Annotated in this window: 99 protein-coding genes and 1 tRNA gene (2 of these 100 cut by a window edge); 62 read left to right on the plus strand and 38 right to left on the minus strand. The window is 72.0% G+C overall.

Features of this window, described 5'->3' with window-relative positions; all coding sequences use genetic code 11:
* A protein-coding gene (locus ACZ5GP_RS05160) for an endo-alpha-N-acetylgalactosaminidase family protein (RefSeq protein ID WP_468749460.1) crosses the window boundary here: on the plus strand, positions 1-2,882 show its 3' portion. 223 nt of this gene lie to the left of the window's left edge; 2,882 of the gene's 3,105 nt are visible here — the last part of the coding sequence; the start codon falls outside the window, past its left edge; the stop codon is at positions 2,880-2,882.
* A gap of 25 nt (positions 2,883-2,907) precedes the next feature.
* On the opposite strand, the gene ACZ5GP_RS05165 is transcribed toward ACZ5GP_RS05160, so the two are convergent.
* Entirely contained in the window at positions 2,908-4,662 is a 1,755-nt protein-coding gene (locus ACZ5GP_RS05165; protein WP_468749461.1) for a glycoside hydrolase family 35 protein, read from the minus strand.
* Positions 4,663-4,811: 149 nt separating this feature from the next.
* Here ACZ5GP_RS05165 and ACZ5GP_RS05170 point away from each other — a divergent pair, with 149 nt between their 5' ends.
* From ACZ5GP_RS05170 to ACZ5GP_RS05195, 6 genes are all read left to right on the plus strand, one after another.
* The gene (locus ACZ5GP_RS05170) at positions 4,812-5,720 is read left to right on the plus strand and encodes a helix-turn-helix domain-containing protein (protein ID WP_468749462.1); all 909 of its coding nucleotides are present in this window, start codon (positions 4,812-4,814) and stop codon (positions 5,718-5,720) included.
* An 11-nt stretch (positions 5,721-5,731) separates the two neighbouring features.
* Positions 5,732-6,118, plus strand: a complete 387-nt coding sequence (locus tag ACZ5GP_RS05175) for a chorismate mutase (RefSeq protein ID WP_468749463.1) — start codon at positions 5,732-5,734, stop codon at positions 6,116-6,118.
* A 70-nt stretch (positions 6,119-6,188) separates the two neighbouring features.
* Positions 6,189-8,726: an aminopeptidase N gene (pepN, locus tag ACZ5GP_RS05180; protein WP_468749464.1), complete on the plus strand. Its 2,538-nt coding sequence runs from the start codon at positions 6,189-6,191 to the stop codon at positions 8,724-8,726.
* A gap of 329 nt (positions 8,727-9,055) precedes the next feature.
* Positions 9,056-10,471: a pyridoxal phosphate-dependent decarboxylase family protein gene (locus ACZ5GP_RS05185; protein WP_468749465.1), complete on the plus strand. Its 1,416-nt coding sequence runs from the start codon at positions 9,056-9,058 to the stop codon at positions 10,469-10,471.
* On the plus strand, positions 10,468-11,904 hold the full coding sequence (locus ACZ5GP_RS05190; RefSeq protein WP_468749466.1) for a lysine N(6)-hydroxylase/L-ornithine N(5)-oxygenase family protein: 1,437 nt from the start codon (positions 10,468-10,470) through the stop codon (positions 11,902-11,904). Before ACZ5GP_RS05185 ends, ACZ5GP_RS05190 begins: the two co-directional genes overlap by 4 nt.
* A gap of 76 nt (positions 11,905-11,980) precedes the next feature.
* On the plus strand, positions 11,981-13,162 hold the full coding sequence (locus ACZ5GP_RS05195; protein ID WP_468749467.1) for a GDSL-type esterase/lipase family protein: 1,182 nt from the start codon (positions 11,981-11,983) through the stop codon (positions 13,160-13,162).
* Here the strand turns inward: ACZ5GP_RS05195 and ACZ5GP_RS05200 are convergent.
* Complete coding sequence (locus tag ACZ5GP_RS05200; RefSeq protein WP_468749468.1) at positions 13,159-14,961, minus strand: bifunctional metallophosphatase/5'-nucleotidase; 1,803 nt, start codon at positions 14,959-14,961, stop codon at positions 13,159-13,161. The two genes, ACZ5GP_RS05195 and ACZ5GP_RS05200, sit on opposite strands and share 4 nt — an antisense overlap.
* 128 nt (positions 14,962-15,089) lie before the next feature.
* Between ACZ5GP_RS05200 and ACZ5GP_RS05205 the strand changes: the two genes are divergently transcribed.
* Together ACZ5GP_RS05205 and pyk are read left to right on the plus strand one after the other, a co-directional pair.
* Entirely contained in the window at positions 15,090-15,809 is a 720-nt protein-coding gene (locus ACZ5GP_RS05205) for an SIMPL domain-containing protein (protein ID WP_468749469.1), read from the plus strand.
* A gap of 141 nt (positions 15,810-15,950) precedes the next feature.
* The gene (gene pyk / locus ACZ5GP_RS05210; RefSeq protein ID WP_468749470.1) at positions 15,951-17,387 is read left to right on the plus strand and encodes a pyruvate kinase; all 1,437 of its coding nucleotides are present in this window, start codon (positions 15,951-15,953) and stop codon (positions 17,385-17,387) included.
* Positions 17,388-17,430: 43 nt separating this feature from the next.
* Here the strand turns inward: pyk and ACZ5GP_RS05215 are convergent.
* Positions 17,431-17,513: transfer RNA gene (locus ACZ5GP_RS05215), tRNA-Leu, on the minus strand.
* A gap of 92 nt (positions 17,514-17,605) precedes the next feature.
* On the opposite strand from ACZ5GP_RS05215, the gene ACZ5GP_RS05220 reads away from it, so the two are divergent.
* Positions 17,606-18,265, plus strand: coding sequence for an ANTAR domain-containing response regulator (locus ACZ5GP_RS05220; RefSeq protein WP_468749471.1), 660 nt, complete (start codon positions 17,606-17,608; stop codon positions 18,263-18,265).
* A gap of 125 nt (positions 18,266-18,390) precedes the next feature.
* Here the strand turns inward: ACZ5GP_RS05220 and ACZ5GP_RS05225 are convergent, their stop codons facing one another.
* From ACZ5GP_RS05225 to ACZ5GP_RS05265, 9 genes are all read right to left on the minus strand, one after another.
* Positions 18,391-19,107 carry an ABC transporter ATP-binding protein gene (locus ACZ5GP_RS05225; RefSeq protein ID WP_468749472.1) on the minus strand — a complete coding sequence of 239 codons (717 nt, stop codon included), beginning with the start codon at positions 19,105-19,107 and terminating at the stop codon, positions 18,391-18,393.
* Positions 19,107-19,928 (minus strand): ABC transporter ATP-binding protein, encoded by an 822-nt coding sequence (locus tag ACZ5GP_RS05230; protein WP_468749473.1) that lies wholly within the window; start codon positions 19,926-19,928, stop codon positions 19,107-19,109. The genes ACZ5GP_RS05225 and ACZ5GP_RS05230 overlap by 1 nt, the downstream gene beginning before the upstream one ends.
* Positions 19,929-19,931: 3 nt before the next feature.
* Complete coding sequence (locus ACZ5GP_RS05235) at positions 19,932-21,776, minus strand: branched-chain amino acid ABC transporter permease (RefSeq protein WP_468749474.1); 1,845 nt, start codon at positions 21,774-21,776, stop codon at positions 19,932-19,934.
* 5 nt (positions 21,777-21,781) lie between these two features.
* Complete coding sequence (locus ACZ5GP_RS05240) at positions 21,782-22,711, minus strand: branched-chain amino acid ABC transporter permease (protein ID WP_468749475.1); 930 nt, start codon at positions 22,709-22,711, stop codon at positions 21,782-21,784.
* Positions 22,712-22,847: 136 nt separating this feature from the next.
* Positions 22,848-24,095 carry a branched-chain amino acid ABC transporter substrate-binding protein gene (locus ACZ5GP_RS05245; RefSeq protein WP_468749476.1) on the minus strand — a complete coding sequence of 416 codons (1,248 nt, stop codon included), beginning with the start codon at positions 24,093-24,095 and terminating at the stop codon, positions 22,848-22,850.
* A gap of 291 nt (positions 24,096-24,386) precedes the next feature.
* Positions 24,387-24,980 carry a Tat pathway signal sequence domain protein gene (locus ACZ5GP_RS05250; RefSeq protein WP_468749686.1) on the minus strand — a complete coding sequence of 198 codons (594 nt, stop codon included), beginning with the start codon at positions 24,978-24,980 and terminating at the stop codon, positions 24,387-24,389.
* The gene (locus tag ACZ5GP_RS05255; protein WP_468749477.1) at positions 24,977-25,417 is read right to left on the minus strand and encodes a hypothetical protein; all 441 of its coding nucleotides are present in this window, start codon (positions 25,415-25,417) and stop codon (positions 24,977-24,979) included. The genes ACZ5GP_RS05250 and ACZ5GP_RS05255 overlap by 4 nt, the downstream gene beginning before the upstream one ends.
* Before the next feature lie 97 nt (positions 25,418-25,514).
* Positions 25,515-26,006 (minus strand): PaaI family thioesterase, encoded by a 492-nt coding sequence (locus ACZ5GP_RS05260; RefSeq protein WP_358584765.1) that lies wholly within the window; start codon positions 26,004-26,006, stop codon positions 25,515-25,517.
* 76 nt (positions 26,007-26,082) lie between these two features.
* The gene (locus ACZ5GP_RS05265; protein ID WP_468749478.1) at positions 26,083-28,362 is read right to left on the minus strand and encodes an FdhF/YdeP family oxidoreductase; all 2,280 of its coding nucleotides are present in this window, start codon (positions 28,360-28,362) and stop codon (positions 26,083-26,085) included.
* Positions 28,363-28,486: 124 nt separating this feature from the next.
* Here ACZ5GP_RS05265 and polA point away from each other — a divergent pair, with 124 nt between their 5' ends.
* The 4 genes from polA to pgfA all read left to right on the plus strand — a co-directional run bounded on the left by polA (position 28,487) and on the right by pgfA (position 34,916).
* A complete protein-coding gene (gene polA, locus ACZ5GP_RS05270; RefSeq protein ID WP_468749479.1) occupies positions 28,487-31,240 on the plus strand; it encodes a DNA polymerase I in 2,754 nt (917 codons plus the stop codon).
* A 541-nt stretch (positions 31,241-31,781) separates the two neighbouring features.
* Entirely contained in the window at positions 31,782-33,554 is a 1,773-nt protein-coding gene (locus ACZ5GP_RS05275) for a lytic transglycosylase domain-containing protein (protein ID WP_468749480.1), read from the plus strand.
* Positions 33,555-33,763: 209 nt separating this feature from the next.
* The gene (locus ACZ5GP_RS05280; RefSeq protein ID WP_468749481.1) at positions 33,764-33,898 is read left to right on the plus strand and encodes an SPW_0924 family protein; all 135 of its coding nucleotides are present in this window, start codon (positions 33,764-33,766) and stop codon (positions 33,896-33,898) included.
* Positions 33,899-33,917: 19 nt separating this feature from the next.
* Entirely contained in the window at positions 33,918-34,916 is a 999-nt protein-coding gene (gene pgfA / locus ACZ5GP_RS05285; protein WP_468749482.1) for a cell envelope lipid trafficking protein PgfA, read from the plus strand.
* A gap of 27 nt (positions 34,917-34,943) precedes the next feature.
* Here pgfA and hrpB read toward each other — a convergent pair whose 3' ends face one another.
* A complete protein-coding gene (hrpB, locus tag ACZ5GP_RS05290; protein WP_468749483.1) occupies positions 34,944-37,514 on the minus strand; it encodes an ATP-dependent helicase HrpB in 2,571 nt (856 codons plus the stop codon).
* Between the two features lie 4 nt (positions 37,515-37,518).
* Positions 37,519-38,340, minus strand: coding sequence for a class I SAM-dependent methyltransferase (locus ACZ5GP_RS05295; RefSeq protein WP_468749484.1), 822 nt, complete (start codon positions 38,338-38,340; stop codon positions 37,519-37,521).
* 354 nt (positions 38,341-38,694) lie between these two features.
* Here ACZ5GP_RS05295 and rpsA point away from each other — a divergent pair, with 354 nt between their 5' ends.
* The 4 genes from rpsA to ACZ5GP_RS05315 all read left to right on the plus strand — a co-directional run bounded on the left by rpsA (position 38,695) and on the right by ACZ5GP_RS05315 (position 42,458).
* A complete protein-coding gene (gene rpsA / locus ACZ5GP_RS05300; RefSeq protein WP_365356675.1) occupies positions 38,695-40,206 on the plus strand; it encodes a 30S ribosomal protein S1 in 1,512 nt (503 codons plus the stop codon).
* A gap of 188 nt (positions 40,207-40,394) precedes the next feature.
* Positions 40,395-41,333: a PAC2 family protein gene (locus ACZ5GP_RS05305; protein WP_468749485.1), complete on the plus strand. Its 939-nt coding sequence runs from the start codon at positions 40,395-40,397 to the stop codon at positions 41,331-41,333.
* A gap of 23 nt (positions 41,334-41,356) precedes the next feature.
* Positions 41,357-41,956 (plus strand): dephospho-CoA kinase, encoded by a 600-nt coding sequence (gene coaE / locus ACZ5GP_RS05310; RefSeq protein ID WP_468749486.1) that lies wholly within the window; start codon positions 41,357-41,359, stop codon positions 41,954-41,956.
* 133 nt (positions 41,957-42,089) lie between these two features.
* The gene (locus ACZ5GP_RS05315; protein ID WP_358588024.1) at positions 42,090-42,458 is read left to right on the plus strand and encodes a tetratricopeptide repeat protein; all 369 of its coding nucleotides are present in this window, start codon (positions 42,090-42,092) and stop codon (positions 42,456-42,458) included.
* A 64-nt stretch (positions 42,459-42,522) separates the two neighbouring features.
* Here ACZ5GP_RS05315 and ACZ5GP_RS05320 read toward each other — a convergent pair whose 3' ends face one another.
* Positions 42,523-42,795 carry a DUF6343 family protein gene (locus ACZ5GP_RS05320; protein WP_468749487.1) on the minus strand — a complete coding sequence of 91 codons (273 nt, stop codon included), beginning with the start codon at positions 42,793-42,795 and terminating at the stop codon, positions 42,523-42,525.
* 208 nt (positions 42,796-43,003) lie between these two features.
* Here ACZ5GP_RS05320 and ACZ5GP_RS05325 point away from each other — a divergent pair, with 208 nt between their 5' ends.
* Entirely contained in the window at positions 43,004-43,429 is a 426-nt protein-coding gene (locus ACZ5GP_RS05325; protein ID WP_468749488.1) for a DoxX family protein, read from the plus strand.
* A 48-nt stretch (positions 43,430-43,477) separates the two neighbouring features.
* Here the strand turns inward: ACZ5GP_RS05325 and ACZ5GP_RS05330 are convergent, their stop codons facing one another.
* Positions 43,478-43,975, minus strand: coding sequence for an RNA-binding S4 domain-containing protein (locus ACZ5GP_RS05330; RefSeq protein ID WP_468749489.1), 498 nt, complete (start codon positions 43,973-43,975; stop codon positions 43,478-43,480).
* Positions 43,976-44,118: 143 nt separating this feature from the next.
* On the opposite strand from ACZ5GP_RS05330, the gene ACZ5GP_RS05335 reads away from it, so the two are divergent.
* From ACZ5GP_RS05335 to ACZ5GP_RS05355, 5 genes are all read left to right on the plus strand, one after another.
* On the plus strand, positions 44,119-45,684 hold the full coding sequence (locus ACZ5GP_RS05335; RefSeq protein ID WP_468749490.1) for a YfcC family protein: 1,566 nt from the start codon (positions 44,119-44,121) through the stop codon (positions 45,682-45,684).
* Between the two features lie 68 nt (positions 45,685-45,752).
* Positions 45,753-46,475, plus strand: coding sequence for a uracil-DNA glycosylase (locus ACZ5GP_RS05340; RefSeq protein ID WP_358588002.1), 723 nt, complete (start codon positions 45,753-45,755; stop codon positions 46,473-46,475).
* A 33-nt stretch (positions 46,476-46,508) separates the two neighbouring features.
* A complete protein-coding gene (locus tag ACZ5GP_RS05345) occupies positions 46,509-47,699 on the plus strand; it encodes an MFS transporter (protein WP_468749491.1) in 1,191 nt (396 codons plus the stop codon).
* Positions 47,700-47,724: 25 nt separating this feature from the next.
* Complete coding sequence (gene pip, locus ACZ5GP_RS05350) at positions 47,725-48,678, plus strand: prolyl aminopeptidase (protein ID WP_468749492.1); 954 nt, start codon at positions 47,725-47,727, stop codon at positions 48,676-48,678.
* Between the two features lie 225 nt (positions 48,679-48,903).
* On the plus strand, positions 48,904-49,902 hold the full coding sequence (locus ACZ5GP_RS05355; protein ID WP_468749493.1) for a glycoside hydrolase family 6 protein: 999 nt from the start codon (positions 48,904-48,906) through the stop codon (positions 49,900-49,902).
* Here ACZ5GP_RS05355 and ACZ5GP_RS05360 read toward each other — a convergent pair.
* From ACZ5GP_RS05360 to ACZ5GP_RS05375, 4 genes are all read right to left on the minus strand, one after another.
* Positions 49,899-50,351, minus strand: a complete 453-nt coding sequence (locus ACZ5GP_RS05360; protein ID WP_468749494.1) for a GNAT family N-acetyltransferase — start codon at positions 50,349-50,351, stop codon at positions 49,899-49,901. The two genes, ACZ5GP_RS05355 and ACZ5GP_RS05360, sit on opposite strands and share 4 nt — an antisense overlap.
* Positions 50,352-50,458: 107 nt before the next feature.
* Positions 50,459-51,478, minus strand: a complete 1,020-nt coding sequence (locus ACZ5GP_RS05365) for a TolB-like translocation protein (RefSeq protein WP_468749495.1) — start codon at positions 51,476-51,478, stop codon at positions 50,459-50,461.
* Positions 51,475-52,743 (minus strand): MFS transporter, encoded by a 1,269-nt coding sequence (locus tag ACZ5GP_RS05370; RefSeq protein WP_468749496.1) that lies wholly within the window; start codon positions 52,741-52,743, stop codon positions 51,475-51,477. Before ACZ5GP_RS05370 ends, ACZ5GP_RS05365 begins: the two co-directional genes overlap by 4 nt.
* A gap of 10 nt (positions 52,744-52,753) precedes the next feature.
* Complete coding sequence (locus ACZ5GP_RS05375; RefSeq protein WP_468749497.1) at positions 52,754-53,740, minus strand: metallophosphoesterase family protein; 987 nt, start codon at positions 53,738-53,740, stop codon at positions 52,754-52,756.
* Between the two features lie 300 nt (positions 53,741-54,040).
* Between ACZ5GP_RS05375 and ACZ5GP_RS05380 the strand changes: the two genes are divergently transcribed.
* Together ACZ5GP_RS05380 and ACZ5GP_RS05385 are read left to right on the plus strand one after the other, a co-directional pair.
* Positions 54,041-57,205, plus strand: a complete 3,165-nt coding sequence (locus ACZ5GP_RS05380) for a DEAD/DEAH box helicase (protein ID WP_468749687.1) — start codon at positions 54,041-54,043, stop codon at positions 57,203-57,205.
* Positions 57,206-57,249: 44 nt separating this feature from the next.
* A complete protein-coding gene (locus ACZ5GP_RS05385; protein WP_468749688.1) occupies positions 57,250-58,770 on the plus strand; it encodes an SWIM zinc finger family protein in 1,521 nt (506 codons plus the stop codon).
* A 7-nt stretch (positions 58,771-58,777) separates the two neighbouring features.
* Here ACZ5GP_RS05385 and ACZ5GP_RS05390 read toward each other — a convergent pair whose 3' ends face one another.
* Complete coding sequence (locus tag ACZ5GP_RS05390; RefSeq protein WP_468749498.1) at positions 58,778-59,362, minus strand: DUF4291 domain-containing protein; 585 nt, start codon at positions 59,360-59,362, stop codon at positions 58,778-58,780.
* 150 nt (positions 59,363-59,512) lie between these two features.
* Positions 59,513-60,007: a DUF3574 domain-containing protein gene (locus ACZ5GP_RS05395; protein WP_468749499.1), complete on the minus strand. Its 495-nt coding sequence runs from the start codon at positions 60,005-60,007 to the stop codon at positions 59,513-59,515.
* A 292-nt stretch (positions 60,008-60,299) separates the two neighbouring features.
* Between ACZ5GP_RS05395 and ACZ5GP_RS05400 the strand changes: the two genes are divergently transcribed.
* From ACZ5GP_RS05400 to ACZ5GP_RS05410, 3 genes are all read left to right on the plus strand, one after another.
* Positions 60,300-61,385 carry a phosphatidylinositol-specific phospholipase C domain-containing protein gene (locus ACZ5GP_RS05400; RefSeq protein ID WP_468749500.1) on the plus strand — a complete coding sequence of 362 codons (1,086 nt, stop codon included), beginning with the start codon at positions 60,300-60,302 and terminating at the stop codon, positions 61,383-61,385.
* Positions 61,386-61,546: 161 nt separating this feature from the next.
* Positions 61,547-62,230, plus strand: coding sequence for a DUF899 domain-containing protein (locus tag ACZ5GP_RS05405; protein ID WP_468749501.1), 684 nt, complete (start codon positions 61,547-61,549; stop codon positions 62,228-62,230).
* 192 nt (positions 62,231-62,422) lie between these two features.
* A complete protein-coding gene (locus ACZ5GP_RS05410) occupies positions 62,423-62,611 on the plus strand; it encodes a hypothetical protein (RefSeq protein WP_468749689.1) in 189 nt (62 codons plus the stop codon).
* Positions 62,612-62,646: 35 nt separating this feature from the next.
* On the opposite strand, the gene ACZ5GP_RS05415 is transcribed toward ACZ5GP_RS05410, so the two are convergent.
* Complete coding sequence (locus ACZ5GP_RS05415) at positions 62,647-63,078, minus strand: hypothetical protein (RefSeq protein WP_468749502.1); 432 nt, start codon at positions 63,076-63,078, stop codon at positions 62,647-62,649.
* A gap of 308 nt (positions 63,079-63,386) precedes the next feature.
* Positions 63,387-63,815, minus strand: coding sequence for an ATP-binding protein (locus ACZ5GP_RS05420; protein ID WP_358586360.1), 429 nt, complete (start codon positions 63,813-63,815; stop codon positions 63,387-63,389).
* 227 nt (positions 63,816-64,042) lie between these two features.
* On the opposite strand from ACZ5GP_RS05420, the gene ACZ5GP_RS05425 reads away from it, so the two are divergent.
* The 3 genes from ACZ5GP_RS05425 to ACZ5GP_RS05435 are packed head-to-tail and all read left to right on the plus strand — an operon-like array spanning position 64,043 to position 66,072.
* The gene (locus ACZ5GP_RS05425) at positions 64,043-64,903 is read left to right on the plus strand and encodes a helix-turn-helix domain-containing protein (protein ID WP_468749503.1); all 861 of its coding nucleotides are present in this window, start codon (positions 64,043-64,045) and stop codon (positions 64,901-64,903) included.
* A gap of 1 nt (position 64,904) precedes the next feature.
* Positions 64,905-65,225 (plus strand): DUF397 domain-containing protein, encoded by a 321-nt coding sequence (locus ACZ5GP_RS05430; RefSeq protein ID WP_358586364.1) that lies wholly within the window; start codon positions 64,905-64,907, stop codon positions 65,223-65,225.
* Between the two features lie 49 nt (positions 65,226-65,274).
* Positions 65,275-66,072: an SAM-dependent methyltransferase gene (locus tag ACZ5GP_RS05435; protein WP_468749504.1), complete on the plus strand. Its 798-nt coding sequence runs from the start codon at positions 65,275-65,277 to the stop codon at positions 66,070-66,072.
* A 47-nt stretch (positions 66,073-66,119) separates the two neighbouring features.
* On the opposite strand, the gene ACZ5GP_RS05440 is transcribed toward ACZ5GP_RS05435, so the two are convergent.
* Entirely contained in the window at positions 66,120-66,599 is a 480-nt protein-coding gene (locus tag ACZ5GP_RS05440; RefSeq protein WP_468749505.1) for an anthrone oxygenase family protein, read from the minus strand.
* Between the two features lie 248 nt (positions 66,600-66,847).
* Between ACZ5GP_RS05440 and ACZ5GP_RS05445 the strand changes: the two genes are divergently transcribed.
* The 3 genes from ACZ5GP_RS05445 (at position 66,848) to ACZ5GP_RS05455 (ending at position 68,504) form a co-directional block, all read left to right on the plus strand.
* On the plus strand, positions 66,848-67,480 hold the full coding sequence (locus ACZ5GP_RS05445) for a nucleoside/nucleotide kinase family protein (protein ID WP_468749506.1): 633 nt from the start codon (positions 66,848-66,850) through the stop codon (positions 67,478-67,480).
* A gap of 60 nt (positions 67,481-67,540) precedes the next feature.
* Positions 67,541-67,969: a PPOX class F420-dependent oxidoreductase gene (locus ACZ5GP_RS05450; RefSeq protein ID WP_468749507.1), complete on the plus strand. Its 429-nt coding sequence runs from the start codon at positions 67,541-67,543 to the stop codon at positions 67,967-67,969.
* Between the two features lie 115 nt (positions 67,970-68,084).
* Positions 68,085-68,504, plus strand: a complete 420-nt coding sequence (locus tag ACZ5GP_RS05455; protein ID WP_468749508.1) for a CBS domain-containing protein — start codon at positions 68,085-68,087, stop codon at positions 68,502-68,504.
* A 58-nt stretch (positions 68,505-68,562) separates the two neighbouring features.
* Here ACZ5GP_RS05455 and ACZ5GP_RS05460 read toward each other — a convergent pair whose 3' ends face one another.
* Entirely contained in the window at positions 68,563-69,708 is a 1,146-nt protein-coding gene (locus ACZ5GP_RS05460; RefSeq protein WP_468749509.1) for a magnesium and cobalt transport protein CorA, read from the minus strand.
* Between the two features lie 147 nt (positions 69,709-69,855).
* Between ACZ5GP_RS05460 and ACZ5GP_RS05465 the strand changes: the two genes are divergently transcribed.
* Positions 69,856-70,686, plus strand: a complete 831-nt coding sequence (locus ACZ5GP_RS05465; protein ID WP_468749510.1) for a methyltransferase domain-containing protein — start codon at positions 69,856-69,858, stop codon at positions 70,684-70,686.
* Positions 70,687-71,110: 424 nt separating this feature from the next.
* On the opposite strand, the gene ACZ5GP_RS05470 is transcribed toward ACZ5GP_RS05465, so the two are convergent.
* Complete coding sequence (locus tag ACZ5GP_RS05470) at positions 71,111-72,016, minus strand: carbohydrate kinase family protein (protein WP_468749511.1); 906 nt, start codon at positions 72,014-72,016, stop codon at positions 71,111-71,113.
* 7 nt (positions 72,017-72,023) lie between these two features.
* On the minus strand, positions 72,024-72,935 hold the full coding sequence (locus tag ACZ5GP_RS05475; protein ID WP_468749512.1) for a pseudouridine-5'-phosphate glycosidase: 912 nt from the start codon (positions 72,933-72,935) through the stop codon (positions 72,024-72,026).
* Between the two features lie 95 nt (positions 72,936-73,030).
* On the opposite strand from ACZ5GP_RS05475, the gene ACZ5GP_RS05480 reads away from it, so the two are divergent.
* Both ACZ5GP_RS05480 and ACZ5GP_RS05485 read left to right on the plus strand, forming a co-directional pair.
* Entirely contained in the window at positions 73,031-73,465 is a 435-nt protein-coding gene (locus tag ACZ5GP_RS05480) for a VOC family protein (protein WP_468749513.1), read from the plus strand.
* 66 nt (positions 73,466-73,531) lie between these two features.
* Positions 73,532-73,897 carry a cupin domain-containing protein gene (locus ACZ5GP_RS05485; RefSeq protein WP_468749514.1) on the plus strand — a complete coding sequence of 122 codons (366 nt, stop codon included), beginning with the start codon at positions 73,532-73,534 and terminating at the stop codon, positions 73,895-73,897.
* 45 nt (positions 73,898-73,942) lie between these two features.
* On the opposite strand, the gene ACZ5GP_RS05490 is transcribed toward ACZ5GP_RS05485, so the two are convergent.
* The 3 genes from ACZ5GP_RS05490 to ACZ5GP_RS05500 form a co-directional block, all read right to left on the minus strand.
* On the minus strand, positions 73,943-75,211 hold the full coding sequence (locus ACZ5GP_RS05490) for an MFS transporter (protein ID WP_468749515.1): 1,269 nt from the start codon (positions 75,209-75,211) through the stop codon (positions 73,943-73,945).
* A 114-nt stretch (positions 75,212-75,325) separates the two neighbouring features.
* Positions 75,326-75,871 carry a methylated-DNA--[protein]-cysteine S-methyltransferase gene (locus ACZ5GP_RS05495; RefSeq protein ID WP_468749516.1) on the minus strand — a complete coding sequence of 182 codons (546 nt, stop codon included), beginning with the start codon at positions 75,869-75,871 and terminating at the stop codon, positions 75,326-75,328.
* Positions 75,872-75,921: 50 nt separating this feature from the next.
* Positions 75,922-76,824 carry a glycerophosphodiester phosphodiesterase gene (locus tag ACZ5GP_RS05500; RefSeq protein WP_468749517.1) on the minus strand — a complete coding sequence of 301 codons (903 nt, stop codon included), beginning with the start codon at positions 76,822-76,824 and terminating at the stop codon, positions 75,922-75,924.
* Between the two features lie 274 nt (positions 76,825-77,098).
* Here ACZ5GP_RS05500 and ACZ5GP_RS05505 point away from each other — a divergent pair, with 274 nt between their 5' ends.
* The 6 genes from ACZ5GP_RS05505 to ACZ5GP_RS05530 all read left to right on the plus strand — a co-directional run bounded on the left by ACZ5GP_RS05505 (position 77,099) and on the right by ACZ5GP_RS05530 (position 85,651).
* Positions 77,099-78,004: an MHYT domain-containing protein gene (locus ACZ5GP_RS05505; RefSeq protein ID WP_468749518.1), complete on the plus strand. Its 906-nt coding sequence runs from the start codon at positions 77,099-77,101 to the stop codon at positions 78,002-78,004.
* Positions 78,005-78,066: 62 nt separating this feature from the next.
* Entirely contained in the window at positions 78,067-80,220 is a 2,154-nt protein-coding gene (gene uvrB / locus ACZ5GP_RS05510; RefSeq protein WP_468749519.1) for an excinuclease ABC subunit UvrB, read from the plus strand.
* A gap of 165 nt (positions 80,221-80,385) precedes the next feature.
* Positions 80,386-80,964, plus strand: coding sequence for a TerD family protein (locus ACZ5GP_RS05515; protein WP_358586492.1), 579 nt, complete (start codon positions 80,386-80,388; stop codon positions 80,962-80,964).
* A gap of 82 nt (positions 80,965-81,046) precedes the next feature.
* Positions 81,047-83,179 carry a TerD family protein gene (locus ACZ5GP_RS05520; protein ID WP_468749520.1) on the plus strand — a complete coding sequence of 711 codons (2,133 nt, stop codon included), beginning with the start codon at positions 81,047-81,049 and terminating at the stop codon, positions 83,177-83,179.
* A 289-nt stretch (positions 83,180-83,468) separates the two neighbouring features.
* Positions 83,469-84,473 (plus strand): TerC family protein, encoded by a 1,005-nt coding sequence (locus ACZ5GP_RS05525; RefSeq protein WP_468749521.1) that lies wholly within the window; start codon positions 83,469-83,471, stop codon positions 84,471-84,473.
* 77 nt (positions 84,474-84,550) lie between these two features.
* Positions 84,551-85,651 carry a calcium:cation antiporter gene (locus ACZ5GP_RS05530; RefSeq protein WP_468749522.1) on the plus strand — a complete coding sequence of 367 codons (1,101 nt, stop codon included), beginning with the start codon at positions 84,551-84,553 and terminating at the stop codon, positions 85,649-85,651.
* A 53-nt stretch (positions 85,652-85,704) separates the two neighbouring features.
* On the opposite strand, the gene ACZ5GP_RS05535 is transcribed toward ACZ5GP_RS05530, so the two are convergent.
* On the minus strand, positions 85,705-86,754 hold the full coding sequence (locus ACZ5GP_RS05535) for a S66 family peptidase (RefSeq protein ID WP_468749523.1): 1,050 nt from the start codon (positions 86,752-86,754) through the stop codon (positions 85,705-85,707).
* Between the two features lie 76 nt (positions 86,755-86,830).
* Between ACZ5GP_RS05535 and aroQ the strand changes: the two genes are divergently transcribed.
* A complete protein-coding gene (gene aroQ / locus ACZ5GP_RS05540; protein WP_468749524.1) occupies positions 86,831-87,304 on the plus strand; it encodes a type II 3-dehydroquinate dehydratase in 474 nt (157 codons plus the stop codon).
* 37 nt (positions 87,305-87,341) lie between these two features.
* Here the strand turns inward: aroQ and ACZ5GP_RS05545 are convergent, their stop codons facing one another.
* Together ACZ5GP_RS05545 and ACZ5GP_RS05550 are read right to left on the minus strand one after the other, a co-directional pair.
* A complete protein-coding gene (locus tag ACZ5GP_RS05545; RefSeq protein ID WP_468749525.1) occupies positions 87,342-87,998 on the minus strand; it encodes an MBL fold metallo-hydrolase in 657 nt (218 codons plus the stop codon).
* Between the two features lie 10 nt (positions 87,999-88,008).
* Positions 88,009-88,701, minus strand: coding sequence for a maleylpyruvate isomerase family mycothiol-dependent enzyme (locus ACZ5GP_RS05550; protein WP_468749526.1), 693 nt, complete (start codon positions 88,699-88,701; stop codon positions 88,009-88,011).
* 227 nt (positions 88,702-88,928) lie between these two features.
* On the opposite strand from ACZ5GP_RS05550, the gene uvrA reads away from it, so the two are divergent.
* Both uvrA and ACZ5GP_RS05560 read left to right on the plus strand, forming a co-directional pair.
* Entirely contained in the window at positions 88,929-92,078 is a 3,150-nt protein-coding gene (gene uvrA / locus ACZ5GP_RS05555; protein WP_468749527.1) for an excinuclease ABC subunit UvrA, read from the plus strand.
* A gap of 147 nt (positions 92,079-92,225) precedes the next feature.
* The gene (locus tag ACZ5GP_RS05560; protein ID WP_468749528.1) at positions 92,226-92,990 is read left to right on the plus strand and encodes a crotonase/enoyl-CoA hydratase family protein; all 765 of its coding nucleotides are present in this window, start codon (positions 92,226-92,228) and stop codon (positions 92,988-92,990) included.
* A gap of 103 nt (positions 92,991-93,093) precedes the next feature.
* Here ACZ5GP_RS05560 and ACZ5GP_RS05565 read toward each other — a convergent pair whose 3' ends face one another.
* Complete coding sequence (locus tag ACZ5GP_RS05565; protein WP_468749529.1) at positions 93,094-94,008, minus strand: carbohydrate kinase family protein; 915 nt, start codon at positions 94,006-94,008, stop codon at positions 93,094-93,096.
* A 252-nt stretch (positions 94,009-94,260) separates the two neighbouring features.
* Between ACZ5GP_RS05565 and ACZ5GP_RS05570 the strand changes: the two genes are divergently transcribed.
* On the plus strand, positions 94,261-94,689 hold the full coding sequence (locus tag ACZ5GP_RS05570; RefSeq protein WP_468749530.1) for a Rieske (2Fe-2S) protein: 429 nt from the start codon (positions 94,261-94,263) through the stop codon (positions 94,687-94,689).
* A gap of 53 nt (positions 94,690-94,742) precedes the next feature.
* On the opposite strand, the gene ACZ5GP_RS05575 is transcribed toward ACZ5GP_RS05570, so the two are convergent.
* The gene (locus ACZ5GP_RS05575) at positions 94,743-95,819 is read right to left on the minus strand and encodes a hypothetical protein (RefSeq protein ID WP_468749531.1); all 1,077 of its coding nucleotides are present in this window, start codon (positions 95,817-95,819) and stop codon (positions 94,743-94,745) included.
* Between the two features lie 172 nt (positions 95,820-95,991).
* On the opposite strand from ACZ5GP_RS05575, the gene ACZ5GP_RS05580 reads away from it, so the two are divergent.
* The 14 genes from ACZ5GP_RS05580 to ACZ5GP_RS05645 all read left to right on the plus strand — a co-directional run bounded on the left by ACZ5GP_RS05580 (position 95,992) and on the right by ACZ5GP_RS05645 (position 112,318).
* The gene (locus ACZ5GP_RS05580) at positions 95,992-96,666 is read left to right on the plus strand and encodes a papain-like cysteine protease family protein (RefSeq protein ID WP_468749532.1); all 675 of its coding nucleotides are present in this window, start codon (positions 95,992-95,994) and stop codon (positions 96,664-96,666) included.
* A gap of 5 nt (positions 96,667-96,671) precedes the next feature.
* Positions 96,672-97,511 carry a hypothetical protein gene (locus ACZ5GP_RS05585; protein WP_468749690.1) on the plus strand — a complete coding sequence of 280 codons (840 nt, stop codon included), beginning with the start codon at positions 96,672-96,674 and terminating at the stop codon, positions 97,509-97,511.
* Between the two features lie 105 nt (positions 97,512-97,616).
* Positions 97,617-99,680 (plus strand): excinuclease ABC subunit UvrC, encoded by a 2,064-nt coding sequence (gene uvrC / locus ACZ5GP_RS05590; RefSeq protein WP_468749533.1) that lies wholly within the window; start codon positions 97,617-97,619, stop codon positions 99,678-99,680.
* On the plus strand, positions 99,677-100,612 hold the full coding sequence (rapZ, locus tag ACZ5GP_RS05595) for an RNase adapter RapZ (protein ID WP_468749534.1): 936 nt from the start codon (positions 99,677-99,679) through the stop codon (positions 100,610-100,612). Before uvrC ends, rapZ begins: the two co-directional genes overlap by 4 nt.
* Complete coding sequence (locus ACZ5GP_RS05600; protein WP_468749535.1) at positions 100,609-101,631, plus strand: gluconeogenesis factor YvcK family protein; 1,023 nt, start codon at positions 100,609-100,611, stop codon at positions 101,629-101,631. The genes rapZ and ACZ5GP_RS05600 overlap by 4 nt, the downstream gene beginning before the upstream one ends.
* Entirely contained in the window at positions 101,622-102,611 is a 990-nt protein-coding gene (gene whiA, locus ACZ5GP_RS05605) for a DNA-binding protein WhiA (RefSeq protein WP_358583815.1), read from the plus strand. Before ACZ5GP_RS05600 ends, whiA begins: the two co-directional genes overlap by 10 nt.
* A gap of 165 nt (positions 102,612-102,776) precedes the next feature.
* On the plus strand, positions 102,777-105,737 hold the full coding sequence (locus tag ACZ5GP_RS05610) for a M14 family metallopeptidase (protein WP_468749536.1): 2,961 nt from the start codon (positions 102,777-102,779) through the stop codon (positions 105,735-105,737).
* 188 nt (positions 105,738-105,925) lie between these two features.
* Positions 105,926-106,936 (plus strand): type I glyceraldehyde-3-phosphate dehydrogenase, encoded by a 1,011-nt coding sequence (gap, locus tag ACZ5GP_RS05615; protein ID WP_358583811.1) that lies wholly within the window; start codon positions 105,926-105,928, stop codon positions 106,934-106,936.
* A gap of 102 nt (positions 106,937-107,038) precedes the next feature.
* Entirely contained in the window at positions 107,039-108,250 is a 1,212-nt protein-coding gene (locus ACZ5GP_RS05620; RefSeq protein WP_468749537.1) for a phosphoglycerate kinase, read from the plus strand.
* A gap of 6 nt (positions 108,251-108,256) precedes the next feature.
* Positions 108,257-109,033 (plus strand): triose-phosphate isomerase, encoded by a 777-nt coding sequence (gene tpiA, locus ACZ5GP_RS05625; protein WP_468749538.1) that lies wholly within the window; start codon positions 108,257-108,259, stop codon positions 109,031-109,033.
* Between the two features lie 124 nt (positions 109,034-109,157).
* On the plus strand, positions 109,158-109,388 hold the full coding sequence (gene secG, locus ACZ5GP_RS05630; protein WP_358583805.1) for a preprotein translocase subunit SecG: 231 nt from the start codon (positions 109,158-109,160) through the stop codon (positions 109,386-109,388).
* Between the two features lie 158 nt (positions 109,389-109,546).
* Positions 109,547-109,882, plus strand: coding sequence for an RNA polymerase-binding protein RbpA (locus ACZ5GP_RS05635; RefSeq protein WP_003957010.1), 336 nt, complete (start codon positions 109,547-109,549; stop codon positions 109,880-109,882).
* A 207-nt stretch (positions 109,883-110,089) separates the two neighbouring features.
* The gene (gene pgi / locus ACZ5GP_RS05640; protein ID WP_468749539.1) at positions 110,090-111,742 is read left to right on the plus strand and encodes a glucose-6-phosphate isomerase; all 1,653 of its coding nucleotides are present in this window, start codon (positions 110,090-110,092) and stop codon (positions 111,740-111,742) included.
* Positions 111,743-112,054: 312 nt separating this feature from the next.
* A complete protein-coding gene (locus tag ACZ5GP_RS05645; protein WP_468749691.1) occupies positions 112,055-112,318 on the plus strand; it encodes a DUF2087 domain-containing protein in 264 nt (87 codons plus the stop codon).
* A gap of 44 nt (positions 112,319-112,362) precedes the next feature.
* Here ACZ5GP_RS05645 and pgl read toward each other — a convergent pair whose 3' ends face one another.
* The gene (pgl, locus tag ACZ5GP_RS05650; RefSeq protein ID WP_468749540.1) at positions 112,363-113,142 is read right to left on the minus strand and encodes a 6-phosphogluconolactonase; all 780 of its coding nucleotides are present in this window, start codon (positions 113,140-113,142) and stop codon (positions 112,363-112,365) included.
* On the minus strand, positions 113,139-113,336 hold the 3' portion of the coding sequence (opcA, locus tag ACZ5GP_RS05655; RefSeq protein WP_468749541.1) for a glucose-6-phosphate dehydrogenase assembly protein OpcA. The gene runs 936 nt beyond the window's last position; the window shows 198 of its 1,134 coding nt (coding positions 937-1,134); its start codon lies beyond the right edge, outside the window — the gene reads right to left on this strand; its stop codon occupies positions 113,139-113,141. The genes pgl and opcA overlap by 4 nt, the downstream gene beginning before the upstream one ends.

Genomic DNA, 113,336 nt, shown 5'->3' on the forward strand with positions numbered 1-113,336 from the left:
GCCGCGCCGACGCCGTCACCGCCGTCCTCATCGACGAGAGCGAGCACACCCCGCGGGTCACCGCGTCGGTGGGCCGATCCCGCGTCTCCTACACGCTCGCCTTCGCCGGCGGCACCCGGATCGACGTGGAGATCGCCGTCGAGGGACACCGGGTCCACTGGCGCGTCACGCGGATCGCGGACACCGACGCCCTGCGGGTGGGCACCTTGCGGATCCCCGGCCTCGCCCTGCTGTCCGTACGCGACGACCAGCCCGGCGCCGCCCTCCTCGCCGCCCAGGTGCGGCTCGACCGGGCCGGGAGCGGCGACACCCTGGTCCGGCCGGCCCGGGACACGCCCGCCCGAGCGCCCAGTGGATGCGCGTACGCCGTCGTCGCGCACGACCGGCTCGGCGGGGCCGTCGAGACCAACACCTGCTACGACAGGCCGACCTCGGCGGCGGGCACCACCTGGGAGAACGGCCGCCTGTGGCACGAGACGGCACACGTCGACGGCCGCGTGGAGGCCCGGCTGACGCCGGGGCAGTGGACCCACCGCGCCGCCACCGCGCCGCTGGACGCCACCGAACCCCTGCCGTACGCCACCGTCGTGATCACCGGTGACCGCAACGGCGACGGGGTGGTCGACTGGCAGGACGCCGCGATCGCCTTCCGCGACATCATGGTGACGCCGCTCGGCGCCGACGAGCAGCACCTGCGGGTCGTCCCGCACATCCCGTTCAACTTCGCCTCCCAGGCCACCAACCCGTTCCTGGCCACCCTCGACGACGTCAAGCGGATCCACCTCGCCACCGACGGGCTGCGCCAGTACACGCTCCTCAAGGGCTACCAGTCCGAGGGCCACGACTCCGCCCACCCCGACTACGCCGGCCACTACAACACCCGCGCCGGCGGCCTGGACGACCTCAACACCCTGGTCCGCGAGGGCAGGAAGTGGAACAGCGACTTCGGTGTGCACGTCAACGCCACCGAGTCCTACCCCGTGGCCCACGCCTTCTCCGAGAAGCTGGTCGACAAGAACGACGAGCAGTGGGACTGGCTCGACCAGAGCTACCGCATCGACCAGCGCCGCGACCTGGTCTCCGGGGACATCATCAAGCGCTTCGCCGACCTGCGCGCCCAGACCCATGAGGGCCTGAACACCCTGTACATCGACGTGTTCCGCGAGTCCGGCTGGACCTCCGACCGCCTCCAGCGGGCGCTGCGCGCACAGGGCTGGACGCTCACCACCGAGTGGGGCCACGGCCTCGAACGCTCCGCCGTCTGGTCGCACTGGGCCACCGAGACCGACTACGGCGGCGACACCTCACGCGGCATCAACTCCCGCCTCATCCGCTTCGTGCGCAACCACCAGAAGGACGTCTTCGCCGACAAGTGGCCCACCCTCCTCGGCATCGCCCGCATGGGCAACTTCGAGGGCTGGGTCGGCAAGACCGACTGGCACGCCTTCCACGACCTGATCTGGACCCACTCGCTGCCCGCCAAGTACCTCCAGGCGTACCCCATCAAGACCTGGGACGACCACGAGATCACCTTCTTCGGCCCCACGCGGACGACCGTCTCCGACGCCGACGAGGGCAGACGCCGCATCACCACCGACGGGCACCTCGTCTACGACGACGGCCGCTACCTGCTGCCCTGGGAGCCCCGCGAGGCCACGGACCCCGCCAAGCTGTACCACTACAACCCGGACGGCGGGACCGGCACATGGCACCTCCCGCGCGCGTGGGCGAGCCGCTCCCGCGTCGCCCTGTACCGGCTCACCGACCAGGGCCGCGTCTTCGAGTCGTACGTCCCCGTGACGGACGGAGAAGTCACCCTCCGGGCCGAGCCGAAGCAGCCCTACGTCCTCTACCCCGAACGGGCGGCGGCCCCGCCGGACCCGAAGTGGGGCCAGGGCACCCCCCTGCACGACCCGGGCTTCCACTCCGGCTCCCTCACGGGCCGGCGGGTCACCGGGCCCGCCACCGTGCGGCGCAGCGCCCTCGGCGACCACGAACTGGTCATCGGCGCGGGCGCCGAGGCCCGTGTCACCCAGCGCCTGGCCCGGCTGCGGGCCGGGACCTACGCGGCCTCCGTGCAGGTCGAGGTCGGTGAACGACCGGGGGAGCGGCGCAAGGCCTCCCTGGAGGTCCGCACCGCCGACGGCGTCGTCGCCGCCAACTTCACCGAGACCTCCACCGCGGGCAACTTCGTCGCCGCCGACCGCAAGCACGGCACCCGCTTCCAGCGCATGTCCACCTTCTTCACCGTCCCCGAGGGCGGCGGCACCGCCGAGCTGACCCTGCGGGCCGAGGCGGGCCGGGCCCGGGTGCGCTTCGACAACGTACGCGTCGTCGAGGCCCGCCGCCCCGCCGAGCGGCCCCGCGCCACCCTCGTGCACGAGGACTTCGAACACGTCCCGCAGGGCTGGGGGCCGTTCGTGAAGGGCGACGCGGGCGGCGTCACCGACCCGCGCACCCACATCGCCCAGCGCCACGCCCCCTACACGCAGCGCGGCTGGAACGGCAAGGCGATCGACGACGTCATCGACGGCGCCGAATCCCTGAAGTCGCGCGGCGAGAACACCGGCCTCGTCTACCGCACCGTGCCCCACACCGTCCGCTTCGCCCCCGGCAGGCGCTACCGCGTCACCTTCCGCTACGAGAATGAGAAGGCGGGCCAGTACGCCTGGATCACCGCGGTCGACGCACCGGCACCCCGCGAGACCGACCGCGAGGACCTCCCCGTCGCCACCGCGCCCACCACCCTCACCTACGAGTTCACCGCCCCCGCCGAGGGCGAGGCCTGGGTCGGCCTGCGCAAGACCGGCGACGACGGCACGGCGGAGTTCGTCCTGGACGCCTTCGAGGTGACCGAGGTCGGAGCGGGGGCGGGGGCGTAGGTCTGAGGGGGTAGGGGCGGCCGGCTCAGGACAAGGTGATCTCCGCCCCGCCCGCCCCCTCCAGCTCCAGCACCCACACCTCGTTGGCGCCCTCGCGCAGCACGGGGCCCGGCACGTACAGCGACCGCTGCGGGCCGATCGACCAGTAGCGGCCCAGGTTGAAGCCGTTGATCCACGCGAACCCCCGCGTCCAGCCCGGGAGTTCCAGGGACGCGTCGCCGGGGGCGGTGACGGCGACCGTGCCCCGGTACAGGCCGGGGCGGCCCTCCCCGGCGCCCGACGCGGGAACCGCCCCTACCGCCGACACCACGTCGAACGCGTCGAGCCGCAGGCCCCGCGCCCGCACCCCGTGCAGATACTGCCGCTCGTGCAGGATGCCGCCCGTGATCCCCTTGCTCTCGCCCAGGCGCGGCCCGTAGTTGACCCGGCCGAGCGACTCCACCCACAGCTCCACGCGCGCGTGCCCGGCCACGGGGCGGGCGAGGACGGGCTCCTCCTCGCTCAGCACACCGGCGCGCTCCCCGTCCACGTACACCACCGCGAGATCGCGCAGACCCCGCACGCCCAGCGGATACGGCTCGCGCGGCCCCGGCACCGTCACGGCGTAGCGCACCAGGCCCCGGTCCACGTCCAGCTCTTCGAAGGTGGGCGGTACGGCATGGTCCGTCTCCGGGGTGCCGAGGTGGTCCAGGACCGTGTCCAGCGACGACCAGTCCGTCAGCGTCGCGGCGGCGGGGGAGCCGAGGACCGGCGGGGGCGGCGGCGGCTCGGGCGGGGGCTCGACCGCGTAGCGCGCGAGGACCTCCCGGAACCGCCGGAACTTCTCCGTGGGCCGGCCCCGCTCGTCGATCGGCGCGTCATAGTCGTACGACGTGACGTCCGGCTCCAGCGGCCCGTCGTGCAGCGCGCCGCCACCCCGGTTGGCCCCCGCCCAGCCCGCGAAACTCGTGCCCCCGTGCGCCATGTACAGGTTCACCGACGCCCCGCACTCCAGGATCTCCCGCAGCGCCGCCACGGCGTCGTCCACCTCCCGTACGACAGGGTCCGCGCCCCAGTGGTCGAACCAGCCGCACCAGAACTCCATGCACATCAGCGGGCCCGTCGGGCGGTGCGCGCGCAGCCTCGCGAAGCCGGAGCGCCCCCGGGAGCCGAAGTTCACCGTCGCCTGCACCCCGGGGAGCGAGCCGCCGGTCAGCATGTGGTCCTCGGGACCGTCCGAGGTGAACAGCGGGACCGTGACGCCCGCCGAGCGCAGCACAGCGGCGAGGCGGCGCAGATACACCTGGTCGGAGCCGTAGCTGCCGTACTCGTTCTCGACCTGCACCATGATCACCGGGCCGCCGCCGGGACCCCCGTACTGGCGCGGCACGACCTGCGCGAGAAGCCGGTGGAACCACCGCTCCACCGGCCCCAGGTACGCCTCGTCCCGGGTCCGCACGCGGGCCCCGAGCGGACCCGTCAGCCAGTGCGGCAGACCGCCGTTCTCCCACTCCGCGCAGATGTACGGGCCCGGCCGCACGATCGCCCACAGGCCCGCCTCCCGCACCGCGTCCAGGAAGCGGCCGACCGCCTCGACGTCGCGGAACGCGCCGGGACGCGGCTCGTGCAGATTCCACGGGACGTACGTCTCCACGCAGTTGAGCCCCATCGCCCGCAGCATCGCGAGGCGGTGCCCCCACTGCTCCTCGTGCACCCGGAAGTAGTGCAGCGCGCCCGACAGCAGCCGCACCGGCCGCCCGTCCACCTCGAAACAGTCCTCGCCGACCCCGAACCCGTCCACCGTGTCCTCCGCCTCCCCCTCGCCCGACGCCCGACCACGATCACCTCTGGCGGGCGGCGGGGTCCATGGACAAAGATCGGGTCCGGTTGGACGCAGCGAGACACCCCGGCCGGGCCCCTCACCCGGCCCGCACCGGAAGGGGCACGCGGATGTACCACACGTGGATGCGGTATTTCACTCCCAGCCCGGCCCACCACAGACTCGGCCTCGTCTGCCTCGGCGTCGGCCTCCAGCACGGCCTCCTGCCCACCGTCGGCCCCCGCACCCTCGACCACCACGTGGCCGTCGTCATCAGCGCGGGCGGCGGCTGGTTCCGCGGCCCCGACGGCAGCCGCACGACGGTCACCGCGCCCGCCCTGATCTGGCTCACCCCCGGCGTACGCCACCACTACGGGCCCGACGCCGGAACCGGCTGGGACGAGTGCTTCGTCGACTTCACCGGCCCCGCCACCACCACGTACACCGAACTGGGCTACATCGAGCCCGGCCGCCCCGTCGTCCCGCTCTCCGACGCCGCGGGCGCCCGCGCCGCCGTCGGCCGCATCGCCCGCGCCGCCCGCCGCGGCAACCCCCTCCTCGAAGTCGAGACGGGCGCCGCCGTCCACGAACTCCTCGTCGCCCTGCGCCGCGCCCGCGCCGACATCGCTCCCGACGGCGACCCCGTCCTGCAGGCGCTCGCCCGCGACGCCTTCCGGCCCCTGTCGGTCGCCGAACACGCCGCACGCCACGGCATGACCCCCGCCGAACTGCGCACCGCCGTGCGCCGCGGCGCCGGCTGCAGCCCCAAGGACTACCTCCTCGGCATCCGCCTCGGCCGCGCCAAGGAACTCCTCGCCGCCACCGAACTGCCCGTCGCCGCCGTCGCCCGCCGCGTCGGCTACGACGACCCCGCCTACTTCTCCCGCCTCTTCACCCGCCGCGTCGGCACCGCCCCCGTCCGCTTCCGCCGACAGCAGGGCCGCACCGTCCCCGGCGGCTGGTCCCAGCAGATCCCGGACCCCGACCACCCGCCGATGCTGCGCTCCTCTCCGGCCGAGGGCACCGGAGAGGCAACGTAGGCTCGTGGCCCATGAACACCAGTCACACCAGCGACGCGAACGACCCGAGCGGACAGCCGGGCGCGCAGACGGGCGCGCAGACGCACGCGGGCGCGAACGCCGGCGCGGACGAGGCCGTGCGCGCCGAACTGTCCCGGCTGCGCGACAGCATCGACAACATCGACGCCGCCGTCGTCCACATGCTCGCCGAGCGCTTCAAGTGCACCCAGCAGGTCGGCCACCTCAAGGCCAACCACCACCTGCCGCCCGCCGACCCGGCCCGCGAGGCCCGCCAGATCGCCCGCCTGCGCCAGCTCGCCGAGAACGCCAAACTCGACCCCGCCTTCGCCGAGAAGCTGCTCAACTTCATCATCGCCGAGGTGATCCGCCACCACGAGACGATCGCCAAGTCCTCCTGAGACCCCCGCCGGCACGGCGCACACGGCCCTGACCTTCACCGATGCCGCCGCCATCGGGCAGCATGGGCCCATGCCCGCACTGACGCGCGACGAAGCGCAGACCCGAGCCCAGCTCATCGACGTCCACCGGTACACCGTCGAGCTCGACCTGAGCCGGGCGGCCGACGCCACCGGCGACACCTTCGACTCGCGTACCGTCATCCGGTTCAGCGCCCGCGCCGACGGTGCCACCTTCGTCGAGCTCAAGCCCGCCGAGCTGCGCTCCGCCACCCTCGACGGGCGGCCCCTCGACCCGGCGGCCCTGACCGAGGGCCGCCTCCCGCTCGACGATCTCACCGCCGGCGAGCACGAGCTGCGCGTGGACGCCGCGATGCGCTACTCCCGCACCGGCGAGGGCATGCACCGCTTCACCGACCCCAGCGACGGCCTGACGTACACCTACAGCCAGCTGTTCATGGAGGACGTGCAGCGCGTCTTCGCCGCCTTCGACCAGCCCGACCTGAAGGCCGTCTTCGAGGTGAGCGTCACCGCCCCCGAAGAGTGGACCGTCCTCGCCAACGGCATCACCGAACACCTCGGCGGCGGCACCTGGCGCGCGGCCGCCACCCCCCGCATCCCCACCTACCTCGTCGCCGTCGCCGCGGGCCCCTACCACTCCGTGCGCACCGAACACCGCGGGCTGCCCTTCGGCATCCACTGCCGCCGCTCCCTCGCCCCCTTCCTGGAGGCCGACGCCGAGGAGATCCTCGACATCACCCGGGCCTGCTTCGACCGCTACCACGAGAAGTTCGAGGAGCCCTACCCCTTCGACTCCTACGACCAGGCGTTCGTCCCCGAGTTCAACACGGGCGCGATGGAGAACCCCGGCCTCGTCACCTTCCGCGACGAGTTCGTCTTCCGCTCCGCCGTCACCGACACCGAGCGGCAGACCCGCGCCATGGTCATCGCCCACGAGATGGCCCACATGTGGTTCGGCGACCTCGTCACCCTCGCCTGGTGGGACGACATCTGGCTCAACGAGTCCTTCGCCGAGTACATGGGCTTCCAGACCACCGCCGAGGCCACCCGCTTCAAGGACCCGTGGACCGACTTCGCCGTCGCCCGCAAATCCTGGGGGTACGACGCCGACCAGCGCCCCTCCACCCACCCCGTCGCCCCCGCCCCCGACGCCGTGCCGGACACCGCCTCGGCGATGCTCAACTTCGACGGCATCTCCTACGCCAAGGGGGCGAGCGCCCTGCGCCAGCTCGTCGCCTGGCTCGGCGAGAAGGACTTCCTCGCCGGCATCAACACCCACTTCGCGCGCCACAAGTTCGCCAACGCCACCCTCGCCGACTTCATCGACTCCCTCGCCCACGCCACCGACCGCGACGTCCACGCCTGGGCCGAGGTCTGGCTGCGCACCACCGGCGTCGACACCCTCACCTCCAAGGTCGTCCACGCCGGACGCGAATGGACCCTCACCCTCGACCGCGACGCGGGCCCCGGCGCCCACGGCGAAGGCCGCCCCCACCGCGTCGTCGTCGGCGTCTACGACCGCGACCTCTCCGGCGGCCCCGGCCTCGTCCTGCGCGAGCGGTACGAGACCGACGTGCCCTCCGCCGAACCCGCCGCACCCCGTGACGGCGGCCGCCCCGCCCTGATCGTCCCCAACGACCAGGACCTCACCTACGCCAAGATCCGCCTCGACGACGCCTCCCGGGACACCGCCCTGCGCGACCTGTCCGGCGTTCCCGACGCGATTACCCGCGCCGTCCTGTGGAACACCCTGCGCGACCTGGTCCGCGACGGCGAACTCGACGGCGGCGCCTACCTGGCGGCGGCCCGCGCCCACCTCCCCGAGGAGAGCGACCTCGCCGTCGTGCAGGGCGTCCTCGCCTTCGCCACCGCCCATGTCCTCGCCCGCTACACCGGTCCCCAGGAGCGGCCCGCCGCCCTCACCACCCTCGGCGAACTCTGCCGCGACCTGATCCGGCGCACCGAGGACGGCTCCAACCCGGGGCTGCGCCTGACCGCCGTCCGCACCGCCGTCGACGTCACCACCCAGCCGGGCCCCCTCCAGGCCTGGCTGGACGAGGGCACCGTGCCCGGCGGCCCCGAACTCGACCCGGAGCTGCGCTGGCGCGTCCTCGCCCGGCTCGCCGCCCTTGACGCGACCGACGAGGCGGCCATCGCCGCCGAGCTGGCGCGGGACCCGAGCGCCACCGGCCAGGAGGGCGCCGCCCGCTGCCGGGCCGCGCTGCCGGACGCTGCCGCCAAGCACGCCGCCTGGGAGGCCATGTTCTGCTCCGACGAGCTGTCCAACCACCTCCTCAGGGCCACCGCCCAGGGTTTCTGGCAGCCCGAACAGGCCGACCTCGTACGGGAGTACGTCCCGCGCTACTACGAGGACGCCGTCACCGTCGCCGCCCGGCGCGGCCCCGCCGTCGCCGAGGTGGTGGGCCAGTGGGCCTTCCCCGCCCTGTTCGTCGAGGCCGAGACCCTGCGCCTGGGCGAGCGCTGCCTGCGCGACGCGGACCCCGTCCCCGCCCTGCGCCGCAAGCTCACCGACCAGCTGGACGACCTCGCGCGGGCGCTGCGTGTCCGCCAGGGCCCGGCCCAGGCCTGACGCGGTCCAGGGCGCGGACCTGACGCGGGCCCAAGGCCTGACGCGGGCCCACGGGCGTGGTTCTGGCGCGGGCCTACAGGCGTAGGCCTGAGGCCCCTACCTCCTGGTCCGAAACCGACGATCCGGCCGCCGGCGGCACCCGCCTGGGCTCGAAACGAGCCTGGGCGGGGCCTGCCATCGCACACGCCCTAGCACCCCACCCCGCACCACCACGTTCTCTCCGCACGGCAGTACCACTTTCGGGTTCGGTTCGCCGAAGTATTCGCTCGCGCCGCCCAAGTGGCGTACAGGCTGGTGTTCCCGTACGCGCACACCCGAAGGACACCGCCATGAGCAGCCCGCCTCCCCTCGCCGGGGGCGCCCGAGGCCCCGACGCCCTGCGGCCGTTGCTCGCGGCCACGCTCGACGCCCTGCGCGACGGCGCGGCCGCCCGCAACGGCCCGCTGCCCGCCGGCGGCCCCGCAGCCGTCACCGACCGCCTGCGCGCCGCCGCCGAACCCCTCCTGCCCGAGCGGGGCACCGGCCCCGAGACGGCCCTGCGCACCCTCGTCCACGCACTCGCCGAAGGCGCCGCCGACCCCGCCGACCCCCGGTGCGCCGCCCATCTGCACTGCCCGCCGCTCGCCGTCGCCACCGCCGCCGACCTGGCCGCCTCCGCGCTCAACCCCTCCATGGACTCCTGGGACCAGGCACCCGCCGCCTCCGTCCTCGAAGCGCTGGTCACCCGCGCCATCGCCACCCTCGTCCACCCCGAGGCCGACGCCCTCGTCACCACCGGCGGCACCGAGTCCAACCAGCTCGCCCTCCTCCTCGCCCGCGAAACCCGCGCCCCCACCGGCTCCGACGGCCCCCCGCGCCTGGTCGTCGGCGCGAACGCCCACCACTCCCTCGCCCGCGCCGCCTGGCTCCTCGGCCTGCCCGCACCGGTCACCGTCCCCGCCCCCGCCGGCACCCTCGACCCCACGGCACTCGGCCACACCCTCACCGAACTCACCGCCGCCGGGCACACCGTCCTCGTCGCCGCCACCGCCGGCACCACCGACGCCGGACTCATCGACCCCCTCGACACCATCGCCGACCTGTGCGCGACCCACGGCGCCCGCCTGCACGTCGACGCCGCCTACGGCGCCGGACTCCTGTTCAGCGACACCCGCCGCACCCTCCTGCGCGGCATCGAACGCGCCCACACCGTCACCCTCGACCTGCACAAACTCGGCTGGCAGCCCGCCGCCGCCGGACTGCTCGCCGTCCGCGACCCCCGCGACCTCGCCGCCCTCACCCACCGCGCCGACTACCTCAACGCCGACGACGACACCGACGCGGGCCTGCCCGACCTCCTCGGCCGCTCCCTGCGCACCACCCGGCGCCCCGACGTCCTGAAGATCGCCGTCACCCTCAAGGCCCTCGGCCGCCACGGTATCGGCGCCCTCGTCGACCAGGTCTGCGACCAGGCCAAGCGGTTCGCCGACCTCGTCCGGGCCCACCCCCGCTTCCAGCTGTACGACACGCCCGCCATCAGCACCGTCCTGTTCCGGCCCCGCGACGCCGACGACACCGACATCGCCCACCTGCGCAGAAAGCTGCTCACCGACGGCACCGCCGTCCTCGGCCGCGCCGACCTCGCCGGCCGCAGATGGCTCAAGGCCACCCTCCTCAACCCCCACACCCGGGCCGACGACCTCGCCGCGCTCCTCGAACTCGCCACCCCCGCACCCGAACGCCCGGAAGGAACCACCCCCCGATGACCGCCACCCCCGAACCCGCACGCACCGCCCCCGAAGACCCCCGCGACCTCGTCGGCATCGGCATCGGCCCCTTCAACCTCTCCCTCGCCGCCCTCGCCCAGCCCCTCGGCGAACTCGACACCGTCTTCTACGACCAGCGGCCCGCCTTCCAATGGCACCCCGGCCTCCTCATCGACGGCGCCACCCTCCAAGTCCCCTTTCTCGCCGACCTCGTCACCCTCGCCGACCCCGCGAGCCCCTGGACCTTCCTCAACTACCTCAAGGCACGCGAACGCCTCTTCCCCTTCTACTTCGCCGAGCGCTTCCACATCCGCCGCGCCGAATACGACGCCTACTGCCGCTGGGTCAGCGAGAACCTCACCGGACTCCACTTCGGCCACCAGGTCGACGCCGTGCGCTGGAACCCCGAACGCGACCTCTTCGAAGTCGACTACACCCAGCTCGACGCCGACGGCGAAGCCGAGGCCCTCGGCCGCACCCACACCAAGAACATCGCCCTCGGCGTCGGCACCGCCCCCTACGTCCCCGAACCCCTCAAACCCCTCGCCGAAGCCCCCGCCGTGCCCGTCATCCACTCCGCCGACTACCTCGACCACCGCGAACGACTGCTCGCCGCCGAACACATCACCGTCGTCGGCTCGGGCCAGTCAGGCGCCGAGATCTTCCTCGACCTGCTGCGCGCCCGCCCCACCGGACACGAGAAGATCCATTGGCTCGCCCGCACCGAGGCCTTCGCCCCCATGGAGTACTCCAAGCTCGGCCTCGAACACTTCACCCCCGACTACACCCGCTACTTCCACGCCCTGCCCGAAGCCGTCCGTGACGGCCTCGTCCCCCACCAGTGGCAACTGCACAAAGGCATCGACGCCGACACCATCGCCGCCATCCACGACGAGCTGTACCAACGCACCCTGCACGGCGGCTGGCCCGACGCCGTCCTCACCCCCGGCGTCCGCGTGCGCACCGCCGGACGCGTCGCCACCACCCGCGTCGAACTCCACCTCGAACACCTCCAGCAAGGCACCCGCTCCCGCCTCACCACGGACGCCGTCGTCCTCGCCACCGGCTACCGCGAACGCCCCCTCGACCAGCTCCTCGCCGGCCTCGACCCCTACATCCGCAAGGACTCCTCGGGCCGCCCCCGCGTCGACGAGCAGTACCGCCTCGTCCTCGACGCCTCCATCACCGGCACCGGCAGCAACATCTACGTGCAGAACGCAGAACGCCACACCCACGGCGTCGGCGCCCCCGACCTCGGCCTCGCCGCCTGGCGCAGCGCCACCATCCTCAACAGCCTCACCGGCAAGGACCCCTACCCGCTGCCCCGGCGCACCGCCTTCACCAGCTTCGGCCTCCACACCCCCGAGGACCGCTCCCACCCGGCCGGCCGCGTCGAGGAACAGCGCTCACACCTCGTACCCCTCAAGAACTGACCCCCGGCGCCGCACATTGGCCGAGAAAATCACCCCACGACGAAATACCCGCCCCGCCACGCCCGTTCAGACGATCATGACCATCGACTCGCAGGCCTCCTGGACCGCAGCCTTCCGCTCTGCCGTCGTCAGCCCCCACGAGAGCATCGACCTCTTCGAGCCGCGCTCCTTCGCCGCGCAGACCCTCCGCCAGGTCATCCGCCTCGACGGCGGCGGCAGCGCCCTGCGGGTGCGCCTGAGCAACCGCTACGGCAAGGAACCCCTCCGCGTCGGCGGCGCCCACCTCGCCATACGCACCAAGGACAGCGCCATCGACCCCGCCGGCGACACCCCCCTGCGCCTCGACGGCGCACAGGACTTCACCGTCCCCGCCGGCGAGGAAGTCATCACCGACCCCGTCGAACGGGCCGTCGCCGCCGGCGACGAACTGGCGATCACCCTCTGGCTCCCCGAGCACACCGGCCCCGCCACCTACTCCGCCGTCCCCCTGCGCACCGGCTACGCCGTCCCCGGCAACGCCCTCACCGCACCCACCCTCGACGGCACCGAAGGCCTGGAGGAACTCGACACCCGGCACTTCCTCACCGGCGCCGACGTCCTGGCCCCCGCCGGCACCGCCGTCGCGGTCGCCTTCGGCGACTCCTGGTTCGAGGGCGCCGGCACCACGACCGACACCGACCACCGCTTCCCCGACCTGCTCAACCGGCGCCTGCGCGCCGCCGGCCGCCGCGGCTGGGTCGTCAACCAGGGCATCTCCGCCAACCGCCTGCTCACCGACGAGATCGGCGAACACGCCCTGGCCCGCCTCCAACGCGACGCCCTCGACGTCCCCGGCGTCACCCACGTACTGATCCACTTCGGCCTCAACGACCTCGGCCTCCCCGGCCAGGAGGCCTATCCGGCCACCGCGCCCATCCCCACGGCCGCCGACCTCATCACGGGCCTCACCGCACTCGCCGACCGCATCCACGCCGCCGGCCTCACCGCCGTCGCCACCACCGTCGGCCCCTACAAGGACACCGTCTACGAGGGCTACTCCACCCCGGAAGGCGTCGCCGTCGCCCGCGAGGTCAACGACTGGATCCGCGGCGCCGACAGCCCCTTCGACAGCTACGCCGACTTCGCCGCCGCCGTCGCGGACCCGGCCGACCCCGACCGCATCCGCGACGACTACGACTGCGGCGACGGCCTGCACGTCAACGACGCGGGCGCCCAGGCCCTCGCCGACTCCGTCGACCTCGCCGCCCTGGCCCTCTAGAACACCGGCACCCCGTCCCGGGTCAGCCGCCAGTCCACCGACGCGAACTGGCCCGGGTCGATCGTCCCCTTCGCCTTCACCCAGCCGATGATCGTGTTCCGGATCTCCTCCGAATTCGCCCACACCTGCTTCGCACCCGCCACATGTGGGAAATTGCCGCCGCCACTCGCCCGGTAATTGTTCACCGCCAGCACGAACTGGGCCCGCGGATCGATGTCCTTGCCCTCGAACGACAACTTCACGATGCGCGACCCCACCGGCTTCGCGACGTCGATCTCGTACGTCACCCCGTACACCGCGTCATAGTTGTAATCCGGGATCTTGTCGGCGTTCGTCAGCTTCGCCGGATCGACCGGAACCCCCGCCGGCGTCTGCGCGTAATAGCGCGCCGAGAACTCCAGATAGTCCTTGAGCTGCGCACCCGTGAGCAGCCGCGCCTCCAGCGTGTTCTCGAACGGATACAGCCCCGCCGCGTCCTTGATCGTCACCTCGCCCGCCGGAATCCGCGCCGTCCGCGAGAAACACGACGCCTGCGACAGCACCGGCAGCGCCGCGTACGCCCCGCCCCGCAGCGCCTGCGCCACCGTCTCCCGCTGCACCTCATTGATCAGATCGATGATCGGGACGTCCTTGTACGGGCCCTCGGCCGTGCTCATCGCCGCCGTCGAGGTGCCGATGACCTGATTGACGTAGGCGACGACCTTCCTGTGCTCGTCGGCCAGCAGCCCCGTGATCTTCCTGTCCTCGGCCGCCGTATTGGAGTTCAGGACCTTCGCGCCGACCTTCGCCACCGTCCACCGGCCCTTGGCCCACACCAGATCGAAGTCGAACAGCGTCAGCCGCTGGCCCCACTTCAACGGCTCCGACAGCACGACCTTCTTGCCGGTCGCCTTGTTCTCCACGAAGTACTCGGGGATCTCCGTGTGCGCGTGCCCCACCAGGATCGCGTCGATCCCCGGCACCTGCTCGGCCACGAGCCCCGCCGCGTTCTCCACGTACGGCAGCTGATCACCGTACGACGACGTGCCACTGGAACCCGAGTGCGCCGACACGATCACCACGTCCGCGCCCATCGAACGCAGCTTCGGCACCCACTTCGCGGCCTGCTCCTCAAGGCCCGGGAACGTCATCTTCCCCTGCACATTCGCCTTGTCCCAGATCGCGATCCCCGGATTGGTCAGCCCGAGCACCGCCACCTTCACATCACGGCCGTGCGGGGTCCGCAGCCGCTTCATGAAATACGGCGGGAAAGCGGGCCGCTGCGTCCTCGCGTCCAGCGCGTTCGCCCCGAGCAGCGGAAAGTCGCACTGCTCCTCGAACTTGCGCAGCACCGGAATCCCGTAATTGAACTCGTGGTTGCCGAGCGCCGCCGCGTCGTACCCGATCGCGTTCATCGCCTGCGCCATCGGATGCACCGGGCCGCGCGCGGCGGTGATCGGATCCACCTTCGCGTAGTAATACGACAGCTGCGTGCCCTGAATGGTGTCACCGGCGTCGATGAGCAGCGTGTTGTGGCGGCCCTTCGCCGCGCGGACCTCGTTCACGAGCGTCGAGATCTTCGCCAGGCCCACGTCGTTGTGGTCCTTGTCGTCGAACTCCTTGTCCGTGAAGTAGTCCCAGTTGAAGACATTGCCGTGCAGGTCCGTCGTGCCCAGCACCGTGAAGGAGTACCGCTTCTCCCGCCGGCCGGGCCTCCCCTTCGCCTGCGCGGCGGACGGCGCCACGGCCGCCCCGGTCAGGGCCACACCCGCGCCGGTGACGGCGGACGTGCCCAGGAACTTCCTGCGGTTCAGCGGCATTTCTGTACTCCTCGGTCGACCGTGGTAACGCGCGTAGATTCTGACCCCGCGAGCCACACCCGCAACAGACCCCACAGGTTGCGATCCGGTGACTGTCCGGTGCCCCCACCTGCTGGGAGAGTGGCCGCATGGAAACCACACCGCCCCCGCACACCCCCTACGGCACCCCCGACGCCCCCCGCGTCGCCGTCCGCGGCGAAGCCCACCTCGAAGTCGACCCCGAGATCGCCCGCATCGGCATCACCCTCACCGCCCGCGGCACCGACCGCCGCGACGCCCTGAACGACCTCACCCGGCGCAACGCCACCGCCCTCGACCTCATCAAGACCTACGGCGACGCCGTCGAGAAACTGGAGACCGGCGCCTTCTCCATCACCCCCGAACTGACCAGACACGGCCGCGGCGAACGCATCCGCGCCTACCACGGCCGCGTCCACCTCACCGCGGAACTCACCGACTTCACCGCACTCGGCGAACTCACCACCCGCCTCGCCGACCTCGACCTCACCCACGTCGAAGGCCCCTGGTGGGCCCTGCGCCCCGACTCGCCCACCCACGGCATGGCCCGCCGGCAGGCCGTCCACGAAGCCGTCCAGCGCGCCCGCGAATACGCCGAAGCGCTCGGCACCCGCCTCGCCGCCCTCATCGAACTCGCCGACATCGGCGCGGAGAACACCCCCGCCCCCGGTTACGGCGCCCCCGCCGGCGCCATGCGCTCCATCGCCTACGGCGGCGCCGCCGACTTCACCCCCGAAGCCGCGCCCCTCGACCTCGAACCGCAACGCCAGCACGTCTCCGCACAGGTCAACGCCCGCTTCACCATGGTCCCGCCCGAACTGGGCGCCTGAGACACCACCCGCCCCCGAAAACCGCTCATCGGAGCGAACGCCCGCACACTTCAACGCTTGTCAACACCCCTTCACTTAAAGGTTGTTGAGTAGTCACGCCCGACCAATTCTCTACTCGCCGGTAAGCCCTAGTCTCGAACCATGCGCCGAGCGAAAATCGTCTGCACCCTGGGTCCCGCCACCGACTCGTACGACCAGATCAAAGCCCTGGTCCACGCCGGAATGGACGTAGCCCGCTTCAACCTCAGCCACGGCACCCACGCCGCACACGAGGAGCGCTACCAGCGCGTGCGCAAGGCCTCCGAGGAGAGCGGCCGCAGCATCGGCATCCTCGCCGACCTTCAAGGCCCGAAGATCCGCCTCGGCCGCTTCCGCGAAGGCCCCGTACTCCTTGAACGCGGCGACACCTTCACCATCACCGTCGAAGAGGACGTCCAGGGCGACCGCCAACACTGCGGCACCACCTACGGCGGCCTCGCCCAGGACGTCACCACCGGCGAACGCATCCTCGTCGACGACGGCAAGGTCACCCTCGAGGTCACCGCCGTCGACGGCCCCCGCGTCACCACCACCGTCGTCGAAGGCGGCATGGTCTCCGACCACAAGGGCCTCAACCTCCCCGGCGTCGCCGTCTCCGTCCCCGCCCTGTCCGACAAGGACGAGGAAGACCTCCGCTGGGCCCTGCGCACCGGATGCGACGTCATCGCCCTTTCCTTCGTCCGCAGCGGACGCGACATCGAGGACGTCCACCGCATCATGGACGAAGAGGGCCGCCGCCTTCCCGTCATCGCCAAGATCGAGAAGCCGCAGGCCGTCGACAACATCGAGGACATCGTCGCCGCCTTCGACGGCATCATGGTCGCCCGCGGCGACCTCGGCGTCGAGATGCCCCTCGAACAAGTCCCGATCGTCCAAAAGCGCGCCGTCAAACTCGCCAAGCGCAACGCCAAGCCGGTCATCGTCGCCACCCAGATGCTCGACTCGATGATCGACAACTCCCGGCCCACGCGCGCCGAGGCGTCCGACGTCGCCAACGCCGTCATCGACGGCACCGACGCCGTCATGCTCTCCGGTGAGACCAGCGTCGGCAAATACCCCGTCGAAACGGTCCGCACCATGGGCCGCATCGTCGAGGCCGCGGAGGAGGACGTCCTCGCCAAGGGCCTGCCGCCCCTCACCGAGCGGAACAAGCCCCGCACCCAGGGCGGCGCCGTCGCCCGCGCCGCCGCCGAGATGGGCGACTTCCTCGGCGCCAAGTTCCTCGTCGCCTTCACCCAGTCCGGCGACACCGTGCGCCGCCTCTCCCGCTACCGCTCGCCCATCCCGCTCCTCGCCTTCACCCCCGACACGGCGACGCGCTCCCAGCTGAACCTCACCTGGGGCGTGGAGACCTTCCTCGGCCCGCACGTCGACTCCACCGACGCGATGGTCGAACAGGTCGACGAGCTGCTCCTGAAGATCGGCCGCTGCGAGAAGGGCGACGTCGTCGTCATCACGGCGGGCTCCCCACCCGGCGTCTCCGGCTCGACCAACCTGGTCCGCGTCCACCGCATCGGCGAGAGCGACGACCACGAATAGAAAAACGGAGATCCACTGAACGTGGATCTCCGTGTTCCGGATGTGCCGGGTGCGGGATTCGAACCCGCAAGCCCTCTCGGGCAGAGGTGTTTGAGACCTCCGTGTATACCGTTCCACCAACCCGGCCAGGCGCTGCCGGAAGTGTACCGGGTGACCGCGTGCCATCGCAGCTAGGTACCCTGCTAGGGCAGCGCACCTGCCATAACGAGGAGCCCCCCGTGACCGCCCCCGAGTCGCCCCAGCCCGTAGACGACGTGTCCGACGACGACAAGTCGCACGTGCCTCCGCTGACGACCCGCGTCGTCATCGCCGAGGACGAGGCCCTGATCCGGCTCGACCTCAAAGAGATGCTGGAGGAAGAGGGGTACAGCGTCGTGGGCGAGGCCGGTGACGGCGAGAAGGCCGTCGAGCTGGCCCGCGAGCACCGGCCGGACCTCGTGATCCTGGACGTGAAGATGCCCGTCCTCGACGGCATCTCCGCGGCCGAGAAGATCGCCGAGGAGTCCATCGCCCCGGTGCTGATGCTGACGGCGTTCTCGCAGCGCGACCTCGTCGAGCGGGCGAGGGACGCGGGCGCGATGGCGTACCTGGTGAAGCCGTTCAGCAAGAGCGACGTCGTGCCGGCGATCGAGATGGCCGTCTCGCGGTTCACGGAGCTGAAGACGCTGGAGAAGGAGGTCGCCGACCTCTCCCAGCGGCTGGAGACGCGGAAGCTGGTGGACCGGGCGAAGTCGATCCTCCAGACGGAGTACGGCCTGACCGAGCCCGCGGCGTTCCGCTGGATCCAGAAGACGTCGATGGACCGCAGGCTGTCGATGCAGCAGGTCGCGGAGGCGGTCATCGAGGACGCCGAGGAGAAGAAGGCGGCGAAGGGCTAGCCCGGAGCGACGGACGCACGAAGGTGCGAACGTATGAAGGTACGAATGTGCGAGGAGAGGCCCGCACCCCGATTCAGGGGTGCGGGCCTCTCCTCGTACCTCTCCCCGTACGGGGGAAGGCGGGGTCAGTCCTCGCCCAGGTACGCCTTCCGCACGGACTCGTCGTGCAGGAGGTCGGCGCCCGTGCCGGACAGGACGATCTTCCCGACCTCCATGACGTGGCCCTCGTCGGCGAGGGAGAGCGCGGCCTGCGCGTTCTGCTCGACGAGGAGGATCGTCGTGCCGCCGGCCTTGAGCTCGGCGATGGTCGCCATGATCTTCTGCATCATGATCGGCGAGAGGCCCATGGAGGGCTCGTCGAGCATGAGGAGTTTCGGCTGGGACATGAGGGCGCGCCCCATGGCGAGCATTTGCTGTTCGCCGCCGGAGAGGGTGCCCGCGGCCTGTTTCCGGCGTTCCCCGAGGATGGGGAAGAGGTCGTAGGCGCGGGCGATGTCCTTTTCGATGCCCGGTTTGTCGGAGCGGAGGTAGGCGCCGAGGCGGAGATTGTTCTCGATGGTCATGCGGGGGAAAATGTGCCGGCCCTCGGGGGAGTGGGCGAGGCCGAGGGAGACGATCTGGTCGGCCCGGTATTTCCGCAGTGTTTTACCGTCGAATTTTATGGAGCCGCCGACCGGCTTGAGCAGTCCGGAGAGTGTGCGCAGCGTCGTGGTCTTTCCGGCGCCGTTGGTGCCGATGAGGGTGACGACTTTGCCGGCCTCGACGGTGAAGGAGATGCCTTTGACGGCTTCGATCTTGCCGTAGGCGACGCGGAGGTCCTCGACCTCAAGGAGTGCGGTCATCAGTTGTTCTCCTCGAAGGGTTCGCCGAGGTAGGCGGCGATGACGCGGTCGTCCTGCCGGACCGTTTCGCTGCTTCCTTCGACGAGTTTCTCGCCCTGCACGAGGACGGCTACGCGGTCGCAGAGGTTGAAGATGAAGCGCATGTCGTGCTCGATGACGAGGACGGCGATGCCCATGTCGCGGATGGCGAAGACGAGCTCTTCGGTCGCGCGGGTCTCCTGGGGGTTCATGCCGGCGGTGGGCTCGTCCAGGAGGAGCAGGCCGGGTTCGCTGGCCAGGGCCCGCGCGATCTCCAGCTTGCGCTGCTCGCCGTAGGGGAGGTTGCGCGAGAGGTGTTCGGCCTTGTCGGCGAGGCCGACGAAGTCGAGGAGTTCCATGGCGCGGGCCTTGGAGGCGGCTTCGGCCCGGTGGAAGCCGGGTCCGCGCAGGAGCGCCGACCAGAGGCCTTCCTTCGTACGGGTGTGCCGGCCGACGAGGACGTTCTCCAGGACGGTCATGTTGGCGAAGAGCCGGATGTTCTGGAAGGTGCGGGCGATGCCGGCGGCGGTGACCTTGAAGGACTTGGCGGGCAGGACCCGGCCCTGGTAGCGGACCTCGCCCTCGGTGGGGACGTAGAGGCCGGTGAGGCAGTTGAAGAAGGTGGTCTTGCCGGCGCCGTTGGGGCCGATGAGGCCGACGATCTCGCCGCTGTTGACGGTGAGGTCGACGGAGCGTACGGCGGTGAGGCCGCCGAAGCGCATGGTGACGCCGCGGGCGTCGAGGACGGTCCGGCCGGCCGGAGTGTCGGGGGCCTGGCCCTTTTCGGTGGTGTCGGTGGTCATGGGTCAGGCCCCTGTCTTGCTGAGGACTGCGGGCGGCGGCGTCTCGCCGGGCGCGAGTTCGGCTTCGTGGAACTCGAGTTGGCGGCGGCGGTTGGGGATGAGGCCTTCGGGGCGGAAGCGCATGAGGAGCACGAGGGCGAGACCGAAGGCGAAGAGCTGGTAGTCGCCGAGGAAGGCGAGCTTGTTGGGGATGAGGTAGAGCAGTGCCGCGCCGACCAGGGGTCCGCTGATGGTGCCCATGCCGCCGAGGACGACGGCGGCGAGCAGGAAGGCGGAGTTGGGCGGCACGGTGTTGGCGAACTGGTACTGCTCGGGTGTGACGGTGTAGGTCACGTGGGCCTGGACGGTGCCGGCGAGCCCGGCGAGGGAGGCGCCGAGGGCGAAGGCGATGAGCTTGACGCGGAAGCCGTTGATGCCCATGGCGAGGGCGGCGGTCTCGTCCTCGCGGATGGCGACCCAGGCCCGTCCGATGCGGGAGTCGCCGCTGCGCCGGAAGACGAGCACGACGACGAGGGTGATGAGCAGCATCAGGAAGAAGTAGTTGGCGAAGCGGCCGATGGTGAAGCCGCCGATGCTGTGTTCCAGGCCGAGGTCGAAGCCGAGGATCTTCAGGTTCGGGATGGAGGAGATGCCGTTGGAGCCGTTGGTGATGTCGGGTCCGGAGGCGCCGTCGCTGTTCATGGCGACGATGCGGAAGATCTCACCGAAGCCCAGGGTGACGATGGCGAGGTAGTCGCCGCGCAGCCGCAGGGTGGGGGCGCCGATGAGCACGCCGAAGACGAGGGAGGCGGCGGCGCCGACGAGGATGGCTCCCCAGAAGGGGAGGTGGATGCCGAAGGGGGAGCTGGGGGCTCCGGAGACCATGGAGGCGGCGTAGGCGCCGACGCCGAGGAAGGCGACGTATCCGAGGTCGAGGAGGCCGGCGAGGCCGACGACGATGTTCAGGCCGAGGGCGACGGTGGCGAAGATGAGGATGTAGACGCCGATGGTGGCGTACTGGTCGTCGTTCTGCGTGAACGGGAAGGCGGCGGCGGCGAGGAACGCGCCGATCAGGGTGACGTTGCGGTGGCGCGCGGTGTACACGGAGACCTGGGCGACGAGGCCGGCCTTGGTGAGGGCGGCGAAGCCGAGGGCGACCGAGAGGAGGAAGCCGATGAAGAGTTCGTCGTACTCGGTGCCGATGCCGTAGGTGAAGACCAGGAGGCCGGTGGCGAGGGCGGCGACGATGACCAGGATCTCGAGGTACGAGGGGAGCTTGCGCGGGGTGGGGGGCGCTTCGGCGGCGAAGGCTCCCTTGGCGATGGTCAGGCCGTTGCGCAGGCGGTGCCTGAACCGCACCCAGCCGGTGTCCTCGGGGTCGACCGGGTAGGTCTGGGGCCGTTCGAAGGGCAGGGCGAGGGCGCCGGTGAGGGCGGTGAGGGTGGCGAGGGCCACGATCCAGCCGCCCGGTTCGAGGTTGGCGAGCCCGCCGAGCTTGGTGCTGATGGCGAGGACCGTGTACCAGGCGGTGGTGAAGGCGGCGAGGGCCGCGTATTTGAGCGCGGCGTCGGCGTTGCCGGGGGTGAGGGCGCGTACGCCCTTGATGCCGTAGGAGGCGAGGCCGATGAGGGTGGTGAGGGCGCCCGTGATGAGGACGAGCCACTGGAGTCCGCCGGGGTAGCCGTAGACGGTGAGGTCGCCGGGGAAGGCGGCGGTCCACGTCCAGGCGAGGAAGGCGGAGACGACGGTGAGGGCACCGCCGCCGGTGGCCAGGGCGCGGGCGGGTCCGGCGGGCAGCGGGATGAGGCCCGTGGCGGCGTGCTCCTCGCGGGGGCGGGGGGCGCCGGCCGCTGTGGTCTGTGTGGTCATGGTGGTCACGCCCTGTCCGCGACGCGCTCGCCGAGCAGGCCCTGGGGTCTGACGAGGAGGACGACGATGAGGAGTACGAACGCCCAGACGTCGGCCCAGGACTGGCCGCCGAGCTTGTCCATTCCGGGGATGTTGTTCATGTAGGCGGTGGCGAGGGCTTCGGCGACGCCGAGGACGAGTCCGCCGATCATGGCGCCGTAGATGTTGCCGATGCCGCCGAGGACGGCGGCGGTGAAGGCCTTGAGGCCCCACAGGAAGCCCATGCGGAAGTTGACCTCGCCGTAGCGGAAGCCGTAGGCGACGGCGGCGATGCCGGCGAAGGCGGCGCCGAGGGCGAAGGCGACGACGATGACGCGGTCGGTGTTGACGCCCATGAGTTTGGCGGTGTCGGGGTCCTGGGCGGTGGCCTGCATGCCGCGGCCGACGCGGGTCCTCATGACGAACCAGCCGAGGGCGAACATGCAGATCGGTGCGGCGGCGACGAGGAAGAGGTCGCCGGGCTGGATGGTGACGCTGCCGAGGTGGATGGAGTCGCCGGGGATCTCGGGGAACGTGCGGGAGGACTTGGCGTTCGGGTACCAGGCCCAGACGGCTTGCTGGAGGGCGAGGGAGAGGCCGATGGCGGTGATGAGCGGGGCGAGCCGCGGGGCGCCGCGCAGGGGCCGGTAGGCGAAGCGTTCGGCTCCGATGGCGATGGTGGTGGAGACGATGACGGCGCCCAGGAGCATGAGGGGGATGGCCACCCACATGGTCGTGGAGCCGGGGAGCCAGAGCCAGACGGTGAGGGCGCCGAAGCCGCCGACCATGAAGATCTCGCCGTGGGCGAAGTTGATGAGCTGGACGATGCCGTAGACCATTGTGTAGCCGATGGCGATCAGGCCGTACATGGATCCCAGTAGCAGGCCGTTGACCAGCTGTTGCGGCAGTTCGTGCACCGCAGGTCCTCCGAGTCTTTCGAAAGCGACGGGTACGGCACCGCTGCGACGGTCGTCGTCGCGGCGTCGGATGCGACGCCGCGCGGGGCGCTGTCGGGCAGCGCTCCGCGCGGCGGTGTCGTGCTGCGGGTGTGGGTCAGCCGGTGTAGGTGCCGGACTCGACGGGCTTCCAGCCCTTGGCCGGGTCGGTGGTGTCCTTGACCTGGTAGACCGTGAGCTGCTTGTTGGTGGCGTCGCCGTATTCGTCGAAGGCGACCTTGCCGGTCACGCCGTCGAAGGAGACGTCCTGCATGGCGTCGACGATCTTGGCGCGGGCGTCGGAGGGCAGCTTGCCGTCGTTGTCCTCGACGACCTTCTTGACGGCCTCGATGATGGCCCAGGCGCTGTCGTAGGAGTAGCCGCCGTAGGCCTCGTAGGCCTCCTTGTAGCCGGCCTTCTTGTAGTTGGCGATGAACTCCTTGGCGGAGGGCAGCTGCTCGACGGGCTGGCCGACGGAGGTGGCGTAGTCGCCCTTGCCGTCCTTGCCGGCGAGCTTGATGTAGTCGGCGCTGTAGAGGCCGTCGCCGCCGACGAGCGGGATCTTGGCCCCGGCCTTCTTCATCTGCTTGCTGAGCGGGCCGGCCGCCGGGTACTCGCCGCCGTAGTAGACGACGTCGGCGTTCGAGTTCTTGATCTTGGTGGCGACGGCGCCGAAGTCCTTGGTGTCCGGGTTGACGTGCTCGGTGCCGGCGACCTTGCCGCCGAGCTTGGTGAACTCGTCCTTGAAGGTGGCGGCGAGGCCCGCGCCGTAGGTCTTCTTGTCGTCGATGACGTAGACCCGCTTCTTCTTGGCCTTGTTGTACAGGTACTGCGCCGCGAAGGGGCCCTGGATGGCGTCCGTGGTGGCGGTGCGGAAGTAGGCCTTGTACGGGCGGACCTTCTTGCCGCCGTTCCAGTCCTGGCCCTGGGTCATGGCCGGGTTGGTGTTGGCGGGGGACACCTGGACGAGTTTGGCGTCGTCGAAGACCTTCTGCATGGACTCGCCGACGGAGGAGTTCAGCGGGCCGACGGCGCCGAGGAGCTCCTTGTTGGCGACGAACTTGGTGGCGTTCGTCTGGCCGGACGAGGGCTGGCCCTGGTCGTCCGCGGACTGCACCTTGAAGGTGATGCCGTCGACGTACTTCTTGGCGTTGGCCTGCTTGGCGGCGAGCTCGACGGAGTTGCGGATGCCGAGGCCCAGCGCGGAGAGGTCACCGGTCAGCGGCGCGTCGACGCCGATGACCACGGTGGTGCCGCCGCCTTCGGCGCTCTCCTTGTCCTTGTCGTCGCGCGAGCCACAGGCGGTCAGGGTCAGAGCCCCGGCGGTAAGTGCAGCGGTGATGGCTATGAGCGAACGTTGACGCACGATCAGTCCTTTCCCCTGGCACGGCTGTCCCTTGCTGGAACGCCGAGTCGAGCGCGGAACCGAACTGACAGGAATCCGGTGGGCGCGGTGACTGGCCGTGACTCTAAGGGCGCCTTTGTGCCCAGTGGAGTGGTCGGACCAAGGCTGTGACGCTCTTGTTATGCCACGGAGTATTCCGGGCTGGAACGCAGGGGGCGGTTGAGGACGAATACGACCCTGTTCGGTGGATCTCGGCGTATCCACATGGTGAGAATCTCCAGGACAGGCGGCAGGAGCGTAAAGGCGTTTGGCTCATGACGTGCGTGTTCGCGGGCATGCGGCGCTCAGCGCCCCGGAAAGATCATTGGCGTATTCCGGACCCAGGATGTAACTCTGCCGCTGCTTTGCCCGCGCATTACGCAGCGTTACCTCCAGGAAAGGGAGCCCGGCATTCCGTGGCACTTCTCCGCATTCGCGAATGTGCACCGTGATGATCAACTTCCGGGGTGTTCCCGTTTTCACCGTGAATGGGGTGCCGGGCGATGTGCGTACCGAAAGCGCCGCCGAGGGCTGGGCGACCCTCAGCAGGGACACCGGGGGCCCGGACCACTGGGTGACCCGGACGGCGAAGGTGAAGGCCCGCTCGCCGGCCCGGGGGCGGGACATCTCGTCGGTGTACGTCACCGACACGCTCTGCGACGGCCAGGGCGGTGGCGGGGCGGGGGGCGGCTGCGGACGCGTCACGTAGAGGCCGATCCCGGCGCCGGCGAGGACCATGGCCGCGGTGGCGGCGAACGCCCGGCGGCGGTTGCGGCGGCGGCGCGGATCGGGCGGGGCCGGTTCGGGGGCGGCCCTCTCGTGGTCGTAGGTGTCCTCGCCCGGCTCGACCGGGCCGATGGCGTTCATGTCCACGGCCCGCCGCTCGGCCCGCCGTCGCGGTAGCGCTCGGCACACCGCTTCCGTGCCTGCCGGTCGATCAACTTCCGTCCGGCGGCGGCGGATTGCCGTCGGCGCTCGGCTCGGGCGGCGTCCAGGACGTCGCGCAGGATCGCGTACTGCCCGTTCGACAGGCCCATCGACTGGTAGTCGCCGTAGCCTCCCGGGCCGTCCGAGCCTCCCGAGCCGTCCGCGGCGTAGAGCTGCCGGGCCCACTCGGTGACGAGCGCGGTGCATAACCGGGTGGGGGAGGTGGCGCCGGGGGAGGGGCCGCCGCCGACGGAACTGGTGGTGCTCCCGGTACTCCCCGTGCTCCCGGCGCCTTCCGCGGCGGGGCCGCCGCAGCCCGTGCCGAGAGTCAACGGGAGCGCGAGGGCGAGCGCGCTGATCCGCATCCGGTGCCGCATGCGCCGACGCTAGACCGCGGCCCGCGCCGGCGCCAGACCGCCGCCGCCCCGATGACGCGCGTCCCGACGGCGGGCGCGGGCCCGCCCGTTGGGGGAATCAGCCGTCGGCGCCGGCCGGCTCCGGCGCGCCCTCGGCGGGGACGTCCCGCAGCATGCAGGTCAGGCGCGCGCTGCACACCCGCCTGCCCTGCTCGTCGCTGATCACGATCTCGTACGTGGCCGTGGAGCGGCCGCGGTGCACGGGCGTCGCCACGCCGGTGACCAGACCGGAGCGGGCACCGCGGTGGTGGGTGCAGTTCAGGTCGACGCCGACGGCGAGCTTCTTGCTGCCGCCGTGCAGCATCGCGCCGACCGAGCCCAGGGTCTCGGCGAGCACCGCGGAGGCGCCGCCGTGCAGCAGGCCGTACGGCTGGGTGTTGCCCTCGACCGGCATGGTGGCGACGACCCGCTCCGCCGAGGCCTCCAGGATCTGGACGCCCATGCGGGTGCCGAGGTGGCCCGCCGAGAACAGGGAGGGCAGGTCGACACCGAGCGAGGCGTACTCGTCGATGACCTCCTGCGGGAACTTCACGCTGTGCTGCTCACCCATGGGGCCCGGCTCCGTTCGTTCGTCGACACCTGGTGTCGCTCGACTGCTGTTGCTCGACCTGTCGCTGAGCGAACGCTCAGTCGAGCGCCGATTGTTCCAGGCGTACGACGACGGACTTGCTGGCAGGGGTGTTGCTGGTGTCGGCGGTGGCGTCCAGCGGCACCAGGACGTTGGTCTCGGGGTAGTAGGCGGCGGCGCACCCGCGGGCCGTCGGGTAGTGCACGACGCGGAAGCCCGGGGCGCGGCGCTCCACGCCGTCCTGCCACTCGCCGACCAGGTCGGCGTAGGTCCCGTCGGCGAAGCCCAGCTCCCCGGCGTCCTCGGGGTTGACCAGGACGACGCGGCGGCCGTTCTTGATGCCGCGGTAGCGGTCGTCCAGGCCGTAGATGGTGGTGTTGTACTGGTCGTGGGAGCGCAGGGTCTGCAGCAGCAGCCGCCCCTCGGGGAGGGCCGGGTACTCGACGGGCGCGGCCGTGAAGTTGGCCTTGCCGGTGGCGGTGGGGAAGCGGCGCTCGTCGCGCGGGGCGTGCGGCAGGGCGAAGCCGCCGGGGTGCGCCACGCGCGCGTTGAAGTCCTCGAAGCCGGGGACGACGCGGGCGATGCGGTCGCGGACGGCGGCGTAGTCCCTCTCGAACTCCTCCCAGGGGGTGCGTGAGTCGGGGCCGAGGACGCGGCGCGCGAGGCGGCACACGATGGCGGGCTCGGACAGCAGCTGGTCGCTCGCGGGCTCCAGGCGGCCCCGGGAGGCGTGCACCATCCCCATGGAGTCCTCGACGGTGACGAACTGCTCGCCGCCCGCCTGCACATCGCGCTCGGTGCGCCCGAGGGTGGGCAGGATCAGGGCGCGTGTGCCCGTGACGGCGTGCGAGCGGTTCAGCTTGGTGGAGACGTGCACGGTCAGGCGCGCCTTGCGCATGGCCGCCTCGGTGACCTCGGTGTCGGGGGAGGCCGACACGAAGTTGCCGCCCATGGCGAAGAACACCTTCGCCTCGCCGTCGCGCAGGGCGCGGATGGCGCGCACGACGTCCAGGCCGTGCCGGCGGGGCGGTGCGAAGCCGAACTCCTTCTCCAGGGCGTCGAGGAAGGCGGGCGCGGGCCGCTCGAAGATGCCCATCGTGCGGTCGCCCTGCACGTTCGAGTGGCCGCGCACGGGGCAGACGCCGGCGCCGGGGCGGCCGATGTTGCCGCGCAGCAGAAGGAAGTTGACGACTTCGCGGATGGTCGGCACGGAGTGCTTGTGCTGGGTCAGGCCCATCGCCCAGCACACGACGGTGCGCTTCGAGGCGAGGACCATGGCGAGGGCCTCCTCGATGCGGGCCCGGTCCAGGCCCGTGGCCCGGAGGGTGTCGTCCCAGTCGGCGTCGCGAGCGGCGGCGGCGAACTCCTCGTACCCATGGGTGTGTTCGCGTACGAACGTCTCGTCGACCGCGCCCTCGGTCTGGAGGATCAGCTTGTTGAGGAGGCGGAAGAGGGCCTGGTCGCCGCCGAGGCGGATCTGCAGGAAGAGGTCGGTGAGGGCGGTGCCCTTGAGCATGCCCTGGGGGGTCTGCGGGTTCTTGAAGCGCTCCATGCCCGCTTCGGGCAGCGGATTGACCGTGATGATCCTCGCGCCGTTGTTCTTGGCCTTCTCCAGGGCGGAGAGCATGCGCGGGTGGTTCGTGCCGGGGTTCTGCCCGGCGACGATGATCAGGTCCGACCGGTACAGGTCCTCCAGGAGGACGCTGCCCTTGCCGATGCCGATCGTCTCGGTCAGCGCGGAGCCGGACGACTCATGGCACATGTTCGAACAGTCGGGGAGGTTGTTCGTGCCCAGCTCGCGGGCGAAGAGCTGGTAGAGGAACGCCGCTTCGTTGCTGGTGCGGCCCGAGGTGTAGAACACGGACTCGTCGGGGCTCTCCAGGGCCGCCAGCTCCTCGGCGACGATGTCGAAGGCCCGCTCCCAGCTGACCGGCTCGTAGCGCTCGGCGCCCTCCGCCAGGTACATGGGGTGGGTGAGGCGGCCCTGCTGCCCCAGCCAGTAGCCACTGCGGGTGGCGAGGTCGGCGACGGGGTGCGCGGCGAAGAAGTCGGGCGTCACACGGCGCAGCGTGGCCTCCTCGGCGACCGCCTTCGCGCCGTTCTCGCAGAACTCCGCCTTGTGGCGGTGCTCCGGCTCGGGCCAGGCGCAACCGGGGCAGTCGAAGCCGTCCTTCTGATTGACCTGCAGCAGGGTCAGCGCGGTGCGGCGCACCCCCATCTGCTGCTGTGCCATCCGCAGCGTGTGACCGATGGCGGGCAGCCCCGCCGCCGCGTGCCGGGCCTCGGCGACCTGCGGCGCGTCCTGGACCGGATCGCCCTTGGGCGGCTTGCTTGCCATGGTCGGCTCCCCTTCGAGCACGTACGTGAGCTACGTCATCGATCCTCCCACGCGCCGGTGACAATGCCCGGCCGAGGGCCGGGACGGGACGGGACTGTCGGTGGGGCGTGGCAGGATCGGGGGCGTGGCAGAAACAGCATCGAAGAAGAAGTCCGAGTCCGCGGCGACCCAGGCCGGCGGGGCGGGAGGCGAGCAGCGCCCGCGCCTGCTCCTCATGGACGGGCACTCCCTGGCCTACCGGGCGTTCTTCGCGCTGCCCGCGGAGAATTTCACGACCGCGACGGGCCAGCCGACGAACGCGATCTACGGCTTCGCCTCGATGCTGGCGAACACCCTGCGTGACGAGGCGCCCACGCACTTCGCGGTGGCGTTCGACGTCTCCCGCAAGACGTGGCGCTCCCAGGAGTTCCCGGAGTACAAGGCGAACCGTTCCAAGACCCCGGACGAGTTCAAGGGCCAGGTCGAGCTGATCGGCGAGCTGCTCGACGCGATGCGCGCGGTGCGCTTCGCCGTCGACGGCTTCGAGGCGGACGACGTCATCGCCACGCTCGCCACGCAGGCGGAGGCGGCCGGCTTCGACGTGCTGATCGTCACGGGTGACCGCGACTCCTTCCAGCTGATCACCGACCACGTGACGGTGCTCTATCCGACGAAGGGCGTCTCGGAGCTGACGCGTTTCACGCCGGAGAAGGTCACGGAGAAGTACGGCCTCACCCCCAGCCAGTACCCCGACTTCGCGGCGCTGCGCGGCGACCCGTCGGACAACCTCCCGGGCATCCCCGGCGTCGGCGAGAAGACCGCCGCGAAGTGGATCAACCAGTTCGGTTCGTTCGCCGACCTGGTCGAGCGCGCCGACGAGGTCAAGGGCAAGGCCGGGCAGAACTTCCGCGATCACCTGGAGTCGGTCAAGCTCAACCGCCGGCTCACCGAGATGGTCCGCGACGTCGAGCTGCCCAAGACGGTCGCCGACCTGGCGCGCGCTCCCTACGACCGCACGGCGCTCGCCATGGTCCTGGACACCCTGGAGATCCGTAACCCCTCGCTGCGCGAGCGGCTCCTCGCCGTCGACCCGGGCACCGAGGAGGCCGAGCAGGCCCCGGCCGAGCCGGGTGTCGAGCTGGACGGCGCGGTGCTCGGCGCGGGCGAGCTGGCCCCCTGGCTCGCCGAGCACGGCAAGGCGGTCCTGGGCATGGCCACGGTCGACACCTGGCAGCTTGGTTCGGGCACCGTCACCGAGGTCGCGCTCGCCGCGGCCGGCGGAGCGGCCGCCTGGTTCGACCCGACCACCCTGGACGAGGCCGACGAGAACGCGTTCGCGGCGTGGATCGCCGACCCCGACAAGCCGAAGGTCCTGCACAACGCCAAGTCCGTGATGCGGGTCTTCCCCGAGCACGGCTGGAGCGTGGCCGGCGTCACCATGGACACCGCCCTGGCCGCGTACCTGGTCAAGCCGGGCCGCCGCTCCTTCGCCCTGGACGCGCTCTCCCTGGAGTACCTGGGCCGCGAGCTGGCGCCCGCCTCCGCCGCCGACGGCCAGCTCGCCTTCGGCACGGAGGAGGACGACCGGGCCGAGGCCGACCACCTGATGTCGCAGGCCCGCACCGTCCTCGACCTGGGCGCCGCCTTCGGCGAGAAGCTCCAGGAGGTCGGCGCGAGCGACCTGTTGACGGATGTCGAACTGCCGACGTCCACGCTCCTGGCCCGCCTGGAGCGGCACGGCATCGCGGCCGACCGCGCCCATCTGGAGGCGATGGAGCAGCAGTTCGCGGGCGCCGTGCAGCAGGCCGTGAAGGAGGCGCACGCGGCGGCGGGCCACGAGTTCAACCTCGGCTCGCCCAAGCAGCTCCAGGAAGTCCTCTTCGGCGAGCTGAACCTCCCCAAGACGAAGAAGACCAAGACCGGCTACACCACGGACGCCGACGCGCTGGCCTGGCTCGCCGCCCAGACGGAGAACGAACTGCCGGTCATCATGCTCCGCCACCGCGAGCAGGCGAAGCTGCGCGTCACCGTCGAGGGCCTGATCAAGTCGATCGCCGCGGACGGCCGCATCCACACCACGTTCAACCAGACGGTGGCCGCCACGGGCCGGCTCTCCTCGACCGACCCCAACCTCCAGAACATCCCGGTCCGCACCGACGAGGGGCGGGCGATCCGCCGCGGGTTCGTCGTCGGCGAGGGCTTCGAGTCGCTGATGACGGCGGACTACAGTCAGATCGAACTGCGCGTGATGGCGCACCTCTCGGAGGACGAGGGCCTCCTGGAGGCGTTCACCTCCGGCGAGGACCTGCACACCACCGTCGCCTCGCAGGTCTTCTCCGTGGCGCGCGACGCCGTGGACGCGGAGATGCGGCGCAAGATCAAGGCGATGTCGTACGGCTTGGCGTACGGCCTCTCCGCGTTCGGCCTCTCCCAGCAGCTGAACATCGACGCGGGCGAGGCGCGGGCCCTGATGGACACGTACTTCGAGCGGTTCGGCGGGGTGCGGGACTATCTGCGCCGCGCGGTCGACGAGGCGCGTGCCACGGGGTACACGGAGACGATGCTGGGCCGCCGGCGTTACCTCCCCGATCTCAACAGCGACAACCGCCAGCGCCGCGAGATGGCCGAGCGGATGGCGCTGAACGCCCCGATCCAGGGCACGGCCGCCGACATCGTCAAGATCGCCATGCTGAACGTGCACCGCGCGCTGACCGAGGCGGGGCTCGACTCCCGGATGCTGCTCCAGGTCCACGACGAAATCGTCCTGGAGATCGCTCCCGGGGAGCGGGCGAAGGTGGAGGAGCTGGTCCGCCGGGAGATGGCCGGCGCGGTGGCCTTGCGGGCCCCGCTGGATGTGTCGGTGGGCGTGGGCCCGAACTGGGAATCCGCCGCGCACTAGCCCTCCCGGGCCGGGGATCGGTGTCGTGCGTGCAGTGCGACCGGCCGCGCAGTTCCCCGCGCCCCTGGGGGGGGTGTCGGTTTGGGTCTCGTGCGGGTCGGACGTGGCTGGTCGCGCAGTTCCCCGCGCCCCTGGGGGCTGGGGGATTTCGCTTCGTGCGGCTGGGTGGGGACTGGGCGCGCAGTTCCTCGCGCCCCTGACCCGGGGTCGGCGGAGCGCCCTGAAGGGGTGCGGGGAACGGCGCGAGCAACCACGACGCTCCCGCTGAGCGCATCACGAGGCCAAGGCCCCGGACGGTTCGCCCGCGCGCAGGGCGACTTCGAGGAGCCGGACGCCCGGCCGGAGGCCCCTGGCGTAACAGCCCTGTCGCGGCCTGTCGGCCAACCGGTAAAAACCGGGCACGAACAGGTGCCCGGGCACCGCAAGTTGTCGTAGTGTCGCCAGAGCCATCCCGCCGGGGAGTACGCGCGTACGAAAGCGACCGCGTACGGAGGCGGAGACGGCTCGCAACAGGCTGCATAAGGGGAGGGGTGGCTCGGTCATGGCGCCGGTAATCGGCAGGCGACTGCGCAGAGGGGCGGTGACCAGCGCGGTGGCCGCGGCGGCCGTGGCGGCGCTGGCCGCATCGCAGGCCCCGGGTGTGACGGACGTACCGCGTGACGGGCAGACGGCGGGGGCCTCGGACACCCCGCCCGCGGGTGGGTCCGCGACCGGTGACTCGCCCTACTACACCGATCTGCCGTCCCTCAAGAGCCCCGTTCCGCCGTTCGCCCCCAACGGCGGTGACAAGGACGTGGAGGCGGGCCTGCCGGCCACCGTCCTGGACGCCTACAAGAAGGCCGAGTCGGCGCTGGCCGAGACCAAACCCGGCTGCAACCTCCCCTGGCAACTGCTCGCCGCCATCGGCAAGGTCGAGTCGGGCCAGGCCCGCGGCGGCCGCGTCGACGCGAACGGCACGACGCTCAAGCCGATCCTCGGCCCGGTCCTGAACGGCATCGGCTTCGCGAAGATCACCGACACGGACAACGGCGCCTACGACGGCGACCGCACGCACGACCGCGCGGTCGGCCCGATGCAGTTCATCCCCTCGACGTGGGCCACCTCGGGGCAGGACGGCAACAACGACGGCGAGAAGGACCCCAACAACATCTACGACGCGGCGCTCGCCGCCGGCCACTACCTCTGCGGGAAGGACCGTGACCTGGCGGTCGAGGACGACCTCCACCAGGCGATCCTCAGCTACAACCACTCCACGGAGTACCTGAACACGGTCCTGTCGTGGCTGGAGTACTACCGCCAGGGCACCCACGAGGTCCCCGACGGCGAGGGCGTACTGCCGGACGACCGCAGCGACGGCCGGGGCCCGGGTCTCAACCCGGTCCTGACGCCCGGCAGCACCGGTTCCGCCAAGGACACGTCCGGCAACAGGGACATGACGGGCACCTACCGGCCCGGCAACGCCGACAAGCCGGGCAACGGCGGTGGCGGCAGGCCGGGCGACGGCGGCCACAAGCCCGACCCCGACCCCGCCACGCCCGCCGAGCGGGTCGCCCGTCTGAAGGACGCCGGCACCGGCGCGCTGGCCGCGACGGCCGGCGAGACCTTCGCCGAGCGGGTCCAGGTGCGCGCGGAGGCCAAGTCGGGCTCGGCCGTCGCCAAGGTCAAGGTGAAGTTCAGGATCGCCGGTGACACGGACGCCCGCTTCGACGGCGGCGCGAGGAGCGTCGTCGTGACCACGTCCGCCACCGGCCGCGCCACCGCCCCGGTCATCAAGGCGGGCGAGAAGGCAGGCCAGTTCACCGTGCGCGCCACGGTCGTGGGCCGCACGCTGACGGGCCTGGACTTCGGCGCGAAGGTCACCGAGCGCCAGGCGGACGCCCTGGCCAGGACCGGCGACGAGCCGCTGGTCTGCGAGCAGGGCAAGGAGTTCGCCGACCGGGTCGCGGTCAAGGCGACGTACAAGGGCCGGGCCGCCGCCGGTGTCGTGGCCGGCGCCACCCTGGTCAAGTCGGCGACGGACACGACGGCCAACGACAAGGGCCCCTTCTTCAAGGACGCGAACGGCAATCCGGTCCGCACCCTCAAGGGCCTGAAGACCGACGCGAACGGCCTGCTGACACTGCCGAGGCTGTACGCGGGCGACGCGGCGGGCACGTATCTGCTGCGCGTCGTCACGGTCGGCGGGGCCACCCTCACCGTCGAGCTGAAGGTGACCGCCGCGGCCACCACCCCGACCACCCCGACCACCCCCGAGACCCCGACTGCCCCCGCGACTCCCACCACCCCGGCCACGCCGAGCACTCCGGCCGCCTGACCGGCCCCTGAGCCCTCCGAGGCTTCCCAGGACCGCCCCCGCGCCACCCATGGCGCGGGGGCGGTCCCACGTCGTGCACCGTGACGGTGCGGCGGGCGGCCCGGCCGTGCGCCGCGCGACGTGTTCTCATCTCGCCCGCGCGTTGCTACCGTGCCCGGCCTGACGGCCTATCAGTTACGGCCGCCGCCGAGCGACCCGAAAGGCCCCGCATGCGTGCCCTCATCGCCGCCGCCGCAGGTCTCGCCGTCGCGCTCGCCCTCGTCCTGACGATCACCGCGATCGGCGCCCCGTCCGGCGGGACGTCACCCGAGCCGCTGCTCACCACCGTCCCCGCACACCCGTAGACGTAGGGAGGCCGCCGCGATGCGCCGCAAGGCCAGCCTCGTCCTGCTCGCCCTCGCCGTGTTCTGCACGGCCATGTCCCCGCTCGTGCGCTGGTACGCCTTCCCGCGCCTGGCGAAGATCCCGCCGAACCAGTACCAGGAAGCCGTCCTGGAGGCGCGGAACCCCACCCTCATCGACTACGGCTCGATGAAGGCCGAGAAGGTCGACAAAGTGACCATCGTGCAGACCCTCAAGGGCAACGTGGAGGCCTCGGAGAAGATCGAGAAGAGCGCCGACCGCGACGTCGTCGTCTGGGACGCGCTCTCCTACGTCCAGGACTCCGACGGCAAGATGGTCTCCAAGATCCCCGAGCGCTACATCTTCGACGCGCACAGCCAGGAACCGGTGCACGCACCCGGCGAATCGGTCGACGGGGACCCCGTCGAGCGCGAGGGCATCGAGTTCAAGTGGCCCTTCCTGACGGAGAAACGGGACTACGCGTACTTCGACGCGCAGGCCCGCGTCACCCGACCCATCCACTACAAAGGAGAACGGACCTTCCGGGGCGTGCGGGTCTACTACTTCGAGCAGACCGTCCCCTGGACCAAGGTCCCCTTCCCCAAGACGATGCCGGTCAAGGGCATCACGCCCGAGGCCCTCGCCGAGACGGGCACCACCCGCTGGTACACCACGGTCCGCAAGTTCTGGGTCGAGCCGACCACCGGGGCCCCCGTCTACGGCGAGGAGATCCAGAAGAACGAACTGCGCGGCGGCTCGCTCCTCGGCGGACGCGACAAACTCACGGTCTTCGCCGGGCACGTGAAGATGCGCGAGGACTACGTCGAGAGCACCGTGGAACAAGTCAGGTCGCAACGCGTCCTGGTCCTCCTGCTGACCTCCTACCTCCCCTGGGGCTTCCTGACCCTCGGCCTCCTCCTGCTCGCGCTCTCCCTGTGGCTGGAAGCACGCGGACGCAGGCCGGGCACCCCGCGCCCGACAGCGGCGAACGACCCCGACCCGCAGCCTGCCGACGCCTAGGCACCTGGGCACCTGGGCACCCAGGCCTCAGGCGTTCCGGGCGTCCGCGTCCCGCCGCGCCTGGCGGGCCTTGGTGTAGCGGGTCGGCTCGGCCGCCGCCGGGTCCTCCGGCCACGGGTGCTTCGGATAGCGGCCGCGCAACTCCGCCCGCACCGCGCGGTAGCCCTCGCGCCAGAAGGAGGCGAGATCGGCCGTGACGGCGGCCGGGCGCCCCGCCGGGGACAGCAGATGGACGAGCACCGGCACCCGGCCGCCCGCGAGCCGCGGGGTCTCGGCCGACCCGAACAGCTCCTGCAGCTTCACCGCCAGCACGGGCCGGTCCGGGTCGGAGTAGTCGAGGCGGATCCTGGACCCGCTCGGCACCTCAAGGCGCTCCGGCGCCAGCTCGTCGAGCCGGACCGCCTCGCCGGTCGCCCACGGCAGCAGCCGCGAGAGCGCCTGACCGGCGTCGATCCGGCCCAGATCGGACCGGCGCCGCGCCTTGGACAGCTCGGGTTCCAGCCACTCGTCCACGCGCGCGTACAGGGCGTCCTCGGCCACGTCGGGCCAGGGCGCGCCCAGGTGCCGGTGCAGGAACGCCAGCCGCTCCCGCAGCTCCTGGGCGCCCCGGGACCACTTCAGCAGCCCGGTGCCCTCCGCACGCAGCCCGGCGAGCAGCCCTTCGCGCACGAGGTCGGGGTCCGGGTTCCGCAGGGGCCGCACCACCAGTTCCAGCGCCCCGAGGCGCTCCACGTGCCGCGCCACCAGATCGCCGCCGGACCAGGCCACCTCGTCCCGCTCCGAGTGCAGCGGCGCGGCGGCGGCGCGTGCCGTCTCCTCGTCGATCTGCGCGCCCAGCAGCACCCGCGCGTGCCCGGCGTCCACGGGCCGGTCGGCCACGGCCACGGCGATCCACTCGGCCCCCGCGAGCGACGAGCCCGGCCGCAGCTCGGCGCGGGTGCCGTTGGCCATGAGGCAGACCCCGCCGCCCACCGCCCTGGCCACCCGCTCGGGGAACGCCAGGGCAGCGACGATCCCGGCCGCCTTCTCGTCGGACGCGCCCGCGGCCTCCGGAGCGCTCCGTCCGGCGGAGGTCTCCGCCGCGGAAGCCAGGCGCCGCGTCTCCGTGCTCCAGCGCGCCGCGTACCCGTCGCCGCCCCGCCGCGCGGAGCGCCAGGCGGCGGCGAGGTCGTCGCCGTACTCCCGGGGCGGCTCCTCGCTCAGGAGGGCCACGACCTCGGCGGCCCGCCGCGCGCCCACCCGCGGCACGGCGTCCAGCAGCGCCCGCGCCAGCCGGGGATGCAGGCCCACCCGCGCCATCCGCGTGCCCCGCGCGCTCACCCGGCCCGTGGCCCCGTCCACCGCGCCGACCGCCGTCAGGACCTCGCGCGCCGCCGCCATCGCGCCACCCGGCGGAGGGTCGAGGAGGGCGAGCCCGGAGGCGTCCGGATCGCCCCAGCACGCCACTTGCAGGGCGAACGAGGCGAGGTCCGCCAGCTTGATCTCCGGAGCGGGGAAGCGGGGCAGCCGCTGGTCCTCGGCCTCCGCCCAGCACCGGTACACGGCCCCCGGCGCCTCCCGCCCGGCCCGGCCCGCCCGCTGCCGCCCCGCGGCCTGCGAGGCCCGCACGGTCGCCAGCGCGCTCAGCCCGCGCGCGTGGTCGACCCGCGGCTCGCGCGCGAGGCCCGCGTCCACGACCACCCGCACCCCGGGCACCGTCAACGACGACTCGGCCACGGACGTGGCGAGCACGACCCGCCGCCCCGGCGACCCGGCGAGGACCGCGTCCTGCACGGCGGCCGGCGCCCGCCCGTGCACCTGGAGCACCTCCACGTCGCCGAGGGCGCCCAGCTGCCCGGCCACGCGCGCGATCTCCCCGACGCCGGGCAGGAAGCACAGGACGTCCCCGTCCCGTTCGGCCAGCGCCCGCCGCACCACCGACGCCACATGCGTGAGCAGCGCCGGGTCGACCCGCATCCCGTGCGGGGGCCGCACCGGCCGGGCGGGCGGCGCCCACACGACCTCCACGGGGTGCGCGGTCCCGCGCGCCTCCACCACCGGCGCGTTCCCGAGGACCCTCGCCCACCCCTCGGCGTCGGTCGTCGCGGACGCGGCCACCAGCCGCAGCTCGGGCCGCAGGGCCGCCCGCACGTCCACCAGGAAGGCGGCCACGGTGTCCGCGTCGAGGTGCCGCTCATGGCACTCGTCGAGGATCACCACGTCCACGCCGGCCAGCTCCTGGTCCCGCTGGAGCCGCTGGAGCAGGACACCCGTCGTGACGACCTCCACGCGTGCGTGGGGGCCCACCACCCGCTCCCCACGCACCGTGTAGCCGACGCTCTGGCCCACCTTCTCGCCGAGCAGCCACGCCATCCGCCGGGCGGCGGCCCGCGCGGCGATGCGCCGCGGCTCGGCGACGACGACCCGGCGTACGCCCTCGAAGGCGCCCGGCACGTCGATCAGGCCCGCGAGCGCCAGCGGCACCAGGGTCGTCTTGCCCGTGCCGGGCGGCGCGCACAGCACGGCGCTGCCCGGCCCCTCCAGAGCGGAGGAGAGGCGGGGCAGCGCGTCGCGTACGGGCAGGTTCAGGGCGGCGGGGCCGGCGGGGTCGTGGATCACCCGCTCAGTCTCGTACGCAGACGTAGATGGCCGTCCCCGGGATCAGGTTTCCGCGCAGCGGGGACCAGCCGCCCCACTCCTGGGTGTTCCAGGCGGGCCACTGCGGCTCCACGATGTCCACGAGGCGGAAACCGCCTGCCACGATGTCCCGCACCCGGTCGCCGATCGTCCTGTGGTGCTCCACGTAGACGGCGTTGCCCTCCTCGTCCTGCTCCACATAGGGAGTGCGGTCGAAGTAGGAGGCCGCCACGGTGAGCCCCTCCGGGCCGGGCTCGTCCGGGAACGCCCAGCGGATGGGGTGGGTCGCGGAGAAGACGAAACGGCCGCTGGGCCGCAGCACCCGGTGCACCTCCTTGAGGACCAGCACCGGGTCGGCGACGAACGGCATCGCCCCGTAGGCGGAGCAGGCCAGGTCGAAGGAGGCGTCCTTGAAGGGCAGCACTCCCGCGTCGGCCTGGACGAGCGGCACCGAGCCGCCGATCCGCAGCGCGTGCTGGAGCTGGCGGTGCGAGAGGTCGAGGGCGACGGGCCGCGCGCCCTGCGACACGAGCCAGCGCGAGCACTGGGCGGCGCCGGCGCCGATCTCCAGGACGTCCTTGCCCTTGAGGTCCTCCGGCGGGCCGAGCAGCTCCGCCTCCACCTCGTCGAGTCCCTCGGGTCCCCACACGAAGCGGTCGTCCCCGAGGAAGGTGCCGTGCTCGTTCTGGTACTCGTCGGCGTTCCGGTCCCACCAGGAGCGGTTGGCGCGACTGCTCTCCGTGACGTTCGCGTCACGGCGGGTGGCCTCGGGTTCGGGCAGCTCGGACTCTTGGATGATCGGCTCCATCGTCGTAATCTTCCGTATCCCGCGTCGCGTCTCGTCGCGAAGGGGGCGCCGTGCGGCCGCTGTGGCCTCAGGTGACAGGTTTTGTGCCGGGTATGCGGCGTTCCGCCCCGGGTGTACGCCTTCGCGCATTGACCCTGTCCGGCCGCCCCCGTATGCTACAAGTTGCGCTGCGAGCCTGCGCTCCTCAGACCTAGCAGGCTGCGCTCGCGTCTGTTGTATGTCCCCTCGGTTGTCGAGGCGCCTTCCCTTGCCGGAAGCCGCGCTTCCTTGGCTGTCCGGCTTCTGCAGAGCGAAATCGGCTCCCGGCGTTGCAGTACCTACGACTTCAATGTCCGTACCGGAGCCCTAACCCACATGACGAGCAGCACCGAGACCACCGCCACCACCCCGCAGGTAGCGGTCAACGACATCGGTAACGAGGAAGCCTTCCTCGCCGCGATCGACGAGACGATCAAGTACTTCAACGACGGCGACATCGTCGACGGCGTCATCGTGAAGGTCGACCGGGACGAGGTCCTGCTCGACATCGGTTACAAGACCGAAGGCGTTATCCCGAGCCGCGAGCTCTCGATCAAGCACGACGTCGACCCGAACGAGGTCGTCAAGGTCGGCGACGAGATCGAGGCCCTTGTTCTCCAGAAGGAGGACAAGGAAGGCCGTCTCATCCTGTCCAAGAAGCGCGCTCAGTACGAGCGTGCCTGGGGCACGATCGAGAAGATCAAGGAAGAGGACGGGATCGTCACCGGTACCGTCATCGAGGTCGTCAAGGGTGGTCTCATCCTCGACATCGGCCTCCGTGGCTTCCTGCCGGCCTCCCTGGTCGAGATGCGTCGTGTCCGCGACCTCCAGCCCTACGTGGGCAAGGAGCTCGAGGCCAAGATCATCGAGCTGGACAAGAACCGCAACAACGTGGTCCTGTCCCGCCGTGCCTGGCTGGAGCAGACCCAGAGCGAGGTCCGCCAGACCTTCCTCACGACCCTGCAGAAGGGCCAGGTCCGCTCCGGCGTCGTCTCCTCGATCGTCAACTTCGGTGCGTTCGTGGACCTCGGCGGCGTCGACGGTCTCGTCCACGTCTCCGAGCTTTCCTGGAAGCACATCGACCACCCCTCCGAGGTCGTCGAGGTCGGTCAGGAAGTCACCGTCGAGGTTCTCGACGTGGACATGGACCGCGAGCGTGTCTCCCTGTCGCTCAAGGCGACGCAGGAAGACCCGTGGCAGCAGTTCGCCCGCACGCACCAGATCGGGCAGGTCGTTCCCGGTAAGGTCACCAAGCTCGTTCCGTTCGGTGCGTTCGTGCGCGTCGACGAGGGCATCGAGGGCCTGGTCCACATCTCCGAGCTGGCCGAGCGCCACGTGGAGATCCCGGAGCAGGTCGTCCAGGTCAACGACGAGATCTTCGTCAAGGTCATCGACATCGACCTCGAGCGTCGCCGGATCTCGCTGTCGCTGAAGCAGGCCAACGAGTCCTTCGGCGCCGACCCGTCGGCCGTCGAGTTCGACCCGACCCTGTACGGCATGGCCGCGTCCTACGACGACCAGGGCAACTACATCTACCCCGAGGGCTTCGACCCCGAGACCAACGACTGGCTCGAGGGCTACGAGACCCAGCGCGAGGCCTGGGAGACCCAGTACGCCGAGGCGCAGACGCGCTTCGAGCAGCACCAGGCTCAGGTCATCAAGTCCCGCGAGGCCGACGCCCAGGCCGAGGCCGAGGGTGCGGCGGCTCCGGCCGGCGCCGCTCCGGCCGCGTCCAGCGGTGGCGGCGGCGGTTCGTACTCCTCGGAGTCGGACGACAACTCCGGCGCGCTGGCTTCGGACGAGGCGCTCGCCGCGCTGCGCGAGAAGCTCGCCGGCGGCCAGAGCTGAGGCTCGCCTCTAGGCGGTAGTAGCTGAACACTGCGGGCCCGCACTCCTTCGGGAGTGCGGGCCCGCAGTGCTGTGCGGCGGCTGTTGGTCGCGCCCCTGACGGGTGCTCCCGCGAAGGAGTGTGAACGCGGGAATGCCCGTGGCCCTGTGTGCGTTCTCCGTTACGAACACGAGGAGGAGCGGTCACAGTGCTTGATCCGCAGGGTTTGTACGCATGGGAGCCGAAGGGCCTCGCCGTCGTCGACATGGCGCTCGCCCAGGAGTCGGCCGGACTGGTCATGCTCTACCACTTCGACGGATACATCGACGCGGGCGAGACCGGCGAGCAGATCGTCGAGCGGCTCACGGACAGCCTTCCCGGACAGGTGGTGGCCCGGTTCGACCACGACCGGCTCGTGGACTACCGCGCCCGCCGCCCCCTGCTCACCTTCCGCCGCGACCGCTGGACGGACTACGAGGTGCCGACGCTCGACGTCCGCCTCGTCCAGGACGCCACCGGCGCGCCCTTCCTGCTGCTGTCGGGCCCCGAGCCGGACGTCGAGTGGGAGCGCTTCGCGGCCGCCGTCCAGCAGATCGTGGAGCGGCTCGGCGTGCGCCTCTCGGTGAACTTCCACGGCATCCCCATGGGCGTGCCGCACACCCGCCCCGTCGGCCTGACCCCGCACGGCAACCGCACGGACCTGGTGCCGGGCCACCGCAGCCCGTTCGACGAGGCGCAGGTGCCGGGCAGCGCGGCCTCCCTGGTCGAGTACCGCCTGCTGGAGGCCGGTCACGACGTACTGGGTGTCGCCGCGCACGTGCCGCACTACATCGCGCGCTCCGCCTACCCCGACGCGGCCCTCACGGTCCTGGAGGCGATCACCGCCGCCACCGGCCTGGTGCTGCCCGGCGTCGCGCACGGCCTGCGCACCGAGGCGCACCGCACGCAGACCGAGATCGACCGGCAGATCCAGGAGGGCGACGAGGAGCTGGTCGCCCTCATCCAGGGCCTCGAGCATCAGTACGACGCGGCGGCGGGAGCCCAGGAGCGGGGCAACATGTTGGCCGAACCGGCCGACATCCCGTCCGCCGACGAGATCGGCCGTGAATTCGAACGCTTTCTCGCCGAGCGGGAGGGCGAGGCGTAGGTGCGGGCCCTAAGCTGCCGGTCATGCTGAAAGTGGGTCTGACCGGCGGAATCGGCGCCGGCAAGAGTGAAGTCTCGCGGCTGCTCGTCGCGTCCGGTGCGGTGCTGATCGACGCCGACAAGATCGCGCGCGAGGTCGTGGCGCCCGGAACGCCCGGCCTGGCGGCCGTGGTCGAGGCCTTCGGACGCGGGATCCTCGCGCCGGACGGCTCACTGGACCGGCCCGCGCTCGGCGCGCTCGTCTTCGCCGATCCGCAGCAGCTGGCCGTCCTCAACTCGATCGTGCACCCCCTGGTCGGCGCCCGCTCCGCCGAGCTGGAACGCTCCGCGCCGCCGGACGCGGTCGTCGTCCACGACGTGCCGCTGCTCACGGAGAACGGCCTCGCGCCGCTGTACGACGTCGTGGTCGTGGTGGACGCGAGCCCCGAGACCCAGCTGGAGCGCCTCGTACGGCTGCGCGGCATGAGCGAGGAGGACGCCCGCGCGCGGATGGCCGCGCAGGCCACCCGCGAGAAGCGGCTGGAGATCGCGGACGTCGTGATCGACAACGACGGCCCGCTTGAGGGGCTGCGGGAGCGCGTCGAGGCGGTGTGGGCGGACCTCGTGCGCGGGGCGCGGGCGTAGGACCGGAGAACGTCCCGCTTCCGCCGGGGTGTCCGCACGGCCTCCGCCCGGGGTGTCCGCACGGCCGCCCCGGCGCGGAATAGGGGCGGCTGCGGCGGGCGTTGAGACAGGGATGCGAGGGAAGGAGCCCAGCGTGCCCGACACGACCCCCGAGACCCATGTCATCGACTTCCGCGCGGCGGAGCAGCTCCTGGCCGCCCGGGACCCCCGTGGCGCGGTGAAGCTGCTCGACACGGTCATCGCCGCCCACCCGGAGAACACCGCGGCCCGGCTGCTGCGGGCGCGCGCCTTCTTCGCCGCCGCGCAGCTGCGCGCCGCCGAGCTGGAGTTCAGCATCGTGCTGGAGCGCGAGCCGGACAACGCCTTCGCGCATTTCGCGCTGGCCCGCACCTATGAGCGCGGCGCTCGCCCCGATCAGGCGCGGCGCCACTTCCGTCTCGCGGCGGCCCTGGACCCCCAGCCCGACTATCTGGCGGCGGCCCGCTTCGACGAGCGGGGCTGACCGGCCTCGCGGAGCGGCCTGGCGGACCCTCCCTGGTACGGCTCGCCCGCGCCCGTCGGCCGGGTCAGGAAGCGTCCGGCGGGTCGTACGGGGGGATGTCGCGGCCCGGCTGGTAGTGCGGGCCCTGGCGGATGCGGTGCACCACCCATGCCAGATCGGCCGCGACCACCACCAGCAGCACCCCGCACGCCACCGCCCAGCCGGCCCGCCCGGCCAGCGCGAAGGCGACCGCCCCGAAGGCGGCCCACACGAGGCCCCATACGCTGAACCAGAAACGCATCCGCAGGGGACTGCGTGCGGTCGAGGGTTCACTGCCCGTGCGCATCATGAGCGTCATCTCCTCCTCCCAGGATAAGGACGAGGGACGAAGGGTGAGGGACTGGGACGGGCGGCGGCACGGACTGATCGACGTTTTCGCGAAAGTCCGTGCGAGAGCGATGAGTTCCCGGTGGGCGGCCTGTCTATACCGGTGACAGCAGCACAGCGCGGCGGGCCGCGGCCTTTCGGGGCGGCGGCCCGCCCGACCGCTCATCGAGGAGACCTCCATGGCCGCCACCGCCACCGCCGCCCCCGCCGTCCGTACCGCTCCCCGGGGCCGCGCCGCCCGCATCACGCTGCGCACCCTGCAAGTGGTCCTCGGCGTGTTCTTCGCCGTGGCGAGCGGCGTGCCCAAGCTGATCGCGCACCCCACCGCCGTCGAGGGCTTCGACAAGCTCGGCTGGGGCGCGCCCGGCATGTACACCATCGGCGCCCTCGAACTGCTCGGCGGCGTCGCGCTCCTGCTCCCGCTGCTGTCCTCGCTCGCCGCGACGGCGTTCATCGGCCTGATGGTCGGCGCGTTCATCGTGACGGTGACGGCGTTCGGCGGGGAGAACGCGGCGACGCCGCTGGTCCTGATCGTGCCCCTCGCCTGGATCGCGTGGGCGCGGCGCGAGGAGACGGCGAAGTTGGTCGCCCGGCTCCGCGCCTGAGCTGCCGGCCCACCGCGCCCGCGCTGCCAGCCTCCCGCGCCCGACGTGTCAGCCCTCCACGCCCCGCAGGCGTTCCATCTCGCGGCGGTCCCGCTTGGTGGGGCGGCCCGCGCCCCGGTCGCGGATGCCGGCCGGGGCGACGGCCTCGCGCGGCGGGGGCGGCGGGCTGTTGTCGACGTACGCCTCGGCGGCGACGGGCGCGCCGACGCGCTTGCGGATGAGTTGCTTGACCACGACGACCCGCTCCCGGCCGCCCGCCTGCCGCAGCCGCACCTCGTCGCCCACGCGCACGCCGTACGCGGGCTTGACGCGGTCGCCGTTGACCCGCACATGGCCGCCCTTGCAGGCGGCGGCGCCCATCGAGCGTGTCTTGACGAGGCGGACGGACCAGATCCAGCTGTCGACGCGCACCGAGCCCCCGCCCGCCGGGGTCTCCTTCGCGCGGGCGCCCGACTCTTCCGCGGGGGCGCTCGTCGCCGTGGCGCTGCCCGTACCGGCGTCGTCCGGCGTGCGGTCCGTGCCGCCTCCTGAAGTCTCCGAAGCCATGCCCCGACCTTAGTCCGGCTTCCGCGTGCCATGTCCGGCTCCCGGCGAGCCGTCCGGAAACCGCTGAGCCCCGCCGCCGATAATCCGGATCAACAGCGACAAAACGGTCCGGATGTGTCGTACGACTCCCAGGGGTGCTGCCCATGCCGTCCTTCGAAGCCAAGACGCCGGTCGGCGGGGACCCGGCCGAAGGCCCCTCGGGGAAGCGCGGGCGGCGGAAGTTCACCTTCCCCAGCGCGCTGACCGTCCTCGCCGTCGTCACCGTCGCCGTCTGGCTCCTCGCCTTCCTCGTCCCCTCCGGGCAGTACGACCGGGGCGACTCCGGCGCCCCCGTGCAGGGCACCTATCACCGGGTGGGCTCCGGGCAGTCCTTCGTCGACCGCCTGAGCGACCTGTTCCTCTCTCCCGTCAACGGCCTCTACGGCATCCAGGACGAGAAGACCTCGCTGGTCGCGCCCGACAACGCCGGCTCGCTGTACGGCAGCGCGGGCGTGTTCCTCTTCGTGCTCGCCATCGGCGCCTTCATCACCGTCGTCTTCGCGACCGGGGCGCTGGACCGCGGCATCGGCCGGCTCGCGCACCGGCTGCGCGAGCGCGGGGCGCTGCTCATCGCCGGCGTCATGGTCGTCTTCTCCGTCCTCGGCACCGTCGAGGGCTTCGCCGAGGAGACGCTCGGCTTCTACGGGCTGATCGTGCCGCTGATGCTCGCCCTCGGCTACGACCGGATGGCCGCTGTCGGCGTCATCATCCTCGGCGCGGGCGTCGGAGTCCTGTGCTCGACGGTGAACCCCTTCGCGACGGGCGTCGCCTCCTCCGCCGCCGGCATCTCGCTGGGCGACGGCATCGTGCTGCGCTGCGCCATGTGGATCGTCCTGACCGGCGTCACGGTCGCGTACGTCATCCGCTACGCCCGGCGCGTCCAGCGCGACCCGGAGCGGTCCCTGTCCGGCTTCCTGCCGGGCGACCACGACGACCGCGATCGCGAGCGGGGCGCCGCCGGCCCGGCTGAGGTGCCGCGACTGACCGGGCTGCACAAGGCCGTGCTCGTCGCCACCGCGCTCGTCTTCGCCTTCATGATCTTCTCGGTGGTGCCCTGGTCGAGCGCGCTCACCGGCGACGCGGACGCCACCCCGTACGGATTCGAACTGGGTTGGTCCTTCCCCCAGTTGGCGGCCCTGTTCCTGTGCGCGGCCGTCCTCGTCGGGCTCGTCGCGCGCATGGGGGAGCAGCGGCTCAGCTCGACGATCGTCCAGGGCGCGGCCGACTTCGTCTCGCCCGCCCTGGTCATCCTGCTGGCCCGCGGTGTCACGACGATCATGAACAACTCGAAGATCACGGACACCGTGCTGCACTCCATCGAGGGCGTGGTCAAGGGCACTTCGTCCGGGCTGTTCGCGGTCATCGTCTTCCTCGTGAACCTGCCGCTGGCCTTCCTCATCCCCTCCACCTCCGGCCACGCCACGCTCGCCATGCCGATCCTCGCCCCGCTCGCCGACTTCGCCGGGGTCCCCCGCGCCGTCGTCGTCACGGCCTGGCAGGCGGCCAGCGGCTGGATGAACCTGTGGGTGCCGACGACCGCGGTGACCATCGGCGGCGTCGCGCTCGCGAAGGTCGGCTACGACCGGTACCTGCGGTTCGTGTGGCCGCTGCTCGCCGTGCTGGCCGTACTGATCTGCGGCTTCCTGGCCCTGGGGGCCGCCCTGGGCTGACCGTGCGTACGTCCGGCACTGGGGGCCGCCCTGACCTGACCGTACGTACGTTACGTACGGTGGAGGGCATGGACGGCCTGAGCGAACTGGACGAGCGGATCACCGGCTGCCGCGCCTGCCCCCGCCTCGTCGACTGGCGCGAGGAGGTCGCGCGCACCAAACGCGCCGCCTTCGCCGACTGGACGTACTGGGGCCGCCCGGTGCCCGGCTTCGGTCCGCACGACGCCTCGCTCCTGATCATCGGCCTCGCGCCCGCCGCGCACGGCGCCAACCGCACGGGCCGGATGTTCACCGGCGACCGCTCGGGCGAGTTCCTCTACCCGGCGCTGTACGACGTCGGCCTGGCCTCGCGCCCCACCGCCGAGAGCGCCGACGACGGCCTGACGCTGCACGGCACCCGCATCACCTCGCCCGTGCACTGCGCCCCGCCCGAGAACAAGCCCACCACGCAGGAGCGCGACACCTGCCGCCCTTGGCTGGTGAGCGAGCTGAAGCTGCTCGCGCCGACGCTCAAGGCGGTCGTCGTCCTCGGCGGCTTCGGCTGGCAGGCCGCGCTGCCCGCCTTCACGGCGGCGGGCTGGGAGGTGCCGCGGCCCCGGCCGGCGTTCGGCCACGGGGCGCACGTCGTGCTGCCCGGCGGCCCCACCGGGGAGGGGCTCGACCTGTTCGGCTGCTTCCACGTCAGCCAGCGCAACACCTTCACGGGCAGGCTCACCCCCGCGATGCTGCGCGACGTGTTGCGCACGGCCGCCGTCGAGGCGGGGCTGCACCCGGATGGCCCAGCACAGTGAGCCGCGCCGGGCGGTGATTCCTAGCGTGAGGACGTGGACGAGACTCTCGCGGCCAAGCCCTCCCCGGCCGCCTACCGCAACCTCGCCGTGGCGACCGTCGGTTTCACGCTCACCTTCTGGGCGTGGGACCTCGTGGCGCCGCTCGGCAGCGACTTCAAGGACCGCCTCGCGCTGAGTTCCTTCGAGCAGTCGCTGCTGGTCGCCGTGCCGGTGATCGTCGGCTCGCTGGGCCGTGTGCCGGTCGGCGCCCTCACCGACCGCTACGGGGCCCGGCTGATGTTCCCGCTCGTCTCGGCGCTGACCATCGTGCCGGTCCTGCTGATCATCCCCGCCCGGAACAGCTACCTCGCGATGCTCGGCGTCGGCTTCCTGCTGGGCCTCGGCGGGACGACGTTCGCCATCGGCATCCCGCTCGTCAACTCCTGGTTCCCGCCCGCCCGCAGGGGCTTCGCGCTGGGTATCTTCGGCATGGGCATGGGCGGCGTGGCGCTCTCCGGTTACTTCACGCCGCGCATCGCCGAGCACGGCGACAACCTGCCCTTCGTCGTCGTGGCGATCGCCCTCGCGGCCTTCGCGGTGCTCGCCGCCCTGCTCATCACCGACCGCCCGGACCGGCCCGTGCCCACCAGCGCGCTCACCACCCGGCTCGGCCAGGCCGGCAGGCTGCGGGTCACCTGGGAGCTGTCGGCGCTGTACGCCATCGGCTTCGGCGGCATCGTCGCCTTCGGGGTGTACCTGCCGACGTATCTGAAGACCTGGTACGACCTCTCGCCGACCGACGCCGGGACCAAGGCGGCCGGGTTCGCGCTCGTCACCGTCGTCTTCCGGCCCATCGGCGGCTGGCTCTCCGACCGGATCCACCCGGCCACGGTCACCTCCGTCGCCCTCGCGGTGGTCGCGCTCTTCGCCGTCGTACAGGCCTTCGACCCGAAGCTGTACCCGATCGGCACGATCTGCTTCCTCGTCATGGCCGCCGGGCTCGGCACCGCGAGCGGCAGCGTCTTCGCGCTCGTCTCCCAGGTCACCCCGCAACCGCAGGTCGGCTCGGTCACCGGCATCGTCGGCGCCGTGGGCGGCCTCGGCGGCTTCCTCCCACCGCTGGTCATGGGCGCCATCTACAGCGCCAAGGACTCGTACTCCATCGGCTTCATGCTGCTGTCCGACCTCGCGCTCGCCGGGTGCGTCTACGCCTACGGGCGGATGCGCAACACGAAGGCGCTCTGACACCGCCCGCGGCTAGGGTGCCGCGATGGGCCTCTATCCGGACCTCGCACCCTACGACCACGGCATGCTCGACGTCGGCGACGGCAACCAGGTGTACTGGGAGACCTGCGGCAATCCGCTCGGGAAACCAGCGGTGGTGCTGCACGGCGGGCCCGGCTCCGGCTGCACGCCCTTCTTCCGCAGGTACTTCGACCCCGACGCCTACCGGATCGTGCTGCTCGACCAGCGGGGCAGCGGCCGCTCCACGCCGCACGCGAGCGACCCGGCGACCGACATGAGCGTCAACACGACCCCCCATCTGATCGCCGACCTCGAACGGCTGCGGCGGCGGCTGGGCATCGAGCGGTGGCTGGTGTGGGGGGTGTCGTTCGGGTCGGCGCTCGGACTGCGGTACGCGCAGACGCACCCGGACCGGGTCTCGGAGCTGATCCTCACCGGGCTCGCCACGGGCAGCCGCGCCGAGGTCGCCCTCCTGACGCGGGGCCTCGGCAAGATCTTCCCCGAGGCGTGGCGGGCCTTTCGCGACGGCGCCCCGGAAAAGAACCGGGACGGGGAGCTCGCCGCCGCCTACAACCGGCTCCTGGAGTCGCCGGACCCGGCGGTGCGGGCCGCCGCCGCGCGGTCCTGGACGGACTGGGAGACGGCGTGCGTACCGGCGCCGCCGCGTTCCGTGCCCCGCTATGAGGACGCGGCCTTCCGGGCCGGTTTCGCCCGGACCGTCACGCACTACTTCGCCAACGACCACTGGCTGGGCGGCGACGAGATCGTGCTGCGCGACGCCGCCTGCCTGCGGGGGATCCCGGGCGTGATCGTCCAGGGCACCCTGGACTTCGGTAACCTCCTCGGCACCCCGTGGCGCCTCCAGCGGGCCTGGCCCGAGGTGGAGTTGGTCCTCGTGGACGAGGCGGGCCACAACGCGGGGGCGCGCGGGATCGCGGCGGAACTGACGAGGGCGGCGGACCGATTCCGCCCGAGCTGACGCTATGACCAGCGGGTCGGTCAGCCGGCCGACCAGCCGGGTCGAGGCCCGCCCGCCGGTCGGGCGAGGCGAGCCGGGCTCCGGTGGCCGTCGTCCCGGACACGCCGCCGGGAGGGTGGATTTTTCGGGCTCCGGAGGGGTTCCGGCCGCGGCTGGGGGCGAGGTGCCCGCAGACTCCGGGGAACGCGCCGGGCAGGTCTGGCGCCGACCGCCTGGAGCCGCCCGGTGACCTTGCCGTCCTCTCGCCGCGCACGCCCCCGATTCCCGCTCTCCCGACTGATCGTCGCCGCCGCCCTGCTCCTCGGCGCGGCCGCCACCGGTGGTACGGCGGCGGGTGCCCCGCCCGGGGCGGCGCCCGTCTTCTGGGTCGACCCGACCAGCCACGCCGCCCGGCAGGCCGCCGAGTGGCGCGCGGCCGGACGTCTCGACGACGCCCTGCTCATCGACCGCATCGCGACGCGGCCCCAGGCCGTGTGGCCGGGCGAGGAGGCGCCCGGCGCCGTCGTACGGGCCCACGCGCAGGCGGCGGCCATCACGGGGCGCACCCCCGTCTTCGTCGCCTATTTCATCCCGCACCGCGACTGCGGCGCCTACTCCGAGGGCGGCGCCCGCGACGCGGCCCACTACCGCGGCTGGATCGAGGAGTTCGCCTCGGGCCTCGGCACCTCGGACGCGTACGTCATCGTGGAGCCGGACGCCGTCGCCCACATGGTGGCGGGCTGCCCCGGGGCGGACGCCGCCGAGCGCTACGAGCTGCTGGCCCACGCCGTGCGACGCCTCAAGAGCCGCCCGCACACCAAGGTGTACCTCGACGCGGGCAACGCCGGCTGGATCCCCGAGGCGCAGCGCCTGGTCGCCCCGCTGCGCAGCGCCGGCATCGACGAGGCCGACGGCTTCGCCCTGAACGTCTCCAACTTCCACACCGACGAGGTCAGCGCGGAGTACGGGCACCGGGTCGCCGCAGCGCTGGGCGGTGGCAAGCACTTCGTCGTCGACAGCAGCCGCAACGGCAACGGCCCCTACGTCGGCACCGAGCCCTGGTGCAATCCACCGGACCGCGCGCTCGGCACCCCGCCCACCACCGCGACCGGCGACGCCGCCCTCGACGCGTTCCTGTGGATCAAACGCCCCGGCGAGTCCGACGGCACCTGCCGGGGCGGCCCGCGGGCCGGCCAGTGGTGGCCGGAGTACGCGTTGGGCCTCGCCCGGCGGGCGCGGAGTTAGGGGCGCCAGACGCAGCGGATGTCCGGCTCGCGCTCCTCGTTGGCCGAGCCGTCCGTGCGTTCCTCCTCGGTGAAGCCATGGCGGGCGTAGAACCGCCGGGCCGGGGCGTTGACCTCGAACGTCCACAGCCAGAGCCCCTCGGGGCTGCGCTCCTTGGCCAGTTCCACGAACCGGTCGCCGACGCCCCGCCCCCGCCACTCGGGGGCGAGGTAGAGCTGGCTCAGCTCGTCCCCGTCGAGGACCATCATGCCGACGGCCTCGCCCGCCGACCGGGCGAGCCAGGTGCCGCCGCGCGGCACGACGACGTACTCGAAGAACTCCCGCACCTCGGCGTCGGAGTGCGCCCGCCGCACGGTCGGCAGCGCCGCGTCGTAGGAGCGCAGGTAGACGTCGGTGACGGCGGCGGCGTCGGACTCGGTGGCCGGGCGCAGGTCGATCGGGGTGGTCATGCAGCGATCATGTGCGAGCCCGGGGGCGCGCCGCATCCCCTTTTATCCGCGCCGTCGAGGGCCGCCCGCGCCCCGAGGGACGCCCACCGCACCCGGGCCACGTCGGCTCAGCGCACCGCCGCCGGTGAACTCCCGCCCGGCACCCGCAGAGCGGCCTTCCCCGAGCCGTCGGCCGGTGCCGACCAGATGTCCGACTTCCGTCCGTCCTGGCCCGGCAGCGCGTACGCGAGGGTGTCGTCGTCCAGCCAGGCGGCCTGGTCGTCGACGTTCCGCCGCTCGGCGACCGGGTGTTCGCGCATCGTACGAAGATCGAGGACGTACAGCCGCCACGGGTCCGAAGTCCCCTCCCGTACGCGCTTCTTGAAGGCGAGGCGGGTGTTGTCGGGGGAGAGGGAGGGGCATTCGACGTTCTCGCGCAGCGCGGTGGCCGCCCACTTCCGCATGTCGCCCCGCACGAGGTAGGTCCGGCCCTTGGTCGAGACGGTCGCGTAGAAGCGGTTGTCGTCCTCGGCGAAGGTCACGCCCCAGTAGTTGACGTCGGGGGCGTGGTAGCGGCGGCCGTGCAGGGTCAGCGGGATCTCCTCCATGTTCTTGATGAGGTAGCCGGTGCGGGTGTCCAGGATCGAGGTGCGGGTGGAGAAGGAGGAGCCCGCGTAGGAGTCACCGGTGGCGAACATCGTCCAGGACAGCATCCGGCCCGACGCGGAGACGCGGGCCCGGTTGGGGATGCCGGTCAGCGCGATGCGGCGCTTCTCGCGCAGCCGCGCGTCGAGGACGACCGCGTACGCCTTGGGCGGTATCCCGGAGCGGCGCTGCAGGCACAGGCCGGTGCGGGCGGCGGCGTAGAACCGTTCGCAGGACGGGCCGCCGGTGGTGCGGGCGTCCTTGCGGGGCGCCGCGCCGGACGCGGGGAGACGGGCGACACGGCCCGCACCCGCCTCGGTGCTCCGGAAGTAGAGCTGCCCCGAGTCCAGGCCGAACGCCGATGTGGTGTCGGCGGACCGGGCGCGCTGCGCCGCGTGCAGGGTGTACGCGACGGCGACGCCCACGAGGACAGTGGCGACCACGGCGACCGCGACGATCCGGGAGCGCGGCGAACGCCGGGTGAGGGGAGCGGACACGGTCATGAGCACCTTTCGGTACGGGGGAGCAGCACGGCCGCCCCCGCGAGCGCCGCCGCCAGGGCGATCACCGCGCAGGTCAGCGCCGGCCCGACGCCCCACAGCGTCCAGGCCGCGCCGAATCCGGCGGCGGCGGCCAGCCGGGCGAGGGCCTGTCCGGTCTGGAGCACGGCCATCCCGCAGGCGCGGCGCTCACCCGGCACGAACGGTGCGGCCAGGGCCATGAGGACGCCGTCGGTGGCGGCGTAGAAGACGCCGAGGAGGAGCAGTACGCCGATGAGGAGCGGCCGGCCGTCGGTGGGCGCGAGCAGCAGGACGTACCCGCCGAGGAGCGCCACGTGCCCGGCGAGGAAGGGCACGCGGCGCCCGACGCGGTCGGCGAGCCGTCCCGCCGGTACGGCGAGCAGCAGATAGACCGCGGCGGCGCCCAGCGGGAGCAGCGGGAACCACGACACGGCGAAGTCGAGCCGCCGCTGGAGGAGCAGATAGAGGAACGCGTCGCCGATGGTGGCCGCGCCGAGCAGCGAGGCGGCGAACAGGACGCGCCGGAAGGCGGGGACGCGGAGCAGGTCGAGCACCTTGGCGCGCGGCGGAGCCGGTCCGGCCGCCCTTCGCGGGTTCGCCGGCCCCGAGGCCGCCTGCTCCCGGTGACCGGGCACGAACGCGACCAGCGTCAGCACCCCGAGCAGCCCGAAGCAGAAGCTGACGACGAACACGGCGTCGTAGGCGTCCGCGGTCGCCCACAGCAGCGCGAACGCGGCCAGCGGCCCGAGCAGCGCGCCCGTGGTGTCCATCGCCCGGTGCACGCCGAAGGCGCGGCCGAGCGCGTCGGGCGGGCTGCTCAGCGAGATGAGCGCGTCGCGCGGCGCGGTCCGCACCCCCTTGCCGATCCGGTCGGCGGCGAGCGCCGCGCCGATGCCGGCGGTGGCGCCGCCCGCGAGGAGCAGGCCGAGCCGGGAGAGCGCGGAGAGGGCGTAGCCGCTCCCGGCGACGAGCTTGTGCCGCCCGCCCCGGTCGGCGGCGTACCCGCCGACCAGGCGCACCAGCGCGGTCACGCCGTTGTAGAGGCCGTCGAGGAAGCCGAACTGCAGCGGCGAGAGACCGAGTTGGAGGATGAAGTAGAGCGGCAGGACGGCGGTGACCATCTCGGAGGAGATGTCCGTGACCAGGCTGACCGCGCCGAGTGCGAGGACGGGTCCGGCGACGCGGCCGCGCCGGGCCCCGGACTTCTCCGAGGCCTTGGCGACCGCGTCGGTGGTGGCCAGGTACATGGCACGCGTCTCAGCGGCAGGTGTACGAAGGGCTGGTGTCCTTCGTCGAGCCGTCCGTGGCGACGAGGTTCCAGGAGAACCCGGTGTCGGTGAAGTTCAGCTTGACGACACCGAAGGTCTTGGTGATCCGCTTCTGGCTGTTGGGCTGCACCTCCTCGATGTCGTACGGGTGGGCCCCGCCCATGCCGCCGAGCAGCTCGACGATGCCGTTAGGGTCCGCCTTGCCGTCCGCGTTCTGCGGCGCGAACCGCTCGTAGTGGTGGTCGTGGCCGTTGAGCACCAACTCGGCCTTGTGCTGCTGCAGCAGCTTCCACACCGGGCGGCCCACGGGGTCGTTGCCGTGCTCACCGGAGGAGAAGAGCGGGTGGTGCCAGTACGCGGCCACGCACTTCTTGGAGTTGGCGGCGAGGTCGTCCTTGAGCCAGTCGATCTGGTCCTCGTCGTCGAAGCTGTTGGAGTCGAGGGCGATGAAGTGCCAGTTGTCCTGGTCGAAGCTGTAGTAGCTCTTGCCGTCCGGGTAGGCGATGGACCCGAAGTAGGACTTGTAGCCCTTGAGCGGGCCGGCCGGGTCGTACGTCTCGTGGTTGCCCGGGACGGGACGGGTCCTGCTCTTGAAGGCGCCCCAGGTCTTGTCGTAGTAGTTCTTGTAGTCCTTCAGGCGCGCGTCGTCGTACTGGTTGTCGCCCATGGTCATCACGAAGGACGGGTTGATCTGCTTGACCAGGGCCGCCGTCTTGGGGTGCTTGCAGCTGCTGCTGCTCGCGGTGCACTGCTCGGCGATGTCACCGGCGGCGACCGCGGTGAAGCCGGCGCGGGGCCCGGCGGCGGGGGAGGCGGCCGTGGCGGCGTCGGCCTCGGCCTTCTCTGCCGGGGACCAGAGCAGCACGCCGCCGACGAGGGCGAGCGAGGCTCCCATGGCGACGGGGATGCCCCAACGTGCCCTGTGGGAGCGGTCGTTGAGCGTGCGGGTGGGGGTGATGCGGGGGGTGGACGACATGTCCGTCTCCTCGGTTGGCGTGGGGGTGCCGGGCCGTCTCGGGGAATCCTGGCGACAGGGCATGTGCGCGTCAATGACTTGAGCGGTAATTGTTAGGAAACTTTCCTTCCAGTGCGGGGAGGGGGCGGTTGAGCGGCCTTCAAGGGGCGTCGGGCTGCGCCGCACGGGTGGCCCGGCGGACACCCGGCCGGGTTGTCAGTGGTCTCGCCTAGGGTGGCGAAAGCAGGGGGCCGGTGGCGTGAGCAGGGGCTGAGGGAGGTGGCGGCGATGACGGCGGAGGCGGTGCGGGCGGCGACGGCGATGACGCCCGAGCAGGCCTCCCTCGTGCGCACCTGCGCGGTGGTCTTCCTCCCGGCGGAAGCGCCGAGGGAGGGCCGAGTCGCGTTCTGGCGGCCGGACGGGGGAGAGCTTCCGGGGTGCGCCGAGGGGGACGGCGGGCTTGGCAGGCTTGGGGCGGGGGCGTCTGGTGCCGGGGTGCCCGGGGCCGGGCGGGACGGTTTTGGCGCGGGTGGGTCCGGTACTGGGGCGGACGGTCCTGGGGCGGGGGTGTCCCGTGCCGGGGGTGGTGGTCTTGGCGCGGGTGCGTCTGGCGTCGGGCGGGACGCGGCGGGTGCCGGGGTGCCCGGGGCCGGGCGGGGTGAGCTTGTCGTGGCTCGTCGGCACGGCAAGGGCGCCCGCTCCCGCACCGTGCCCGCGCTGTTCCTGCCGGTGGGCGAGGCCGTGCCGCTTCTGTTGCGCGCGGCGCACCCGCACCCGGCCGCCGCCTGCTGGGCCGCGGCCGCCCGGCACGCGCTGCACCTGGCCGCGCGCGGCCGACTGCTGCCCGGCCTCACCGCGGGCGACCTCGACGCGTGGCGGGCGGGCCCGCTGGACGAGGCCGATGTCGCGCACCTGCGCGCCATCGCCACGGCCCTGCCCGCCGAGGGGCACGCCGTGCCGTTGCCGGGCGTCGGCCCGCTGCTGCTGCCAGAGCCATTCGCCCTGGTCAGGGCCTTCGTGGACGCGGTGGTGGACGCGCTGCCCCGCACGCCCGCGGCCGCGTACGCGGTCGGCGCCCCCTTCGCGGCGCGCGAGCCGCAGCGGCTGCCGGGCGCCCGGGAGTGGGCGGCGGAGGTCGCGGCCGGCATGGACGCCGGGGTCCGGGTGTCGTTGCGGCTCGACCTGCGGGCGCACGAGGTGTTCGACCGGGGGGATGACGAGCCGAGCCCCGACGCGGAGGAAACGCCGGGCGCCGAGGCCCAAGGGGTCCAAGGGGCCGAAAGAGGCCGCTCCGGTGCGCAAGAGTCGCCCGGGGGCGAGAGGGGCGACGCCCCGCAAGGCGTGCCCCGCGCGGCGGTGGCCGCCCCCGCGGCCGCCGTCGTCCAGGTGCACAGCCTCGCCGACCCCTCACTGGTGACCGACGTGCCCGGACTCTGGGCGGACGCCGCCGGCCACTTCGGCCCGCGGGCCAGGATCGACACCCTGCTCGCCCTGCGCCGCGCCGCCCGCGTATGGCCGCCGCTCGCCCGCCTGCTGGAGCGGCCGCGCCCCGACGTGCTGCCGTTGAGCGAGGAGGAGCTGTACGACCTGCTGGGCGCGGCGGCCGGCCGGCTCGGCGCGGCGGGGGTGGCCGTGCACTGGCCGAGGGAGCTGACCCGCGGCCTCACCGCGACGGCCGTCGTCCGCCCCGCGCCCGGCACCGCCGCCGACAACTTCGACTTCTTCAAGACGGAGCAACTGCTCCAGTTCCGCTGGCAGTTGGCGTTCGGCGACCAGCCGACCGAGCCGCTGACCGAGGCGGAGCTCGACCTGCTGGCGGAGGCGCACCGCCCGGTGGTCCGCCTGCGCGACCAGTGGGTCCTGGTCGACCCCGAACTCGTACGCAAGGCACGCAAGCGCGACCTCGGCCTGCTCGACCCGGTGGACGCCCTGTCCGTCGCCCTCACCGGCACGGCGGAGGTCGACGGCGAACAGGTGCCCGCCGTGCCCATCGGCGCCCTGGCGCGGCTGCGCGAGCGGGTGACGGACGACCTCGACGCCATCGACCAGCCGCCCGGCCTGCACGCGACCCTGCGTGACTACCAGCTGCGGGGCCTGGCCTGGCTGGACCGCATGACCTCGCTCGGCCTCGGCGGCTGCCTCGCCGACGACATGGGCCTCGGCAAGACGATCACGCTGATCGCCCTCCACCTCCACCGGGCGCACCCCGCCCCGACGCTCGTGGTCTGCCCCGCGTCACTGCTCGGCAACTGGCAGCGCGAGATCGAACGCTTTGCGCCGGGCGTGCCGGTGCGCCGCTTCCACGGTCCCGGCCGCAGCCTCGCCGGGCTGACCGGCGGCTTCGTGCTCACCACGTACGCCACGATGCGCACGAGCGCGCCCGAGCTGGCCGCCCGGCCCTGGGGCCTGGTCGTCGCCGACGAGGCGCAGCACGTCAAGAACCCCCACGCGGCGACGGCGAAGGCCCTGCGCACCATCCCCTCCCCGGCCCGCGTCGCGCTCACCGGCACCCCCGTGGAGAACAACCTCTCCGAGCTGTGGGCCCTGCTGGACTGGACGACCCCCGGACTCCTCGGCCCCCTGAAGGCGTTCCGCGCCCGGCACGCGCGCCTGGTGGAGGGCGGCGAGAGGGCCGAGAACGACGAGGCGCTGGCCCGCCTGTCCCGTCTGGTCCGCCCTTTCCTCCTGCGCCGCAAGAAGTCGGACCCCGGGATCGCCCCGGAACTGCCCCCGAAGACCGAGACCGACCACCCGGTCACCCTCACCCGCGAGCAGACCTCGCTCTACGAGGCGGTGGTGCGCGAGACGCTGGCCCGCATCGAGGCCTCCGACGGCATCGCCCGCCGGGGCCTGGTGATGAAGCTGCTGATGGCGCTGAAGCAGATCTGCAACCACCCGGCGCAGTATCTGAAGGACGGCGCGCTCACCACACGGTCGGGGCGCCCCCGCTCCGGCAAGCTGGAGCTGCTCGACGAGCTCCTCGACACGATCCTCACGGAGTCGGAGAGCGCCGGCGCGGTCCTGGTCTTCACGCAGTACGTGGAGATGGCCCGTCTCCTGGAGACGCACCTGACGTCCCGGGGCATCGCGAACCAACTCCTGCACGGCGGTACGCCGGTCGCGCGCCGCGAGGAGATGGTGGACCGCTTCCAGTCGGGCGAGGTCCCCGTCTTCCTCCTGTCGCTGAAGGCGGCCGGCACCGGTCTGAACCTCACCCGCGCGGGCCACGTCATCCACTACGACCGCTGGTGGAACCCGGCCGTCGAGGAACAGGCCACCGACCGCGCGTACCGCATCGGGCAGACCCGGCCGGTCCAGGTGCACCGCCTGATCACGGAGGGCACGGTCGAGGACCGCGTCGCCGAACTCCTGGCTGCGAAGAAGGCGTTGGCGGACGCGGTGCTCGGCGAGGGCGGCGAATCCGCGCTCACCGAGCTGTCCGACGCGGAACTGGCCGACCTGGTGGCCCTGCGGAGGACGACGTGAACGGACGTGTGCCTAGGGGCGGCGGCCTCGGCCGGGCGAGCGGGATGAGCGAGACGAGCCGCATGGGCAGCGGCCGCGTCTTCCCCGCCCTGCCCGCCCACCCCGACCCCCACGCGCCCTTCGCCACGTCGTGGTGGGGGAACGCGTGGATCGACGCGCTGGAGGAGAGCGCCCTGGACCGGGCCCGTCTGGTCCGCGGCCGTGCGTACGCCCGCCAGGGAGCGGTCGACACGATCACCGTCGCGCCGGGCCGCATCGTGGCGTACGTCCACGGCAGCCGCCCCCGCCCCTACCGCGCCGAGATCCGCCTGCGGACCATGCTCCCCGCCCACTGGGACCGCTTCCTGGACGCGGTGGCCACGGACCCCGCGCACATCGCGGCGCTGCTCGACAAGGACATGCCGCACGCGCTGGCCGAGGCGGCGGACCGCGCGGACGTCCCGCTCCTGCCGGGCGCCCGCGAGCTGTCCCCGTCCTGCACCTGCCCGGACCGGGGTCACCCCTGCAAGCACGCCGCCGCCCTCGCCTACCAGACGGCCCGCCTCCTGGACGCCGACCCCTTCGTCCTGATGCTGCTGCGCGGCGGCGAGGAGCAGGATCTCCTGGACGAGCTGTCCCGACGCAACGCGCGCATGGCGGCGGCGGAACGACAGCCGACCCCCGCCACACCCGCCTTCACCACGCCCGACTCCGGGTCCACCGCCTTGGGGTCCACTGTCTCGGGGGCCACCGCGCCCGGGCCGACTGACCTCGGATCCACTGCCTCGGGGGCCACCGACCCCGCCTCACCCGCCCTCGGGTCCACTGCTCCCGGGTCCACCGCGCCCGGGTCCACCCCCGGGCCTGCCGCGCCCAACTTCGTCACCTGCCCGTCGGCCGACTCCACGCCCGCCCCCTCCGGGGCCGGGGAGACGGGCCGCCTCGCACCCCTCCCCGGCACCCCGGCCCGGGACGCGCTGGCCGCGGAGTACCGCCCGGCGCCCCCGGCCCCGCTGCCGCCCCCGCCGCACCCGGGCGAGCCTCCGGTGCTGCCCTCCCTCCCCGGCGCGCCGGACGCGGCGTCGCTGGAGTTCCTGATCACGGACGCGGCGGCCAGGGCCCACGCCTTCCTCACCGCGGGCACGGACCCCTTCACGGCCGCCTCCCCCTGGCACGACGCGGTCCGCCTCGCGGCCTCCCACCCCGGTCTCACGGGCCGCCGCACCTTCAGCCGCCAGTTCGCCGCACTGGCCCGCTCGGTGGGCAGTACCCCGGCCGCCCTCTCCCGGGCGGCGGCGGCCTGGCGCCAGGGCGGCGAGGAGGGCCTGGCGGTCCTCGAAGCCCCCTGGGACCCCCCGGCGGGCCCCTTCGACCGCGCCCGGGGTGCCCTGGCCGAGGCGGACCTCCCCCGGATGACGATCCACCACAACACCCTGACGAACCAGGAGGCCTCCCGCCAGCTCCGCTACGGCCACGACGGCCGCTGGTACCCCTACCGAAGCGACCCGGGCGCGGACGACTGGTGGCCGGAGGGAGAGGCGGACATGGACGTGGTGGGGGCCCTCACGGCGGTGCTCGGGAGCTGAGGGCGTCTCAGGCGGCCAGGTGCGCCAAGAGGTCGCCGGGCGTCGGATAGGGGCGTTCCGGGGGGAGGAGCCGCGCGGCCGCGGTGAGGTCGTCGCCGCGTACGAGGGCGTGGATCGCGTGCGCGCGGTCGGTGACGTCCGTGATCGACACCGTCCACTCGTCCGCGTAGCGGCGGGCCGCCTCGCCCGCCAGGCCCAGCTGCAGGGAGCGGTGGGGGAGCGGGGTGAGACGCAGGTCGCGTTCCGGGTCCCACTGGACGCGGGCGGGAGACTCGCGCAGGGCGCGTTTCCAGGCGGCCTGGTCGGGGTGCACGTCGGGCGCGTAGTGGGAGAGGCACGCGTGGCGCAGCGCCCAGTCGAAGCCCTCGCGCGTGATCTCCACGGCCAGAACCGTCTGCTGACCCTCCTTCACGGCCCAGCCGCAGCGGTACATCATCCAGAGGAAGGACGGCTTGATCCACGTCATGCGGTCCCGTTTCCAGGCGGAGGGGAAGCGGCCGGTGCGGGCCGCGGGGATGCCGATCGGGGGGTCGTAGGCCTGGTAGACGGTGATGGTCGAGTCGGTGTGCAGGGCGCGGATCTGGTGGGTCATGGCAGCTCAGCCTGGCGGGACCGGCGGCGATACGCCAGCGAATTCCGGCCCGTCCGGCAGCCCTCCCGGCTCAGCAGCCCGCCCGGCGCAAAAGCCCGCCCAGCAGCCCGCCCGGCTCAGAAGCCCGCCCCGCTCAGAAGTCGGCCCCGCTCAGAAGTCGGCCCGGGTCCGCTCGTCGAGCCGCGCGACCGAGTCCTGCGCGAACGCCTTCTCGTAATCGCTGCGGATCTCCTCGATCAGGGCGTCCCGCTTGCGGGCCTCGCCCGTCGGGTACAGCAGGATCAGTTCGTACGAGCGTTCGCGCTCGATCCTGCCGTGGGAGTCGCGCCACTGCCCGCGCCCGTCCTGGATGGTCAGCCCGTCGGGAAAGCCCGGCGTGACCTCCTTGTCGATGAAGGCCATGAACTGCTTGTCGGTGACCGCCGGGCCGCCGTCGGGGCGCTCCGTGCCGAAGAACAGCCGGGTCTCCGTGAAGGGCTTGCCCCGCGCGACCGTCGGCGCGGCGGCCGCCGCCGAGGACGACGGCCGTGACCCGCCGTCCAGCGAGGCGTACGCCGCCGGCGCGCCGACCGCCAGGGCCGCCGTCGCGGCGCCGGCCACGGCGAGTCGGGTACGGGTGAGGCGGGAGAGGCGGGTTGCGGCCATGAGCGGTCCCTTTCGGCGGCGGGCGAGGACGTCGCCCCCTGTGAGCGCCCCCTGTGAGCGCCCCCTGTGAGCAACCCCTGTCCGGGAGAGACGGAGTCCCCTGTCGGCCGCACACCGTAGCGGACTCGCCCGCCTAGCCCCAGGCGCTACGCCGCGAGGTCCCGCCCGCCACCACCGTCCCGGTGAGTACGAGGTGAGGGCGCGAAGTCGTGTCACGCTCGACCCGGGGTGCCCGAAGCCGTAAGACGCCGTCTTCCCTCACGTCACCCGACTCCCCTACCGTGCCCCTCACTTGACGGAAGCGGTACGTGAGGGGGCGGTGGGCGTGGCGGTACGCGGCAAAGTGGTGGGGCTGCTGGTGGGAACCGTCGCCGCCTGGAGCGTCCTCGGGGGCGGCAGTGGCACCGCGGTCGGCGCCGAGGACCCCGCGCCGGACTCCGCGTACGCGGCCACGACCGGCGTCGGCCTGCACAACGCGTACGAGAAGGCGAAGTACCCGTACTTCGCCGACGCCCTCGACTCGGGCGCGGCGATGCTCGAACTGGACGTCTGGACCAACGTGTTCGGCAGTGGCTGGCGGGTCTCGCACAGCAACCCGGTCGGCAACGACAACAACTGCGAGAACGCCCAGAACCCCGGCGAACTGCGCACCAAACCCCGCAACCAGAGCCTCACCGGCTGCCTGCGGGACATGCGGGCCTGGCACGACGCCCACCCCGGCCACCGGCCCGTCCTGGTGAAGGTCGAACTGAAGGACGGATTCCAGGGCAGGTACGGGCGCGGCCCCGCCGACCTCGACGCGCTCCTGACGAACGTGCTCGGTGACGCCGTGTACCGGCCGGGCCGGCTGGCCTCCGGGCACGCCACTCTCGACGACGCCGTGCGGGACAAGGGCTGGCCGAGCCGCGCCGAGCTGGCCGGGAAGTTCGTGGTCGAGCTGATACCCGGCACCGTCGAGCAGGGCAATCCCGCCGACACCCTGTGGACCGACCGGGAGTACGCCACCCATCTGCGCGACCTGGCCGCGGCGGGCCGCCTCGACCGGGCCGCCGCCTTCCCCGCCGTGCTGGGCGCGGAGGCGGGCGATCCGCGCGGGCGGTACGCAGACGCATCGATCCGGCCGTGGTTCGTGGTGTTCGACGGTGACGCCGCCGCGTACGCGGGCGGGGGCATCGACACGCGGTGGTACGCCGACCGGCGCTATCTCGTCGTCATGACCGACGCCCACAATGTGGCCCCCGCCATCGACGGGACCCGCCCCACCGAGGCGCAGGCCGAGGAGCGGGTCGCCCTGCTGGCCCGCCGGCACGCCAGCATCGTGTCGTCCGACTGGTACCCGCTGCCGAAGGTCCTCTCGACGGTCCTGCCGCGCGGCTGAACCGCGCCGTACAGCGCGGTCGTACGCCACCGCGCTGACCTGCGGCGCGTGGAAGGCCGCGACTTTTTCCGGCATTTCTCGCCGACGGGCGATGAGTTCCGCCCACCCCGCCGGTCCACCCTTCGCCGAAGTACGCGCCCGAAGGGTGGAGGAGACACACCATGGGACTTCCGGACGTCGTCACACGCGAGGAGTGGCTCGTCGCACGCGCGCGATTGTTGGCCAGGGAGAAGGCCGTCACCCGCGCGCGCGACGCGCTCAACGCCGCGCGCCGCGAACTGCCGATGGTGGAGGTCGACAAGGACTACTACTTCGACGGCTCCGACGGGAAGGCGACCCTGCTCGACCTCTTCGACGGCCGTGAGCAGCTGATCGTCTATCACTTCATGTTCGCCCCGGAGTGGGACGCGGGCTGCCGCAGCTGCTCGGCGTTCCTCGACCAGATCGGGCACCTCTCGCATCTGCGGGCCCGGGGCACGAACTTCGTCGCCGTCTCCCGCGCGCCGTACACCGCGCTGCTCACCTTCAAGGCGCGCATGGGCTGGACGGTGCCCTGGTATTCGACCAACGGCGGCGACTTCAACCACGACTTCCAGGCGTCCTTCGACGAGGAGCCGTACGACGTGCCCGCGATCAACTGCTTCCTGCGCGACGGGGACCGGATCCACCACACGTACGCGACGTTCGCCCGGGGCCTGGACGGCATCGGCTCCACGACCAGCCTCCTGGACCTCACCGCGCTCGGCCGCCAGGAGGAGTGGGAGGAGCCGAGGGGGCGGTCGTCGGCGCTCGGCGCCCCGGCGGGCAGCGCCCGGGTGCGCTACCACGACGAGTACGAGGACTGAGGGCCCCGGCCCCCGGGAGGACTGAGGGGCGCGGCCCCGGGAGAACCCTGGGAAACGCCTCGACTCTGTGTCGGTTCGGTTACGTCGCGAGCCCTTGGGGGCCCGGCGCGCGTTCTCCACAGCAGAACCGAACGAACCGTACGGGGGACAGGAAACATGAGCACGAACATGAACATGAACGTGAACGCGGACATGGTGAACCGGCGCGTGGTGCTGCAGCGGTTTCCCGCGGGCGGGCCCCGCGGCTCGTGGCCCGCGGAGGACTTCGCCCGCGCCCGCCGCCAGGAGGGACAGCGGGCGGAAGTCGTGATGGACCTCGCCTCGGACGCCTTCCTGGTGATCGTGCGCGAGCCCGGGGAGGCCCGCGCGGCACTGGCGTGAACCGCGTCCCCGGGCGCGCCGGAGCCGACTTCCGTTCACCGCAGCGGGGCGGGCCCCGTCCGCGACCACCCCGGAGTCGTCCCCGTCGCCCGGCACAGCGCCAGGTACAGCGGGATCGGCGGGGTGTAGGGGACGTCGCCCTCCGGCCGGTTGATCAGGACGGGGGGCCGGTGCCCGCCGTCCCGTACGACCGCGCCCGCGGAGTAGGCGACCGGCGCGGGCCACTCCATGGCGACGTCGGAGTCCGCGGGAACGATCCACCACCAGCGCGGCCCGTCCTCGTACACGCACCCCACGCGGGGCAGTCGGGACATCAGGCGGGGGCCGAGGGACGCGGGGACCGCCACGGCGTCGCAGCCGAGCGGTTCGGTCATCCCCGCAGGCAGGTCGAGCCGCACGGGCGGCGGTGGCAGGTCCCCGGCGTGCTTACGCCGCCGGGAGAGCCGGACCAAGGTGTTCAGATCCAACGGCCGCACCGTACCCGCGCTCACATGCCCCCCGCCCGCATCACTGCCACGCTCGACTCACCCGTTTCCCCACGCACGCGTTGCCGCACGCGTCGGCGCAGCTGGTCCGGCCACGCCGTCACTCGGTCCACGCGCACGAGTCGTACGCGCCGTCAATCGGTCCACGCGCACACGGCGTGCGCGCCGCTTACCAGGTTCACGCGTACGTGCCCGCACGCGCCGCTACTCGGTCCATACCTACGCGTTGTCGTACGCGCCGTTGCCCGGTCCGCGCGCACGCGTTGTCGTACGCGCCCTACCACCGAGGTCTACGCGGACACCGACACCTGTGCCGCCGTCCGCCGCAACTCCGCCCACACCGTTCGCCCGATCCCGGGCCCCGCGTCGTGGACGCCCCACGCACTGCTCACCGCGTCGACGAGAAGCAATCCCCTCCCGTGCTCCTCGTCGGCCCCCCTGTGCACCGGGCGCGGCATCCCTGAACCGCAGCCTTCGTCACGCACGGCTATTCGCAGCTTCTCCGTGTCCGCGCATATCTCGCAGATGATCCGCCGGCTCGCGGTGTGCACCACGGCATTGGTGACCAGTTCGGAGAGGACGAGTGCCGCCGCGTCGCAGGCGTCGTCGTCCCGCACCGCCCACTCGCCGAGCCGCGTGAGCATCAGCCGTCTGGCCTGAGCTACGGAGCCGGGTCGTGGGACGAGAGCGAAACTGACGCAGACCTCGGCAACGCTCACAGGCGGATGCTCGGTGAGAACACCAAGACGGCCTTCGGCGGCTTCGGTTCCTAACGGCGCGGGCGGAGTCACGCTCTCCACTATCGCCCCGCCCAGAACACCTTGGCAAGACCCACTCTGAAAAGTGCACAGTGGCGTGTTCCTCCGAGGCGCCGCATGGCACACTGCTGACAACAACTCTCGGCGGGGTGTGAGTTGGCAAGCGGAGTCGGGTGGAGGTAGGAGACGTGAGCGAACCGCGGTCCGCGCCGACCGTCGGCCAGGTCGTTCTCGGTCGTCGCCTGCAAGACCTGCGCGAGAGCGCCGGCCTGAAGCGCGAGGAGGCGGCGAAGGTCCTGCGCGTCGCCCCCGCCACCGTGCGCCGCATGGAGACGGCCGAGGTCGCGCTGAAGATCCCGTACCTCCAGCTGCTCCTGAAGGCCTACGGCGTCCCCGACGACGAGGCCGAATCCTTCGTGGCCCTCGCCGAGGAGGCCAACAAACCGGGCTGGTGGCAGCGGTTCCACGACATCCTGCCGGGCTGGTTCAGCATGTACGTCAGCCTGGAGGGCGCCGCCAGCCTCATCAGGTCCTACGAGCCGCACTTCGTGCCCGGTCTGCTCCAGACCGAGGAGTACGCGCGCGGCGTGATGCGCTCCGGCGCCATCGGCCAGACCCGGCCCGCGGACATCGAGCGGTACGTGGCGCTGCGCATGGAGCGTCAGGCGCTGCTGACCCGTAAGGACGCGCCCCGGTTGTGGGTGGTGATGGACGAGACCGCGCTGCGCAGGCCGGTGGGCGGTCCCGAGGTGATGCGCGAGCAGCTCGACCGGCTGCTCGAAGCGACCGAGATGCCCCATGTGACCTTGCAGGTCGCGCCGTTCGCGGCGGGCCCGCACCCCGGAACGTACGGACCGTTCGTGCTCTTCCGCTTCGCCATGGCGGAGCTGCCCGACATGGTCTACAGCGAGTACCTGACCGGCGCCGTCTACCTGGACGCGCGCAAAGAGGTGGCAACCCACCTGGAGGTCATGGACCGCATGGCGGCGCAGGCCGCCACGGCACAACGCACGAAGGACATCCTCCGGGACGTCCGCAAGGAGCTGTGACATGGACCGACACCGAGCCGGAAGCCGCCCAGCCGGTCCGCGTTCCCCCGGAGCCCGCGACGACTCGCGCACCGAGTCGCGCGGGGAGTCCCGCATCTACAACGGCATGCCCGCCCGCGACCTCGGCAACGACGGCTGGCACAAGCCGTGGAGCGGCGGCAACGGCGGCAACTGCCTGGAGGCCATGAAGTTGGCCGACGGCAGGGTGGCGGTGCGTCAGTCCGCCGATCCCGACGGCCCCGCGCTCATCTACACGCACGGGGAGATCAACGCGTTCATCCAGGGAGCGAAGGCGGGCGAAGCGGACTTCCTGCTCTCCTGACCCCTGCTCCCGCCCGTCCACCCCTCCGCCGCCGACGTCTGGAGTACGCATGACGGACCCGTCGTACATCGACACCAGCAAGCCGCACCCCGCACGGATGTACGACTGGTTCCTGGGCGGCAAGGACAACTACCCGGTCGACGAGGAGATGGGCCGTCAGCTCGTCGCCATGGACGGGCGGGTCCTGACGACGGCGCGGGCCAACCGCGCGTTCATGCAGCGTGCCACGCGCTGGCTCGCCACGCAGGGCGTACGGCAGTTCCTCGACATCGGCACGGGCATACCGACCGAGCCGAACCTCCATCAGATCGCCCAGGGCATCGCCCCCGAGACGCGCGTCGTCTACTGCGACAACGACCCCATCGTCCTCGCCCACGCCGAGGCGTTGCTCCGCTCCACGCCGCAGGGCGTCACCGAGTACATCCAGGCGGACTTCCGCGAGCCCGGGAAGATCCTCGAAGAGGCCTCGCGGACCCTCGACCTCGACCGGCCCGTCGCCCTGTCGCTCGTCGCGCTGCTGCACTTCATCTCGGACGAGGACGGCGCCTACGACCTGGTGGAACGGCTGATGCGGGCCCTGCCCGCCGGCAGCCACCTGCTGTTGTCGCACGGCACGGGCGACTTCACCCCGGACACCGCGCGGCAGGCCGCGGAGCTCTACAAGGCGCGCGGCATGACGCTGGCCCTGCGCACCCGCGCCGAGGTGGAGCGCTTCTTCGAGGGGTACGAGATGGTGGACCCCGGAGTGACGGTCATCGACCGGTGGAAGCCGGAACTGGGCGAGCGGGCGCCGGACACGGGCCAGGGCCCCACGCCCGGGTACGGGGCGGTGGGCCGCAAGGTCTGAGGCGGGGCGGCGGGCCTGGCGAGCCGCGACGGGCAGGCGGGCCGGGTTCACGTCAGGGCGAGCAGGAAACACGCCGACGCCGCGAGGGAGGCGATGCCGCGGACGTGGTTCCAGGCGGTCCACTCACGGACGTAACCACGCCAGTACGCCGCGCCTTCCTCGCTGTCGGGGTCCACCTCGGCGAGGGCCTCGTTGCGCGGGACATGCGCGACGACGGTCACGCCGAACGACCCGAACAGATGCAGCGCGCACCCGAGCAGCAGCTCGGCGGTGCCGTCCTGCGGCCAGAGCACGAACGTCACGACGGCGAGCACCGCGCAGAGCCCCGTCGCCCCCAGGAACAGGGTCATGAACACCGGCCCGACGGCGGTGACGTTGATCGAGTTCATCGCGGCGATGCCCCGCGCCGGGGGCAGCGCGGCCAGCCCCTTCATCACGAAGGTCGAGAACGCGGCGAAGACCCCGGCGACGAGGCCGCAGGCGAGCGCCCCGAGCACGGTGAGGACGAAATACGGTCCGTCGATCATGGCAACTCCCGCGATGAATAGGGCCGTTACGTCGGACGGCGGGCCGCGAGTGATCCTGCACGGCGCCCCGTGCCACCACAAGTCAATTGCGCGGGCCCACCGAGCGCCATACGTGCCGAGCGCGCGGGCATACGCGGGCGTCTCTGGCGGGCGCAAGGGGGGCGTTCCGCCCGTCCTGGGCCGGTCGGGCGCAGCCGCCCCCGGGATCGCCGGGAAGGGCCGCCGGGGCCTGACGGCATCATGGGTCCGTGCGACTCGAACCGATCACCTGGGAACGCCTGGCCGACACCCTCGCCGACCGCCTGTTCGACCTGAAACCGGCCGACGGGAGCCCCTGGCCCCGCGTCGCCGTGGACGGGGCGCCCGCGAGCGGCACCGGCGAACTGGCGCGGCGGGTGAGTGACGCGCTGCGCCTGCGCGGCCGGACCTCGCTCGTGGTCGACGAGGAGGGGTTCCTGCGGCCCGCCTCGGTGCGGCTGGAGTACGGGCGCCACGACGTGGAGGCGTACTACAGCGGGTGGTTCGACACCGGCGCCCTGTGGCGCGAGGTGATCGGGCCGCTGGATCCGGACGGCACCGGCCGTGTCCTGCCCGACCTCTGGGACCCGGCGAGCGACCGGGCGACCCGCAGCGCCTACGTCGAACTGCCGCCCACCGGCGTACTGTTGCTGCACGGCCCGCTGCTGCTCGGCCACTGGTTCCCCTTCGACCTGACGGTGCACGTACGTCTCTCGGCGGGCGCCCTGCGGCGGCGCACGCCGGAGGCGGACCGTTGGACGCTTCCGGCCTTCGAGCGGTACGAGGAGGAGGCGGACCCCGCCGCCACGGCTGACGTGGTGGTGCGGGCCGACGACCCGCTCCATCCGGCGTGGAGCGGCTGACCCCGACCAGTTCTCCGAAACCCCTATCTATATGCATGTGCATATAGATAGGGTGCGATCATGACGCCGAACCCGAACCCCAACGTGAACCCCCGCCCCGTAGCCATAGGCGAATCCGTCCGCGCTCTGCTCGACGCGAAGAACTTCGCCAGCGTCGCCACGCTCGGCCCCGGCGGTGCGCCGCACAACTCCGTCGTGTGGATCAAGCGGGACGGCGACGCCGTGCTGTTCTCCGCCACCGCCGGCCGCCAGAAGGTCCGCAACCTCGAACGCGACCCCCGTATCAGCGTCTCGGTCTACGACCTCGCGAACCCCTACTCCTCGGCCGAGATCCGCGGCGTCGCCGAGATCCTGCCGGACGAGGGGAAGCGGCTCCCGCACGAGCTGTCGCACAAGTACCTGGGCGTCGATCCGCCGGCGGAGAAGGACGACGAGATCCGGGTCATCGTCCGGGTGATCCCGCACAAGATCCTGACGTTCGCGCCCTAGGGTCCCCGCCCGGCTCTCCGGATGCGGGGCGTCGAAGGCGCCACGAGAATGAAGGGCGCCGGGACCATCGGCGCGCTCGCGCCGCTCCGGACACCGCCCGGCACGGGAGGTACCGATGACCACCGCCGGAGACATCATGCACCGGGGCGCCCAGTGGATCCCCGAGCACGAGACCTTGGACCGCGCCGCCCAGCTGATGCGCCGACTCGACGTGGGCGCGCTGCCCATCGCCGACGAGAGCGAACGGCTCTGCGGCATTCTCACCGACCGCGACATCGTGATCGGCTGCGTGGCCATGGGGCACGACCCCTCGCAGGTGACCGCCGGCTCCCTGGCCAAGGGCACCCCGCGCTGGATCGACTCGGGCGCCGACGTCGACGAGGTCCTGCGGGAGATGCAGGGCCATCAGATCCGCCGCCTGCCGGTGATCGAGAACAAGCGGCTCGTCGGCATGATCAGCGAGGCCGACCTGGCCAAGCACCTCAACGAGGACCAGCTCGCGGGCTGGGTCGAGAGCGTGTACGCCAAGGGCTAGCCGGTCGGCCCCCGCTCCGGACCGACCGCCCGAAGCCGGGCCTGGCCGACCGGCAGGGTCATAGCCAGCCGCTGCGCCGGAACCCCCGGTACAGCGCCAGGCAGGCCGTCGCGACCAGGCTCATGATCAGCGGATAGCCGAACCGCCAGTGCAGTTCCGGCATGTGATCGAAGTTCATGCCGTACATGCCGCAGACCATCGTCGGCACCGCGACGACCGCCGCCCAAGCGGTGATCTTCCGCATGTCCTCGTTCTGCGCGACGGACACCTGGGCCAGGTGCGCCTGGAGGATCGAGTTCAGCAACTCGTCGAAGGCGGCGATCTGCTCGGTGGCCCGCTTCAGGTGGTCGTCCACGTCTCGGAAGTACGCCTGTATCTCCGGGGCGATGACCCGCATCGGCTGGGTGGCAAGCACTTGGAGCGGGCGGCCCAGCGGCACCACCGCCCGCTTCAGCTCCAGCAGTTCGCGCTTGAGCTGGTAGATGCGGCCGGGGTCGAGCCGCTCGCCGTCCGGGGCGAAGACGGCCATCTCGACCTGGTCTATGTCCGACTGCACCGCGTCCGTCGCCGCGAGGTAGTCGTCCACGACCTGGTCCGCGATCGCGTGCAGCACGGCGGCCGGACCCTGCGCCAGCTGCTCGGGAGAGGCCTCCAGCTCCTCGCGCAGCGGGCCGAGCGAGCCGTGCCTGCCGTGCCGGACCGTGATGACGAAGTCACGGCCGACGAAGACCATGATCTCGCCGGTGTCCACGACCTCGCTGGTCGCGGTCAGCTCGGTGTGTTCCACGTAACAGACGGTCTTGAAGACGGCGAAGAGCGTGTGGTCGTACCGCTCCACCTTCGGGCGTTGGTGCGCGTGCACCGCGTCCTCCACGGCGAGCGGATGCAGGTCGAAGAGGTCGGCGACGCCCGCGAACTCCTGCTCCGTCGGCTCGTGCAGCCCCAGCCAGACGAAGCCGTCGTCGGACTTGCGGACGGCCTCCACGGACTCGACCAGGTCCCGGCCCGCCGTCCTGCGCACCCCCTTGCGGTACGTCACGCAGTTCACCACCGAGGAGCCCAGCGGGGAGCGGGCCGGGTGGCTCAGGTCGACGCGCGCGCCGCGCCGGCCCAGGCGGGCCACTCTGCGCAGGCCGCCGACCTTCCGCAGACCTCCGGCCTTGCCCAGGCTTCCGACTTTCCGCAGGTTGCCTGTCATCGACATGTGGGGCTCCTCGCGCTGATGACGTGACGTGCCAGTCTGCCAGGGCGGTCGCCGCCTCTGCCGGTGCCTGTGGGAACGGAGCATTCCACTCCGGAATGTCCGGTTCTGCCTACCGGGAGCAAGCGGAACAACTGTGATAATTCGGTCATGACGCGAATCGACGGCCACCTCCTCGACCCTCGGCAGCTCCCCGACCCCCGTCAGCTCTCCGACGCCCGCCAGGCCCAGGCGAAGCAGGACTTCGCCGCCTACGCCGCCCTCTTCGACCGCACGACGTTCGGGCACATCGAACGCCTCGGCATCGGACCCGGCTGGCGCTGCTGGGAGGTGGGCGCGGGCGGCACCTCGGTGATCTCCTGGCTCGCCAAGCGGGTCGGCCCCACCGGCAGGGTGCTCGCGACGGACATCGACATCTCCTGGCAGACCCGGGCCGCGCGCTCACCTCTCGCGGTGCGCACGCACGACGTCGCCGCCGACCCGCCGCCCATCGAATCCTTCGACCTGGTGCACGCCCGGCTCGTCCTGGCCGACGTCGCCGACCAGGAGCGCGCCCTGAAGTCGATGCTCAGGGCGCTGCGGCCCGGCGGCAGACTCCTGATCGAGGAGGCCGACCCCGCGCTCCAGCCGCTGGCCTGCCCCGACGAGTACGGCCCCGCGCAGGAGACGGCCAACCGGCTGCGCCACGCCGTGCGCACGCTGCTGGCCGGGCGCGGCACCGACCTCGCGTACGGCCGCCGGCTGCCCCGCCTGCTGCGCGAGGCCGGCCTGCGCCAGGTGGAGTCCGACGCGTACTTCCCGCTGGCCTCGCCGGCCTGCGCGGCCCTGGAGACCGCGACGCTCCAGCAGCTCCGCCCGGATCTGGTCGCGGCGGGCCTGGCGACCCCGGAGGACATCGACGGTCACCTGTCCGACATCGCCACCCACGCCTTGGACGTGGCCACCCCGCCGCTGATCTCGGCGTGGGGCAGAAAACAGTAGCCCGCGGGAAGCCCCGCCCCGCGCCTCCAGGGGCGCGGGGGACCGCCCCTCGCGGGGCGTGGGGAGCGATGCGCGTAAGGGTGGGGAACCGGCCGGCGCAGGGGTGCGGGGGAACGGCTTGGGCAGGCGGCAGGAGCCATGTGCGGCAAGAGCGTGGGGTGATGCGCGCAGGGGCGGGGGAACTGCTCGCTCTGGAGCGTGGGAGAGCTGCCTGGCGTCCGCCTCCGCTCAGCTCGACGCGGTCCACGGGCGCAGGAGTGCGGGGGAGCCGTGACGCGGCGCCAGGGGGGCACGGGGGGTCGACTGGCGCAGGGGCGTGGTGCAGCGACGCGTATGACGGGTGGCGCAGGGGCGTGGTGCAGCGACGCGTATGACGGCCGGCGCGAGGGCAGTCGGTGCTGGGTGGCGATGACGTACGCGCTCCTCAGCCCGGGCGTCCCCCGATCCTCCCCACCGCCTCGCCGCCCGCCCGGCAGCCTTCCGCCGCCGCCTCCAGGAGCCCCGCCCCCGCCAGCCGCGAGGCGAGGAACGCCCCGGTGAACGCGTCACCCGCGCCCGTCGTGTCCCGCACCCGCGCGGGCACCGCGGCAACCCGCCCGACCAGCTCGCCACCCCGGGCCACCACCGCCCCCTCGGCGCCCGAGGTGACCGCCACCACGGGAAACCGGCGGCTGAGCGCCACCGCCGCGTCCGCCGCGGCGGAGAGCCCGGTGAGCAGTACCGCCTCGTCCCGGCTGGGCAGCAGCACCGTGACCCCTTCCGCCGCCGCGAGGAACCGTTCCACGCCCAGCTTCCCGAGGAACCCCGCCGACGCCGGATCGACGCTCACCGGCACGCCACGCGCGCGTGCCGCCGCCAGCGCCGCCCCGGCCGCCGCCCTGCTCGGCCCGGCGAAGAAGAGATAGCCGGACAGATGCAGCCAGGCCACGCCGTCGAGCAGCTCGGGCGACCAGTCGGCGGGGGAGAGCCGCAGCGCGGCACCGCTGTCCGTGAGGAACGTCCGCTCGGCACCCGCGCCCTCGTCCACCAGGCAGATCACCGTCCCGGTCGGCGCCCGCCGGTCGACGACGAGCCGGGGCCGCACCCCCGCGCGCGTGAGGGCCGCCTCGTGCCACGCGGCGGAGTCGGCACCCACCCGGCCGAGCAGTCGCACGTCCGCCCCGCCCCAACGCGCGGCCCAACACGCCGCATTGGCCCCCGCGCCACCCGGCACGGTCTGGATGGCGGCGGCCGTGTCGGTGCCCGGCGCCGGCGGCGTACGGTGCCGGGCGACGATGTCCGTGACGACATCCCCGACGACGAGCAGACCCTGGGCCGAGTACGTCGCCACCTGGACCTCAGCGCCCGGCCCAGGCCGCGGCGACCCGCCCCGCGAGCCGTACGTTGCCCCGGACCGCCGCGAGGTTGGCCTCCAGCGACGCCCCGCGGGTCCGACGCGTCAGCTGGTCCAGCAGGAACGGCGTGATCGCCTGCCCCGTGATCCCCCGCTCCGCGCAGTCCCGCAGCGCTTCGTCCAGCACGCGCGCGTGGAGCACGGGATCGAGCTGCTCCTCGGACGGCACAGGGTTCGCCACGATCAGCGCCGCGTCGGGCCCACCGAGCGCGTCCTGCGCCCCCATCACGTCGGCGACCTCCTCGGGACTGTCGAGGGTCCAGTCCACGCCGTGCCCGGAGTCGACGAGGTAGAAGCCGGGGAAACGGTTCGTCCGGTACCCGGCCACCGCGACCCCCAGCGTCTCCAGGCGCTCCAGCGTCGCCCCCACGTCCAGGACCGACTTCACGCCCGCGCACACCACCGTGACCCTGGTGCGGGCGAGCAGCCCCAGGTCCGCCGACTCGTCCTGCGTCACCGCCCACCCCCGGTGCACGCCGCCGAGCCCGCCGGTCGCGAACACCCGTACGCCCGCACGCGCGGCGAGCAACGCCGTCGCCGACACCGTGGTCGCCCCGCTGGCCCCCGTCGCCACGGCGAGCGGCAGATCGCGGTGGCCCAGCTTGCGGATGCCGTCCCCCCGCGCGACCCGCTCCAACTGCCCCGCGTCCAGGCCGATGTGGGGCCTCCCGTCCAGAACGGCGACGGTCGCGGGGACGCCGCCCTCCTCGCGCACGGCCGCCTCGAGTTCCTTCGCTACTTGGAGGTTGCGCGGCCGCGGCAGACCGTGCGCGATGATCGTGGACTCCAGGGCCACCACGGCGCGTCGCCGGACGACGGCCGCCCGCACCTCGTCGGACACCACCAACACGGTCATGCCTCCTGCCAGTCGGGTCTCCCCTCATCCCTGGCGGGCGGCGCGCCCCGCCAAACCCCCTTGTGGGGCTCCGCGCGGGACAGCAGCCTTGGGGCATGACAAATAACACGACCCGTCTCGACCACATCGTGCTGTGGGTGCGCGACCCTCTGGCGGCAGTCGATTTCTACGAGAAGACGGTGGGCCTCGCACCCCTGCGCGTCGAGCAGTTCACGGCCGGTAAGGCGGCCTTCCCGTCCGTACGGGTCAATGAGGAGACCCTTTTCGACCTCGCCCCGCTGACGTTCGCGGAACGCATGAGCGTCCTTCCGGACGCCGAGAAGAGCGCGGGCCACCCCGTCAATCACGTCTGTCTTGCGTTGCCCAAGGCCGACTTCGAGGCACTGCGCGCCCGCCTGGAGGAGAACGGCACGCCCGTGTCGGACTTCTCGCACGACGCCTTCGGCGCTCTCGGCAAGGCCCCGAGCAGCTTCTACTTCCGTGATCCGGACGGGAACATCTTCGAGGCCCGCCACTACGACGAGAGCTGACCTCCGCCGGGGCCCCACGCGGGCCCCGTTCGGGTCCCTTAGAGCGCCCGGCTAGGGTGACCGGCCATGACCACGAATGATCAGAGTGTTGCGTCTTTTGCCGTGCATATTCCGGATGTGGAACTGGAGGCCGAGCCGCTCGATCCGGAACAGATCGTTTCCGGTGCCCCCGAGGTGACCGGCAAGGTGCTGTGGGAGTCCGCCGACGGCAAGCAGCTGCGCGGCATCTGGCAGATCACGCCGGGCGTGGTCACCGACACCGAGGCGAACGAACTCTTCGTGGTCGTCAGCGGCCGCGCCACCGTCGAGGTCGAGGGCGGCGACACGCTGGAGATCGGCCCCGGTGACGCGGCCGTACTGCGCGAGGGCGACCGGACGACCTGGACGGTGCACGAGACGCTGCGCAAGGCGTACCACATCACGCTGCCCTGACCCTGGCCCTGCCTCCGACCCCGACCCTGCCCCGGCCCGGGGGGGTCACGCCCTCCCGGTCGACACCGCCCTGCGGACGGCGAGCGCGGCCATCGGCAGCAGGACGCAGACCCCGACGAGGTTGAGCCAGCCGTAGCTCGCCCGGGCGACGATCAGGCCCGCGAGCGCCCCGCCGACGCCGGCCGCCGCGTTCATCGTCAGGTCCGACAGGCCCTGCACCGCGGCCCGGGCCGGCTGTGCCACCGAGTCGGTGAGCAGCGCGGAACCGGAGACCAGGCCCGCGGACCAGCCGAGACCGAGCAGGAAGAGGCCGGCGGCGGTCTGGCCGTGGCTGGGCCCCGCCGTCCCGGCGAGGAGTGCCGCGCAGCACAGCAGCCCCACCGCCAGGCCGATCACGGACAGCCGGCCGAACCGGTCGGCGAGCCAGCCCATCACCGGCGAGAACGCGTACATGCCCGCGATGTGGCCGCTGATCACCAGGCCGACCAGTTGCAGGCTCGCCCCGTGGTGTCCCAGGTCGACCGGGGTCATCACCATGATGGAGACCATCACCGTGTGCGACACGGTCACCGTCACCAGCGCGAGCCGGGCCATCGGCGAGGCGGCCACCGCGGCGACGCCGGCCCGCAGCGAGCGGCTCTGCGCGTTCTCGTCCTCCCGCGGGGCCAGGGCGCGGGCGGTGAGCAGCGGGTCGGGGCGCAGCAGCACCGCCACCACCAGCGCGGCGACGGCGAAGATCCCGGCGGCGAAGAGGAACGGCCCTGCCTCCTCGGGGATGGAGGTGCCGGAGAAGGCGCGGCTCGTGGGCGCGGCGATGTTCGGGCCGAGCACCGAGCCGATGGTCGTGGCCCAGATGACGAGCGAGATGGCGCGGCCCCGCCGCTCGGGCTCGGCCAGGTCGGCCGCGGCGAACCGGGCCTGCAGATTGGCCAGCGAGCCCGCGCCGAACGCGGCCATGCCGAGCAGCAGCAGCGCGAAACTCCCGACGACCGACGCCAGCACCACGAGCCCCGCGCCGAACGCGCCGATCACATACGCGAGGACGAGCCCCGCACGCCGTCCGCGTGAGGTCATCAGCGCGGCGAGCGGCAGCGAGAGCAGGGCCGTGCCGGCCACGGACGCGGTGGGCGCGAGGCCCGACAGCGCCTCCGTCCCGCTCACCTCGGTGGCGAGCACCGGCGCCAGCGCGATGCCGATCGGTATCCCGAGCCCGCCCAGCATCTGACTGGTCATCAGCACTGCGGTCGTGCGGCGCCGCAAGGCGGGCAGCGACTCCGGCGCGGGTATGTCAGGGGCGTCGACGGTGTTGGTCACTGACGCAGTGTGCCAGGGGCGCGAGGGACACGGAACAGGGTTACGCCGGCACAGCACCGCGCGAGCATCCCGCCGTCCCTCGGGGCGGGCCGGCGAGAGCGCCCCTCCGTGGCCTCAGAACAGCGGCTGCGGAAGGACCCCCTCCAGCGCGAGCAGTCGCCGCTTGGTCTCCAGGCCTCCGCCGAAGCCGCCGATGCCCCCGTCGCTCTCCACCACGCGGTGGCACGGCACCACGACCGGCAGGGGATTGGAGCCCATCGCGACGCCGACGGCCTGCGCCGCGCCCGGCTGGCCGACGCGCCGGGCCAGGTCTCCGTAGCCGACCACCGACCCGTACGGGACGCCGGCGGCCAGCTCCCGCAGCACCTGGCGGTTGAAGCCGGAGATCAGCGACCAGTCCAGCGGCAGCTCGAAGTCGCGCCGCTCGCCCGCGAAGTAGGCCGCGAGCTGGCGTATCGGCTCGGCGAGCAGGGGGGAGTCCGGCGCGTGGAGCGGCTCGGCGCCGAGCCGGGTGCCCAGCCGCTCCACAGTCCTGTCCCGCACGTCGTCCGTGGCGTGGAAGGCCACCATGACGAGCCCCTCACCGGTCGCGGCGAGCAGCAGGGGGCCGATGTCGCTGCCGACGACGGCCCACACGGCCTGACGCTGGTCCTCGTTCATGCCGACCACCGTACGACCGCCCACTGACAACGCGTTCGCCGAGCGGTGCCTCAGTCGTCCTCCAGCGCCCTGCGGACGACGTCGGGCGCGTTGCTGATGATCCCGTCCACACCGAAGCTCGCGGCACGCACCGCGCCGGCGGTGTCGTTGACGGTCCACGTGAAGATCTCCAGGGGCTTGCCGTGCGGGCCCTTGAGCGCGTGGATCGCGGCGACGTAGGGAGCGGAGATGGAGGTGTGCGTCGAGTTGATCTGGTCGGAGAACTCCGCGTACGCGGGCAGGTCGGCGACCGACGGAGTGCCGAGGAAGCCCGTCTTCACGTCGGGCCGCAGGGCGTGCACGGTCCGCACGCTGTCGGCGCTGAAGCTCTGGACGACGAGCTTGCTCTTGACGTGGTGCTTGTCGAGCCAACCCGTGTCGCGCAGCACCTGGAGGCCCTGCTTCTCGATGCCCGGGTAGAGCTCGGGCTTCTTGAACTCGAAGACGAGCTTCTGGTGGTTGTGCGAGACCCGGCGCATGTACTGCTTGAGGGTCGGCACCCGCTCACCCGCGTACTTCGGGCTGAACCAGCTGCCCGCGTCGAGCCGCGCGATCTCCGCGGCGGTGAAGTCCGCGACCTTCCACGGGGCGCGGCCGGGGAAGACCTCCTCGACGTTCGTCGTCCGCTTCAGGTTGTCGTCGTGCATGATCACGAGTTCGCCGTCCTTGGTGCGCTGGACGTCGTTCTCGACCCAGCGGAAACCCATGTCGCGGGCCTTGTCGATGGCCGCCAGGGTGTTCTCCGGGGCGTAGGCGGAGGCCCCGCGGTGAGCCACGACCAGCGGTCTGTCGTGGTCTGCCGTGTGCGCCGCCGCAGGAGTACGGGCGGAGGCGGAGGCGGGAGCGGCGGGGATGACGAGCGCACCGGCACCCAGGAGGGCGGCGGTGGTGACAGCGGCAGCGCGTGCGTACACGGGTACTCCTCGCGTCGTGAGATCGCGGACCGGTCGAGAGTGACAGTCCACGGCCAACGGAAAACAGGTGCAGGATGGCCACACGTTGAACGGAGGCGCCGAAGTCGAGGACCCCGCGCGCGGGTAACGCGCTTCTTTGCCGGAAAATCGGTCGGGCGTCCCGGAGTGAGCTTTACTCTCTGCCTCAGTCGACGGTCTCTCAGCCGGCCGACGGCGGGGGGTAAATGGGGCGATTAAGAGCATTTGATCACCATAGGCGGAAGGGCTACCTCGCATGCAGGGCACGGTCGACGGGTTCAGCTACGGAGTCGTCACACCGGTGGTGGCCTACGTCATGGCCTGTCTCGGGGGAGCGCTCGGCCTGCGCTGCACCACCAGATCGCTGCTCCTCGCCCACTCCTGGCGGCCCGGCTGGCTCGCGCTCGGCTCGGCCGCGATCGGCTCCGGAATCTGGACCATGCACTTCGTGGCGATGATGGGCTTCACCGTCGAGGAGGCGCCCATCCACTACGACAAGGCGCTGACCTTCGCGAGTCTCGCCGTGGCCATCCTCATGGTCGGCATCGGCATCTTCATCGTCGGCTACCGAGGCGCCACCGGCACCGCCCTGTTCACCGGCGGGACGATCACGGGCCTCGGCGTGGCGTCGATGCACTACCTGGGAATGGCCGGTATGCGTCTTCGCGGGACGCTGGAGTACAACACCCTCACGGTCGCCGCGTCCGTGGTGATCGCCATGGTCGCCGCCACCACCGCGCTGTGGGCGGCCGCACAGGTCAGGGGTTTCCTGTGGAGCCTCGGTGCCAGTCTCGTCATGGGCCTGGCCGTGAGCGGCATGCACTACACCGGAATGGCCGCCCTCAGCGTCCATCTGCACGGCCCCGGCGCCGAGCCCCCCGGCGCCTCGCCCGCCGAGATCCTCGCGCCGATGATGATCGGCCCCCTCGCCTTCCTGCTCCTGGCGGGCGTCATCGTGATGTTCGACCCGCTGATGGTGATGGGCGGCCACCAGGACCCCAGGAACCGCGCGCGGGGCGGCCGGCCCGCTCCTCCCGGCGGTGTGGTCCGTCCCCGCCACCCGGCCCGCTCGTACCCCGCCCAGCGCCCGGGCGTCCGGCGTGTCCCCGCGCCCCGCCGCGGCAGTCGGCGGCCCGGCTCGCGCACGCCGCAGAACTGGTGAGGAAGCACCGCTGAGCGGCCGATCCCGCCCGGTTGTCAGTGCTGGGTCGTACGGTGGATTCCATGCGGCCCGTATCCAAGATCGAACGCACGGTGGCACCTTTCGAGGTCGTCAGTCCGTACCAGCCCAGCGGCGACCAGCCGGCGGCCATCGCCGAGCTGGAGCGGCGCATCCGCGCAGGTGAGAAGGATGTCGTCCTCCTCGGCGCGACCGGCACCGGCAAGTCGGCCACCACCGCGTGGATGATCGAGAAGCTCCAGCGCCCCACGCTCGTGATGGCGCCGAACAAAACGCTGGCCGCCCAGCTGGCGAACGAGTTCCGCGAGCTGCTGCCGAACAACGCCGTCGAGTACTTCGTCTCGTACTACGACTACTACCAGCCCGAGGCCTACGTCCCGCAGTCGGACACCTACATCGAGAAGGACTCCTCGATCAACGAGGAGGTGGAGCGGCTGCGCCACTCCGCGACGAACTCCCTGCTGACCCGCCGCGACGTGATCGTGGTCGCCTCCGTCTCCTGCATCTACGGCCTCGGCACCCCGCAGGAGTACGTGGACCGCATGGTCCCGCTCAAGGTGGGCGACGAGATCGACCGGGACCAGCTGCTGCGCCGCTTCGTCGACATCCAGTACACCCGCAACGACCTGGCGTTCACCCGCGGCACCTTCCGGGTCCGCGGCGACACCATCGAGATCTTTCCGGTCTACGAGGAGCTGGCCGTCCGCATCGAGATGTTCGGTGACGAGATCGAGGCGCTCTCCACCCTCCACCCCCTCACCGGCGAGGTCATCGGCGACGACGACCACCTGTACGTCTTCCCCGCCTCGCACTACGTGGCGGGACCGGAGCGCCTGGAGAAGGCGGTCACCGGCATCGAGAAGGAGCTGACCGAGCGCCTGGCCGAGCTGGAGAAGCAGGGCAAGATGCTGGAGGCCCAGCGCCTGCGCATGCGCACCACGTACGACCTGGAGATGCTCCGCCAGATCGGCTCCTGCTCCGGCGTGGAGAACTACTCCATGCACTTCGACGACCGCGCCCCCGGCACCGCCCCCAACACCCTCCTGGACTACTTTCCCGAGGACTTCCTCCTCGTCCTGGACGAGTCGCACGTCACGGTCCCCCAGATCGGCGCGATGTACGAGGGCGACGCCTCCCGCAAGCGCACCCTGGTCGACCACGGCTTCCGGCTGCCCTCCGCCATGGACAACCGCCCGTTGAAGTGGGAGGAGTTCCTCGGCCGCATCGGCCAGACCGTCTACCTGTCGGCCACCCCGGGGAAGTACGAGCTGTCGCGCGGCGACGGCTTCGTGGAGCAGATCATCCGCCCCACCGGCCTCATCGACCCCGAGGTCGTCGTCAAGCCCACCGAGGGGCAGATCGACGACCTGGTGCACGAGATCCGCACGCGCACCGAGAAGGACGAGCGCGTCCTGGTCACCACGCTCACCAAGAAGATGGCCGAGGACCTCACCGACTACTTCCTGGAACTGGGCATCCAGGTCCGCTACCTGCACAGCGACGTCGACACCCTGCGCCGCGTCGAGCTGCTGCGCGAGCTGCGCGCCGGTGAGTACGACGTCCTGGTCGGCATCAACCTCCTGCGCGAGGGCCTCGACCTGCCCGAGGTCTCCCTGGTGGCGATCCTCGACGCGGACAAGGAGGGCTTCCTGCGCTCGGGCACCTCCCTGATCCAGACCATCGGCCGCGCGGCGCGCAATGTCTCGGGCCAGGTCCACATGTACGCCGACAAGATCACCCCGGCGATGGAGAAGGCCATCGACGAGACCAACCGTCGCCGGGAGAAGCAGATCGCGTACAACAAGGAGCGGGGCATCGACCCGCAGCCGCTGCGCAAGAAGATCAACGACATCGTGTCGGCGATCGCGCGCGAGGAGGTCGACACCGAACAGCTGCTCGGCTCCGACTACCGCAAGCCGAAGGCGGGCAAGGGCGCCAAGGCGCCGGTGCCCGCGCTCGGCGGCGAGGCGGCCAAGGCCGGCAAGGCCGCCACCTCCGCCAAGGCCAAGGGCAAGAAGGGCGCACAGGTCCCGACCGACCGCCCCGCGGCCGAGCTGGCCGAGCAGATCGAGGAGATGACCGCACGCATGCGCGCGGCCGCCGCCGACCTGCAGTTCGAGATCGCCGCACGACTGCGCGACGAGGTGTCGGAGATGAAGAAGGAGCTGCGGCAGATGAAGGAGGCGGGCCAGGCCTAGCGGGCCCGGAAGCACGGCTGGGGGAGGGGAGATCGGGCCGTCGGCCGCTCTGTTGCAGGACCGCCACAATGTGCGGCCCGCGAGGCACCGCGGCGACCCGCACTGCATAGGCTGCCGGGCAACCGCGAGAGGCGGTTGCCGAGGCAGTTCGAGAGGGGACAGCGCGTGACGGTCAACATGACCAAGGGTCAGGCCATCAGCCTGCAGAAGGACGACGGGGGCGCCCTGTCCGCGGTGCGCATGGGACTCGGGTGGCAGGCGGCCCCGCGCCGCGGCCTGTTCGGCACCCGCACCCGCGAGATCGACCTGGACGCCTCGGCGGTCCTCTTCGCCGACAAGCAGCCGGTCGACGTCGTGTTCTTCAACCACCTGGTCAGCCAGGACGGTTCGGTGCGCCACACCGGCGACAACCTCGTCGGCGGCGTCGGCAAGGGCGGGGACGACGAGGCGATCCTGGTCGACCTCCAGCGGGTCCCCGTCCACATCGACCAGATCGTCTTCACGGTGAACTCCTTCACCGGCCAGACCTTCCAGGAGGTGCAGAACGCGTTCTGCCGCCTGGTCGACGAGACCAACGGCCAGGAGCTGGCTCGCTACACCCTCGACGGCGGCGGCCAGTACACCGCCCAGATCATGGCGAAGGTCCACCGCGCGGGCGCGGGCTGGCAGATGACGGCCCTCGGCAACCCCGCCAACGGCCGCACCTTCCAGGACCTGATGCCCTCGATGCTGCCGCACCTCTAGCCGCCGCCGCACCTGTAGACACGCGGCAGCGCTCCGGGGCGCCGCCGCGGCACGTCCCGTACGTACGAGGGGGAAGAACGCGATGACGGCCGAGCTGGTGCGGGGGCAGAACCACCCGCTGCCCGGGACCCGCCTGGAGATCCGCGTCTCGGCCGGGAAGCCGGTCGTGGCGGGGGCCACGCTCAGCGACGTCCACGGCAAGGTGCGCGGCGTGGAGTGGGTGGCCCACCCCGGCTCGCCCGCCCTGCCGGGCCTCCAGGTCTCCCGGCAGGCCGCCGCCGAGCACCGCCTCGCCGTGGACCTCGACGCCCTGCCGGACGCCGTCCACCGGGTCGACGTCCTGCTGGCGCTGCCCCTCGGTGTCGCCGGTCCGGCCACCTTCCGCGGCCTCGCCGCCCCCTTCGTCACCGTCACCGGACTCGACGGCACCGAGATCGCCGGCTTCACCATCACCGGCCTCGACGCCGAGTCCGCCGTCGTCGCCCTGGAGCTGTATCGCCGCCAGGGCGCCTGGAAGGTCCGCGCCGTCGGCCAGGGGTACGCGGGCGGACTCGCCGAGATGCTCGCCGACCAGGGCCTGCCCGAGGCCCGCGAGCTGGCGGCCGCCATCGACGACACCGTGGCCAGGGGCCTGGCCCGCTCCGTGGCCGCGCCACCGCCCCGGCCCGCTGACGACGCCCGCACACGCACCGCCGCCGCCCAGTCCCACCAGGACCCGGCCCACCAGGACCCGGCCCACCCGGCCCACCCGGCCCACCCGGCCCATCAGGACCCGGCTCACCCGGACCCGGCTCACCCGGACCCGGCCTACCAGGCCCACCAGGACTGGGCTCACCGAGACCCGGCTCACCGAGACCCGGCTCACCCGGCTCACCAAGACCCGGCCCACCAAGCCCGCCAAGGCCCGGCACAAGGGCGGTCCGCCCCGTCTCCACCGCAGCCGGGCGGTGACAGCCCCACAGCCCCCGCCACCTCGGGCGACAGGGCGGGAGGCGGCGGCCCCGTCGACTACACCCACCCGGGCCGTCGGACCACCGCGCCCCCGGCACCGCCCCCCGCCGCACCACCTGCCGAGCCGGGCCGGCCCGCGCAGCCCGTCGCGGGCGACGCCACCGGCTGGTCCATGGACGAGCGGCTCTACAACCAGGTGTGGGGCATGTTCGAGGACCTGGCCCGCACCACGGCGGCCTACCGAAGCGCCGTCGATTTCGCCGACTCCCGCATGGAGCAGGAGCTGGACAAGGCCCTCGCCGACCCCCGCAGCCGCATCGGCGGCGCCGGTGACGCCGCCCGCGAGCGCGCCCGCGCCCGGCACGCCGACCTCGTCGGCCGGGCCAGGGCGGCCCTGGACCGCGACCTCGCCCAGCTCACCGCCGAGGCCGATGTCGTCGAACCCGCCCTGCCCCCGGCGTTCGCGGCGTGGAGCAGCCCCGTCTGGCACGCCTATCGCGTGCCCATGGAGGTCCCGATGGCCCTGCGCCTCGGCGACGTCCACCTCCCCGAGCGCCCCGGCCTGCGCATCCCGATGCTGGTGCGGCTGCCGCTGGAGCGCGGCCTGTGGATCGACAGCGGCAAGGCCCTCACCAACCACCGCACCGACCCCGCGCAGCTGCGCCGCCTGGCCATGGACACCGCGGTCGTACACGCCACGCGGCTGCTCGCGGTCCACCCGCCGGGCGAGTTCCAGGTGCACGTCATCGACCCGGCGGGCGCCGCGACGGCCGCCCTCGCCCCGCTGGTCACGGCCGGAGTCCTCGCCGGGCCCCCGGCGTCCGGCGCGGCCGGTGTCACCGAGGTCCTCGCCCGGCTCACCCGACGCGTCGACCTGGTGCAGATGGCGATCCGCGGCGGCGCCACCGACGCGCTGCCCCCGGACCTGGACACGGCCGAGCAGCTGTTGATCGTCAACGATTTCCCCCACGGCTTCGACGACCGCGCCGTGACCCGGCTGCGCTACCTCGCGGACGAGGGCCCGGCCGTCGGGGTCCACCTCATGATGGTCGCCGACCGCGAGGACGCCGCCGAGTACGGCCCGCTGCTCGACCCGCTGTGGCGCGCCCTCCTGCGCCTGACCCCGGTGCCCGACGACCACCTCGCCGATCCCTGGGTCGGCCACACCTGGACGTACGACCCGCCGGTCCTCCCGCCGGACGGTCAGACCCTTCGCGAGACCCTGGCCCGGGTCGCCACGGCCCGCCGCACCGGCGGCCGGTGAGGGCGCGGCCCGCCCCGCGAAGAGCCGCGCGGTCGTAGCGGTAAAGCGACTTTAGGACCCCGCCGAGCTGGACTTTTGGCTTTTGTTTGCCATCGCCTTTACCAATCCTTGGTGTTTCGCGTACTCTGGTGTCAGCGGAGGGGAGTACTCCCGACTGCGACGTACCCGTCAATACGGACCGCCATCGGTCCCGGGGCGTCGGCCCGAGGCGCGGCGGTGCCCGCCCCGGGTGGAAGAGACCTCCGGCAGCGACGACGCTGATCAGTAGCCGTACGACGCCGGAGGCGCAGTGGACGTTTCAATGACTGTGTGGGTAGCGACCGTTCTAGGTCTGTGTGCCCTGATCGCGGTCGACTTCCTCATCGGGCGCAAGCCCCATGACGTGTCGATCAAGGAAGCCGGAATCTGGACGGTCGTCTGGATCGTCCTCGCGGCGCTCTTCGGCGTCGGCCTGCTGGTCGCCGGGGAGAGCCAGGCGTCCGGCGAGTTCTTCGCGGGCTTCATCACCGAGAAGTCCCTCTCCGTGGACAACCTCTTCGTCTTCATCCTGATCATGGCGAAGTTCTCGGTGCCCTCCCACCTCCAACAGCGCGTGCTGCTGTTCGGTGTGCTGATAGCCCTGGTCCTGCGCGCGATCTTCATCGCCGCCGGCGCCGCGGTCATCGCCAACTTCTCCTGGGTCTTCTACATCTTCGGCGCCTTCCTGATCTACACCGCCTGGAAGCTCATCCAGGAGGCGCGCTCCGACGACGAGGAAGAGGAGTTCGAGGAGAACCGCCTCCTGAAGTCCGTCGAGAAGAAGTTCGGCGTCTCGGACCGGTACGAGGGCACGAAGCTGTTCATCCGCAGGAACGGCAAGAAGATCATGACGCCCCTCATGGTCGTCATGCTCGCCATCGGCACCACCGACGTGCTCTTCGCGATGGACTCCATCCCGGCGATCTTCGGCCTCACCCAGGACCCGTACATCGTCTTCACCGCCAACGCCTTCGCCCTGATGGGTCTGCGACAGCTGTACTTCCTCATCGGCGGACTGCTCAGGAAGCTGGTCCACCTCAGCTACGGGCTGTCGGTGATCCTCGGCTTCATCGGCGTGAAGCTCGTCCTGCACGCCCTGCACGAGTCCGGGGTGCACGTCCCCGAGATCTCCATCCCGCTCTCGCTCTCCGTGATCTGCGGCGTCCTGGTGATCACCACGATCACCAGCCTCGTCGCTTCCAGGAAGCAGGAGCGGAAGGCGGCGGCCGAGACCGCGGCCGCGGGGGAGACCGAGAAGGACAGCATCGAGGCCTGACCGCCCCCTCACCTGACCGCCCCCCAGGGGGGCGGCACCGAGTAGCGACACCTGAGCGCCCGGAGGAGCATCGAACCATGGTCACTCGGCTCCGGGCGCTCGTCATGCGGTGGACGACCGTGGTCCCGTTCCTCGCGGTCGTCCTCCTCGCCCTCACCTGGGGGCGCGATCTACCCGGCGTGGTCGTCGCCGTGGTGACACTGGTCCTCGCGGGAGCGGTGCTCTCCGCCGTGCACCACGCCGAGGTGATCGCACACCGCGTCGGCGAACCCTTCGGCTCACTCGTCCTCGCCATCGCGGTGACGATCATCGAGGTGGCGCTGATCGTCACCCTCATGGCCGACGGCGGCGACAAGAGCTCCACACTCGCCCGCGACACCGTCTTCGCCGCCGTGATGATCACCTGCAACGGCATCGTGGGACTCTGCCTCCTGGTCGGAGCACTGCGCCACCGCGTCGCCGTCTTCAACCCCGAGGGCACCGGCGCCGCCCTCGCGACCGTCGCCACCCTGGCCACCCTCTGCCTGGTCCTGCCGACGTTCACCACCACCAAGCAGGGCCCGGAGTTCTCCACCAGCCAGCTCACCTTCGCCGCCGTCGCCGCGCTCGTCCTGTACGGGCTGTTCGTCACCACCCAGACCGTGCGCCACCGCGACTACTTCCTGCCCCTCACCAAACAGGGCGAGGTCATCGACGCCGACAGCCACGCCGAGGGGCCCTCCTCGCGGCAGGCACTGGTCAGCCTGGGACTGCTCGCACTGGCGCTCATCGGCGTGGTGGGGCTCGCCAAGAGCGTCTCGCCGACGATCGAGTCCGGCGTGGAGAGCGCCGGCATGCCGCACGCGGTGGTCGGCGTGATCATCGCCCTGCTCGTGCTGCTCCCCGAGACCATCGCGGCCGTGCGCGCCACCCGCCGCGACCGCGTGCAGACCAGCCTGAACCTCGCCCTCGGCTCGGCCATGGCCAGCATCGGTCTGACCATCCCGGCCGTCGCGGTCGCCTCCGTGTGGCTGTCCGGGCCGCTCGTCCTCGGCCTGGGCGCGACCCATATGGTGCTCCTCGCCCTCACGGTGATCGTCGGCACGCTCACGGTCGTACCGGGCCGCGCCACCCCGCTCCAGGGCGGCGTCCACCTGGTGCTGTTCGCCGCGTACCTGGAGCTGGCGGTCACGCCGTAGGACCTGCGGGGCGGCCCCGCCCCCGTCTTCGGTCCGGCCGCCGAGCGGTCACCTCAGTACGTCACCGTGACGCGCCGCGCCGGCCCGTCGACCCGCACGAACCCTCCGTAGGGGATCACCACCTGCGGGTCGGTGTGCCCGAGGTCCACGTCGAAGACCGCCATGGTCCGCGGCGCGTACAGGTCGAGCGCCCGCAGTACGGCCTCCCGCTGCTCACGCGCGTACGCCGCCTTCGCCTCGGCGTCCTGGGGGCGGGCGAAGGACCAGGCCTTGGCCCGCCCCATCAGGAGGGCGGGGAAGCGGTGCAGCAAGCCGCGCTCGCCCATGTTGCGCAGGATGCGGAACACCTGCTCGGCACTGATCAGTTCCTCGCAGGTCTCCAGGAACAGCACGCAGCCGTCGTACGCCGACAGGTCCCGCGAGATCTCGCGGTCCGCCATCAGGAGCCACGAGAGGATCTCCAGCTCACCGCCCCAGGAACGGCCCTCCACGACCCGCTCGGGGCGGTGCCAGTACCAGCCGTCACCGGGCTCGGTCGGCGGTTCCTCGGCGAAGTGGGCGGGGTCCTCCCAGGGCAGGTCGACGTCGCGGTAGCGCTCGGCGGGGGACAGTTCGTAGGGCCCGGACGTGAAGAGCGCGGCGCGCAGCGAACGCTCCGTCAGGGGCGCCATCGCGCCCGGCCGGCCGAGTTCGCACATCACGGACGCGCCGTGGTAGCCGACGATGCCGCACTGCCAGAGGAAGGCCAGCAGATTGGTGTTGTCGCTGTAGCCGAAGAACGGCTTCGGGTTGGCGCGGATCAACTCGCGGTCCAGGTGCGGCAGTACGGTGATCTGGTCGTCGCCGCCGATGCTCGCGACGAGGGCCTTGACGGACGGGTCGGCGAACGCCGCGTGGATGTCGTCGGCCCGCTCCCGCGGCGTGGCGCCCATCTTGCGCGTCGAGGGGTACTCCACCGGTACGAGGCCGAACTCCTCGCGCAGCCGTTTCAGGCCCAGTTCGTAGGGGAGGGGGAAGAGCTCCGGCAGGCCGCTGGACGGCGAGATCACGGCGACGCGGTCACCGGGCGCGGGCTTGGGCGGATACAGCGGCTCGATGGTCATGCGGAGCAGCGTAGGGCCGTGATCCCCAGGGGCGCACGCGAGTTGCCGCACGCCACCGGCGTGATAGACCTCCTCCATGACCCTCGGTACCCGCAGCCTCGCCACCGCCCCGATCATGGTCCTGAACGGGCCGAACCTGAACCTCCTCGGGCAGCGCCAGCCCGAGATCTACGGCTCCGACACCCTCGCCGACGTCGAGGTCCTGTGCGCCGAGGCGGCGGCCGCGCACGGCGGCACGGTGGACCTGCGGCAGAGCAACCACGAGGGCGAGCTGGTCGACTGGATCCACGAGGCGCGCGAGCACCACGCGGGCATCGTCATCAACCCCGCGGCCTACTCCCACACGTCCGTCGCGATCCTGGACGCCCTCAACACCTGTGACGGGCTGCCGGTGGTGGAGGTGCACATCTCCAACATCCACCAGCGCGAGGCGTTCCGGCACCACAGCTATGTCTCGCAGCGCGCCGACGGCGTCATCGCCGGGTGCGGGGTGCAGGGGTACGCGTTCGCCGTGCAGCGCGTGGCGGCGCTGGTGGCCGCCGGCGCGTGACGCGTCCCCTCGTCCCCCCCGGTTCACCCTCCCCGTCTCACCAGCCCCGCGCGCGCCACTCCGCGAGATGGGGCCGCTCGGCGCCCAGCGTCGTGTCGTTGCCGTGGCCGGGGTAGACCCACGTCTCGTCGGGGAGCGACCCGAAGATCTTCGTCTCGACGTCGTCCATGAGGCTCGTGAACGCCTCCGGGTCCTTCCAGGTGTTGCCGACACCGCCAGGGAAGAGGCAGTCGCCGGTGAACACGTGCGGGTGGCCGTGCGGGTCGTCGTAGACGAGCGCGATCGAGCCCGGCGTGTGGCCCACCAGGTGGCGGGCGGTCAGCTCGACGCGGCCGACCCGGAGGGTGTCGCCGTCGTCGACCGCCACGTCCGTCGGCACGGGGATGCCCTCGACGTCCTCGCGGCCCGCGTACGTCCGCGCGCGGGTCGCCGTGACGACGGCTTCGAGCGCCTGCCAGTGGTCGCCGTGCTGGTGCGTGGTGACGACGGACGCGATGCCGTCGTCACCGATCAGCGTCAGCAGCGTCTCGGCGTCGTTGGCCGCGTCGATCAAGAGCTGTTCGCCGGTGGCCCGGCACCGCAGCAGGTACGCGTTGTTGTCCATCGGTCCGACCGCGACCTTCGAAATCATCAGGTCCGGCAGCTCGTGCACATCCGCGGGCCCGCCGACCTTCACCGCTCCGCTGTACGTCATGTCCGTCAGCCTATAGCGGGGGCAGGGCGGGCAGGAGGCCCGCTTCGGCCGTCAAGGCGGAGCCGTCGCGGCGGCCGGAGAGCCAGCCGACCAGGTCCGGCGCCGGGCCGCTGACGGTGATGGCGGCGTCGTCCGGGGCACCCTTGCGACCGGTGCTCCACGCGCGCGTGCCGTCCGAGACGCGGGTGGGCGGCACATCGGGGTTCCCCGAGAAGCGTGCCGTCAGGAACGAGATCTCCCGCTGGACGAACTCCGCCGGCAGGTCCTCCAGCTCGTACCCGACGCCGAGGTCGACGTGGTGCAGCTCCACCTCGACCCAGCGCCGGAACGGCACGCGGGAGGCGGAGTCCGTCACGCCGTTGCGCAGGGTGACGGTGCGGGACCAGTCGGCGGGGACGGCGGCCTCGGCCTCGAAGCGGGCCGCGCTCTCCCGCAGGTCGGCGAGGTGTGCGGCGGGCGGCCGCGGGGCGTCCCGCTCGATGTCCGCGTCCCGGGCCTCGGCGCTGGGATACATGGGCCGGCCGGCAAGGACGTTCACCAGCGCGTCGGCGTTCCGGGCCAGGTGGGCGAGGACATGGCCGCGGGTCCAGCCCGGCAGCCGTGACGGCCCGGCGGTCGAATCGTTGTTCAGTTCCGCGGCTGCGGTGAGCAGCCGCTCGGTCGCGTCACGTACAGACGCCAGGTCGCGCACATGATCAATCATGGGGCCGACGATAGCTGCGTCACACGTCCGGGTGAAGGTGTCCAGGTCACCTCGGTAATCGAATGTGCGTGCTATATGGTCGGACGTGGCATCGGGCATTCTTGACGGTCCGGATGTGTTCCACAGGTGAACCGGGGAACCAGCCCGGCGTTGTCAGTGGCTCGCCCTAGTCTGTGAAAGACGGGGTTTCGTCCCTGTCACTTCTCTCTAGAAAGGTGCGGACCGGCGTGGCCGACCGTCTCATCGTCCGTGGCGCGCGCGAGCACAATCTCAAGAACGTCTCGCTCGACCTCCCGCGTGACTCCCTCATCGTGTTCACCGGACTCTCCGGGTCGGGCAAGTCCTCGCTCGCGTTCGACACGATCTTCGCCGAGGGCCAGCGGCGGTACGTCGAGTCGCTGTCCTCGTACGCCCGGCAGTTCCTCGGGCAGATGGACAAGCCCGACGTCGACTTCATCGAGGGCCTCTCGCCCGCGGTCTCCATCGACCAGAAGTCGACCTCGCGCAACCCGCGCTCGACGGTCGGCACCATCACCGAGGTCTACGACTACCTGCGCCTGCTCTTCGCGCGCATCGGCAAGCCGCACTGCCCCGAGTGCGGCAGGCCCATCACCCGCCAGTCGCCGCAGGCCATCGTCGACAAGGTCCTCGAACTGCCCGAGGGCAGCCGCTTCCAGGTCCTGTCCCCGCTGGTGCGCGAGCGCAAGGGCGAGTTCGTCGACCTCTTCGCCGACCTCCAGACCAAGGGGTACTCCCGCGCGCGGGTCGACGGCCAGACGATCCAGCTCTCCGAGCCGCCCACGCTGAAGAAGCAGGAGAAGCACACCATCGAGGTGGTCATCGACCGCCTCACGGTGAAGGACTCCGCCAAGCGCCGCCTGACCGACTCCTTGGAGACCGCCCTCGGCCTCTCCTCGGGCATGGTCGTGCTCGACTTCGTCGACCTGGCCGAGGACGACCCCGAGCGCGAGCGCATGTACTCGGAGCACCTCTACTGCCCCTATGACGACCTGTCGTTCGAGGAGCTGGAGCCCCGCTCCTTCTCCTTCAACTCGCCCTTCGGCGCCTGCCCCGACTGCACGGGCATCGGTACGCGCATGGAGGTCGACCCCGAGCTGATCGTCCCGGACGAGGACAAGTCGCTCGACGAGGGCGCCATCCACCCCTGGTCGCACGGCCACACCAAGGACTACTTCGCCCGGCTGGTGGGCGCCCTCTCCGACGCCCTCGGCTTCTCCACCGACATGCCCTGGGCCGGCCTGCCGCAGCGCGCCAAAAAGGCCCTGCTGTACGGCCACAAGACGCAGATCGAGGTGCGCTACCGCAACAGGTACGGCCGCGAGCGGGTCTACACCACGGCCTTCGAGGGCGCCGTCCCCTTCGTCAAGCGCCGCCACAGCGAGGCCGAGAGCGACGCCAGCCGCGAGCGCTTCGAGGGCTACATGCGCGAGGTGCCCTGCCCCACCTGTGAGGGCACGCGCCTCAAGCCGATCGTCCTCGCGGTCACGGTCATGGGGAAGTCCATCGCCGAGGTCTCCGCGATGTCCATCAGCGACTGCGCGGACTTCCTCGCCGAGCTGACGCTGGGCGCCCGCGACAAGAAGATCGCCGAGCGCGTCCTCAAGGAGGTCAACGAACGGCTGCGCTTCCTGGTCGACGTCGGCCTGGACTACCTCTCGCTGAACCGCGCGGCCGGCACCCTCTCCGGAGGCGAGGCCCAGCGCATCCGCCTGGCCACCCAGATCGGCTCCGGCCTGGTCGGCGTGCTCTACGTCCTGGACGAGCCGTCCATCGGCCTCCACCAGCGCGACAACCACCGGCTCATCGAGACCCTCGTACGCCTGCGCGACATGGGCAACACACTCATCGTCGTCGAGCACGACGAGGACACCATCAAGGTCGCCGACTGGGTGGTCGACATCGGCCCCGGCGCGGGCGAGCACGGCGGCAAGGTCGTGCACAGCGGCTCCATGAAGGAGCTGCTCGCCAACGACAAGTCGATCACCGGGCAGTACCTCTCGGGCAAGAAGTCCATCCCGGTCCCGGACGTGCGCCGGCCCGCCGACCCGGCCCGGCAGCTCACCGTGCACGGTGCCCGCGAGAACAACCTCCAGGACATCGACGTCTCCTTCCCGCTCGGCGTCCTCACGGCCGTCACGGGCGTCTCGGGCTCCGGCAAGTCGACGCTGGTCAACGACATCCTCTACACGCACCTGGCCAGGGAGCTGAACGGCGCCCGCTCCGTTCCCGGCCGCCACACGCGCGTGGACGGCGACGACCTCGTGGACAAGGTCGTGCACGTCGACCAGTCGCCCATCGGCCGCACCCCCCGGTCGAACCCGGCGACGTACACCGGCGTCTTCGACCACGTCCGCAAGCTGTTCGCGGAGACCACGGAGGCGAAGGTGCGGGGCTATCTCCCCGGGCGCTTCTCCTTCAACGTCAAGGGCGGTCGCTGCGAGAACTGCTCCGGTGACGGCACCATCAAGATCGAGATGAACTTCCTGCCGGACGTGTACGTCCCGTGCGAGGTCTGCCACGGCGCGCGCTACAACCGCGAGACGCTGGACGTGCACTACAAGGGCAAGTCCATCGCCGAGGTCCTCGACATGCCGATCGAGGAGGCGCTCGGCTTCTTCGAGGCCGTGCCCGCCATCGCCCGGCACCTGCGGACGCTCACCGACGTCGGCCTCGGGTACGTGCGCCTCGGCCAGTCCGCCCCCACGCTCTCCGGAGGTGAGGCCCAGCGCGTGAAGCTGGCCTCCGAACTCCAGAAGCGGTCCACGGGCCGGACCGTGTACGTCCTGGACGAGCCGACCACCGGTCTGCACTTCGAGGACATCAGCAAGCTGATCACGGTCCTGTCCGGGCTGGTCGACAAGGGCAACACGGTCATCGTCATCGAGCACAACCTCGACGTCATCAAGACCGCGGACTGGGTCGTCGACATGGGCCCCGAGGGGGGCAACGGCGGCGGCCTGGTCGTCGCCGAGGGCACGCCCGAGGAGGTCGCGGGCGTGACGACGAGCCACACCGGCAAGTTCCTGCGGGACATCATCTCGCCGGACCGGATCAGCGACGCGCTGCCCTCGCAGGGGCGGGCGCGGGCCAAGAAGGCCCCGGCGAAGAAGCCGGCCGCGAAGCGGGCGGTGGCGGCGAGCGCCACGGCCACGAAGAAGACGGCCACGGCCAGGACGGGCGCCCCCGCGAAGAAGGCCGGTGCCGCGAAGAAGGTGGCCGCCGAGAAGGCTGCCCCCGCCAAAAAGGCCGCGCCTGCGAAGAAGGCCGCCGTCGCCAAGAAGACGGCTGCCACCAAGGGGACGGCCGCCGTCAAGAAGGCGGCTGCCAAGAAGACGACGCGGGCCCGCAAGGCCTGACCGGCGTCACCGCCCGCAAGGCCTGACCGGCGTCCCCGGCCGACCGAAGCGCCCCGCCCCCCGTCCGGGGGCGGGGCGCTTCGCCGTGCGGTGCAGGGGGTGACGCGTTCTTGTGGGGGCGGCCCTGGCCGTGGTCGGCTGGCGAACATGTCCGTACGCAGTGAACGCACCGGCCCCGTCACCACCGTCGTGCTGTCTCGGCCCGCCGCGCGGAACGCCGTCGACGGACCGACCGCCCACGCCCTGGCCGACGCCTTCCGCGCCTTCGACGCCGACCCCGAAGCATCCGTCGCCGTCCTGTGGGGCGAGGGCGGGACCTTCTGCGCGGGCGCGGACCTGAAGGCCATCGGGACGCCCGAGGGCAACGACGTGACGGAGGACGGGGACGGCCCCATGGGCCCCACCCGGATGCGGCTGGGCAAGCCGGTGATCGCGGCGATCTCCGGTCACGCCGTCGCGGGCGGCCTCGAACTGGCGCTCTGGTGCGATCTGCGGGTCGCCGAGGAGGACGCCGTCCTCGGGGTCTTCTGCCGCCGCTGGGGCGTCCCCCTCATCGACGGCGGAACCGTGCGGCTGCCCCGGCTGATCGGCGAGGGCCGCGCCATGGACCTGATCCTCACGGGCCGCCCGGTGGGCGCGGCGGAGGCGCTCGGCATGGGCCTGGTCAACCGCACGGTCCCCACCGGCACCTCGCGCGCCGCCGCCGAACGCCTCGCCGCCGAGATCGCCGCGTTCCCGCAGACCTGCCTGCGGCACGACCGGCTCTCCCTCCTCGAACAGGGCGGCCTGTCCGAGCGGGAAGCCATGGCGGGAGAATTACGCCACGGCCTGCACTCCCTCGCGGAGGCCACCGAGGGCGCCGCCCGGTTCACGGCGGGCGCGGGACGCCACGGGGCGTTCACGGAGGGGTGAGCGCCCCGGGGGCGGCCCCGGCCCTCGTGGGCGACCCGGGCGCGCTGCCCCGAGCGGACCCGGACAGGCATCCCCGAGCAGACCCCGACAAGCAACCCCGGCGTCAGCGAAGCTCCACCGCGTACGGAGGTTCCGCGCCCGCCCGTGAGCAGGTGACCGCCGCCGCCCGTGCGGCGAAGCGCAGCACGTCGCGCCAGCCGTTGGCGCCCAATCCGGCCGAGGCCTCCGCCGAGAGCGCGTCGCGCGCCGCGAGGCCGTGCAGCAGCGCCGCGTTGACGGTGTCGCCCGCGCCGATGGTGTCCACCACGTCGACCCGTTCACCGGGCACCCGCAGCTCCATACCGTCCCGCGTGTACAGCCACAGGCCCTCGCCGCCCCGGGTGACCACCACGGCAAAGGGCCCGGCCGCCAGCCACTCCTCGGGCCCGCCGCCGAGCCAGTCGGCGTCCTCCTGCGACAGCTTGAGCAGGGAGACCGACGGCAGCCAGCTCCTGAACCGCGCCCGGTAGGCGTCCGCGTCGGGGATCAGCGCCGACCGTACGTTGGGGTCGAGCGCCGTGAACACCCCGCGCGCCGCCGCCCGCCGCAGCAGCTCCTCGTACGCGCTCGCGCCCGGCTCCAGGACGAGCGAGCAGGTGCCGAACGACATCGCGCGCACGCCGTCGGGAAGGTGCTCCGGAGCGCTGAAGAGCCGGTCGGCCGTGCCCTCGACGTAGAAGGAGTACCCGGCCGAGCCGTCCGCGCCGATCGAGGCGACGGCGAGCGTCGTCGGCTCCGGGCCGCGCTGGACGCAGGAGAGGTCGACGCCGGCCGCCCGCAACCCGTCCAGCAGGGCCTCGCCGAAGGCGTCCCGCGACACGCGCGAGCAGAAGGCGACGGGCGAGCCGAGGCGGCCGAGTGCCACGGCGGTGTTGTACGGGCCGCCGCCGAGGCGCGGCGCGAGCACGGGGAGCCCGGCCCCCGCCTCCCGTCCCTCGGGCACGAGGTCGATCAGGGCCTCTCCGGCGACGACTATCACGGGCGGTTCCTCTCGGGCGCTGCCTGGGCTCGGTCCGGGCCACACGTCACGCGACCCGGCGTCCCCGCCCAGGCTAGGCCGTGCGCGACCGCTCGGCCCCGAGCGGCCCCTCGCCCAGGTGCGAGCCCTCGGCCGCGCCCCGCGGCCGTGCGCGGGCAGCGGGTGCGGGCACATGCGTACCCCACCCGGTCCGCCGCTCTCCCGCCGGTATGGTCTGATCCGTCACCGATGCCCCTGACCTGTGGAGACACCATGCCCGGCACGCCCCCCGCCCGCCGCACCGTGCTGCGGGCCGCCGCTCTCGCCCCGGCCGTCGGGCTCGGCCTCACCGCCTGCTCCGCCGGCGACGAAGGCTCGAACCGGTCGGCGCCGACCGCGCCGGTGGACCTCGGGAACTCCGACGACGTGCAGGTGGGCGCCTCGAAGCTGTACACGGACCAGAACGTGGTCGTCAGCCGGATCTCCGACGACCAGTACAAGGCGTACAGCACGATCTGCACGCACGCCCGCTGCCCGATCAACACGCTGGAGGGGCACAAGCTCATCTGCCAGTGCCACGGCAGCCAGTTCGACGCCACGAACGGCGAGGTGCTGCACGAGCCGGCGGACGAGCCGCTGCGCGAGCTGCCCGTGAAGGTGCGGAACGGCAAGATCATCGCGGGCCCGGAGAAGAAGGCCTGACCACCGCCGCGGCCTCCCCCCCCAGCCTCACCCCCGCCCCCACGGGCCCCGGGTCACTGCCAGTCCCAGGCGATTCCCAGCAGCCCCGCCCGCACCTGCGGTTCCACCAGGTGCACCGAGCGGTGGCTGCCGCTCAGGGTCAGTTCCTGGCGGCCGCCGCGCGGGGCGGCCGCCGACTGCTGGGCGAAGCGGTGGCAGCGCACGGGCAGGGCGTCGGCGTCGAAGCGGATCTGGAGCGCGTACTGCCCGCCCGCATAGGTGAAGCCGCGCACGTACTCGGTGGCCGTCCCCGCCGTGCCGTCCTCGAAGCCGTATCCGAACAGATGGGTGTCGCCCGCCCGCAGCCGCGCGTCGAAGAGCAGCTCGGCGACCAGCACCCCCGCCCCCGCGTGCCACCGCACCCGTCCCGTCCGGCAGTTCTCCAGGGCCCGCACCCGTATGCGCTCGGGCGTGCAGCCGGGGTCGCCGTAGTAAATCGCCACATAGCGGTCCACGCCGTCCTGGTGCGCGCGTACGGCGTGCTGCGACTCGCGGCCGAGCAGCTCGCGGCGCGCGCCGATCCGCACCCGCTCGTGGTGGCCGATGGTGTGCAGCCCTCCGTCGACCGGGGAGCCGAGTTCGGCGAGGAGCCCGCGCAGCACGTCGGAGGCCTCGACCAGGGAGCGGTACGAACGGGCGGAGGGCCGTTCGGCGTCGGAGCGTTCCAAGGGGTGGTCAAGCAGCCGGATCAGTGACTCCTCGGGGAGCTGGAGGATCTCCTCCAGGGCGCGCACGGCGCGCAGCGACTCGGCGCGCTGGGGGCGCCGGGCGCCCTGCTGCCAGTAGCTGAGGCTGGTCACGCCGACGGTGATGCCGTACTGGGCCAGATGGTGACGCACCCGCTGCAACGGCAGCCGCCGGGTGGCGATCGCGGTGCGCAGCGCGATGTGGAAGGGGCCGGTGCGCAGAGCGGCCGTCAGCTCCGCCGGATCACCGTCCGCCGTCCGCTCTGTCCCATGCGCCCGCGCCACCTCGTTCGTCCGCGCCACCTCGTTCGAGCGTGCGCCCTGTGCGAGCCGTGAGCCGTACCGCATGAGGGCCCCTTCCTTGTGAACGTTCACTTCCGCCGCCGCGGCGTTCGGGCCGGTCACGGCGGGCCACCAGGTCGGCGCGCGGCGTGCGTTCACATCTGTGGGCCGCCGTTCACGGCCCAAGTAATTCCGCATTGAAGCGTGTTGACCTGCACCCGACAACACTCGATGCTCAATCGCAAGCGTCCGGACGCGCTCCTCCACACCCCACATCCCGCTCGGGAGGAACGCGATGCGCTCACCGATCAACAAGAGCGGCGGCACAGGCAGACGCAGACGTCTGTACGCGCTCGCCGTCGTCACCGCGGCTCTCCTCGCCGCGCCCACGGCCACCGCGACGGCGGCCCCCGCCCCCGTCACGGCCCCCGCCACGGCCTCCGTCCAGCAGGCGAGCGGGGGCCGGAGCGCCGCCGACGCCTCCGTCCTCGCCGCCAAGCGCCTGAACATCACCATGCAGGCACAGCAGAAGACCAACTGGTGCTGGGCGGCGGGCGGCAACACCATCGCGACCTTCCTAGGCCGCAACTACAGCCAGAACCAGTTCTGCAACGCCGCCTTCGGGCGCAGCCAGAACACCGAGTGCCCCAACAACCAGGCCACGCTCGGCAATGTCCAGAGCGGTCTGCGCTGGGCGGGCATCAACCCCGGCTCGTACGTCACCGGCTGGCTCCGTTACTCCACCGTGCAGTCCGAGATCAACGCGGGGCGCCCGGTCGAGACCCGCATCCAGTGGTCGAACGGCGGCGGCCACATGCACGTGGTCTACGGCTACGACGACGCCGACAGCTGGGTCTACTGGGGCGACCCGTGGCCTTCCAGCGACCGCTACAACTGGGCCTCGCACGCCTGGTACGTCGACAACGACACCTTCTCCTGGACCCACTCGCTCTACCGGATCGGGGCGTGAGCGCGATGACCCGTCACTTCCCGCGCCGCCTGGCCCGGACCGCGCTCGCCGGTTCGGCCGTCACTCTTCTCCTGGGCCTCGCGGTCCCCGCGGCCTCCGCCGCACCGGACCCCTCGGCCCCCGCCGCGCCCTCCACGGCCTCCCGCGAGGCCGCGCACGAGGCGGCAAAGGCGCCGAAGACCCTGGAGACGCTCTCCCGCTTCTTCGCCCGGGAGGGAGCGGTCCCCAAGGCCGCCGCCGACCCGCGCGTCCAGGGCGGGGCCGTGCCCGTGTACTACCTCTCGCCGGAGTTCGTCGCGGGCGAGAAGGGCGCGCCGGTCGCCCGCCTGGAGTTCCTCGCCAGCAAGGCGGTCTCCTCCGACGGCCAGGAGGCCTCCCTCTGGACCGTCCGGCGGGGCGGCTCCTGGCAGGTCGTGAACATCGCCACAGGGGACGACGAGACGCACTACGCGCGCGTGGGCGCCGCCAAGCTCCCCGGAGGCACCGTCTTCCACGAGCCGCAGATCAACGCCTGGTACGTGCAGGGGCACGCGCGCGTGCTGCCGCTCGACAAGGACGCGGTGCGTGCCGTGGGCGCCGACGGCACCTCGCTGGCCGCCTACGGCAAGCGCGTGCGCAAGGCGTACGGCGACAAGCTGCCGGGCTCCGCGTACGAGCGGTCCGGCAAGGCGGGCGGCTATGAGGAGACGGAGTCCGGGCAGGCCTCTGCCCAGAGCCCCGCGCCGAGCCCTGCCCAGGGCCCCGTCACCGTCGCCTCCTCGCTGGCCGGCGCGGGCGCCCTGGCCGCCCTCAGCCTCTCCGGGACGATGCTGGTGCGGCGCCGCCGGGCCCGGCACCAGGGCTGAGGCACGCGAACGGCGGCCGGGACGCCGGCCGCCGTTCCCGCGCGCCGCCCCCGGGCAGGCGGCGGCCGACCCGGACTGTCGGTGCACGCCAGTAGGCTGTCCGACATGGCCGACCCTTCCAGCTACCGCCCCCAGCCGGGACAGATCCCCGACGCCCCGGGGGTCTACAAATTCCGCGACGAGCACCGCCGGGTGATCTACGTCGGGAAGGCCAAGAGCCTGCGTCAGCGCCTGGCCAGCTACTTCCAGGACCTGGCCAACCTCCACCCCCGCACCCGGTCGATGGTCACGACCGCCGCCTCCGTCGAGTGGACGGTGGTGAACAACGAGGTCGAGGCGCTCCAGCTGGAGTACACCTGGATCAAGGAGTTCGACCCCCGGTTCAACGTCAAGTACCGCGACGACAAGAGCTATCCCTACCTCGCGGTGACGATGAACGAGAAGTTCCCGCGCGTGCAGGTGATGCGCGGCCACAAGAAGAAGGGCGTGCGCTACTTCGGGCCCTACGGCCACGCCTGGGCGATCCGCGACACCGTCGACCTCCTCCTGCGCGCCTTCCCGGTGCGCACCTGCTCCGCGGGCGTCTTCAAGAACGCCACCCGCACCGGCCGCCCCTGCCTGCTCGGCTACATCGGCAAGTGCTCGGCGCCCTGCGTGGAGCGCGTCACCCCCGAGGACCACCGCGAACTGGCCGAGGACTTCTGCGACTTCATGGCGGGCCGCACCGGCACGTACATCCGCCGCCTGGAGCGGCAGATGGCGCAGGCGGCCGAGGAGATGGAGTACGAGCGCGCGGCGCGCCTGCGCGACGACATCGACGCCCTCAAGAAGGCGATGGAGAAGAGCGCCGTCGTCCTCGCCGACGCCACCGACGCGGACCTCATCGCCCTCGCCGAGGACGAGCTGGAGGCCGCCGTCCAGATCTTCCACGTCCGGGGCGGCCGCGTGCGCGGCCAGCGCGGCTGGGTCACCGACAAGGTCGAGGCGGTCACCAGCGCCGACCTCGTGGAGCACGCGCTCCAGCAGCTCTACGGCGAGGAGAGCGGCGACGCGGTGCCCAAGGAGGTGCTCGTCCCCGCCCTGCCCGACCCCATAGAGCCGGTCCAGGAGTGGCTGACCGAGCGCCGCGGGGCCGGCGTCTCGCTGCGCATCCCACAGCGCGGCGACAAGAAGGCCCTGATGGAGACCGTCGCGCGCAACGCCCGGCAGTCCCTCGTCCTGCACAAGACCAAGCGCGCCTCCGACCTCACCACCCGCTCCCGCGCCCTGGAGGAGATCGCCGCCGCCCTGGAGCTGGACAGCGCCCCCCTGCGCATCGAGTGCTACGACATCTCGCACCTCCAGGGCGACGACGTCGTGGCGTCGATGGTCGTCTTCGAGGACGGCCTCGCCAGGAAGAGCGAGTACCGCCGCTTCCAGATCAAGGGCTTCGAGGGCCAGGACGACGTCCGGTCCATGCACGAGGTGATCACCCGCCGCTTCCGGCGCTACCTCGCCGACAAGGAGCGCACCGGGGAGTGGGTGGACGAGGCCACGGGCGAAGTGGGGGAGAGCGGCCTCACCGAGGAGGACGGCCGCCCCAAGCGGTTCGCGTACCCCCCGCAGCTCGTCGTCGTGGACGGCGGGCAGCCGCAGGTCGCCGCCGCCCAGCGGGCCCTGGACGAGCTGGGCATCGACGACATCGCGGTGTGCGGCCTGGCCAAGCGCCTGGAGGAGGTCTGGGTCCCCACCGAGGACGACCCCGTCATCCTGCCGCGCACCAGCGAGGGGCTGTACCTCCTCCAGCGCGTACGGGACGAGGCGCACCGCTTTGCCATCACCTACCAGCGCGCCAAGCGGGCCAAGCGCTTCAAGGCGGGCCCGCTGGACGAGGTGCCGGGCCTCGGCGACGCCCGCAAGCGGACCCTGATCAAGCACTTCGGTTCGGTCAAGCGGCTCCGGTCCGCGACAATCGACCAGATCTGCGAGGTCCCGGGGATAGGCCGCAAGACGGCCGAGGTCATCGTGGCGGCCCTCGCCGGCGCGGTGCCCGCCGGCCCCGCCGTGAACATGGCGACCGGAGAGATCATGGAAGACGAGGAGCCCACCTCCGCGGGCACCTCGGACAGCGCAGGAGAGGAGCCCGTGACCGCGGGCGCCTCGGAGGAACGACGGGGGCAGGAGACATGAGCGAGCACGACGAAGGTGGAGAGCAAGTGAGCACGGGCACGCCGATCGAGACACCAGGGGTCCCCGACGCGGCGATCCCCGAGCTGGTGATCATCTCCGGTATGTCGGGCGCCGGACGCAGCACGGCCGCCAAGTGCCTGGAGGACCTCGGCTGGTTCGTCGTCGACAACCTGCCGCCCGCGCTGATCCCCACCATGGTGGAGCTCGGCGCCCGCTCGCAGGGCAACGTCGCCCGCATCGCGGTCGTCGTGGACGTCCGCGGCCGGCGGTTCTTCGACAACCTCCGCGAGTCCCTCGCCGAGCTGGAGTCCAAGAACGTCACACGGCGCATCGTCTTCCTGGAGTCCTCCGACGAGGCCCTGGTCCGCCGCTTCGAGTCGGTCCGCCGCCCGCACCCGCTGCAGGGCGACGGCCGCATCGTCGACGGCATCGAGGCCGAGCGCGACCTGCTGCGCGAGCTGCGCGGCGACGCCGACCTGGTCATCGACACCTCCAGCCTGAACGTGCACGAGCTGCGCGCCAAGATGGACGCCTCGTTCGCCGGCGAGGAGGAGCCCGAGCTGCGGGCCACCGTGATGTCCTTCGGCTTCAAGTACGGCCTGCCGGTCGACGCCGACCTGGTCGTGGACATGCGCTTCTTGCCGAACCCCCACTGGGTCCCCGAGCTGCGCCAGTACACCGGCCTCAACGAGGAGGTCGCCGCGTACGTCTTCAACCAGCCCGGCGCCAAGGAGTTCCTCGACCGGTACGCCGAGCTGCTCCAGCTCATCGCCGGGGGCTACCGCCGCGAGGGCAAGCGGTACGTGACGATCGCGGTCGGCTGCACGGGCGGCAAGCACCGCTCGGTGGCCATGTCGGAGAAGCTCGGGGCGCGCCTGGCGTCCGAGGGCGTGGAGACCGTCATCGTCCACCGGGACATGGGGCGCGAGTGAAGCCGACCCGCCGGACCGTCCGCCTGAGCCGTCTGGGCCGCAAGCGGGGCACCCAGCCGAAGGTGGTCGCGCTCGGCGGGGGCATGGGCCTGTCCGCCTCGCTCGCCGCGCTGCGCCGCATCACCGGGGCCGGTGACCTCACCGCCGTCGTCACCGTCGCCGACGACGGCGGCTCCAGCGGTCGCCTCCGTGACGAGCTGGGCGTGCTGCCCCCCGGCGACCTGCGCAAGGCGCTCGCCGCACTCTGCGGCGACGACGACTGGGGCCAGACCTGGGCCCGCGTCATCCAGCACCGCTTCCAGTCCCGCGGCGCGCTGCACGAGCACGCGGTCGGCAATCTGCTGATCGTCGCCCTGTGGGAGCAGCTCGGCGACCACGTCCAGGCCCTGGACCTGGTCGGCCGCCTGCTCGGCGCGCAGGGCCGCGTCCTTCCCATGTCGGCCGTGCCGCTGGAGCTCCAGGCGCTGGTCAAGGGCCACGACCCGAGCCGCCCCGACGACGTGGACACCGTCCGCGGCCAGGCCACGGTGGCCCTCACCCCCGGCGAGGTCCAGTCCGTGCACGTCGTGCCGTCCGACCCGCCGGCCGTCCCCGAGGCGGTCGCCGCCGTCCTCGACGCGGACTGGGTGGTCCTCGGCCCGGGCTCCTGGTTCTCCTCGGTGATCCCGCACCTCCTGGTCCCCGAGCTGCTGGACGCGCTGACCGAGACGAAGGCCCGCAAGGTCCTCCCGCTGAACCTCGCGCCGCAACCGGGAGAAACCGATGGCTTCTCTCCGCAGCGTCATTTGGAGGTTTTGGCCCGACACGCCCCTAAACTCGCCCTGGACGTGGTGCTGGCCGACGAGGACGCCGTGCCCGACCGTGAGTCACTGACCGACGCCGCGAAGCGGCTCGGTGCCACGGTCGAGCTGGCAGCGGTGGCCCGGCCCGACGGGACTCCGAGGCACGATCCGGAGCTCCTGGCAGCCGCGTACGACCGTATTTTTCGGATGCATGGAAGGATCGGCCCATGGCGATGACGCCAGCGGTGAAGGACGAGATCTCCCGGCTCCCCGTCACCCGGACCTGTTGCAGGAAGGCAGAGGTCTCGGCGATCCTGCGGTTCGCGGGCGGCCTTCACCTGGTGAGCGGCCGCATCGTGATCGAGGCGGAGCTGGACACCGCGATGGCGGCACGCCGCCTGAAGCGGGACATCCTGGAGATCTTCGGGCACAGCTCGGAGCTGATCGTGATGGCCCCCGGCGGCCTGCGGCGCGGCTCGCGCTACGTCGTTCGGGTGGTCGCGGGCGGTGATCAGCTCGCCCGCCAGACCGGCCTCGTGGACGGCCGCGGCCGTCCCATCCGGGGGCTGCCGCCGCAGGTGGTCTCGGGGGCCACCTGCGACGCGGAGGCGGCCTGGCGCGGGGCGTTCCTCGCGCACGGCTCGCTCACCGAGCCCGGCCGCTCCTCCTCCCTGGAGGTGACCTGCCCGGGTCCGGAGGCGGCGCTGGCCCTGGTGGGCGCCGCCCGCAGACTCCAGATCGCGAGCAAGGCGCGCGAGGTGCGGGGCGTGGACCGGGTCGTCGTCCGCGACGGCGACGCGATCGGCGCGCTGCTGACCCGCCTCGGGGCGCACGAGTCGGTCCTCGCCTGGGAGGAGCGGCGGATGCGGCGCGAGGTGCGCGCCACCGCCAACCGCCTGGCCAACTTCGACGACGCCAACCTGCGCCGCTCGGCCCGCGCGGCCGTCGCCGCGGGCGCCCGGGTGCAGCGCGCCCTGGAGATCCTCGGCGAGGAGGTCCCCGAGCACCTCGCGGCGGCCGGCCGGCTGCGCATGGAGCACAAGCAGGCCTCCCTGGAGGAGCTGGGCGCGCTCGCCGACCCGCCGCTGACCAAGGACGCGGTGGCGGGCCGTATCCGCCGCCTGCTCGCCATGGCGGACAAGCGGGCCCAGGACCTGGGCATCCCCGGCACGGAGTCCAATCTGACCGAGGAACTCGCGGACAACATGGCGGTCTGACCGCCCCATGAGCAGCGACAGCCGCCGACGCCTCCCGGGGCACCGGCGGCTTTCGCTTGCCCGCGGCCACCACCGGCCGCCCCCAGTCGCCGTATTGACATGATCATGCACTGTCACGAGCCTGGCATCCCGCACATCCGTGCCGGACAACCGCAAGGGGGGCTCATGAGACGAAGAGCGAGCGCGAGATCGATCCTCGCCGCTTCCGCACTGCTCGTCGGCGGTCTCGCCGCAGCACCGCACGCCGGGGCGAGCGGACCCGCGACGTCACCGGCCGCCGACGACCCGGCGGCCGTGAAGGTCTACCGGGCCGAGGTCACCAAGGAGCAGCTCCCCCTCCTGATCGAGGCGGGCCAGGACGCCCACGAACTGGCGGGGCAGGCACCCGAGCACGGCACCGGCCGCGTCGAGCTGTATCTGACCGAGGGCCAGGCCGAGGCGATCGAACGCCGGGGCGTCGAACTGCGCGAGCACACGATCTCCCCGGCCGCCGAGCAGCGGGTGCGGGCCGCGGGGGACGGCGTCTACCGGCCGTACAGCGGCAGGGGCGGGCTGAAGGAGGAGATCGTCAGGACCGGGCAGGCCCACCCCGGCCTCACCAAGGTCGTCTCCATCGGCAAGACCGTCCGGGGCAAGGACATCCTCGCCCTGAAGGTCTCCAAGAACGCCGGGAAGACCAGGGACGGCGCCAAGCCGGCCACGCTCTACCTGTCCAACCAGCACGCCCGCGAGTGGATCACCCCCGAGATGACCCGCCGCCTGATGCACCACTACCTCGACAACTACGGCAAGGACAAGCGGATCACCGAACTGGTGAACTCCACCGAGCTGTGGTTCGTGCTCTCCGCCAACCCCGACGGCTACGACTTCACGCACGCCGCCGACGGCGACCGCCAGTGGCGCAAGAACCTCCGCGACATCGACGGCGACGGCGCCATCGCCCCCGGTGACGGCGTCGACCTCAACCGCAACTTCGCCTACAAGTGGGGCTACGACGACGAGGGCTCGTCCCCCGACGCCTCCTCCGAGACCTACCGCGGCGCGGCGCCGATGTCCGAGCCGGAGACCAAGGCGCTCGACCGCTTCGAAAAGCGCGTCGGCTTCGAGTACGGCGTCAACTACCACTCGGCGGCCGAACTGATCCTCTACGGAGTGGGCTGGCAGGTCGCCACGCCGACCCCGGACGACGTCCTCTACCGGGCGCTCGCCGGCACGCCGGAGAAGCCCGCGGTCCCCGGCTACCACCCGCAGGTCGCCTCCGAGCTGTACACCACCAACGGCGAGGCCGACGGCCACGCGGGCAACGTCAACGGCATCTCGATGTTCACCCCCGAGATGTCCACCTGCCAGACCGCCTCGAACGTCGACCCTGACGACGCCTGGAAGCCCGGCGACTGCGCGTCCGTCTTCACCTTCCCCGACGACGAGAAGCTCATCCAGCAGGAGTTCGCGAAGAACGTGCCCTTCGCGCTCGCCGTCGCGGAGACCGCCCGCCACCCCGACAAGCCGGTCTCCGTCACCGGCGCCGAGGCCCCGGACTTCACCCCGGACACCTTCGCCACCTCGTACGCGCGCGGCGGCGACCAGGAAGTCGCCGTGACCGCCCGCAGGTCCGTGCGCGACAAGGAGCTGAGGTACCGCGTCAACAGCGGACGCACGCAGGAGAAGCACCTCAGGGCCTGGAAGGGCGGCGAGACCTACGGCGGGCAGGACAACCTCCACTTCGACGAGTACCGCGCGAAGATCGAGGACGCCCGGGTGGGCGACAAGGTGGAGGTGTGGTTCACCGGCCGCACCAAGAAGGGCCGCACGCACAGCGAGCACTTCACGTACACCGTCGTCGAACGCCCGAGGGCGAGCGCGCTGGTCGTCGCCGAGGAAGGCGCGCCGGCCACCCAGACCAAGAAGTACGTCGACGCACTGAAGGCCAACGGGCGCACCGCCGCCGTCTGGGACGTCGCCGAGAAGGGCGCGCCGCACCCGCTGGGCGTCCTGTCGCACTTCTCCGTGGTCGTCCACGCGACCGGCGACGCCGTGCCCGGGGCGCCCACCCAGCTCGCCCTGCGCGCCTACCTCAACGAGGGCGGCAAGCTCATCGAGTCCGGCGAGCGCGCCGGCGGCGACGTCGACCTGGGGGACGCCCTCACCGACGACTTCGCGCAGTACTACCTGGGCGCGTACGAACGTCTGTCCGCCCCCGGCGTCAAGGGCTTCGAGGGCAGCGGCGCCCTCAGGGGAGTGCGGACCCCGCTCGCGGACGCCGCGGCCAACCCGCTCGACAAGGCCGGCCGCTTCACCGTCACCTCCGACAACCTCCCGCCCGGGCGGTTCCCGCAGTTCAGGAGCGCGGCGGCGGGCTCCTACCCCGGCCTCACCAATCCGTACGCGCCCTTCGCGGGCCAGGGCATGGCGTCGGCCACCCACGCCGACCGGGACTACCAGCGGCTCACCCGCACCCTGGACCTGACGGGTGTCACGGCCGCCGACCGGCCCGAACTGCGGTTCGCGCTCAACTGGAACCTGGAGCCCGGCTACGACCACGGGGTACTGGAGGCCCACACCCCGGGCGCCGACGACTGGACGACCCTGCCCGACAAGAACGGGAACTCCCGGGCCACCGTGCCCGCCGAGTGCGCCGCCGGGTTCCTCATCAACGGCCACCCCTTCCTGCGCCACTACCTGACACGCACCGCGGACGGCTGCACGGCCACCGGCACCAGCGGCTCCTGGAACAGCTTCACGGGCTCGTCCGGCGGCTGGCAGCCCGTCGCCTTCGACCTGAGCGCCTACGCGGGCAAGAAGGTCGAGGTCTCCCTCAGCGCGATCACCGACCCCTCCAGTGGAGGGCGCGGCCTCTTCGCCGACAACGCGGAACTGGTCGTCGGCGGCGCTGTCAAGGAGAGCGAGGGATTCGAGTCCTCACTCGGCTCCTGGACCGCCGCCGCACCCCCGGCCGGGAGCCCCAATATCACAGGCGACTGGCGCCGCACCGGGGAGCTCCACCGGCCCCACGCGGCGGTCACAGCGCGTGACAGCGTCCTCCTCGGCTTCGGCTTCGAACACGTACCCGGAAACGCCGAAAGGGCCGCTCTTATGGGCGCCTCCCTGGCACATCTGCGCAGCTGACGCTGCGTAATCGGGACGAAGGTCCCGTGGTCCGTACCCCTACTGAGGGGTACGGACCTTTGTGCCGCCCGCAGCCCCTCTCGATGTCACTTCACGGGCCTTGGAGAGGTAGGGTCGGAGGCGGTCGGGGACATCCCATACAACTCGCCGGGGTCTAAAACCGGCGTACCAACGAGGAGATCGGTTTCGTGACGATCCGCGTAGGCATCAACGGCTTTGGCCGCATCGGTCGCAACTACTTCCGCGCGCTGCTCGAGCAGGGTGCGGACATCGAAGTCGTGGCTGTCAACGACCTGGGTGACACCGCGACCACCGCGCACCTTCTGAAGTACGACACCATCCTGGGCCGCCTCAAGGCCGAGGTGTCGCACACCGAGGACACCATCACCGTCGACGGCCACACCATCAAGGTGCTGTCCGAGCGCGACCCCGCCGACATCCCCTGGGGCGACCTGGGCGTCGACATCGTGATCGAGTCCACGGGCATCTTCACCAAGAAGGCCGACGCCGAGAAGCACATCGCCGGCGGCGCCAAGAAGGTCCTCATCTCGGCTCCGGCCAAGGACGAGGACATCACCATCGTGATGGGCGTCAACCAGGACAAGTACGACCCGGCGAACCACCACGTCATCTCCAACGCCTCCTGCACCACCAACTGTGTGGCGCCGATGGCGAAGGTCCTCGACGAGAACTTCGGCGTCGTCAAGGGTCTGATGACCACGATCCACGCGTACACCAACGACCAGCGCATCCTGGACTTCCCGCACAAGGACCTGCGCCGCGCCCGCGCCGCCGCCGAGAACATCATCCCGACCACGACGGGTGCCGCCAAGGCCACCGCCCTGGTCCTGCCGCAGCTCAAGGGCAAGCTCGACGGCGTCTCGATGCGCGTCCCGGTCCCGACCGGCTCGGCCACCGACCTGGTCGTGGAGCTCCAGCGCGAGGTCACCAAGGACGAGGTCAACGCCGCGTTCAAGAAGGCATCCGAGGACGGCGACCTCAAGGGCATCCTGTACTACACCGAGGACCCGATCGTGTCCTCGGACATCGTCAGCGACCCCGCCTCCTGCACCTTCGACTCCCTGATGACCATGGTCCAGGAGGGTACGTCGGTGAAGATCCTCGGCTGGTACGACAACGAGTGGGGCTACTCCAACCGCCTGGTCGACCTCACGGCCTTCGTCGGCGGTCAGCTCTAATATCCAGAGCAGGCATTTCGATGTGAGCACAGGGTCTGTCCCGCGCACCGCCGCGCCGGACGGGCCCTGTTGCATGTCACCGCCCTCCCAAGGAGCCCAGTAGTGAAGACGATCGACGCACTTCTCGCCGAAGGGGTCAACGGCAAGCGGGTCTTCGTCCGCGCCGACCTCAACGTGCCGCTCGCCGACGGCACCATCACCGACGACGGCCGCATCCGTGCCGTCCTGCCGACCGTCAAGGCCCTCGCCGACGCGGGTGCCAAGGTCGTCGTGGCCTCGCACCTGGGCCGCCCCAAGGGCGCCCCGGACCCGGCCTTCTCGCTGCTCCCCGCCGCCGAGCGGCTCGGGGAACTCCTCGGCGAGCCCGTCGCGTTCGCGCGGGACACGGTGGGCCCCGCCGCCCACGACACGGTCGGCGGCCTCGAGTCCGGCCAGGTCGCCGTGATCGAGAACCTCCGCTTCAACGCCGGCGAGACCAGCAAGGACGACGCCGAGCGCGGCGAGTTCGCCGAGCAGCTGGCCGCCCTCGCCGATGTGTACGTGGGCGACGGCTTCGGCGCGGTGCACCGCAAGCACGCCTCCGTGTTCGACCTGCCGGCCAAGCTCCCGCACTACGCCGGGTACCTCATCGCCACCGAGGTCGGTGTCCTGAAGAAGCTCACCGACGACGTCAAGCGGCCCTACGCCGTGGTCCTCGGCGGTGCCAAGGTCTCCGACAAGCTCGGTGTGATCGACCACCTCCTGGAGAAGGCCGACCGCATCCTCATCGGCGGCGGCATGGCCTACACCTTCCTCAAGGCCCAGGGCCACGAGGTCGGCATCTCCCTCCTCCAGGAGGACCAGATCCCGGCGGTCAAGGAGTACATGGAGCGCGCCGAGGCGAAGGGCGTCGAGTTCGTCCTGCCCGTCGACGTGCTCATCTCGCCGGTCTTCCCGGACCTGAAGACCAAGGCCCCGGCCAACCCCACCACGGTCGCCGCGGACGCCATCCCCGCCGACCAGGAGGGTCTCGACATCGGCCCCGAGACCCGTAAGCTCTACGCCTCGAAGCTCGCCGACGCGGCCACCATCTTCTGGAACGGCCCGATGGGCGTCTTCGAGCACCCCGACTACGCCGAGGGCACCAAGGCGGTGGCCCAGGCGCTCCTCGACTCCCCGGCCTTCACCGTCGTCGGCGGTGGCGACAGCGCCGCCGCCGTGCGGACCCTGGGCTTCGACGAGAACGCATTCGGCCACATTTCCACCGGTGGCGGCGCCTCCCTCGAATACCTCGAGGGCAAGACGCTCCCCGGCCTCGCGGCACTGGAGAACTGACACCTGATGACTACGCGCACCCCGCTGATGGCGGGCAACTGGAAGATGAACCTCAACCACCTCGAGGCCATCGCCCACGTCCAGAAGCTCGCCTTCGCCCTGGCCGACAAGGACTACGAGGCCTGTGAGGTCGCCGTCCTGGCGCCCTTCACCGACCTGCGTTCCGTGCAGACCCTGGTCGACGGCGACAAGCTCAAGATCAAGTACGGCGCCCAGGACATCTCGGCGCAGGACTCCGGTGCCTACACCGGAGAGATCTCGGGCCCGATGCTGGCCAAGCTCAAGTGCTCCTACGTGGCCGTCGGCCACTCCGAGCGCCGCCAGTACCACAACGAGACCGACCAGCTCTGCAACGCCAAGGTGAAGGCGGCCTTCAAGCACGGCCTGACCCCGATCCTCTGCGTCGGCGAGGGCCTGGAGATCCGCAAGGCCGGCCAGCAGGTCCAGTACACGCTGAACCAGGTCGACGGCGGCCTCAAGGACGTCCCGGCCGAGCAGGCCGAGACCATCGTGATCGCCTACGAGCCCGTCTGGGCGATCGGCACCGGCGAGGTCGCGACCCCCGAGGACGCGCAGGAGGTGTGCGGCGCGATCCGCGGCCGCCTCGCCGAGCTGTACTCGCAGGAGCTCGCCGACAAGGTGCGCATCCAGTACGGCGGCTCGGTGAAGTCCGGGAACGTCGCCGCGATCATGGCGCAGCCCGACGTCGACGGCGCCCTGGTGGGCGGCGCCGCGCTCGACGCGGACGAGTTCGTCAAGATCGTCCGCTTCCGCGACCAGTGAGTATGCGCTAGCGGCAATACGTCGTACCCTTGCGGGGGCCGGGCGGCCTCGGTCATCGAGGCTCCGGCCCCCGTCGTCGATACAGAGTCGATTCAGATCCGAGGAAGTTGGTCCAGCCGTGGTTATGGGGTTCTCGATCGCCCTGATCGTCTTCAGCCTGCTGATGATGCTGCTGGTGCTGATGCACAAGGGCAAGGGCGGCGGTCTGTCCGACATGTTCGGTGGCGGCATGCAGTCGTCCGTCGGCGGCTCCTCCGTCGCGGAGCGCAACCTGGACCGCATCACGGTCGTGGTCGGTCTGCTGTGGTTCGCGTGCATTGTCGCGCTGGCCCTGCTGACGAAGGCGAACAACTGACGCCAGGCACTGGTCGCTTGTCCGGTGCGAGCGCGCGTACGCGGCTTATCATGGGCTGGCGTCCGGGGGTGGGGTGTAACTCCGCACACTGGACGCGCGTTGGGCCTTACGTAAACTGAGGCGCCCGCAGCAGCACCATCACGCAGGGAGTTACGACCGTGGCAAGTGGCAACGCGATCCGAGGAAGTCGGGTCGGGGCGGGGCCGATGGGCGAGGCCGAGCGCGGTGAGTCCGCGCCGCGACTGCGCATCTCCTTCTGGTGCTCCAACGGGCACGAGACGCAGCCGAGCTTCGCCAGCGACGCGCAGGTCCCCGATACGTGGGACTGCCCCCGCTGCGGCTTTCCGGCCGGTCAGGACCGGGACAACCCGCCGGACCCGCCGCGCACCGAGCCGTACAAGACGCACCTGGCGTATGTGCGTGAGCGGCGCAGCGACGCGGACGGCGAGGCGATTCTCGCGGAGGCGCTCGCCAAACTGCGGGGCGAGATCTGAGACTTGGAGTACGGCCGGGCACCGACGAAGGTGCCCGGCCGTTCTCTCGTTCCGTCAGGTGTTCGGCATGTGCCCGGTACGTGAGGCGCGTGTCCGGTACGTGCGGGCACAAGCGCCTTCGGTCCTCTCCTCCCGCTGTCTGATCCATTAGGTTGGGCCAGGGGGGCACTGCACGTACGCGGGTACGAGAGAAGGCTGACGTCCGAGATGAACGCAGAGAGCCGCGCCAGGCTTGACCAGACGCCCGAGTGGACGGCGCTCGCCGCCCACCGCGAGCAGCTCGGGGAGGTGCGACTGCGCGAGCTGTTCGCCGCGGACCCGGCGCGCGGCACGGCGTACACCCTCCAGGTCGGTGATCTGCACATCGACTACTCCAAGCACCTCATCACCGACGAGACGCTGCGGCTGCTGCGCGAACTGGCCGCGGCCACCGACGTGTTCGGGCTGCGGGACGCCATGTTCCGCGGCGAGAAGATCAACACCACCGAGGACCGCGCCGTCCTGCACACCGCGCTGCGCGCCCCGCGGGACGCCGTCGTCATGGTCGACGGCGAGAACGTGGTGCCGAAGGTGCACGCGGTCCTCGACAGGATGAGCGCGTTCTCCCAGAAGGTCCGTTCGGGGGAGTGGACCGGGCACACCGGCAGGCGCATCAAGAACGTGGTCAACGTCGGCATCGGCGGTTCCGACCTCGGCCCGGCGATGGCGTACGAGGCGCTGCGCTCCTTCACCGACCGCGACCTGACCGTGCGCTTCGTGTCGAACGTGGACGGCGCCGACCTGCACGAGGCCCTGCGGGACCTGGACGCCGCCGAGACGCTGTTCGTCATCGCCTCGAAGACGTTCACCACCATCGAGACGATCACCAACGCCACCTCCGCCCGCGACTGGCTCCGCACAGAGCTGAAGGCCGGTCAGGAGGCCGTGGCCAAGCACTTCGTGGCCCTGTCGACGAACGCCGAGAAGGTCTCCGACTTCGGCATCGACACGGCCAACATGTTCGAGTTCTGGGACTGGGTCGGCGGCCGCTACTCCTTCGACTCCGCCATCGGCCTCTCCCTGATGATCGCCATCGGCCCGGACCGCTTCCGCGAGATGCTCGACGGCTTCCACCTCATCGACAAGCACTTCCGCGCCGCCCCGGCCGAGACCAACGCCCCGCTGCTCCTCGGCGTGTTGGGCATCTGGTACGGCAACTTCCACGACGCCCAGTCGCACGCGGTGCTGCCGTACTCGCACTACCTGTCCAAGTTCACGGCCTACCTCCAGCAGCTCGACATGGAGTCCAACGGCAAGTCCGTGGACCGCGAGGGCCGCCCGGTGCGGTGGCAGACGGGCCCGGTCGTCTGGGGCACCCCCGGCACCAACGGCCAGCACGCCTACTACCAACTCATCCACCAGGGCACGAAGTTGATCCCGGCCGACTTCATCGGCTTCGCCGAGCCGGTCGCCGACCTCGCGCCCGGCCTCGCCGCCCAGCACGACCTGCTGATGGCCAACTTCTTCGCCCAGACGCAAGCACTGGCGTTCGGCAAGACGCCCGAGGAGGTGCGCGCCGAGGGGGTGCCGGAGGAACTCGTCCCGCACAAGACCTTCCGGGGCAACCACCCGACGACCACCATCCTCGCCAAGGAGCTGACGCCCTCGGTCCTCGGCCAGCTCATCGCCCTCTACGAACACAAGGTGTTCGTCCAGGGCGCCGTGTGGCACATCGACTCCTTCGACCAGTGGGGCGTCGAACTCGGCAAGGTCCTCGCCAAGCGTGTGGAGCCCGCCCTCACCGAGGGCGCCGAGGTGCCTGACCTGGATGGTTCCACCACGGCGCTCGTCGCCAAGTACCGGGACCTGCGCGGCCGTTGAGCGACGCCGCCGGTTAATCGGGTGCGTGTCCGAGGTCCGGCGGGTGACACTGCTTCGGCTCTGTCACCCGCCGGGAGGGACCCCGTCATGGACCAGCTGCTCACCGCGCTCGCCGACCCCGAGAGACTGCGGCTGTACGCGCGCGTCGTCCTCGACGAGCTGCCGCCCGGCGAGGCGGACTCTCCCGTCGCCCGCAAACACCTGAACCGGCTGCTGGCCGCCGGGCTTCTGAAGCGGCTGCCCGACGGGTCGCTCCGCGCCGACCCCGCCGTCTTCCGGCGCGCGCCCGCCCCGGCGGACACCCACGCCGCCGTGCCCCGGCGCCTCACCGGCTTCTTCTCGCACGGCCGCCTCACGGCCATCCCCGTACGACCCGTCGTGCGCCACGAACTCCTCGTCCATCTGACGGACACCCTCTTCCGGGCCGACCGCGCCTACAGCGAGCGCGAGGTCAACGACGCGTTCCGCACCGTCCACGACGACACCTCCGCACTGCGCAGGTACTGCGTCATGGACGGCCTCCTGGTGCGCGAGCGGGACGGCAGCAGCTACCGCCGCGTCCCCGCCCACGCGTAAGGGCCCCGCACCGGGTGAGGTGCGGGGCCCTTGTCGCGTACCGCCTAGGCGATGGCCGACCGGTACAGCTCCGGAGGGAGCTGGGAGGCCGCCGCCGCGTCCAGCAACCACAGCGTGCGTGCGCGGCCGCGGGCGCCGGCCGCGGGGGCCTGCACCTCGCCCGCGCCGGACAGGGCGATGGCCGCGGCCCCCGCCTTGTCCTCGCCCGCCGCGAGCAGCCACACCTCACGTGCCGAGCGGATCGCCGGCAGGGTGAGCGTGACCCGGGTGGGCGGGGGCTTCGGCGCGCCGTGCACGCCGACCACCGTCCGCTCGCTCTCGCGCACCGCGGGAAGCTCCGGGAAGAGCGAGGCGACGTGCGTGTCCGGGCCGACGCCGAGCATCAGGACGTCGAAGGTCGGCACCGGGCCGTGGTCCTCGGGGCCCGCGGCGGCGGCCAGTTCGGCGGCGTAGACCTCGGCCGCGGCGTCCACTTCGTAGTGACCGTCGGAGGCCGGCATCGGGTGCACCCGGGCCGGGTCGAGCGGCACGGCGTCCAGGAGCGCCTCGCGGGCCTGCGTGTAGTTGCGCTCCGGGTCGCCCTCCGGCAGGAAGCGCTCGTCGCCCCACCACAGGTCCAGGCGCGACCAGTCGATCGCGTCGCGGGCCGGGGAGGAGGCGAGCGCCGCCAGCAGGCCGTTGCCGTTGCGGCCGCCGGTGAGGACCACCGAGGCGTGGCCGCGCGCGGCCTGCGCGTCGACGACCTTCGTGATGAGGCGGGCCGCCGCGGCCTGCGCCATCAGGTCCTTGTCGCGGTGGACGACGAGCTGCGGAGCCGTGCTCACTTGGTCACCGCCTTCTTCGCCGCGGCCTTCTTGGCCGGCGCCTTCTTCGCGGCGGCCTTCTTGGGCGCGGGCGCCGAAGCGTCCTGCCCGTCCTCGGCCCGCTCGGCGTCCTCGGGCTCTCCGCCGGCCGCGGGCCTGTCGGCGTCCTCGGCCTTGGACTCCGCCGTGGACTTTGCCTTGGACTCCGCGTTCGG

The organism is Streptomyces sp. NPDC031466, assembly GCF_055581265.1.

What these genes read in the sequence shown, in the direction of transcription:
- ACZ5GP_RS05170 (WP_468749462.1), top strand. Translation starts at nt 4,812, where the DNA reads ATGTACCACACGTGGATGCGGTATTTCACTCCCAGCCCGGCCCACCAC.
- ACZ5GP_RS05175 (WP_468749463.1), top strand. Translation starts at nt 5,732, where the DNA reads ATGAACACCAGTCACACCAGCGACGCGAACGACCCGAGCGGACAGCCG.
- pepN (WP_468749464.1), top strand. Translation starts at nt 6,189, where the DNA reads ATGCCCGCACTGACGCGCGACGAAGCGCAGACCCGAGCCCAGCTCATC.
- ACZ5GP_RS05185 (WP_468749465.1), top strand. Translation starts at nt 9,056, where the DNA reads ATGAGCAGCCCGCCTCCCCTCGCCGGGGGCGCCCGAGGCCCCGACGCC.
- ACZ5GP_RS05190 (WP_468749466.1), top strand. Translation starts at nt 10,468, where the DNA reads ATGACCGCCACCCCCGAACCCGCACGCACCGCCCCCGAAGACCCCCGC.
- ACZ5GP_RS05195 (WP_468749467.1), top strand. Translation starts at nt 11,981, where the DNA reads ATGACCATCGACTCGCAGGCCTCCTGGACCGCAGCCTTCCGCTCTGCC.
- ACZ5GP_RS05200 (WP_468749468.1), bottom strand. Translation starts at nt 14,961, where the DNA reads ATGCCGCTGAACCGCAGGAAGTTCCTGGGCACGTCCGCCGTCACCGGC.
- ACZ5GP_RS05205 (WP_468749469.1), top strand. Translation starts at nt 15,090, where the DNA reads ATGGAAACCACACCGCCCCCGCACACCCCCTACGGCACCCCCGACGCC.
- pyk (WP_468749470.1), top strand. Translation starts at nt 15,951, where the DNA reads ATGCGCCGAGCGAAAATCGTCTGCACCCTGGGTCCCGCCACCGACTCG.
- ACZ5GP_RS05225 (WP_468749472.1), bottom strand. Translation starts at nt 19,107, where the DNA reads ATGACCGCACTCCTTGAGGTCGAGGACCTCCGCGTCGCCTACGGCAAG.
- ACZ5GP_RS05230 (WP_468749473.1), bottom strand. Translation starts at nt 19,928, where the DNA reads ATGACCACCGACACCACCGAAAAGGGCCAGGCCCCCGACACTCCGGCC.
- ACZ5GP_RS05235 (WP_468749474.1), bottom strand. Translation starts at nt 21,776, where the DNA reads ATGACCACACAGACCACAGCGGCCGGCGCCCCCCGCCCCCGCGAGGAG.
- ACZ5GP_RS05250 (WP_468749686.1), bottom strand. Translation starts at nt 24,980, where the DNA reads ATGAACGCCATCGGCCCGGTCGAGCCGGGCGAGGACACCTACGACCAC.
- ACZ5GP_RS05255 (WP_468749477.1), bottom strand. Translation starts at nt 25,417, where the DNA reads ATGCGGCACCGGATGCGGATCAGCGCGCTCGCCCTCGCGCTCCCGTTG.
- ACZ5GP_RS05260 (WP_358584765.1), bottom strand. Translation starts at nt 26,006, where the DNA reads ATGGGTGAGCAGCACAGCGTGAAGTTCCCGCAGGAGGTCATCGACGAG.
- ACZ5GP_RS05265 (WP_468749478.1), bottom strand. Translation starts at nt 28,362, where the DNA reads ATGGCAAGCAAGCCGCCCAAGGGCGATCCGGTCCAGGACGCGCCGCAG.
- ACZ5GP_RS05275 (WP_468749480.1), top strand. Translation starts at nt 31,782, where the DNA reads ATGGCGCCGGTAATCGGCAGGCGACTGCGCAGAGGGGCGGTGACCAGC.
- ACZ5GP_RS05280 (WP_468749481.1), top strand. Translation starts at nt 33,764, where the DNA reads ATGCGTGCCCTCATCGCCGCCGCCGCAGGTCTCGCCGTCGCGCTCGCC.
- pgfA (WP_468749482.1), top strand. Translation starts at nt 33,918, where the DNA reads ATGCGCCGCAAGGCCAGCCTCGTCCTGCTCGCCCTCGCCGTGTTCTGC.
- ACZ5GP_RS05295 (WP_468749484.1), bottom strand. Translation starts at nt 38,340, where the DNA reads ATGGAGCCGATCATCCAAGAGTCCGAGCTGCCCGAACCCGAGGCCACC.
- rpsA (WP_365356675.1), top strand. Translation starts at nt 38,695, where the DNA reads ATGACGAGCAGCACCGAGACCACCGCCACCACCCCGCAGGTAGCGGTC.
- coaE (WP_468749486.1), top strand. Translation starts at nt 41,357, where the DNA reads ATGCTGAAAGTGGGTCTGACCGGCGGAATCGGCGCCGGCAAGAGTGAA.
- ACZ5GP_RS05320 (WP_468749487.1), bottom strand. Translation starts at nt 42,795, where the DNA reads ATGACGCTCATGATGCGCACGGGCAGTGAACCCTCGACCGCACGCAGT.
- ACZ5GP_RS05325 (WP_468749488.1), top strand. Translation starts at nt 43,004, where the DNA reads ATGGCCGCCACCGCCACCGCCGCCCCCGCCGTCCGTACCGCTCCCCGG.
- ACZ5GP_RS05330 (WP_468749489.1), bottom strand. Translation starts at nt 43,975, where the DNA reads ATGGCTTCGGAGACTTCAGGAGGCGGCACGGACCGCACGCCGGACGAC.
- ACZ5GP_RS05335 (WP_468749490.1), top strand. Translation starts at nt 44,119, where the DNA reads ATGCCGTCCTTCGAAGCCAAGACGCCGGTCGGCGGGGACCCGGCCGAA.
- ACZ5GP_RS05340 (WP_358588002.1), top strand. Translation starts at nt 45,753, where the DNA reads ATGGACGGCCTGAGCGAACTGGACGAGCGGATCACCGGCTGCCGCGCC.
- pip (WP_468749492.1), top strand. Translation starts at nt 47,725, where the DNA reads ATGGGCCTCTATCCGGACCTCGCACCCTACGACCACGGCATGCTCGAC.
- ACZ5GP_RS05360 (WP_468749494.1), bottom strand. Translation starts at nt 50,351, where the DNA reads ATGACCACCCCGATCGACCTGCGCCCGGCCACCGAGTCCGACGCCGCC.
- ACZ5GP_RS05365 (WP_468749495.1), bottom strand. Translation starts at nt 51,478, where the DNA reads ATGACCGTGTCCGCTCCCCTCACCCGGCGTTCGCCGCGCTCCCGGATC.
- ACZ5GP_RS05370 (WP_468749496.1), bottom strand. Translation starts at nt 52,743, where the DNA reads ATGTACCTGGCCACCACCGACGCGGTCGCCAAGGCCTCGGAGAAGTCC.
- ACZ5GP_RS05375 (WP_468749497.1), bottom strand. Translation starts at nt 53,740, where the DNA reads ATGTCGTCCACCCCCCGCATCACCCCCACCCGCACGCTCAACGACCGC.
- ACZ5GP_RS05380 (WP_468749687.1), top strand. Translation starts at nt 54,041, where the DNA reads ATGACGCCCGAGCAGGCCTCCCTCGTGCGCACCTGCGCGGTGGTCTTC.
- ACZ5GP_RS05385 (WP_468749688.1), top strand. Translation starts at nt 57,250, where the DNA reads ATGAGCGAGACGAGCCGCATGGGCAGCGGCCGCGTCTTCCCCGCCCTG.
- ACZ5GP_RS05390 (WP_468749498.1), bottom strand. Translation starts at nt 59,362, where the DNA reads ATGACCCACCAGATCCGCGCCCTGCACACCGACTCGACCATCACCGTC.
- ACZ5GP_RS05395 (WP_468749499.1), bottom strand. Translation starts at nt 60,007, where the DNA reads ATGGCCGCAACCCGCCTCTCCCGCCTCACCCGTACCCGACTCGCCGTG.
- ACZ5GP_RS05405 (WP_468749501.1), top strand. Translation starts at nt 61,547, where the DNA reads ATGGGACTTCCGGACGTCGTCACACGCGAGGAGTGGCTCGTCGCACGC.
- ACZ5GP_RS05410 (WP_468749689.1), top strand. Translation starts at nt 62,423, where the DNA reads ATGGTGAACCGGCGCGTGGTGCTGCAGCGGTTTCCCGCGGGCGGGCCC.
- ACZ5GP_RS05430 (WP_358586364.1), top strand. Translation starts at nt 64,905, where the DNA reads ATGGACCGACACCGAGCCGGAAGCCGCCCAGCCGGTCCGCGTTCCCCC.
- ACZ5GP_RS05435 (WP_468749504.1), top strand. Translation starts at nt 65,275, where the DNA reads ATGACGGACCCGTCGTACATCGACACCAGCAAGCCGCACCCCGCACGG.
- ACZ5GP_RS05440 (WP_468749505.1), bottom strand. Translation starts at nt 66,599, where the DNA reads ATGATCGACGGACCGTATTTCGTCCTCACCGTGCTCGGGGCGCTCGCC.
- ACZ5GP_RS05450 (WP_468749507.1), top strand. Translation starts at nt 67,541, where the DNA reads ATGACGCCGAACCCGAACCCCAACGTGAACCCCCGCCCCGTAGCCATA.
- ACZ5GP_RS05455 (WP_468749508.1), top strand. Translation starts at nt 68,085, where the DNA reads ATGACCACCGCCGGAGACATCATGCACCGGGGCGCCCAGTGGATCCCC.
- ACZ5GP_RS05460 (WP_468749509.1), bottom strand. Translation starts at nt 69,708, where the DNA reads ATGTCGATGACAGGCAACCTGCGGAAAGTCGGAAGCCTGGGCAAGGCC.
- ACZ5GP_RS05465 (WP_468749510.1), top strand. Translation starts at nt 69,856, where the DNA reads ATGACGCGAATCGACGGCCACCTCCTCGACCCTCGGCAGCTCCCCGAC.
- ACZ5GP_RS05475 (WP_468749512.1), bottom strand. Translation starts at nt 72,935, where the DNA reads ATGACCGTGTTGGTGGTGTCCGACGAGGTGCGGGCGGCCGTCGTCCGG.
- ACZ5GP_RS05480 (WP_468749513.1), top strand. Translation starts at nt 73,031, where the DNA reads ATGACAAATAACACGACCCGTCTCGACCACATCGTGCTGTGGGTGCGC.
- ACZ5GP_RS05485 (WP_468749514.1), top strand. Translation starts at nt 73,532, where the DNA reads ATGACCACGAATGATCAGAGTGTTGCGTCTTTTGCCGTGCATATTCCG.
- ACZ5GP_RS05495 (WP_468749516.1), bottom strand. Translation starts at nt 75,871, where the DNA reads ATGAACGAGGACCAGCGTCAGGCCGTGTGGGCCGTCGTCGGCAGCGAC.
- ACZ5GP_RS05505 (WP_468749518.1), top strand. Translation starts at nt 77,099, where the DNA reads ATGCAGGGCACGGTCGACGGGTTCAGCTACGGAGTCGTCACACCGGTG.
- uvrB (WP_468749519.1), top strand. Translation starts at nt 78,067, where the DNA reads ATGCGGCCCGTATCCAAGATCGAACGCACGGTGGCACCTTTCGAGGTC.
- ACZ5GP_RS05520 (WP_468749520.1), top strand. Translation starts at nt 81,047, where the DNA reads ATGACGGCCGAGCTGGTGCGGGGGCAGAACCACCCGCTGCCCGGGACC.
- ACZ5GP_RS05530 (WP_468749522.1), top strand. Translation starts at nt 84,551, where the DNA reads ATGGTCACTCGGCTCCGGGCGCTCGTCATGCGGTGGACGACCGTGGTC.
- ACZ5GP_RS05535 (WP_468749523.1), bottom strand. Translation starts at nt 86,754, where the DNA reads ATGACCATCGAGCCGCTGTATCCGCCCAAGCCCGCGCCCGGTGACCGC.
- aroQ (WP_468749524.1), top strand. Translation starts at nt 86,831, where the DNA reads ATGACCCTCGGTACCCGCAGCCTCGCCACCGCCCCGATCATGGTCCTG.
- ACZ5GP_RS05545 (WP_468749525.1), bottom strand. Translation starts at nt 87,998, where the DNA reads ATGACGTACAGCGGAGCGGTGAAGGTCGGCGGGCCCGCGGATGTGCAC.
- ACZ5GP_RS05550 (WP_468749526.1), bottom strand. Translation starts at nt 88,701, where the DNA reads ATGATTGATCATGTGCGCGACCTGGCGTCTGTACGTGACGCGACCGAG.
- ACZ5GP_RS05560 (WP_468749528.1), top strand. Translation starts at nt 92,226, where the DNA reads ATGTCCGTACGCAGTGAACGCACCGGCCCCGTCACCACCGTCGTGCTG.
- ACZ5GP_RS05570 (WP_468749530.1), top strand. Translation starts at nt 94,261, where the DNA reads ATGCCCGGCACGCCCCCCGCCCGCCGCACCGTGCTGCGGGCCGCCGCT.
- ACZ5GP_RS05580 (WP_468749532.1), top strand. Translation starts at nt 95,992, where the DNA reads ATGCGCTCACCGATCAACAAGAGCGGCGGCACAGGCAGACGCAGACGT.
- ACZ5GP_RS05585 (WP_468749690.1), top strand. Translation starts at nt 96,672, where the DNA reads ATGACCCGTCACTTCCCGCGCCGCCTGGCCCGGACCGCGCTCGCCGGT.
- uvrC (WP_468749533.1), top strand. Translation starts at nt 97,617, where the DNA reads ATGGCCGACCCTTCCAGCTACCGCCCCCAGCCGGGACAGATCCCCGAC.
- rapZ (WP_468749534.1), top strand. Translation starts at nt 99,677, where the DNA reads ATGAGCGAGCACGACGAAGGTGGAGAGCAAGTGAGCACGGGCACGCCG.
- whiA (WP_358583815.1), top strand. Translation starts at nt 101,622, where the DNA reads ATGGCGATGACGCCAGCGGTGAAGGACGAGATCTCCCGGCTCCCCGTC.
- ACZ5GP_RS05610 (WP_468749536.1), top strand. Translation starts at nt 102,777, where the DNA reads ATGAGACGAAGAGCGAGCGCGAGATCGATCCTCGCCGCTTCCGCACTG.
- tpiA (WP_468749538.1), top strand. Translation starts at nt 108,257, where the DNA reads ATGACTACGCGCACCCCGCTGATGGCGGGCAACTGGAAGATGAACCTC.
- secG (WP_358583805.1), top strand. Translation starts at nt 109,158, where the DNA reads ATGGGGTTCTCGATCGCCCTGATCGTCTTCAGCCTGCTGATGATGCTG.
- pgi (WP_468749539.1), top strand. Translation starts at nt 110,090, where the DNA reads ATGAACGCAGAGAGCCGCGCCAGGCTTGACCAGACGCCCGAGTGGACG.